Raw genomic sequence first — 115,343 nt, 5'->3', positions numbered from 1 at the left:
GGCTGCTCCGCATCGAGCGATCGGTGCTGCTCAACACGGCGCGCGGCGCGCGGCAGCGCCTCGAGGTGATCGAGGGCGGGCGCGGCGCCGAGTCGGTGCCGGAGCCGCAGGGAAATCTGGAGGCGGAGCTGCTCGAACGAGGCTTCGCCGACGAGGTCGAGCGCGCGCTCGCGCGCTTGCTCCCGGAGTGGCGTGAGGCGCTGCTCCTGCGCGAGGTCGAGGACCTTTCCTACGAGGAGATCGCCGATCTCCAGGGGTGCCCCGTGGGCACGGTGCGATCACGGCTCTCGCGGGCGCGGCTCGCGCTCGTCGAGGGCCTCTCCGAACGGCACGAGGAGACGTCATGGCAGGGTGCAACCGCGAGTGGTTCGAGAACATTTCGGCGTGGCACGACGACGAGGTGACGCCCGAGGACGCGGCGCGGATCGAGGCGCACGTCGCCGTCTGCGCGCCCTGCCGGCGCGCCGTGGAGCTCGTCGGCGGCGTGCGGCGCGCGCTCGTCGCGAGGGCGGACGGGGAGGTCCCGAGGCGGCTGCGCGACCGGGCGGAGGCCGCCGCGCGGAGCGCGCGCGCCGGGCGGGACGCGCGCGCGCGGCGCCGCGGCCCCTGGGCGATCACGGCCGCCCTCGCCGCGGCCGCGGCGGCCGCCGCGCTGCTCGTCGGCAGCCCGGGACGGGGCGTGGGCGCGGCGATGGCGGACGAGCTCGTCAGCCACCACGTGCGCGGCTTCGCGCGCGAGCGCCCGTGCGACTTCGAGTCCTCCGATCCGGACGCCGTCGCCGGCTGGCTCGAGGGGAAGCTCGGCTACGCCGTGACCGTCCCGGAGGTGTCCGGCGCCCGGCTGCTCGGGGCGCGGCTCTGCAAGATCGGCGACACGCGCACGGCGGCGCTCATGTACGCGAGCGGGGACAAGCCGCTCACGGTGTTCGTACCGCCGCCCGGCTCCGACGCGGCGACGGCGGCGCGCGCGCTCGCGGGGCGCGGCGTGGGGTGCACCGAGGGGCCGCTCGGCAACGCGATCTGCGCGAGGAGCGTGGAACAGCCGGTGCTCGCGGTCGCCGAGCTGGACGTCGCGGCGCTCGCGCCGGCGCTCGGCAGGCCCTGATCCAGCCCAGGGCGAGGACCCTTCACGAGGACCCATGACGACCGGTTCATTGCTGACGCTCTTCGGCGCGGGGCTGCTGACGTTCGCGTCGCCCTGCGTGCTCCCGATGCTCCCCGTCTACCTGTCGGCCCTCGGCGGCGCCGGGGCGCTCGGCGGCCCGGACGACGCCGCGGTGAGGCGCAGCGTGCGCCTCGCCGGCGTCGGCTTCGCGCTCGGCCTCGCGATCGTGCTCGTCGCGCTCGGCGCCGGCGCGTCGGCGATCGCCGCGGCGCTCGCGCCCCACCGGCGCGCGCTCACCGTCGCGTCCGGCGCGATCCTCGTGCTCTTCGGCGCGAAGCTCCTCGGCGTGCTGCGCCTGCCGTGGCTGGAGCGCGAGGCGCGCCCGCTCCTCTCCCGCCTGCCGCGCGCGGGCGGCTTCTGGGGGGGCCTGCTCTTCGGGGTCGCCTTCGCGGCGGGCTGGACGCCGTGCGTCGGCCCGGTGCTCGGCGCCGCGCTGACCTATGCGGCCAGCGCGGGCGCCGACCCGCTCACCGGCGCGATCCAGCTCGGCGCCTTCGCCGCGGGCCTCGCCGCGCCGCTCGTCGTCGCGGCCTTCGCCGGGCCCGCGGCCGTCGATCTCGCGCGCCGCCTGATGCCGGCCACGCCGGCCCTCCAGCGCGTGACGGGGGCGCTGCTCGTGGTCCTCGGGATCGCGTTCGCGACGGGCCGCCTGGACGCCCTCTCGACGGCGCCCGCGGCGGCCGTGGCGGAGAGCGCGCCCTGCGACGTCGGCCCTGCCGGCGCGTGCGCGGCCCCGGCGGGCGCGGTGGAGCAGGGCGACATCGCCCTGCCCGAGGGGAAGCCCCGGCTCGTCGAGTTCGAGAGCGCGCACTGCGCGGTGTGCGAGCGCATGGCGCCGCTCGTGAAGGAGCTCGAGGCGCGCTGCGCCAGGGAGGCCGATACGGTGGTGCGCATCCGGGTCGACGATCCTCGCGGGCAGGCCCTCGCGGCCCACTACGGCGTGCGCTTCGTGCCGACGTTCCTCACCGTCGACGCCGCCGGGCAGGAGGTGGAGCGCGCCGTCGGCGAGCTGCCTCCCCAGCGGCTCGCGGGCCTGCTCGGCGACGTCCGCGGCGAGGCTTGCCCCCCTGCGCTGTGAGGCCCCCACGGCGGGGGCTCGCTCTCCTCATCTCGCCAGATTCCCGCCAGATCCCCGTCTCGCCAGATCCCCGCCAGCCACCCGAGCTCCGCGGGGTGTCTTGTACCCGATCGGGCAGGAGATATCGTCCGGATGAGCAACAGAACATCGTTCACCGAAGCGAGATACAGCCAATGGGCGCCCCTGCTCATGCGCCTGGTCATGGGCCATGGATTCATCGTGCATGGCTGGGTGAAGCTCAGCAGAGGGCCCGCCAGGTTCGAGATGTTGCTCGCCCAGATCGGCGTCCCCTCCTCGAAGCTCGCGGCCTGGGTGGTGCCGCTCGTGGAGCTGCTGGGCGGCATCGCCGTCCTCGCGGGCGCGTTCATGGCGATCACGGCCGTTCCCCTCGTCGCCACGATGCTGGCGGCGATGTTCTCCGTTCACCTCGAGCATGGCTTCAGCTCCGTCAACACGATCGGATTGACGGCAGATGGCCCTGTATTTGGCCCTCCCGGGTACGAGATCAACCTTCTGTATATCGCGGGGCTGCTGTCCCTCGCGCTCGGCGGCGCAGGTGCGTTCTCCTTCGACGCGCTGATGGTCCGCCGACGAAGACAACGAGGACAAGCCTGACGTGCCGAGCCGCGCCCATTGACGCGGGCCGCGACGGTTCGCCGCTGCCGGCTCGCCCCCGGGCGACGAGGGACTAGCCTCCCGCGAGGCGCGCGCGCACCTTGGCGAGCACGGCGACGTCGGCGGGCGGAAAGAGCTCGTCCCGGAGCTCGTGCGCCTCGGCCCAGCGCACGGCGGCGACGTCGATCGCGGCCGGAGCGGGAGAGCCTTCGGAGAAGGAAGCTTCGTAGAAGAGCAGCAGCACCGGCTTCGTCGGATAGCGGTGATAGGTCACCTCGACGATGTCGCCGACGCGGGCCTCCACGCCGATCTCCTCGCGCAGCTCGCGGACGAGGGCGTCACGCGGATCCTCGCCGGGCTCGACCTTGCCGCCCGGAAACTCCCACGCGCCGGCGAGGTGGGCGCCCACCTTGCGCTGCGTGAGCAGCACGCGGCCCCGCTCGATGACGACGGCGGCGGCGACGAGGACGAGGGCAGGCGGCGACGAGGACGCGGCGGACATGGGCGCCTAGGATGTCGACTGCGGCGCGGAAAACAAGGCCGGAGAGCCGCTCACGACAGCACAGCAACGAAGGGACGCCACAGGCGAGAGACGGTCAGATCCAGTGAGAAGTTCGCGCTGGAGAATGGAAGGTGCCGCGAGTTGAGTGGGGCATGCGCGGTGCAGCGCGAGCTACCGGGCCGCGGCGCGAGCTACCGGGCCGCGGCGCGAGCTACCGGGCCGCGGCGCGGGCTACCGAGCCGCGGCGCGGGCTACCGAGCCGCGGCGCGGGTACCGAGCCGCGGCGCGGGTACCGAGCCGCGGCCCCGGGCGCGAGGAGCGGCCGCGCTCGGGGGGTGCCGTTCGGCGGCGCTGCGCCGTCCGGCGGCGGCGCCGCCGAGCGCGCCTCTGCCGGGATGGCGGCCGCGCTCGACGGCCGCGGCGAGCGGCGGGCGGTCTCGCCGGGAAGCAGGCGCGGCGGCTGCGCCGGGAAGCAGGCGCGGTGGCTGCGCCGGGAGGAGGCGGCGGCATCGCCGCGAAGGAGGGGCGGCGGCCTCGCCGGGAGCGAGCCCGCTTCCCTTTGCCGCCGAGGTATGGGATGGCGCCTGCCATGAGCGTCACGTACCGGGAAGCGGGGGTCGATATCGATGCAGGGGACGCGCTCGTCGAGCGCATCAAGCGGCTCGCCAAGCCGACGCGCACCCCCGAGGTGCTCGCCGACGTGGGCGGCTTCGCCGGCCTGTGCACCCTGCCGGCCGGCCTCAACGAGCCGGTGCTCGTCAGCGGCACCGACGGCGTCGGCACCAAGCTCAAGGTCGCCTTCGCCACGGGCGTCCACGACACCGTCGGCATCGATCTCGTCGCCATGTGCGTCAACGACGTGCTCACCGTCGGCGCGCGGCCGCTCTTCTTCCTGGATTACTTCGCCACCGGCAAGCTCGACGTCGACGTCGGCGAGGCGGTCGTCCGCGGCATCGCCGAGGGCTGCAAGCAGGCCGGCTGCGCGCTGCTCGGCGGCGAGACCGCCGAGCTGCCCGGCATGTACGCCCACGGCGAGTACGACCTCGCCGGCTTCGCCGTCGGCGTCGTCGAGCGCTCGCGCATCCTCGACGGCAAGCGGGTCGCGGCCGGCGACGCGGTGCTCGGCGTCGCGTCCAGCGGGCTGCACTCCAACGGCTACTCGCTCGCGCGGCGGGTGCTCGAGAAGGAGATGGGGCTGCGGATGACCGACCGCGTCGACGAGCTCGGCGGCACCGTGGGCGAGACGCTGCTCACCCCCACGCGGATCTACGCGCGCGCGATCTCGGCCCTGCTCGCGGCGTGCGGCGATGCGGTCCGGGGGCTGTCGCACATCACCGGCGGCGGCCTGCCGGGCAACCTGCCGCGCGTGCTGCCGGACGGGCTTGGCGCGCAGCTCGACCTCGGCTCGTACCAGAGGCCGGCCGTGTTCCAGGTGCTCCAGCGCGGCGGGCCGGTGGACGAGGCCGAGATGCGGCGCACGTTCAACCTCGGCGTCGGGCTCGTCGCCGTCGTCGACAAGCGCGCAGCCGACCGGGCCATCGAGGCGCTCGCCGGCTGCGGCGAGCGCGCCTGGGTGCTCGGAGAGGTGCTCTCGGTCGGCGACGTGCCCTTCGAGGAGCGCGTGCGGTTCGGCTGAGCCGGAGGAGGAGTCGGCGACCGCCCTCCCAGGCGCCCGGGGGGCCACGAGCGGCTCGTCCTGACGCGCAGGGCTCACCGCCTCCGCGGCCCCGAAGTCCAGCGCGCCTCCACGATGCGCTCAGGCAGACGCGCCGCTCCGCTGGATGTCACGGAGGATGCGCGTCGGAATCGTTGAAATCGGACCACCACTGTCGGTTTGACGAGATAGTCCGGATGCCTTCGCGGCCGAGCGTCTGCGAGAGCTGCGTCCGACTCTCGCTCCAGGCGCTGATGGCCACTGTCTCCAGCCGCATCACCTCTCGTACATTTTCGATCAGCCGGAGCGCCCGCTCGCTGGTGTCGCAGCGAACCACACAGAACGAGCCTCCAAGTGGAGCTATCAGCTCGCGGAGCCAGAGGTCCTGCCCCTCATAGCTGGACACGAGGCGGTCCGTGCACTCAGGGACCGGTCGGAGGCCGAGCCGCTCCGCGATGAGCCCCCGCTGCAGGTGCGCGTCCAGCGGGAAAGCCAGCTCGACGCGGAGCCGCTCGGCCTCCGCGAGACCGTCCTCCACCGCGAGGATCTCGAGCCATGTCCCAAGCTCTCCTGCCACAAAGTCCATCTGCTCAGGCATGTTTGCGTATACCCACAATCCGCCTTCGCCGGACCACAGGATGAGCTTCCAGTCGTGCCATGCTCCCACGGCGACGAGCTCCATGTCCTTCCACGACCAGAGCGGCCAGTGTACAAGGCGAAGCCCCGTCGGAAACGACTCTGCTCCGCCTTCGAAATCGAGGAGCGACTGAGCTCGCTCCGGGAGCATCTCGCGCGGAAGCAACCCCAGCCACAGTGCGCCATCCGGCATCTCGTGCTCGCGGCGCATCACCAGGCAGTCTTCTCCCACGACTCCACGAAGGGATTCGACCAGCGTCGGCGGCGCGGAGACCGAGGGCGCCGCGACGCAAACGGCCCCTTGGTCCTCCAGGTAGCGAACGAGCCGAGGCGAGCCAAGCGCCGGCGCGCGGCAACGGTGCTGAGTCGTTCCTGCGCGCACGATGTCGAGCCGCGCGACCGCTTGTTCCAGCACGAAATCGCCCTGAATCACGCGATCATCAGTCACCCACACACGGCGCGAAGTGAAGGGGGACTCGTCCGTGTAGAGAGGATCAGACGTGGGCACCGACAGCTCTGCAAGCTCGCGCACAGCGACTCCAGGGCCAACGTCGAACGCCGCCCGGGCACCTTCGCAGGCACAGAACCGAAGCACGTCCCCGAGCGCCGCCAGCGTGCGCGTGAAGATGCGCGGCTGCGCGACGACGATATCGTCCGCTCGAAGGATCGCTCCACCCTCTCCAGACGGTCGAAGTGAGAACTGCTCGCTCAGCCGTGTCCAGAACGCCTGCGCGGCCCGACGACGGCGCACGACGAGCGAGGGCCAGAAAGCGTCAAAACAGTTCACGGACGCCATCAGCGCAACGTACTCGCGCCACAGGCCGACGCCGAGGCCACCAAAGGAGTCGAGGTAGAGCGCGCCCTTCCAGCGATCCCACGCGAAGAGGCGGCGCTCACCGCGGCCCTTCGAGGGCACCGTGCTGGGCGCGAGCGCGCGAGCAGCGGGGTAGCCGAACGCTACCCCCCCGAGAAGCGGGAACCCACGGCGCCCCGTCAGATCGAGGAGCTCCTCGTCTTCCGCGAGCGTCGGCGAATCGGGTCGAAGACCGACGCCGGGCAAGACGGGAGCCTGACCGATCTGCTCGCGCGTGGCGGGAGACCATCGTTGCATCACAGCCTCGTCCATCGGTTCCCATCCCAATTCCAGGCCCCAGGATCCACGGCCTTGCCTCCTTTGTCCATATACGGACCTTCCCTCGTCGATGACTGTGCTCTGTTCGCGTCAGGGTTCCATGACGGGTCGTAGTCCGGCCCTGTTGTATTCTGAGACGGGTTGCTGCGGCTGGTGAACCCCCCAGGCACCTTGTCCGTCCCCGGGGGAGCTTTGCCCGCGAGCCCCCAGAGTCGCGGGACTGTCTGAGAGCAATTGGGGCAGGCCTGCTCGAGCTGATCCTTATTACTCCCCATGTACGATTTCATGCTGCCGATACTGTCGAGGGCCTCCCCTAGGTGATTCTGCCAGTTTTCCTGGCCTGGCCTGCACGATTTTCCTGTATCTTGCTCCCATTGCTTCAGATAATCGCTCAGCGCCTTGGGCTCGGAGCAAACACTCTGGGCTCCGCCGTTACCCTCCGGACGCGCATTGTTGGGTGCCAGCGCAGCCTCCACTGCGGGGTGCAGGTCAGTGGATCCCGCCATGCCGGAGTGCCCGTACTTTGTTACATTGGCTTGCTTTCCGTTCTTCTTTACGTAGGAACCGGTCACTTCCGTATGCATCTTTGCGAGACCGTCATGGTCCGAGAACTCGAGAGGCCACCCATCGACATACGCGTAGGCTCGAAGGCTCCCCTCCAGCCGGATGGGCTCCGGGCTAAGGTACTGTCCCGTCTCCGGATCGTAGTACCGATACCTGTTGTAGTAGAACCCCGTCTCCTCATCGGCGTACTGCCCTGGAAACCTCACCGGCGTCAGTCCGGCCTGCTCCCCCTCGGGCTTGCCGAACAGCGACGTCTCGATCGTGCCGACGAGCCTCCCGTCCCCGCCCACCAGCGCCGCCGGCATCCCGTTCGGCGCCTCGACGTAGTACCGCGCCTCGTCGCGCTCGCCGCGCCGCACCCGATCGGCGAGCGGCGTCCCCCGCTCTGGCAGCACCGCATACGCCCGTTCTTCCACGGCCGGCTCCCCGCCCGCTGCCGGGAACAGCTCGCGGAGCTCGTGCACCAGCGCATCCCTGCTCCAGGTATACCGCGTCACGCTCTCCACCACCCGGTCACGCCCCCGCTCCACCCGCTTCTCCAGCCGGCGCGCAAACGGATCGTACTCGAAGCGCACCACCCGCCCATCCGGCAGCCGTACCGCCTGGAGCAGGTCGTTGTCGCCCCACTCGAAGCGAACCACCTGGCCGTCCGGCGTTCTCTTGCTCATGACCCGGCCCCGATCGTCATACGCAAGCTCCGCACCGGCCCGTGCATGGAGCCGCCCGCCCGGAGCATATTCCCGATCCGCTCCGCTCTCGTAGAGCTCCCCGTTCGGCCCGTGGCGATAGCCCTCTATCAGCTCTCGTCGCGCCCCCTCCCTCCGCTGCCGCTCGATCACCCGCCCCTGCGCATCGCGTAGATACTCCACATACGCCCCTCCCGCCTCGCTGTCGCCCACCGCGCCGAGCAGCCCGGCCGCTGACCACCCGTAGCGCTGCGCCCACGTCATCTCGCGAGGCGACGGCCCCACCCAGGCCGGCTCGCCCGGGCGCACCGCGGGCAGCGCCCGCGGACCGGTCACCTGCGCCCACGCCGGCAGCCCGTCCGGCGTCACCGCCTCCGAAATGCGTCCTCCCGCCGGCAACACCCGCTCGACCAGATGGCCCGCTGGATCATACGCCATCTGGATCGCCCCTCGCGCGCCAGCGTCCCCAAACGTCACCTTCGCGGCCCGGCCCACCACGTCCCGCGCGATCTCCGTCCGCCCGAACGGCCCGCTCATGCGCACCGCCTTTCCGAGCGCATCGTACGCTGTCTCCACCACCGTCCGCCGCCCGCCCGCAGTCACCGTCTCACGCACGACCCTTCCGCGCGCGTCATACGCGAACTCGCACATGACCTCTTCGCTCGTCACCCGCTCCACCCGGCCGAGCAGGTCATAACCGATCTCCTCTTTCCACCCATCCGAGAAGCTCCGCTCCACCAGCCGACCGCACGGGTCATAAGCGAACGTTACGTGACCGACCCCGTCCCGGATCTCCGTGATCCGCCCCATCGGATCGTGCCGGTAATGAAACGTCCGCCCGTCGAACGTCCGCTCCTCGTCGATCCTCCCCTCGCCGCGGCGCACGTACCGGTGTTCCTCGCCCGCTTCGTTCACCACCCGCACCAGGTCCTGCTCGCGATCGTAGTAGTACCGCACGACGCTCCCGTCCGGCCTCACCACCGCCGTCACCACCCCGATCCCGCCCCATCGCAGCTCGGTCACACGACCGTCCGCGTCCGCGATCTCTGACAGATGGCCATCGACGTCGTAGCCGTACCGGTCCGTCGCACCGCTCGGCCGCCGGACGCTCAAGAGCCTTCCGCAAACGTCGTATTGATAGAATGTCTCCAGCCCGCGCTCGTCGACGAAGCTCGTCACCCGTCCGAGAAAATCATGACGGATCTCCCGCCTCGCCCCGTCCGGCTCCACGACCGCCACGCGGTTGCCGAGATCGTCGTACTCCATCCGCGTCACCCCGCCGTTCGGCAGGGTGGCCTCGACGAGCAGCCCGCGCTCGTCATGGCGGAACGCCACCACCGGACCGAGCTCATCGCCGACTGCGACGACATCCCCTTGCGCGTTGCGCTCGTAGCGCGCGAACCCGCCGAGCGCGTCGTGCACCTCCTTGACGAGGCCCCGCTCGTCGTAGCTGTACTCCGTCCTCGCGCCCACCGGATCGGTGTGAAACAGCAGCCGGCCCTGCGCGTCACGCTCGTAGCGCCACCAGTGCCCCAGCGCGTCCTGGTACGCGAGCACGTTGCCCGCGGCGTCGAACGCATAGGAATGCGCGCCTCCGTACCACGCGACCCTGTCCGTCTTGTCCAGGTGGTTCCCCTCGATCCGCCGCTTCGCGCGCGAGGTGATCACCTCGACGAAGTGATCGGAGTCGTCGATCTTGACGTGGCAGAACCCCTTCGCCTTCGTCTCTCGGTCGTCCAGCGTGTCGGGCACGTCGCGGTCGAGCGCGTCGTTGCCCGCGCGATGGCACCACGCCTCCACGCAGCGACCGTGGTCTCCGTAGCGGAACTCCGCCACGAGCCCCCCGGGCTCACGGCGCCGGATCAAGCGGTGATCGTCGTCGTAGTCGTACCGCTCTTCATGGCCCGCCGCGTCGCGCGCCGCCACCAGATCCCCTCGTTCGTCATAAAGGTACACCCGAAAGGCTCGCCATCCCGCTCCCGCCGAAGCGTCCTTCACCTCGAACGCGGCGATCCTCCCGTCCGCGTACCGCCGCGCGCGCACCATGCGCCCCACCGCGTCGAGCGCATGAGACAGTCGTCCTCGCTCGTACAAGAGCCGGATCTCGTTGTCGTACCGGTCCACGATGCGTGATAGCAGCCACGTGCTATCCCGTCGCTCGCTGAACACAAGCAGCACGCCGTCCGCCTCCAGCGTGTATCCCCCCTCATGACGCCGTAGCACGCCGCACGGGATCGGAATGGGGCGCCCCGGCTCGGGGATCTCCGCCTCGGTCGGCGCCGCGTGCGGTTCGACGACGCGCAGCGTCCTCCGCCGCTCCTCGATTGCCCATGCCAGCGAATGGCTCCACCCGAAACCGAGCCCCAGATCCAGATCGTTCGTCTCGGACGAGTAGCTCCGCTCGATCCGGAGCGGCAGGATCATCCCACCGAGCGCCAGATCCACGGTTTTCGCCGTATAGACCCGCCCCGTCACCGGATCGACCGGATCTCCCGCCGATGTGCCGCCGCCGCGCCCGTGCGTCGGATTCGGGCACCCGCCGCCGCTACCCGGCCCGCACGCGCCGGCGTTCTTGCCGCCGCCGCTGGGCCCCTTACCACCACCCTTCCCTCCCGCCCCCTGGTCACCGCCGCGTCCCCGCCCGCCACGACCGCGACCACCGCCTCCACCCCCTCCGCCACCCAGGATGAACGTGCCAGGGTTCATGCCAGGAATCGCTGGGATGTTAGGGACGGGGGCCGTGCGTGCCATGATGGAGGCCATCGTCGCGGAGCGCCGCGCGCGAAGTCAAACGGCTCGGCGTCATGGGCATGCGCTGCCGAACTCCCCGGTGTTCAGTTCGAGGCGGCTCGACAGAGAACACTTCGAGTGGCAGCTCCCGGCGGCCTCCACCGAGGCCTTGACCGGAGTTGGAATTCCTTCCGGCGGCCTCCCGAAGGAGCGGTCGCGTTCGGCTGCAACGCGACCATCGCGATCCTCGCGCCGCGCGCGCGCTCCCCGGGAGCGAGCCCGCTTCCCTTTGCCGCCGAGGTATGGGATGGCGCCTGCCATGAGCGTCACGTACCGGGAAGCGGGGGTCGATATCGATGCAGGGGACGCGCTCGTCGAGCGCATCAAGCGGCTCGCCAAGCCGACGCGCACCCCCGAGGTGCTCGCCGACGTGGGCGGCTTCGCCGGCCTGTGCACCCTGCCGGCCGGCCTCAACGAGCCGGTGCTCGTCAGCGGCACCGACGGCGTCGGCACCAAGCTCAAGGTCGCCTTCGCCACGGGCGTCCACGACACCGTCGGCATCGATCTCGTCGCCATGTGCGTCAACGACGTGCTCACCGTCGGCGCGCGGCCGCTCTTCTTCCTGGATTACTTCGCCACCGGCAAGCTCGACGTCGACGTCGGCGAGGCGGTCGTCCGCGGCATCGCCGAGGGCTGCAAGCAGGCCGGCTGCGCGCTGCTCGGCGGCGAGACCGCCGAGCTGCCCGGCATGTACGCCCACGGCGAGTACGACCTCGCCGGCTTCGCCGTCGGCGTCGTCGAGCGCTCGCGCATCCTCGACGGCAAGCGGGTCGCGGCCGGCGACGCGGTGCTCGGCGTCGCGTCCAGCGGGCTGCACTCCAACGGCTACTCGCTCGCGCGGCGGGTGCTCGAGAAGGAGATGGGGCTGCGGATGACCGACCGCGTCGATGAGCTCGGCGGCACCGTGGGCGAGACGCTGCTCACCCCCACGCGGATCTACGCGCGCGCGATCTCGGCCCTGCTCGCGGCGTGCGGCGATGCGGTCCGGGGGCTGTCGCACATCACCGGCGGCGGCCTGCCGGGCAACCTGCCGCGCGTGCTGCCGGACGGGCTTGGCGCGCAGCTCGATCTCGGCTCGTACCAGAGGCCGGCGGTGTTCCAGGTGCTCCAGCGCGGCGGGCCGGTGGACGAGGCCGAGATGCGGCGCACGTTCAACCTCGGCGTCGGGCTCGTCGCCGTCGTCGACAAGCGCGCAGCCGACCGGGCCATCGAGGCGCTCGCCGGCTGCGGCGAGCGCGCCTGGGTGCTCGGAGAGGTGCTCTCGGTCGGCGACGTGCCCTTCGAGGAGCGCGTGCGGTTCGGGTGAAGGCGGCGGCAGCGCTGCGCGCCGCCCGGCGCGGGTGGCGGGCGGCGGCGCGGCGCGGGCTCACCCGCCGTCGAGCCGCGCTCTCAGCTTCTTGATCGCCTCGTCGATGGTGCGGTTCTTCGTGTAACAGGGCCTCACCGCCGTCTCGAGCACGACCAGGGTGCGCTTGTCGCCCTCGGAGACGGCGCGGTCGAGGAACGGCAGCTTCTCGCCGCAGGTGGCGTCGCGCAGCTCGAAGGCGATCCGGACGGCGGGCGTCCCGCGGGCTGCGACCTCTGGATCGCGGAGCAGCTTCGCCGCGCGGGTGGCCGGGGTGGAGCGGCCGCGGGTCTCGACGATCTCGTAGAGCACGTCGAGGCCGTCGGCCCCGAAGCGGCTCGCGAGCGCGTCGAAGACCTTGTCGGCGAGCTCGCCGCCCGTCTTCGAGATGGCGATGGCGACGTTGCGTGCCGCGATCGCGATCGCGCGGTCGCGCAGCGCGGTGGGATCGCGCTCGGCGAGCGCGTTGAGCGCCTCGGCGGCCTTCACCCACCGTCGCGCCCTGGCGGCGTCGGCGAGCGCCTTCCGGCCCGCCTCGTCCGGCGGGGGCTCGGCCGCTGTGTCGGCCGCGGCGGGCGCGTCGGGCGCGGCCGGGGCGGCGGCACCGGGCGCCGGAGCGGTGGGCCCGGCCGACTCCGCGGCAGCGGCAGCGGCCGCGTCGGGCGGGGCGGGCTCGCTCGTCGCGGGCGCGCTCGCCGGCGGGCTCGCCTGGCCGAGCTGCGGGTCCGGCTCGGGCGGGGCCCGCCCGCCGCCGGCGAGCGCTGCGATCACGCCCGCCGCGATCACGGCGCCGGCGAGATAGGGGACGATCCGGCGCAGGCGGGCGCCGGCGTCGCCCTGGCTGCGCTGCGCGGCGCGCGCTTCCCTGGCGGCGAGCTTGCGCCGGGCCTTCTCCTCGCGCTCGCGGGCGGCGCGCTCTTCCTCCTCGGCGCGCTTCCGTCTGGCCTCTTCCTCGCGCTCCTTCGCGACGCGCTCTGCCTCGGCGGCCTCGAGCTCGCGCAGCAGCGTCGGAGCGAACGCGGGCCGCGAGCCGCTCAGCCGCTCGGAGGTCGGCTCGGAGGCGGGCGCCGCATCCTCGGCGGGCGACTCGTCCTGCGGCGGCGATGCCGGCGCAGCGGAAGGGGGTTCCTTCCGGGTGAGCATCGCGCCTTCGGACCGCGCGGGCGGCTGCGACGACGCGGGTGCTGCGGCCGACGGCGCGGGCGGCTCCGAGGATCCGGGCTCTGCGGCGGCGGGCGCGGGCGGCTTCGATGGCGCAGGCTCGGTTGCAGCGGGCGCCGGCGGCTTCGACGACGCAGGCTCTGCTGCAGCGGGCGCCGGCGGCTTCGACGGCGCAGGCTCTGCTGCAGCGGGCGCCGACGGCTTCGATGACGCAGGTTCCCCCGCAGCAGGCGCGCGCGGCTCGGACGACACGGGCCCCGCTGCGGAGGAAGAAGTCGGCCTCGCAGACGAGCGCCCCGCTGCCGAGGGCGATGACGGCCTCGCGGACGAGGGCTCCGTTGCCGAGGAAGGCCCCGCTGCCGAGGGCGATGACGGCCTCGCGGACGAGGGCTCCATTGCCGAGGAAGGCCCCGGTGCCGAGGGCGATGACGGCCTCGCGGACGAGGGCTCCGTTGCCGAGGAAGGCCCCGCTGCCGAGGGCGATGACGGCCTCGCAGGCGCCGGACCCGCTGCCGAGGAAGGCCCCGCTGCCGAGGACGACGACGGCCTCGCGGACGAGGGCTCCGTTGCCGAGGAAGGCCCCGCTGCCGAGGACGATGACGGCCTCGCAGGCGCCGGACCCGCTGCCGAGGGCGATGACGGCCTCGCAGGCGCCGGTACCGCGGCGGCCGGTGCCTGCGACGGCCGCTCCGTGCCCGGCTGCGACGGCTCCTTCGATGAGCGCTCCTCCGGACGTCGCGCCAGCGCTTCCGTCGACGGCGCTCGCTCCTCCAGCGGCAGCCGTGTGGAGGTCGGCTCCGCCGGATCCTCCGGCGCCGCCTCTTCCAGCGGACGCACCGGATGTGCCGGCGGCGGAGACGGCGCCTCCAGCGTCGGCCTCGCTGGCGCCGTCGATGCCCGCTCCTCCAGGGCAGGCTCGGTCGACGCCGACGCCGTCGACCCCGGCTGCTCCTGCGATAGCGCTGGCGCCTCCGGCGGCTCGCGCGGCGCCGACGGCGCATCGGCCGCCCCGGAAGCAGCAGCGCGGCTGGCGGCTTCCTCCCGCGCGAAGGCGACCTGCGCCATGAACGCCGCCCCGCCCACCGCCGTCGGCCGCGAGTCGCGCGTCAGCTCGGCGTCGTCGGCTCCGGAAGACCCGGCAGGACCATCGCCGCCCGCGGCTTCCCCCCGCGAGAAGGCGACCTGCGCCATGAACGCCGCCCCGCCCACCGCCGTCGGCCGCGAGTCGCGCGTCAGCTCGGCGACGAGGGTCGGCGTGTTGCGCACCGGCGTCGGCCGCGAGAAGCTCGCCGGGGCTTCCTCCGCCTCGTCCTGCGCCGGCTCCGCAGCCCCCGCCTGCGCCTCGCCGCCTCCGCGGTCCTCGCCGCCTTCGCGGTCCTCGCCGCCTCCGCGGTCCTCCCCCGGCTCGCCCGCGCGCTCCGGCTCCGGCGCGCTCGCGCCGCCTTCGGCCGGCCCGCCGGGCGCCCGCTGCGCAGCGGACTCCAGCGCGTCCGCGACCTCGTTCAGCGAGACGAGGCACGAGTCCCCGAGGACGACCGCCGACGCGCTGCCCGGGCTCGCCTCCGGCCCGAGCGCCGCTGCGCTGGGCAGGGGCGGCCGGTTGCTCGGAACGCGCGCCGCCTCCCCGATCGCGGGGACCGACGACATCTCCGCGCGCGACGACATCTCCGCGCGCGACGACATCTCCGCCCTCGGCTCGTGCGTCGCGATCCCCGACGCGGCGCACGCCTGGTCGAGCGCCGCGATCAGCTCCGCGGCCGTCTCGAAGCGGGCGCGCGGCTGCTTCTCGAGCAGGCGGCGCACGACCGCCTCGATGGCGGGCGGGACCGCCACGCCCGGAACATGCTCGGCGATCGCCGGCACGGGCGCGCTGCGGTGCTGGTTGAAGAGCTCGACCGGATCCCTCGACGGGAACGGGTGCTTGCCGGCCAGCATCTCGAAGAAGATGAGGCCCAGGGCGTAGAGGTCCGAGCGCTCGTCGACGAAGTCCATCCCGAGCGCCGACTCGGGGGCGAGGTAGGCGATGGTCCCGAAGATCACCCCGGCCGTCGTGAGCCGGGCCGGGAGCGACTCCGGCGCCCGCACGGACTCCGGCGACGCGGCGGATCGGCGGAGCTGGTCGACGCTCACCTTGGCGAGGCCGAAGTCGATGAGCTTCACCAGATCGCCCTGCGACTCGACCACCATCACGTTGCGCGGCTTCAGGTCGCGGTGGACGATGTTCATCGCGTGGGTCGCGTCGAGCGCGGCCGCGAGCTGCCTGGCGATCGCGGCCGCGCGCGGGGCGGGCATCGGCCCCCGCCGGATGATCTCGTGGAGCGTCGTCCCGCGGACGTACTCCAGGACGAGGAAGAACGACCCGTCCTCGGCCTCGCCGAAGTCGGTCGCGGAGGCGACGTTCCGGTGCTGGATGTGGGCGCCGGCGATCGCCTCGCGCTCGAAGCGCTCCACGAGCTCCGGGAGCCGCTCGGTCTCCGGGTGCAGGATCTTGATCGCGACGCGCTTGTGCATGTGCACGTGCTCGCCGCGGTAGACCGCGCCCATGCCGCCCATGGCGATGACCTCGTCGATGCGGTAGCGCTTCGAGATGACCCGCCCGAGGTAGGCCGCGGCCCGCTGCTTCGCGGCCTCGTCGGAGGTCAGGGGCGGCTCGGGCGGGCGTTCCGGCATCGTGGCGGCGCCACCCTACCCCGAGCGGCGCGGTATTGGTAGGTGGCCGCCCGAAGGGCCGGGCCCGAGCGGAGCGCTCGGTGCGCGCAGGTTGATCGATGTGCGTATCGAGCACCTGGCGGCGCATCGATGTCGTCGCCCACGGATCGAGCGCGATCAGCGGGGCGCGGCGTGGCCTGGAAAAGTACCAGGTGACCGAGGCCCCGCACGCCGCGCCGCCCCACGCCCGCGCGGCGTGCCGCCGGCCCCGGGCGCCCGCCGCGCCGCGGCACGCCGCGCCGCCCCGGATCTCTCCCGCGCCCGCCTCCGCCGTAGTATCTGCCCCCCATGCCCCCCCTCGATCTCGGCGTCCTCATCTCCGGCCGCGGCTCCAACCTCCAGGCGATCCTCGACGCCATCGCCGCCGGCCGCCTCGACGCCCGCGTGCGGCTCGTCCTGTCCAACCGGCCCGGCGTCGAGGGCCTCGCGCGCGCCGAGCGCGCCGGCGTCCCGACCTGCGTCCTGCCGCACAAGGACTTCACCGACCGCGACAGCTTCGACGCCGCCGCCGTCGCTGCCCTCCGCGAGGCGGGCGCCACCTGGGTCGTCCTCGCCGGCTTCATGCGCCTGCTCACGACGACCTTCCTCGACGCCTTCCCGCACCGCGTGGTCAACATCCACCCCTCGCTCCTGCCCTCCTTCCCGGGCGTCGACGCCCAGCAGCAGGCGCTCGACCACGGCGTGCGCGTCACCGGCTGCACCGTCCACCTCGTCGACGCCGGCACCGACACCGGCCCGATCCTCGCCCAGGCCGCCGTCCCCGTGCTCGAGGGCGACGACCACGACGCCCTCGCCGCGCGCATCCTCGTCCAGGAGCACGCCCTGCTCGTCCGCGCGCTCTCGTGGATCGCCGAGGGGCGCCTCCAGGTCTCGCCGCCCGCGGCGCCCGGCGGGCGCGCGCGCGCCACCATCGCCGGCGTCGACACAGCGCTCGGGCTCGCCCAGGGCGGCCGCGCGCCCGAACCGGCCGGGGAAGGGGCGTGATCCACAAGCACTACGACGTCATCGTCCTCGGCCGGTCCATCGGCGCGCTCACGGCCGCCGCGCTCCTCGCGCGGCGCGACTTCACCGTGATGGTCGTCGGCCACGGCGAGCGCCCGCCCACCTACCGCCTCGACCAGCACGTCCTCCGCCGCCGCGCGTTCACCATGCTCGCCGAGCCCTCGCCGGCGTGGCGCCGCTTCCTCGTCGAGCTCGCCCAGTCGCAGACGTGGAAGCGCCGCATCGTCCCCGCCCTGCCGATGCTGCAGATCGTCGCCCCGCGCCGGCGCGTCGACGTGCCGCCCGACATGGTCCTCTTCGGACGCGAGATCGACCGCGAGTTCCCCGAGCTCCGCCGCGTCGTCGACGAGCTCTACGCCGAGCTCGCCCACGTGAACGGCGCCGCCGACGACGCCTTCTCGAACGACGCCGTCTGGCCGCCGGGCACGTTCTGGGAGCGGCGCGAGACGGCGCGCTACGCCGCCATGCTCCCGTACGCGCGCGCCGAGCCCGACGCCGACCTGCTCGTCGAGTTCCCGCGCGGCCACCTGTTCCGCTCCATCGTCACGCAGTCCGTGCTCTTCGCGACGGATCTCTCGGCGCTCCCGCCGCCGTTCGCCGTGGCGCGCCTGCACGGGGCGTGGACGCGCGGGCTGATGATGCTCCCGCGCGGCGAGGAGGAGCTCGAGGAGTTCCTCGTCGAGCGCATCCTCGCGCACGGCGGCCGCTGCCTGCTCGACGAGCGCGCCGCCGCGGTCCACGTGCGCCGCGGCACCGCGGCGGGGGTCGTCCTCGACGGCGACGATCACCCGAGCGGCAGCAGCTTCGTGATCACCGACATGGACGGCGAGACGCTCGCGAGCCTCTCGGGCGGCGAGGGCATCCACAAGCGCGCGCTGCGCGAGTGGCCGCGCATCACCTCGTCGGTCGGCCGCTTCGTCGTGTCGCTCATCGTGCGCCGCGAGGGCCTGCCCGAGCCGCTCGGCCCGGAGGCGCTCCTGCTCCCCTTCCCGTCGTCCTCTGCGCTGGCCGGCCGCGCGATGGCGTCGTCGCCGCCGCCCGCGCCGCGCGCGGGCGACGCCGGGAGCCGGCCGAGCGCTCCGCGGTCCACGCGGCCCGCGGGGCCGGGCCGCCCCGTCGTGCACCTCCAGCGCTGCGATCTGCCGCCGCCCTCGACCGACACGCTGCTCGTGGCGGAGATCCTGCTGCCCGACCGCGGCCCGCTGTCGCTGCTCGAGGCGCGCCAGGCGGTGCTCGACGCGCTCACGGCCGAGCTCCCCTTCCTGGAGCGGCACCTCGTGCTCGTCGACTCGGTGCACGACGGGCTGCCCGTGTGGGTCTACGACGGCCAGCGCCGGCGGCTCGTCGAGCGGGCCATGCTGAAGGGCGCTGCGGCGGGGGCGGAGCCGATGGTGCGGCAGCTCGAGGTCGACCCGCCCGGCTACCTCGGGCTGGCGGGTGAGCCGATCCGGGGGCCGATCGAGCGGACGCTGCTCGTGGGGCGGAGCGTGCTGCCCGGGCTCGGGCAGGAGGGGCAGCTCCTCGCGGCGTGGGGCGCGGCGCGGCTCGTGACGCGGACGGACCGGCGCAAGGAGCGGATGCGGCGCGACATGTGGAGCAAGGTGGAGATCGGGTAGCGCGCCGGGGGGCTCGCGGGGCCTACCGTCTCACGTGATTGCCCATCACACCGAGAACACCCGCTCTGGGGGCCATCGCTTCGCATCGCTGGTGAGGCGCGAGCGCGAGACTCCGTGTCTCAGACCGTCCGGGGGAAGACCTGGAAGAAGCCGTCGCGCTCGACGATGGTGAGGGGGACGTCGAACAGGCGCGAGAGGTTGTCGTCGGTCAGCACCTCGCGCTTCGGGCCGTCGGCGAAGACGCGGCCTCTCCTCAGCAGCACGACGCGCTCGATCTCGGGCGGGATCTCCTGGACATGGTGCGTCACCAGGATCAGCGTCTTGCCGCGCTGGACGAGGCGCCGGAGCAGGTCGACCAGCTCGAACGCGGCCTTCAGGTCGAGGCTCGTCGTCGGCTCGTCGAGCACGAGCGCCTCCGGGTCGTGAACGAGGGCGCGGCCGAGCAGGCAGCGCCGCTGCTCGCCGGCCGACATCTCCGCGATCGGCTTGTCGCCGAGGTGCGCCACGCCCAGGTCGCGTAGCACCGCCTCGGCCCGCCCGCGCTGCGCGGCGGTCGGCAGCTCGTGCTCGTGCAGCCCGGCGCTCGCGAAGAAGCCGGAGAGCACCACGTCGACGCCCCGAACGTCCCGGGGATAGGTCATCTGCAGCTCGTACGAGACGAGCCCCAGCCTGCGCCGGAGCGCGAAGACCTCCCACCGCTCGCGCCCGAGGATCCGCACGGCCGAGCCCTCGCGGTGGACCGGGTAGATCTCCCGCGACAGCAGCCTCAGCAACGTCGACTTCCCCGCCCCGTTCGGCCCGAGGATGGCGGTGCTCTCCCCCTGCTCGATCCGCAGCGAGAGCCCCTCGAAGACGCGCGTATCGCCGCGGAACACCTCGGCGTCCTCGATCTCGATCAGAGCAGGCGTGCTCATCCCTTCACTCCACAGTTCGCGTTCATGCCGCGCAGACTACCGGAGCGCTGGACGAGATAAAAGGCATGCATTCTGCCCCACGGAGCGAGCAAGTTCAAGCGCTTTCCCTGGTATCGGCATGGTCCGTATCCATCCACGTCTTCGCCCACGTCTTCGCCCAGTTCCTCGTTCACATCATCGGCAAATGTCGGCACGTGTCAGATGACACCGATGTCCCTCGCAGGGGCCGCTGAGCCCGGAGAACCGGCAGCCGGGCGCGAACATTCTCGTCGAGCCGCAGTGAACTGGCCTCTTTCGAGGAAACTTCTGTTCCCGTTGCGCGCCGCCTCGAGCGTGGGATCGGTGGCGCCCAGGGGACCGGTGAGACAACGGACGATCGCAAGCGATATGGACGCCGGTCATCCGACTCCCGGTTCGCGCCATGCGCGCAATTCGATGTCGTGTCCGCTGTTTTCCCGAGTTTTCCCTGAAGAATCAGGGGGTTCGTGGTGGATCATCCGTGCACCGGATCGGCGATCCACTCCACCGGCCCACTCACCATCTCGAGCGGACAGGCACCGTCGAAAATCTGCCCATGAATCGGCGTTTGCCGATCTCACGAGATGATGGCCCGGGCGTTGCAGTTACCCCGGGCACCTCAACAAGTGCCCCGCGCCAAGCCGATGCTGGCGCCCGGGAGTGAAAAAATCCGACGCGGCGCGGAGCCGCGCGGCCACTTGGAGATCGACACAATGACGAAGATCACGGGTTCGCTTTTCGGTGCTGGGGCAGTGGCGTGTGCGCTCGCCGTTCTCGGCGGGTGCATCGTGGCCGCGGACGATGGCTCCGGCGTCTCCGAAGGGGACGAGATTTTCGCCGACGATGCAGCAGCCGCAGCGGCATCGCAGATGCGCTTCGGCGTCGCGCCGCAGTGGAGCCAGAGCTGGTCGCCGCCCCAGTCGGGGCCGGCCAACGTGGATGTGGTCGCCGTCGGCGACTGGCTGATGTCGGCCGGCTTCACCTCCACACACAAGAGCAAGCTCCAGACGATCATCGAGAAGGGTAAGACGCCCTACTTCTTTGGCTACATCGCCACGGACATGACGAAGAAGGGCCTCAACTCCGACCGCGACTGCGACGGGGACGCCGGCGCGCCGCTGTGCCAGAGGGGCGCTGCGTACGTGCGCTCCAACATCAACGCGATGGTGGACGTCTACAAGAGGGCGGCGCAGGGGATCAACTCGGGCCTCGGGGGCAGGGCGGTCGAGCCGCTGATCCACATCGAGCCGGACTGGTACCAGTTCTCGCAGACGGCGCAGCAGAACGCGCTCTCCGAGACGGAGTCCGACGACGCCATGAACAAGATCCTCGGCGCCATCAAGTCGGGCTGCCCCTCGTGCAAGGTGGTCATCGACTTCAGCCCGTGGTTCAGCCCGTCGGCCACCCGGTGGGCGTCGTCGGTCGGCGACTTCTACGACGGCTGGGATCGCAGCGTGGTCAAGTACGTCGGCCTCACGGGCAAGCAGTTCCCGTTCACCGAGGGCAAGATCGACAACTTCACCTACCGCGACATCACCAAGGCGCTCAGCCTGCCGCTCGTCATCGTCGACGCGTACACGTTCGGCGGCGGCCCCATCGACATCGACTCCACCTGGCTCAACGCGAACAACGTCGCCAAGGCCGTCGACATGGGCGTCGCGATCGTCATGCTCTCGCAGCAGGGCAACGTCTCCGGCTACGACCGCTTCATCGCCGAGGTGAAAGGGAGCGGCAGCTCCAGCAGCAGCAGCACGACGACCAGCAGCACGACGTCCAGCAGCACGACGTCCAGCAGCAGCAGCGGTGGCGGCGGCGCCGGCGGCTCCGGCGGCTCCGGCGGCTCCGGCGGCTCCGGCGGCTCCGGCGGCTCCGGCGGCTCCGGCGGCGGCAACAGCACGGGCGGCGCGCGGGGCGAGCCCAGCAACGTCACCATCACCGTCACCCCCAACGCGACGTGGAACGGCGGCTACTGCAACAACGTCAATGTGAAGACGACAGGCACCGACGTGGCGTGGACGGCCTACGTGCCCGCGGGCGCGTCCTCGCTCGGCAGCGCCTGGAACGCCAAGGGCACCCCGACGGGCAACGAGTTCAAGTTCGTCGGAGATGGCTGGAGCACCACGGTCAGCGCGAACAGGCCCGTCGACTTCGGGTACTGCGCGAACGGCGCGCGCCCCTGATCGGCGATCGCCGCGCCGACCGACGAGGCGAGCCGCGCCTCTCGGTGGCGCGGCGCACCTCCCTGCATGACGGCCGAGCGATAGGGAGAGACGGAATCTCCTCCGGAGCCCCGCCTCGGCGCCCCCTCCCGTTGTTCTCGTCCGCCTCCTGCGCCGTTTGATATCCTGGGCGCACCGTGCCCCCCGCCCCGCAGCGCTCCCACCCGGCCGGCGACGGCCCGCTCTGCTCCATCCACGCCCCCGCGCCGCGCGCGCGCCGCCCGGTCCGGGGCGCCGCATGCCGCTGAAGCTCCGGGTCACCTGGCGGAGCGCGGGCAGCCCGCTGCTGCCCGACGCGCTCTCCGACGTCCAGGCGACGGCGGACGACGCGCCGCTGCCGCTCGCGGGCGCGGGCCCGGGGCTTCGCGAGTTCGAGGTCCCGGCCGGCGCCGCGCGCGTCGCGCTCAGGGCGCGCTTCTCGGCGGCGTTCGGCGCCTTCGAGGGCGCCCCCGCCCTTCAGGAAGAGGTCCTCTCTGTCGAGCAGGCCTTTGACGTCGCAGGCGGCGGGACGGCGCCCCGCCCCGCCCCGGATCCGGCGCTCGGGCAGCCTCACCCGCTCGTCGACGTGACGTCGGCGCCGGGGGCAGCGATCGCGCAGATCGCGACCGATTTCGTGGACATCACGCCGTTCTGGATGGCTTACGCGAGGTCCACGGACGAATACCAGCGCGAGCACCGGCCCGGCACGGAGCTCGTGGCGCTCGGCGCCACCGCGGGAGAGCCGAAGATCTGGTTCGCGAGCATCCCGGAGGCCTGCAAGGCGCCGCCGGACGACGGGGGCTCGGCCCTCGTGTTCTACCGGCCGGAAGGGTACGCCTACACGCGGCTCGACCAGCATCATGAGATGTTCGGGCTGAATCGATACCTGCTCACGCCCGCCCCGGATCCGGACGCCTCGTTCTGGGCGCGCGACGTGTTCGCGCGCGATCCGCGCGACGCGTCCCGCTGGCTCTACCTCCGCTGCGGCTTCGAGGAGGCGCTCGCCGCGAGCGGCAAGGCCGTGGTCATGCTGCACCCGTGGCCGAGCGGGACGAGCTTCGGCGCCGCGACGACCGCGGGCCTTCACGGCCTCGTCGACGCCGCGCTCCGCTTCCTCGGAGGCGCGCGGAAGATCGGCGTCGGGCCGGGCGGGGCGCGGCTCGGGAAGCTCGGGCTGGCGGGCTTCAGCGCCGGCGGGCTGCCCCTGTGGCAGGCGCTCGCCGCCAACAAGGACCGGGTGAGCGAGGTGTTCGCGTTCGACGCCCGCGGCATCGCCGGGAGCGAGGCGCTGATCGCGCGCTGGCTCGCCGGCGACGCCTCGCGCAAGCTGCGGATGACCGGCGGACACCAGCTCGACGCGAACGCGGCGATCCAGCGGAAGCTCGCGAGGGTGGCAGGCGAGGCGCGCGTGTCCAGCCTGCCGCCCGACAGGAGCGGATATCTCCCGGGGGCCAACGCGCGCTGGGATCACGTGTGCTCCTCGCTCGAGGAGGGCGAGCGGGAGGCCTACCTGAACGCCGAACGCGCCTGGCACCAGTTCGCCGTGTTCGGCGGCTGCCCCGGGGCCGGGGAGCCGCGCGACGTCACCTTCCTCCAGCGCTTCCTCGAGGCGTCGGGCCTCTGAGCCGCGCAGCGCCCCTCACGCCCCCGCGACGAGCCGCGCGAGCGCGCGCATGTCGGCGTCGTCGCCGAGCCGCGCGAGCGCGGCGCGCGCCGCCGCCAGCGCGGGCTCGACGTAGCGCAGGTAGCCCGGATCCGCGCCGATGCGGTCGACGAAGACGAAGCGGCCGGCGTCCTTGAGCTTGCGCTGGACGGTGACGACGTCGAACTCCCGGCCGAGCGCGGCGCGCGCGGTCCGGTCGAGGCCGGCGGCAGCCGCGTAGTCGTCCAGGCGGGCCTCGACGAACGGCCGGTCGAGATCCTGGAAGCTGTCGTTGAGGAGCGTCGCGAGGTCGTAGACGCGCGGGCCGAGCAGGGCGTCCTGGAAGTCGAGCCAGGCGATCTCGAGGCCGCCGCCCGGCGCGTCCACGATCATGAGGTTGCGGCTCTGGTAGTCGCGATGGACGAACCCCCGCGGCCACGCGGCGATGCGCCGGGCGAGGCGCTCCGACACGGCGTCGAGCTCGGCCCGGGCGACGTCGTCCAGCCGGCGACCGCGGGCGTCGAGCGCCCAGGTGCGGAAGTGGTCGAGCTCCCAGCGCAGGAGCGTCGCGTCGAGCGCGCCGGAGCCCACGATCGAGCCGCGCGGGAGCGCCGCGAGCGCCCGCTGCGCCCGGGCGAGATCGCGCACGGCCAGCGCGTAGACGTCGGCGCGGCGGGCGGGCTCGCGCTCGACGAAGGCCGCGAGCGTGCTGTCCCCCAGGTCCTCCAGCAGGAGGAGGCCGCGCTCGCAGTCCTCCCCGAGCAGCGCCGGGACCCGCACGCCACGCTCGCGGAGCAGCGCGTGCACCTCGAGGAAGGGCCACCGCGGGGCTGCGCCGCCGCGCGGGGCTGCGCCGTCGCCAGGGGCAGCGCCGTCGCGGGCGGCAGCGCCGCCGCCCGCCTCGCCGGCCCACGCGGCGCTCGGCGCGAACATGGCGACCGCCGCGCCTGCGGGCGTGACGACGCGCAGGTAGCGCCGGCACGACACGCCGCCGCGCAGGGGGACCACCGACGTCGGGGGATGGCCCGTGGCCCGCTGGACGAGCCGGCTCAGGGCGTCGGGGTCGAGATCGATCACGCGTCTTCGTACGCGGCGGGCAAACCGAGCGCCAGCGCTCATCGCCCGAGCGCGGGCACCGCCGCGCCCGGGGTCGCCGGGATCGAGCGAGCGCGCCTCAGCAGGCGCCGGCGCAGCCGTCGGCGCTGTGGAACCAGAGGCCGCCGGAGTCCTCGCATTCGCCGCGATCGTACTTGCCCGAACAGCAACGATCCTTGCTCTCGCACACCTTCGCGACGTTCTCGCCGCTCCGGAAGCAGCATTTCCGGCTCTCGGGATCCTCGGGCGCGGCCGGATCCTCGGGCGCGGCCGGCTCCCCGGGCGCTGTCGCCTTCTCGATGGCCACCGGCACCGCGGGCGCGACGAGCGTCGCGACCGTGTCGCAGCCGAACGAGCCAATCATGACGAGGACGGCGAGCGCCGATCCCAGCGCACGAGCGCTTCCAGCCAGCTTCATGATCGCCGTGGGTGGCATGGGCGCAGGGCGGCGGCAAGTTTGTGCCTTCCGGCTCCCGCCCCCGCCCTGCATTGCGCTCGCCATCCGCCATCGCGGTGTGATGGGGCGCCGGTGTGATGGTGCGCCGGTGTGATGGCGCGCCGGTGTGATGGCGCGCCGGTGTGATGGCGCGCCGGTGTGATGGCGCGCCGGTGTGATGGCGCGCCGGTGTGGTGATGCGCCAGTGTCTTGGTGCGCCGCCGGGACGGGCGGATAGGTCAGCGACACAACGTCTGCTGTGCTATAGAGCGAGCCGATGGCGAACCGTGTGATCGCGCCCGAAAGGGTCACGCCGCTGAGCGGAGCCGCCGCCGCCTCGGTCGTCTGGCGCAGCCGGGGTCAGCTCCGCATCACCGTGATCGTCAAGGCCTCCTTCGCCTTCGCGGCGGACGCGGTGATGCCGCGGGTCGAGCCGCAGAAGATCGTCCACGGAGAGGTCCACCACGGCAACCACCCAGGGCGGAGCGTCAGGCTCACGAGCGACCTGGCCCCGCACCTGGACCGCGCCGACGTGCTCTTCACCGGCCACGCGCACGCGCCGCCGCCGGGCACGCCGGTGCACTCGCTGCCTGTGCGACTCGCGATCTCCGACGAGAGCGGGGTCCTGCTCGACAAGCAGCTCCTCGTCCAGGACAGGGCCGGGTTCCAGCGGATGCCCATCGTGTACGAGCGCGCGCTCCGCGGCGAGAACGACCAGGAGAACTTCCTCGGCGTGGCGGCGACGGGCGACCCGTCCGATCCCGAGGCGAACATCCTCGACCCTCTCCAGCCGGGGCGCGCGGCCGGCTTCGGCCCCATCGCGCGCGCCTGGCCCGCGCGCAGGCGGCTGCTCGGGGCGACCCCGCGCAAGGCGCTCGACGCCCCCGTCGCCGAGATCCCCGACGCCTTCGACTGGTCGTATTACCAGGCGGCGCCCCCCGACCAGCGGATGCGCCACCTGCGCGGCGGGGAGTGGATCGAGCTCCACGGGCTCCACCCCACCCTGCCCCGGCTGAGGATGCGGCTGCCCGAGGCGCGCGGCCGCGCGCGCATCTTCGGCCTCTCCGCCGCCGGCGTGAGCGAGGGCCAGCAGATCGAGCTGACCGCGGACACGCTGCGCATCGACGGCGACGAGCAGCGGTGCACCGTCGTGTTCCGGGGCAGCTTCGCTGTCCCCGACGAGGCCGCGCTCGCGGCGGCGTCCATCGTGGCGGGCGTCGAGCTCCCCGAGGAGCCGCTCGCGTGGCCCGACGGCCCCCCGGAGCGGGGCGCCGCGGCGCGAGACCCCGCCCGCGGCGGCGATGCGGCCGGCGGCGCCCGCGGCGGCGGGGGCGCCCGCGGCGGCGAGGACGACGGCGACGCCCTCGGCGCGACCCTGGCCGACGCGGCCGGCGCCGGGGCGCGCACGGTGAGCCTGCCGCAGGCCACCGCGACGGCAGCAGCCCTGGCCTTTGCGGCGGCGACGCCGTTTCGTCCCGGGTCGGCGGCCGACGACGTCGCCGGGCGCGCCGCGGGCGCGGAGGCGCCCGGGCCGCGGCTCGACACCGGGACGCTCGCGCTCTCCGCGGACGGCGCGTCCGGGGTGTCGCCGGCCGCGACGCTGGCCCTGCTGCCCGAGCAGGACGACAGCGCGGCGGAGCAGCCGGCCCTCCCGTTCCAGCCGGCGCCGCCGGGCGCCCCGCCGCCGATCAGCTCGCGGTCGCCGGTGCCCCCGGACGAGCGCATGAGCTCGGGCACGCTCGCGCTGCCGTCCGACGACGGCTGGGAGTCGAGCGCCGCCGCGCCGGCGAGCGCTGGCTCGGCGGCGCTCGCGGCCACGCCGGAGCGAGCGCCCGCGTTCGGGGGAGCAGCGGAGACCTCGAGCGCCTCGCCGCCGGAGCCCCCGCCCCCGCGCTCGGAGCCCCCGCCCCCGCGCTCGGAGCCCCCGCCCCCGCGCTCGGAGCCCCCGCCCCCGCGCTCGGAGCCCCCGCTCCGGCCGGAGGCCTCGCCCCCGCCGAGGGCCGTGATCAGCGCCTCACCGGCGCGCCCGCCGGAGCCCGACCCGCCGCAGGCGGCGCCGCCGCCCCGGCCTGCTCCGCCGCCGGAGCGCCCTGCGCTGCCGACCCCATCGCCCGCCTTGAGAAGGAGCCTTTACGAACGGTTCGACCGCAAACGATGACGCGCGCAAACGATAGCGCGCCGGGCCCGCCTCGGCGCGCGCGCGGGGCGCCCGGGACGCGGGCGCCCCGCGGCAGGAGACCCTCTCCCGCGGCACGGTGGATGGAGCTGCGACGATGACTACCCGATCCGATTCGCTGGACATTCGACTCGAGCTCGCCGGCTTCTCGTCCGACATCCTCCAGGTCAACAGGCTGTCGGGGCGCGAGGCGATCTCGCAGCTCTTCACGTTCGACGTCGAGGTGGTCTGCCCGAGCGAGGCCGCGGTCGACGGCCAGACGTTCACGGGCGAGAACGTCGCGATCGTCTTCGAGCAGGACGGGGTCGAGCTGCGGCGCATCCACGGCATGGTCGCGGAGGTCCACGACCTGCTCGCGAGCATGCTCGAGCACCGGGGGTACCGGCTGCGCATCGTCCCGCGCGCCTACCGGCTGACGCTGGTCGAGACGACGGAGACGTCGATGAACAAGGCGGTGCCGGAGCTCATCCAGCAGAAGCTCGAGCTCGTGGGCCTGAGCGGCAGCGACGTGGATCTGCGGCTGATGGCCAGCTACCCGCCGCGAGAGTTCGTCGTGCAGTACCAGGAGACCGACTTCGCCTTCATCTCCCGCCTGGCCGAGCACGTCGGGATCAGCTTCTTCTTCGAGCACCAGGACGGCCAGGACACGATGGTCTTCACCGACGACGCCGGCGGGTTCAAGCCCACGGCCGGCGCGGCGTCGGTCCACTTCCGGGAGCGCGGGGAGACGCGCGACGTCTTCGAGATCGAGGCGAGGTCGCGGCTCGTCCCGAGCGTGTATGTGGCCCGCGACTACAACTACCGGCAACCGATGCTCGATCTGACGTCGCAGCACGAGCTGCCCGCCGGGTATGCGGGCGGCGTCGTCGAGTTCGGCGGCCATTACAAGACGCCGGCCGAGGGCAAGGTGCTGGCGCAGATCCGGGCCGAGGAGCGGCAGGCGACGCAGCTCGTCTACACGGGCAGGAGCTCGGTGTGCGCGCTCTCCGCGGGCGCGCGGTCGGTGCTGGAGGGGCACCCGAGCCTCGAGCCGCTCGACCTGCTCGTCGTCGAGGTGGAGCACCGCGCGTCGCAGGCCGCCGGCGGCCGTGGCGCCGAGGAGCCGCAGCGCTACGTGAACACGTTCCGGGCGATCCCGGCCGCGAACACGTACCGTCCGCCGCGCGTCACGCCGACGCCGCGGATCAGCGGGGTCGTCACCGCCATCGTCGAAGCGGGGCCGGGCGGCGGGAGCAGCAACGCGCAGATCGACGATCAGGGCAGGTACATGGTCCGGTTCCTCTTCGACACGGCGTCCGCGGGGGGCACGCCGTCGAGGCCGGTGCGCATGCTCCAGAACCACGCCGGGGCGAACTACGGCACGCATTTTCCGTTGAAGCCGGGGACGGAGGTGCTGATCGCGTTCGTGAACGGCGATCCCGATCGGCCTGTCATCGTGGGCGCTGCGCCCAACCCGCTGACCCCCTCCCCCGTGAACAGCGCGAACCGGTCGACTCACCGGATCAAGACGCAGGGGGGCATCGTCTTCGACCTCGTGGACGAGTGAGCCGAGCGCCGCTCAGGGCGCCGGGGGTTTGATCGGCGCCGGGCTCGGGGCGAGGGAGGCGCCCTCGGCGCGGCTCATGGACCGGATGGCGTAGTTGAGCGCGGCGCGCAGGTTGCGCTGCGTGTTGAGCTGGGAGAGGTCGAGCCCGAGCGCGACCATCGTCTGGGCGACGGTCGGCTTGATGCCGGCGACGATGCCGCTGGCGCCGAGGAGGCGGATCGCGGTGATGAGCTGGATCAGGTGGCTCGCGACCCTGGTGTCGACGACCTCGACGCCGGTGAGGTCGAGGATGGCGAAGCGCGCCCGCTTCTCGACGATCTGCGCGAGCAGGCTGTCCATGACCTCGGCCGTGCGGATGCTGTCGACCGTGCCGACCATGGGGAGCGTGAGCACGCCGTCCCAGACCTCGATGATCGGCGTCGAGAGATCGCGGATCACCTTCTGCTGCGCCGCGATCTGGTCGAGCTGGATGCGCAGCTCCTTCTCGACGATCCTGGCGTCCGACACGTCGAGCGAGACCCCGAGCACGCCGTCGACGCGGCCGCCGGGCTCGCTGCGGAGCGGGATGAGCCAGTTGTCCCAGTCGGCGCCGTGCGCCTCGCCGCGACCGCGGCGCACCTGGCCGTCGTACCATTTCCGCATCTCGGCGGCGGCCTCCGGGGTGGCCCCATAGAGGTCGTACACGCTGCTGCCGACGTGCTGCCCCCGTGTGAACCCGGCCTTCGCGACCGCCTTGCCGTCGTGATAGAGGTAGATGCCGTCGCCGTCGAGCGCCCAGATCGTCAAGGGATCCACGTGCTCGGCGAGCCCGTCGAGCATGCGCGCCTTGAGCCGGAGCGTGCTCAGCTCCTGCTCGGTCATCGGGGCGACCGCTGGCGCGGCGCGGAGCGATCCGAGGACGGCGCTGCCGTCGGACGACCGGCTGGCGCTGCACGAGAGCCGCCGGTAGGCGCCGCCGCCGTCGCGCAGGCGGACGCTGAAGGAGACGGGCGCGTCGCCCTGGAGGAGCGTGGACCACGCGGCGTCGAGCGCCGCGCGATCGTCCGGGTGCGCGAGATCGGCGAGGCGCGCGCCGCCCTCGACGCCGGGGCCCAGCGCCTCGCGCAGCCCGCCGCTCGGGTGGCGCAGCGCCCCCTCGGCCGACGCGATGAAGAGCAGATCGGGAGAACGGGAGAAGAGGTCGCCGAGCAACGCGTCGGGGGCAGATTCCATCAGGCTCGCATCTCCTTGTGAGCGGAGAAGGCGAAATCTACCCTTGGCGACGCGTCCGGGGGAAGGGCCCTCGCGCGGCGGCGGCGCGATCGCGGCGGCGGCGCACGGCGGGCGCGGAGGCCTTGCGAGGCACGCTGGCGAGCGTGCTCATCATCGCGTGTTCCACGGCGAGGCGAATCGCGCACAGCTGTGCTTTCACTTACGATGATGACTCACGTGAACAGGCCGTGGGGTGGAGGTCGTGAGAGGTGCGGTGCCGGGGACGCGGCGATCACGTCACGAGAGGTTGGTGGCGACGCGACCCCTCAGACGGATCGATCACGGCGCCAACACGACGGCGAGCGCGCGTGATGCCGCAGGGAGCTCGTCATGGCGAGTTACTTCCAGTCGATGCCGATGCTCGCGCCCTCAGATCGGCCTCCACGGCCTCGAATTGCTCGAGAGCGGCCCGCAGATCCTCCACGATCTCCCCGGCGATCACGTCCGGCGCCGGCAGGTTCTCGGACGCTTCCAGGCTCTCGTCCTTCAACCAGAAGATATCGAGGCTGCACTTGTCCCGGGCGATCAGCTCCGCGTACTCGTAGGCGCGCCACGGCCCGGTCGGGTTCTTCTCGGACCAGGTCGATCGTCGCTTGTGCAGCTCGCCGGGCTTGTAGCAGGCGACGAAGTCGTCGAGATCAGCGCGCGTGAGCGGGTTGGTCTTCAGCGTGAAGTGCTGGTTCGTGCGAAGGTCGTAGATCCACAGCTTCCTCGTCCACGGCTTCTCGCTGGCGGGCTTCTTGTCGAAGAAGAGCACGTTCGCCTTCACGCCCTGCGCGTAGAAGATGCCTGTCGGCAGCCGGAGCAGCGTGTGCACATCGCCATCGTGGAGCAGGTTGCGGCGGATCGTCTCCCCTGCCCCGCCCTCGAAGAGCACGTTGTCGGGCACCACCACGGCGGCGCGCCCGTGGATCGCGAGGAGGGTCTTCACGTGCTGGACGAAGTTGAGCTGCTTGTTGCTCGTCGTGGCCCAGAAGTCTTCCCGCGTGACGGTGAGCCCCTCGCGCGCCTCGTCGCCTTCTTCGGTGAGGACCATGACGCTCGACTTCTTGCCGAACGGCGGGTTCGTCAGGACCATCGAGTAGCGGGAGCCGGGATCGGCGGCGAGGCTGTCGCGCGTCTCGACGGGCGGCTGCCCCTCGTCGGCGCTCGGCCCGATGCCGTGGAGGAGCAGGTTCATCGCGCACAGCCTGGCCACGCCGGGGACGAGCTCGACGCCGCGGAGCGCGCCGAGCTTCAGGTGCTTCTTCTGCTCGCGGGTGAGGCTCGGGTGCGTCTTGACGATGTGGTCGTGCGCCGCGAGCAGGAAGCCGCCCGTGCCGCAGGCCGGGTCGCAGATCGTGTCGTCGGGCCCCGGGCGCATGACCTCGACGATGGCCTGGATCAGCGGGCGCGGCGTGAAGTACTGCCCGGCGCCGCCCTTGGTGTCCTGCGCGTTCTTCTCGAGCAGCCCCTCGTAGGCGTCGCCCTTCACGTCGGCGTCGAGCGTCGTCCACTGCTCGCGGTCGATGAGATCCGCCACGAGGCGGCGCAGCTTCGCCGGGTCCTGGATCTTGTTCTGCGCCTTCCGGAAGATGAGCCCGAGCATGCCGGGCTGCCGGCCGAGGTGGTCGAGCGTCTTTCTGTAGTGGACCTCGAGCGCGTCGCCGTCCCTGGCGAGCAGCGCGGGCCAGTCGTAGCCAGCCGGGATGAACGGCTTGTGGCTCCACGGCGGCTGCGTGCGCTCGTGCGCCATCTTCAGGAACAGGAGGAACGTGAGCTGCTCGACGTAGTCGCCGTAGGAGAGGCCGTCGTCGCGCAGGACGTTGCAGTAGGACCAGAGCTTCTGGACGATCTGGGCGGAGGGGTTCGACACGTTCAGGAAGCCTTTGTCGATTCGAAGTAGATGCGCTGGATGAACTCGCCGTGCAGTGGATCGAAGTCCTTGTCTGTCGTGATCAATGTCGCAGACGCCGCCTGAGCACATGCGGCGATCCAGACATCGTTATCGGAGAGCTTCCGCCCCTTTCGAATCAGATAGGCATGCATGGCGGCGTAGGCATCGAACACGCTCTCGTCGTTGATGTCGATCGCAATGAACTGCTCCAGGTATGCTCGCAAGCGCTCTGTCTTGTCCTCACCCCAACCGCGGTGCTGCGCAAAGCCAAGCGCCTCACCGACCGTGATGATCGAGATGAGCGGACGCTCTGCCCCCCGCCCGCTGAGGCCCATCGCCGCGTCGATCCGCCGGCCGGTTTCGTTTCCTCGCACGAGATGGAGGACGACGACAGTATCGAGGAGCACGAGCCCGGTCATGAGAGCTCTCTGATGGCCTGGTCGAACTCCTCATCCGTCTCGTCACCGGGCCACTTGCCGAAGACGGCGTTGACGCCGGTGGTAGCCGTCTGCGGTTTGTGGAGAGCTCGCGGATCGATACGGCGGCCGAAGACGGGCTTGGGGACCCTGGACCAGAAGCCGGAGACCCCCTGTCCATCCTCGATCCTCTCCGCGTCGAGCCGGAGGATGCGCCCTGACGGACGGTACACCGCCCGGCCATGGACCAGGACGCGACGGTTCAGGAGCACGCCGGCGGAATCGACGCTCCCCCCGGTGAGCACACCTCGGATTTCCTCTCCGTCATCGAGCTTGATCGCGAACGACTGGGTGCTCACCCGGACCATATCGAGCAGTCCCGCGATCCGCACGGCCTGGGCTCTGGGCGTGGATGCGCTGAGCTTCCTCGCGGTCGCGACCGTAGCACGGTCGAGCACGGCTTCTCCGGGAACGCCCGACCGGTGCTCCTCGACCCGGACCGCGTCGAAGCCTGCTTCGAACAGCCGGCCGAAGTGAGCGAGATGCTGGAGCAGCGGCCGATCGAAGCGCTCGCTGTCCTGGTTGCCAGCGCCGACGTCCTGGAGAACCCCGGCGAGCACGTCGAACCCCGTCCATCCGGGAGGAGGCCGCGTCGGCCACATCTCCGTCTGGAGGTAGAGCTCCGCGGCGGCCTCGCCCAGCTCCGGGGCCTCGAAGTGCAAGGTCGTATCGTCGTTCCCCTCGAAGTCGACGAGCCGGATATCGCACGCAGCGACGAACCAGGCCCGTGGGCGCCCAGCCGTGACGCTCCGCCCCTCGAAGGCCATCAGCACGGAGCGTCGCACCGCATCATCGACCTGCTTCAAGGCGGCGCCCAGCGGGGCGGGGGGCACACGGCGGCCGAAGGCCCTGGGGCTGGAGAGACGGACGGCGTGGTGGACGATGGGCACGGCGGCACCTTCAGGGTTGTGGCACGGCCGGAACCGGCCGGGAGCTGGGAGAGGATAGCGCAACCTGGCGTCGCCGTGCACGCGGACGTCAGGTGTCCGGCTCCTGAGCGAAGTATTCTGCCACCTTCTCTAGAAAGTTCGGCTGGAGTGACGATGCGAGCTGGAGCTTACGGATACCCTCGACGGTTTCGCACAGTTTGTTGAACGGCAGGAAGCCACACACCTCGGGAAGCGCCTTCTCGCGCAACGCGAAGGTCGGACGCTGGATCTCCTGCTCGACCTTGTCGCGTCGCTCCTCGGGAGCGACGAGGTACAGCTTGATGTCGAGGTTCGGCTGGAGCGACAGGAGATCCGACATCCGGAGCAGGCCGGAGTAGATCGACGTTGTGCACTCGACCTCGAACGCCGCGACGATGGAGTTGCCCTTCAGCCAGAGCACGTCGATGAGCTCGATGGTCCGCGTTGTGGGCTCGTTGAACTGCGTGGGGAGCTTCTGGACCATGCGCGGCAGCTCGCCGAGCTTGTTGCCGTTCCACGTGCGCGAGCGATCGTTGCGCGCGACCCACACGTCGAGGCCCATCTCGGCGCCGAGCGTGAGGAGCGTCCACTGGATTTCCGTGTGCCGCGTGGTCGCTGTGGGCCCTTCATCCTCCGGCGCGGCCTGTACCGGGGCCGGCGGCTCCTCGGGCTCGGGCACGGTGACGTGCGCCTCGATCTTACGTCCTCCCTCACCTTGCTCGACGTAATACCGGAGCTTCCGTGCGAGCTTCCAGGCCGGGACAGGGCGAAACACGGGCTTCTTCTGCGCGCTCTCGATCAGCTTTACGATGAGCGCGCCGTCCCTGTCGTGCTGGAAGCGGTTCGGCGACTTGCGCAGGAAGCCCTTGAACGTGCCTTTCAACGACGCGTCCGCGTAGAAGTCCACCCGGCCCTCCAGGTCGTCGAGAGGCACGCCGTGCTCCGGCTTGAGCAGGATCCGAGGCTGGACGTCGAGCCGAAGGGGGAAGACGTCGTCCTTCCAGATCTTCGCCTTCGTCTTGCTCGGCCCGAGGACATCGAGCACCGCGACCCAGCGCGCAACTCCGGTGATGTAGCCGATGATGGTATCGCCGGGCTTGATCCGCTTGAACGCGGCCTCGTTCTGCGCGCCCGCGCGGAACCCCAGCACCTTGGCGTCAGCCTTCTGGAACTCTGCGTACGTGGTACCGTTGAAACTGCCCAGCCAGTAGGTCAAGGCTCTATCTCCGTGTTCGAGGAATGCCGGCGTGTAGACTTGCGCCGCGGCTTCTTGAGCTCGGTCGTGGTCTGGCCACCACGGATGCGTTCGAGCAGAACGCTCGCCGGCTCATCGTGGGGATCTTGCGGAACGAGCTTGCCTTCGAAGGCGTGCTTGAGGACGGACTGGCGGAGGCGCTGGGCGCGGGCGAGCTGGGCGCGGACAGCTTTCTCGGTCTCGGTGACCACGGATAACAAACGATCGACTTCGTCAACTATGCGCTGCTGCTCGGCCAGCGGCGGGAGCGGAATACAGTCCTGCCGCAGGTCCTCCAGGTGGATGTGTACGAGCCCAGAGCCCTTGGGAACCATCTGCGCCTGCACCTGCGGGGAAGCCAGGGCAAGTTCTAAGTAAGACGAAAGCTCTCTGACGGACGGCTTAACAAGCGCGACTGACACGAAGATACTAAATTCCAGTTCAGTGTCAACGCGCCTTACGACACCGAGCGTACCATCTTTCGAGATAAGCAAGTCACCTCGCTCAGGATTGGCCCGCTTCGAAAACTCGACGTGATCTGCCCGCGTTACATATTGCAGTCGAGCAAAGTCTATCCCTGGGCCAGCCGTCAGGTTACGAACAGTCACAAACGGAATGCCCTCAGCGACGTACATGGGCTTCTTATGGACCCCATCCACAACTTTCGTCGCAAGCTGCTCGACAGTCGACCAAACCCAGCCCTCGGGCAGCTCCGCCAACCTGCTCGCATCTGGTCCTTTCGGCTCCGCGTATTTCGTCTTCCACTCATCGTCACGAGGCACCAGGCCCTTGACCTTCATCTTCGCGAGCTGCTCCGCCTCCCACCGGGCACGACGCTGGTGGAGGATGCGCCGGAGCAGCACGTCGCCAGGCTCGTACTCGCGCCCTTCTTTCCGCGCGAGCTCGGCCTCGGTGGGCACCAGCCGGCCCTCGCATGCCGCCTTGAGGACGGCCGCGCGGTAGCGCTTCAGATTCGCGAGCACGCGCTCGAGTGAGCCCACCCCGGCATCAATACCCGACAGGTGCTTTTCTACCTCTTGCAGAATTCTAGACTGCTCACGAAGCGGCGGAATTGGGATTGGTAGCGCGCCAAGCTTCGTCATGTTGATCGAAGCAAGATTCGTAGTCTGCTTTCCGTGCTCAAGGAAGCACTGCTGACCGCACGTGTTAGCGTACCAGGACAATAGTCTTGGATGGATCACTCCAAAGCGAACCCTTGCACGAAAAACATGATTCTGATGTATACAGAGCGGAAGCTCACCGCTCCAAACCCATTCCCGGCCGAGCTTGTCTCGGTCGCCTCCTTCGTTGAAGAGCACATCTCCAGGCATGAGACGAAGCTCATCGATTTCTTCAACAGAAGCCTCGATCTCTTTGACTTCATCAAGATCGAGATATCCACGCTGTACGTTCGCGACACGAAGGTATGGAACTAGCCGCAGTTGCTGGCTCGGCGCACGGCGCTGTCCTTTCGTGATGCCCCCCTTCAGATCCGCAATCGTCGCCAGTGACGTCCATGACCATCCAGTCGGCAGCTCTACTTTCGTCACGCTGCCAGCACCTCGTTCAGCTCCTCCATCACCTTCCCCAGCTCCTGCCCGAACACCCTCGCCGCCTTCCCCACCCCGCCCATCCCCGCGAACGGCGCATACTCGAAGTCCTCCACCGAGATCTCCAGGTTCGCCGCCATGTGGTCCCGTATCGCCTCCAGCCACGCCCGCTGCTCCGCCGAGAACCTTCGTCCCTGGTTCGCCTGCTGCGCCATCCACTGCTCGAACCGCTCCTGCACCCGGTCGCGGAAGGGCACAAGCTCGTCCTCCTGGTGCAGCGCGAACCGCACGAGCGACACGACGTCCGTGAGCAGCCGCCCCGCCCCCGCCCCGCGGACCTTGTCCCGCTCCAGCGTCTCGTAGGCCCGCCACAGCACCTCCGGCGTCCACTGCCGCGGCGGCGCCTTGATCGCGTCGGCCAAGGCCTTCACGTCCTCGGGCCTGAGCCGCTGCCGGTGCGGGCGGCTGTAGAGGATCTGGAGCGCCGCGATCTGGTCCCGGTGCTTCTCACAGAACGCCTCGAACGTGCTCGTCAGCGCCTTCGCCCGCTCCTTCGCCTCGTCCGAGAAGGCCGCGACGATCACCTCGTCCTCTCGCAGACCCCGACGCAGTCGACGAGGACGAAGCGGTCCTTGGTCCGCGCGTCCGGCGTGACCAGCTGGAGATCCGTCGGGTGGATGACGCGCGCGCCGCGGCCCTTCATCTGCTCGAAGAAGTTCCGGCTCTTCACCGCCCGCATGAACATCACGATCTCGAGCGGCTTCACGTCCGTGCCCGTGGCGATCATGTCCACCGTGACGACGACCCGCGGGTTGTAGCGGGTGCGGAAGGACGAGAGCAAGTGCTCCGCGTTCACCCCGCTCGACTTGTACGTGACGACCTCGGTCTCCTCGCCGCCCGGCCCGGGCCGCCTCTCGACGATGCGCGCGGTGCCCGTCTTGTAGGTGATCTTCTCGCAGAACTCGTTCCCCTTGCCGAACTCCTCCCGCACCGCCTGCACGATGTCGTCCGCGTGGCTGTCGTCCTTGGCGAAGATGAGCGTCTTCGGCACCTCGTGCCGACCGGGGAAGATCTCGGTGAACAGCTTGTCCCGGAACGTGCGGATCACGGTGCGGATCTGGTCGACCGCGACCACCCGGCGATCGAGCGCGGCGGCGTCGTACGAGAGATCCTCGTCGAGCCGCTCCCAGCGGAGCTTGCGTGTCTCCCGGTCGCGCCGGCCGATGATCTCCTCCGGACCGGCCTCGACCGTGGCGCCCTTCTCCGTGATGCGCGTGCGGATCTTGTAGATATCGTAATCGACGTTCACGCCATCAGCCACGGCCCGCTCGTGGTCGTAGTCCATGACGAGGTTCTGGCGGAAGAAGCCGAACGTCTGCTTCGAGGGCGTCGCTGTGAGGCCGACGAGGAAGGCGTCGAAGTACTCGAGCACCTGCCGCCAGAGCGAGTAGATGCTGCGGTGGCACTCGTCGACGAAGATCACGTCGAACGCCTCGATCGGCAGCGCCGGGTTGTAGGCGACCGGCACCGGATCCCGGAGCATCTCGCTCAGGCTGGCCAGACCGAGCTCCTCCGCCTCGGGCGGGAGGTCCGCCTCGCCCTTCAGCATGGAGTACAGGCGCTGAATGGTCGTGATGACGACGCGCGCGACAGGATCCAGCTTGTTCGAGGTGAGCCGCTGCACGTTGTACAGCTCGGTGAACTTGCGGCCGTCGTCCGGGGTCACGTACTGCTGGAACTCCTTGAGCGCCTGGCGCCCGAGGTTGTCGCGGTCGACGAGGAACAGCACCCGGCTCGCGTCGCCGAGCTTGATCAGCCGGTAAATCGAGGTGATCGCCGCGACCGTCTTCCCCGCGCCGGTGGCCATCTGGATCAGCGCCCGGGGCCGGTTGTCGCGGAGCGACACCTCGAGGTTGCGCACCGCGCGCACCTGCGCCGCCCGCAGGCCTGCCTCGGGCACGTCCGGGAACGTGAGCAGCCGCGTGCGGAAGGACGCGGGGCGCTGGCTGAGCGGATCGGGGCGCCCGTCCACGCGCGGCAGGTACACCGGTTCCGCCTTGATCCAGCCGCCCAGGGTCTCCGGCTTGTGGAAGTGGAACACGCAGCGGCTCCGCGGGTCGGGATCGAGGCGATTGGTGAACGCCGTCTCGACGCCGGTGGACTGATAGAGGAACGGAAGCGGCCGCACCGGAGCCGGCAGGAGATCCGGGAGGCCGGCGGAGTACTTCTCCGTCTGGCCCTCCACACCGGTGAGCGTGGTGCCCACCTCCTTCGCCTCGATCACGCCGACCGCCTCCCCGTCGACGTAGAGCAGGTAGTCGGCGAAGCCGTGTCCCCGCTTCAGCGGGAACTCCCGGACGGCGACGCCGCGCGCGGCATCGAGGTTCATCGCGCGCCTGTCCTGCACGGCCCAGCCGGCGGTCGTCAGCGCGTCATCGATGGTCTTGCGTGCGGCATCCTCGGGGCGAGTCATGGCTGGATCCGGGAGCGTAACCAAGGCGGCAAGGAGACGTCGACACCGGTGCGGCGGGACGGGCGCTCCCGCGGGGAATGGCCGGGTAGGACAACGGCGCCGACCTTGACGGTGTGCTCGATCACACGCGATGCTACCCGGTCATGGGGAAGGTCACGGCGCTCGGGCTGGACACGGTCCACGAGGGCTCCGGTCACCAGATGACGGGCATGGCGGTGAGCGTGTGCACGACGCCAGCGGCGCCGAGCCCACTGCCGATCCCTTATCCCACGATGGGCGCGGTGGCCGAGGGGGTCATCGATCCGCCGCTGCGGACGAAGATCGAAGGAAGGAAGGTCCTGACGGTCGGCGGGTGCATGAAGGCGTGTCATGGCAACGAGCCGGGCACGCTGAAGGAGACCTTGAGCCTCAACACGGGCGGTCCGTGTTTCCCGTGGATCGGCGCGCCCAACGTGCTCATCGAGCTGGGAATGGCCGGGATCACCGGCAGCATGGGGCAGATGAACAAGTCGGTCACCGCCGGCGCCGGGGCGAGCGCGAGCGCGGCGGGGGGCGCCGCCGGCGCGGGCGGGGGCAGTGGCGGCGGCGCCGCGGGCGCGCCGGGCGGGCGCGGACCGACAGCGCCGCGCGGCGGAGGCGGCGGCGGCGGCGCCGGGCGCAGCCACAAGGGGGCGAAGGCCGGGAAGTCGTCATCGCCGCCGGTGGAGCAGTGCACGACCGAGGGGCACCCGGTCGACGTCACCGACGGCGCGGTGGTCGACACGGCGACGGACATCGCCGTGCCGGGGATGATCCCGCTCGTGTGGGCGCGACACTACCGCTCGTCGCGTCACGAGGAGGCCGACGCGGCGCTGGGGCCCGGGTGGGCGTTCTCCTACGATCAGTGGATCGAGGAGGGCGAGCAGGTCCTCGCGCTGCGTGACGGCGAGGGGCGGTGGATCTGGTTCGACAAGGTGGAGCACGGGGAGACGGCGTTCCACCGGCGCGAGCGGCTGGAGCTCCACCGCGACGGCGCGGGCGCGTACCGGGTGGTGGATCTCGGCTCGCGGCAGGTGCGGCTCTTCGCGGCGGAAGGTGGCTCGTCGAGGGCGCTCCTGCGCGCGATCCGCGATGTGCACGGCAATGCGCTGCGGCTGGAGCACGAGGGCGAGCGGCTCGTCCGGATCGTCGACACGGCCGAGCGCGAGCTCAGGGTGCGATGGGACACGGGGCGGATCACGCGCCTCGAGCTGTGGGCGGGGCGGCGGCTGGAGCAATGGGTGGAGTACCGCCATGACCGCGCGGGACGTCTGGTCGCCGCGGTCGACGCGCTGGGCGGCGTGGAAAGCTATGAGTACGACGTCCGCCACCGGATGACGGCGACGACGCTGAAGAATGGCGAGCGGTTCTGGTACGCGTACGAGGACCACGTCGGTCACCGGTGCAGGAAGACCGGCGGAAAAGGCGGGCTGCACGAGGTGGAGCTCCGCCGCGATGCGCGGGCGCAGACGACCGAGGTCCGCGGCGAGGAGCCGCGGGTGTACACATGGAACGCCGATGGCCTCGTGACGCGCGCGGCGCTGCCCGACGGGACGGTGCTGTGGGAGCGTGCGTACGACGAGGACGCGCGCCTGGTCGCGGAGGCGAACGGCGCGGGCGAGGGCGTGCAGACCTGGTACGACGCGCGCGGCAATGCGATCCGCGAGGTCGATGCGCTCGGCAACGAGACGCGGTGGGAGCACGAGGGCGACCTGGTGGTGCGGCAGATCAGCCCCGAGGGGCTGGTGACGCAGGTGATGCGCGACGGGCTCGGCGAGGTGAGCGCCGTCCTGTTCCCGACAGGCGACGCGTACTCGTTCGCGCGCGACGCGCGCGGGCGCGTCACGGGCGTGTACGGGCATGGCGGCGGGCAGGACGGCCAGCTGTTCGGCTACGCGCACGACGCGCAGCACAACCTGATCGCCGAGACCGACGCGCGCGGCGCGCGGACGGCGTACTCGCACGACGGCATGGGACGGCCCGTGTCGCGGACCGACGCGCTGGGGCGGACGACGCGCGTGGCGTACGACCGGATGGGGCGGCCGATCCGCGTGGAGCGGCCCGACGGGACGAGGACCGTCGCGACCTACGACCTCATGGGCAATCCGGTGCGGCTGGTCGATGCGCTGGGGCAGACGACGCAGCTCGCTTACCAGGGCACGGGGGTGCTGGCTCAGGTGATCGAGCCAGGCGGGGGCGTGTGGCAGCTCGAGTACACGGGCAAGGAGCGGCTGCGCGTCGTCATCAACCCCAAGGGCGAGAAATACGTCTTTCACCATGACGATGCGGGCCGGGTCGCGCGGGAGGACACCTTCGATGGCCGCACCCTGCGCTACGGCTACCGCAGCTCGGGCCGGCTCGGCCGCATCGAGCTCGCGGCGGACAGGACATGGCGCAACCTGTTCTACGACCGCGCGGGCAACCTCACCGGCGACGAGACGCCCGATGGGGTGATCGGCTACGCCCGCGACCGCATGGGGCGGCTGATCGGCGCGGTGCTGGAGGAGTCGAGCGGGGAGCGCGTCGAGACGTGGTTCGAGCGCGACCGGTTCGGACGCGTCGTGTGCGAGCGGCAGGGTGACAAGGCGGTGCGGTACGCGTACGACGCCCGCGGCCGGCGCGTCGAGCGCGTGATGCCGGACGGGGCGGGGACGCGGTACGCGTACGACGCGCTCGATGCGCTGAGCGCCGTCGAGCACGACGGGCACCGCGTGGCGTTCGAGCGCGACGCGCTCGGGCGCGAGGTCCAGCGGACGAGCGGCGCGGCGGGAGGGGCGGGCGAGGCGGCGATCGCGGTGCGGAGCGCCTACGACGCGATGGACCGGCTGCTCGAGCAGCGCGCGACCGCGCCGGCGCCGGGCGTGCCCCGGGTGCTGGTCGCGCGGCAGTGGCATTATGACGCGCGCGGGCGCGTCGAGCGCATCGACGACGCCCGCTGGGGGGCGACGACGTACCGGTACGACCGCGTCGATCGGCTGCTGTCCGCGCAGCGCGGGGCGCAGCGCGAGGTGTTCACCTACGACCCGGCCGGCTCGATCACGCGCATGCTCGAGGAGCTCTCCGAGCGCAGCGGCGCCGGGCTGCTCGCCGAGGCGTCGCCGCAGGACTGGATGCACCCGTCGTGGCGGCTCGAGCCCGGCGGCGTGCTGCGCAGGACCGAGACGGCGGCGTACGAGGTCGATGTGCGCGGGCGGCGCACGGCCAAGGTGGAGCTGGCGCGCTACCGAGAGAACCACCCGAACGGCGGGGGCGTGACCGAGCAGGAGCTGACCCGCTACGTCTGGGACTGCCGCGACCGGTTGCGCGAGGTGCGGCGGCCGGATGGCACCCGCGTCCTGATGACGTATGACGCCTTCGGGCGGCGGGTGCGCAAGGAGGTGATCGGCACGGCCGTGGTGGGCCGGCCGCGCGTCGTCGAGTTCGTGTGGGACGGGGACGTGCTCGCGGCCGACATCGACAGCGAGCGCGGGGTGCGCACCTTCGTGCACGCGCCGGGGACGTTCGTGCCGCTGCTCCAGCAGCAGGACGGGCGCGCGCTCACCTACGTCAACGACCACCTCGGAACGCCCAACGAGCTGCTCGACCCGGGCGGGCTCGTCGCCTGGTCGGCGGCGCACTCGGCCTGGGGCAAGGTCGCCGACGTGTGGCGCGATCCCATCAGCGTGCTCAACCACAGGACCGTCGTGGAGTCGCCGTTCAGACTGCTCGGGCAGTACGCGGACGAGGAGACGGGGCTCTGCTACACGCGGTTCAGGTTTTTCGATCCCGAGACCGGGGGTTGGTGCAGCCCCGATCCGCTAGGAATTCGTGGTGGGCTCAACCTGTTCGGCTTCGATGGCAGCCCTACGGTCGTCGCGGATCCGCTCGGAACCACCGTCATCGGCACAGTCAAGAGACCGCGACCTGAGCCAGTAGACCCCAAGGCCATCGGCGGCGCAGGTCCGTGGCCAGGCGCGCGCCCCGCGCATCCCTTCGGCCACGGTGTGTCACGGGAGGACATCGCAGAGGTCCTGAACGACCCAGAAAAGGTTTTTACCGGCACAAACAAAGACGGCAGGCCAGTCGACTACTATTATCGCGATGGAACAGCAGTCGTGACGGCCCAGGGAGAGAGAACGAAGGTCATCACCGCATTCGGGAAGAACGCAACAAAGGCAGATGGGGGCAAGAAGATCTGCCGAGGCTCAGGCAAGCCAGCGAAACCCGAACCACAGGCAGGAGGAACGTTTCAGGAGGTCGAGTACCAATGACAGCAACAGCAAGGAGCAACAAGCTCGACATAGGATCCCTGTGGACCAAACTCTTTGGTCCAGAGACAGATGCGTGCCTTAACTTAACCACCTCGGAGGCGGAGGCACTCGCGGTTGCGCTCGGGCACAAGCTAGCGGCTGCCTTGGACGTAGAGATGTCCGTGGACCTGTCCACCATGTCTCTGGAAGGAGGCGACATATCCATCACTGCTCGCACACGACGGCAATTTGGCGGACCATTGATGCTCGACGTACTCGCGCACATCTTCGTATCGCGCCTGACAGACGAGGGATTTTCGGTCAGCGCCGTCGCCTTCACGTTCAGCGGCGGCAAGCGCCTCGTGATGCCGGATGGGGGCGCTCTGCTCTCGCTGCAGCTAGATCCCAGCGAGGGAACAGACGCGGAGTGGCGATCACTGGGCTGGTACCCCGATGAGTATGGCGAGTGGAGTGGACTGACGCAGCTCGATGGATCGGAGTAGCGTTGATTGATCTTGCCCAAGCACGACCGAGCTGTAGCGTCAGCTTACCCGGAGGCGCAGCTACCCCTCTCGCAAGAGCGCGCCGACGCGCCGCCACAAGCGGACGCCCAGGTGCGACACCTCTTGCGGACGGCTGCATAGAGAGACAGAGAGGCGATCCCTCAGAGCGCTAGAGACCGGCAGAGCGAGGTGGGGCGGGAGAGCGCGGCAGAGGGCGGCGGGGGACGATCAGGTCGACCGAGGGCCGGCCGCGAGCGGCCGTCGACGAGCGCGGACGCTCAGGCGATCTCGGGCGGCTCCGGCGCCGCGGGCGCCGCGGGCACGGCCCTCTTCGCCTTCTTCACCCTGGCAGCGGCGGCGCGGGGGACGTGGAGCTCGTCCAGATAGCCGAACACCTGGATGTCGAGGTCGGGCGGCAGCTTCGGGTTGTGCTCGACCTCGTCGGCGATGCCCGCCCGCAGGCGGGAGAGGAGGCCTATCGTCGCGGCGCGGAGCGCGCCGGCGCCCTTGCGCGAGGTCTCCTTCACGTCGGCGCGATCGCTGAGCATCGCGTGGAGTCGCTCGCCGGCGTCGAGGAAGCCGCTGATCCAGTCATGAAGCGTCTCCCCATCGGCGACAGGGAAGCGCTCGAGATCGGCCTTGTGCTGCTTGACGATCTTCTTGCGCTCCATGGCCGCCCTGGCCTCGTCCGCGTAGCTCGCCTTGAGCTCGGATAGCGCGGGGATGAACGCGCGGCGGATCCGCGTAGCGGCAGCGGCGGTCTCCGGCGAGGTCTGCGGGTGCCGGAGGTAAGCCTCGGTCATGTACCAGACCGCCTTGCCGAAACTGTCGTGCTCCACGTCGGTCTCCTCGAGCTCCGCCGCCAGGGCCTTCCCTCCGATCACGACGGGCGGAAGCGCGGAGATCTCCTCCAGCTTCTTCGCCAGGATCGGCTCGTAGGTCTTGCCGGTGCTGGAGCGCAGGAGCGCCGGTTTACGCTTGTCGAGCAGGTCGGTGAGTCCGAGCTTCAGATCGGACAGCGTGAGTGATTGCATCCGGCCGAGGATAGCCACGCAAGGGGTGGCGTCGAGCTGCGCCGGGCGTCGGAACAGTGCCGCTCGGGTGAGCCCGGACGCGAGATGACATGGGCCGATGCCGGCGCGAGGACTCCAGAGATCCCGCTGGCGAGCGGGAGCGCCACCGGCAAGACGAGTACGTGGTGACGACGATCCCTTGGGCCCCGGCGGCGAAGCGAACGGGTCGCGGCGAGCACCCCGGCACCCCGGCCGCGAGACGAGCAGGCCTGGAGGAGCATGCCGACCCCCCGGTGGCGGGCGCGCGCGTTGCGGCGAGCATCCCTCGGGCCCCGGCGGCAGGGCACGCGCGTTGTGGCGAGCATCCCTCGGGCCCCGGCGGCAGGGCACGCGCGTTGCGACGAGCATCCCTCGGGGTCCGCCAAGGGGGCACGCGCGTTGCGTCGAGCATCCCCCGGGCCGGCCAGCGGGGCACGCGCGTCGCGGCGAGCATCCCCGAGCCCCGCCAGCAGGGCCCGCGCCCCCCTGTGATAGCCTCGCAGGGCGCCATGGCCCCCTACCGCTCCTTCCGAGAGGACCGTGCCGCGGCCCCGGCCCCGCCTCCAGGCCCGGTGGCCGACATGGTGCAGCAGTTCGCCGACCCGTACGCCTTCCTCCGCGAGCTCGTGCAGAACGGCATGGACGCCGGCGCGCGCAAGATCGCCGTGCGCATCGAGACGCTGCCCGGCGCGTGCGCCACCTCGGTCACCGACGACGGCAGCGGCATGAGCCGCGAGGACATCGAGGGACCGCTGCTCACCCTCTTCAGCTCGTCCAAGGAAGGCGACGCCAGCAAGATCGGCAAGTACGGCGTGGGCTTCGTCTCCGTGTTCGCCATCCAGCCGGAGCAGGTCGACGTGGAGACGTGGCGCGACGGCCAGGCCTGGCGCCTCCGCCTGCGCGGCGACACGAGCTACGAGCTCGAGGACGCCGGCCACCACGAGGGCAGCGGCACGCGGGTCACCCTGCTCCAGCGGCTCAGCCGGGAGGCGTTCGTGGAGCACGCGCGGCGCGCCCAGGCCGCGCTCCGGCGCTGGTGCCGGCACGCCCAGTGCGAGATCTCCCTCAGCATCGCCGACCACGAAGGCAACGCCAGGACGAGCGCCGTGCGCATCGACACCCCGCTCTCCGTCGCGGCGCCCGTCTCCGTCACCGCCGCCGAGGACGAGACCACCTTCGTCGTCGGCCCGTCCGCCGGCGCGCAGCACCTCGAAAAGCCCGCGGCCCCGAACGGCGACGCCGCCGAGCACGGGCAGAGCTTCGCCGGCTTCTACAACCGCGGCCTCACCCTGTTCGAGACCGCGGACGAGCTGTTCACCGGCCTCTCGGGCGTGCGGTTCAAGGTGATGAGCCCGCGCCTCCAGCACACGCTGAGCCGCGACAACGTGCGCCGCGACGACGCCTTCTGGGAGGCGCTCGCCCGCGTGCGCGAGCTCGTCCGAGGGCCGCTCCGGCGCGAGCTCGCCGCGCGCCTGCCGCAGGCCGCGGCGGCGGCCGCCGCCGGCGAGGGCGCCGCGGCGTACGCGGCGATGCTCGAGGCGGCGCTGACGCCGCCGACCGCGCTCGATCCGGACGACATCCCGTTCCCGCTCGCGAGCCCCGTCGACGGCGAAAGGACGCGCGCCGGCCTGCGGGCGCTGGCGCCGGGGCGCGAGCCGCTGCTCGTCGCCGCGCGGAGCGACGCGCTCACCGAGGCGATGGGGCGGAGCGGCCTGCCCGTCGTGCTGTGCAACCACCCGGCCACCGGCACGCTGCTCCAGCGGTGCTTCCCGGCCGCGCGCATCGAGGAGGCGCGCGCGGCCTACCTGCTCGTGCGCGAGGAGCCGGAGAGCGCCCGCGAGGGCGACGCGGCGCTGCTCCGCGTCGTCGCCGAGGCGCTCGCCCGCGCCCGGCACGGGGTCGCCCGGGTGAGCCTCTGCCGGATCGAGGGCGCGCTCCGCCAGCGCGGCGCGATCCTCCTGCGTGACGGCAGCGAGCGCGGCGAGCGCAGCGCGCCCCACCGGAGCTGCCACGCCGCGCGCGACGTCGTGCGGCGCGCGGCGCGCTTCCGGCCCGGCAACGCCCTCTACCTGAACGTCGCCAGCGACACCGTGGCGCTCGCGCGAAGGCGCGCCGCCGTCGACCCCGTGACCGCCGGCAACCTGCTCGCCCGCGCGCTGCTCGTCGAGGCCAAGGGGCCGCTCGATCCCGACGACAGCGACCGGCTCCTCGACCTCGCCGCGAGCCCCCCGCCGATCCCCGGCGGCGGCGGCGCGCTCCGGGGGACGCGCCGGTGAGCCGCGTCGTCTCCCGCGGCGCGATCCGCGTCGACGCGCGCCGCGCCGTCCGGAAGCTCCGGGAGCACCTGCTCGTCGACCTCGACCTCTACCTGCTCGAGCTCGTCCGGGCCGCAGCGGCCGGCGGCGCGACCCGGATCGACATCCGCCACGACGCGGACGACGTCGCGCTGACCTTCGACGGGGAGCCGCTCGACGCGGCCGTCCTGACGCGCCTGCTCGACCACGTGCTCAACGCCGCGCCCGACGCCGCGTCGCGGCGGCTCCGCCTGCTCGCGCTCGGCGTGAACGCGGCGCTCGGCCTGCGCCCGGCGCGCGTCGACCTGATCACGACGGGCCGCGGACCGTCGGGCGAGCCCTCCGAGGCGACCTGCACGCGCGTGCGCTTCACGCCCGCCCTCCTCGAGGCGCCCGCCGAGGCGTTCGCGCCGGCCGCCGCCCCGGCCTGCGACGAGGTGCCGAGGCCACAGGGGATGCCCGCGGCCGGCATGCGCATCGAGGTGCGCCGGCGGCTCGGCTGGTCGGTGCTGCGCCGCGCGATCACGGGCGACACGCCGCCCGAGATCGCCCACCTCGCCGCGGCCACGGGCGACTTCCCGATCCCGATCGCGCTCGAGGGCGAGCCGCTCCGCCGCGCGCTCCCGGGCGGGCCCCCCGTGGTGCTCGTGCGCGTGCCGTTCCACGTGCGCGGCGCGCGGCGCGCCGCGCTGGAGGTCCTCGCGCCGCCCGAGGCCGCGCACGACGCCGCGCCCCTGTCGGCCCCCCGCTCCGCGCCCCTCTCCGCCCCGCGCTCCGCGCCCCTGTCCTCCCCCCGCGCCGCGCCCCTCTCCGCCCCCGGCGCCACGCCGGCCTCCGCCCCGCTCTCCACGCCCCTCGCTACACCCCTCTCCGCCCCCCTCACCACACCCCTCTCCGGCCTCCCCGCCGTCGACTACCTCGAGCACGGCGTGCGGCTCGTCCGCGAGCGGTGGAGCTTCGCCCCTCGGTTCCCCTCGGCGCCCTTCCAGGGCGTCGAGCTCCCGGTCCGCCTCGTCGTCGACGCGGACGAGCTGCCCACCAACGCGTCGCGCTCGGCGCTGCGCGAGGACGCCCCCCTCTGCGCGGCGCTCCGCGGCGCCGCGGCCGCCGCGCTGCTCGACGCCCTCGCCGCGCTCACCGCGCGCGTCTGCGGCAAGGGCGCGGTCCCCGAGGGCGCGCTCGTCCTCAGCGACGACCGCGGCCTGCTCGAGGACGCGCTCGCCGCCTTCGCGTGCGTCGCGACCGGCGCCGTCCGCGCGGCCGACGCGGCCGACGCGGCCGACGCGGACCGCGCGGTGCCCCCACAGGCGCGCGCGGTGCGCGAGCTCCCGCTGCTCCGCGACGGCCATGGGCGGCCGCTCTCGCTCGCGTCGCTCGACGCCCGCGACGGGTCGCCCCTCTTCGTCTGGCGGGGCGACGCGGCGCTCCCGGAGGAGCTCGCCCCCTGGACCGACGACGTGATCTGGTGCCGCGGGGCCCTCGTCGAGCGCGCGCTCGCGGGGCTCCCGCTCGCCGACGCCGCGGCCATGGTCGAGCAGGCGAAGCTCGGCGCCGAGCGGCGCAGGGCGTTCCTGCGGCACGCGGCCGCCGAGCCCGTCGTGCCGCCCGCCCCCGAGCACGCGCTCCGCGCCGCCTTCCACGTGAACGAGGGGCCGCTCGCCGGGCTGCGCGGCGAGCTCGCCGTCTTCGCGGACGACCCCGGGGCGCGGCGCAGGGCCGAGGTCCGGGTGTTCGTGGAGGGGCGGCACCTCGAGACCGTGGAGCTCGACCCGGCGGCCGTCCCCCTGCCCGTCGAGATCGCGCTCGCGTGGGAGCGGCGCGTGCGGCCGCGCATCTCGTACGACGGCGTCGAGCGCGACGAGCGCTTCTGGCGCGCGGTCCGCCACGCCCTGCACGTCGCCCTCGCCGCGGCCGACGCCGAGGCGCGGCGGCTCTTCGGGCCGAGGGCCGCGCCGCCCGGCGGCGGCGGCCCCCTGCCGCCGCCGCCGTCCGAGAGCGAGCTCGCCCGCGTGAGGCCCCCGCTGCGCGCCGCGATCGGCGCGCTGTACTGCGCCCCGCAGCGCCTCGGCGCGGACCACGCCGGGCACGGCGACCGAGGCGGCGGGGCGCCGCGCCCCGGCGACGATCTCGCGCCGTCGGCGTTCAAGGGGCTCCTGGAGGCGCGGCTCTGGCCCATGCTCGGGACGGACCGGTTCATGAGCCTCAAGGGGCTCGCCGTGTTCGCCCGGGCGGCGCGCGGGCTCTGCGTCGCGGCGCCGGACGCGCGGGGGCGCGCGCCCGACCGGCGGCCGGTGCTCGCCGCCACGCAGCGCGAGCTCGACTGGCTCGCCGCCGCGCTCCCGGACTGCCCGCTCGTCTCCTACGCCCCGGGGCTCTTCAGCGAGGAAGAGCTCGCGGCGCGGGGGCCGGCGCGGCGGCGCGCGCTGGCGGCGTCCCTGGAGAAGATCGCGGCGCCCCGCGCCGCCGGCGCGCCCGTCCTCGAGGTCGCCGGCGACGGCTTCCTCGCGCTCGCCACGCCGGGCGACGCGCCGGTCGAGGCGTGGCACCACGCGTCGCAGCCGCTCGCCACGCTGGAGGCCGCGCCGCTGCTCGGCCCCGTCGCCGTCGCGATCGACGACGACGCCGCCGTGCCGGGCAGGGCCTGGAGCGGCCTCCTGTCGCCGCGCAACGCCGCCGCCGTCCAGAAGGTCGAGCGCGCGCTCTGCGAGGCGCTCGTCGCCGCGCTGGAGGGCGACGCCGCGGCGCGCGCCCGGCTCGGCCTCCAGGGCGACCCGCTCGCCGAGCGCGATCCGCGGGCGCGCGCCCGCGTGATCGCCTACCTCCTCGACTGCGCGCGCGCGCTCGCCGAGCGCGCCCGGAGCGCGCCGCTCGACGCGGCCCTCGGCGATCTCGCGGCGCGCATCCGGCGCCTGCCGCTGCTCGTCATGCTCGACGCGCGCGGCGAGGAGGCAGCCTGCTCGCTCGAGACCCTCGACAGGAACCACCCGGCGCCGGCGCCCATCCCGGTGCTCGAGGCGGCGCCCGGCTTCGAGACGCTCTCCTGGCACCCCCTCCTCCTCCGCGAGGCGTCGGAGCGCGCCGCCCTGTCGCGGTGGGCCGGCGGCCGCCTCCTCCCGGCGGGCGGCGGGGTGCACGCCCGCCGGCTCCGCGCCGCCGCCGCGCGGTCGGCGCGCCGCGCCGCCGCCGAGCAGGCGCGCCGCGACGCCGCGGCCGAGCAGGCGCGCCGCGACGGTGGCGAGGGGCCGCCCGAGGAGCGGCCCGCGCCCGGAGGCGCCGCGGGCGGCTCGCGCGCCGCGCTCGCGCTGCCGGGCGCCCCGTCGCACCCGCTGCTCCGCGTCAGCATCGCGGCGCTGGGCGTGAAGGAGCTCGAGGGCGAGCTCGAGATCATCGAGGGGCCGGAGTCCGACGTCCGCCTCGTCGGCCCGGGCGGCGCCGAGCGGCGCGCCGAGGTGGAGCTGCCGATCCCGCTGCGCATCCTCGCGCGCCCCGCCGCCGCGGACCCGCCGCGGGACGAGGTGCGCGCGCTGCTGACGCGCCTCGCCAGGGCCGCGGGCCGCCGCCTGCTCTCGCTCGCGCCGCGCTTCGACGAGCTGCCGCCGTTCGCGCGGAGCCACACGCGCCGCGCCGTCCTGAAGACGCTCGCCCAGGGCAAGCGCGTCGTCGCGGAGGCGGCGAGCGCGCTGCTCTTCCCCGACATCGACGGGAACCTGTTCTCGCTCGACGACCTCCGGCGCGACCCGCTGGCCGAGTGGCTGTGCACCGCCGCGCCGCCGCCCTACCCGAAGCAGCGCTACGGCCGTCCCGTCCTCGCGCTGAGCAGGCCCGAGCGGCTGCAGCTCGCGACGGCGGTGCTCGTCAAGGACATCACCGACGCCGTCGCGCGCGATCGGGCGGCCGAGGCGCGCCTCTCCGCGCCGCCGCTCGACGCCATCGGCCTCGACGCCGCCGCGCGCGCGGCGTGCCTCGCGGTGTTCCCCTTCGCGCGGGAGGCCGGCGCGCAGGAGGGCGCGCCGGCCGCGCACGGCGAGATCGGCCTGCTCGCCCCGGAGCACGTCGACGCCGCGGGGATCGCGGTGCACGTCGGCCGCCGCCCGCTCTGCGCGATCGACGCCGGCGAGGGGTGGCCGCTCTGCGCGGCGATCAACGACGACGCGCTCGAGCCGAACCGCACCTTCGACGGGCTCAAGGCCGGCGCGGACGCCGCGCGGCTCCGCCAGGCGGTGCGCGACGCCGCCGCGCGGTGGCTGCGCGCGCGGCTCGCGCCGCCCGAGGGCGCGCTCGCGACGCGGTGGATCGACGTCGCCACCACCTGGCACCGCCCGTTGCTCGTGACCGGCGCGCTCTGGTTGCCCGCGCGGTGGCCGCGCGCGCCGCGGGTGCTCGTCGCCGCGCCCTCCGCGGCGATCCTCGGCGAGGGCGCCGCCGAGGGCGGCTTCGCGCCGCGCGCGCTGCGCGGCGCGGGCGGCGCGCGCGGCGCGGGCGGCCTGGTCGAGCTCGCGCCGGTCGAGGGCCTGCTCCTCGTCTGGCCGCTGCACGAGGCGCGCTGGGAGGCCGTCGCGGAGATCGCCCTGGAGGCCGCGGCCTCGATGGCGGCCGAGCTCTCGGACGAGAGCGCCGCCGCGCCGTACCTGTGGGACCTGCACCTGCTCGGCCGCCTCTCCGGCGGCAAGCTCGCCGCGCGGACCGCCGCCGGCGAGCGCGTCGGCCCGGAGGCGATCCGCGCCGAGCTCTCCGCGAAGGGCTGCGTGTGGATCACCGACCGCCGCGGCAGCGCGGACGGCGATTTCCCCGACGAGGCGCCGGCGTTCGTGCTGCTCGACGACGGCTCGCCGCTGATCGAGGTGCTCCGCCACCGCGCCGCCCCCGGCGCGCTGCGCGAGCTCGGCGCGCCGGCCGCGCCGCGGGCCGAGGCGATCGCGGCGGAGGTCGAGCCCGCCTCCGGGGGGGCCGCGCCGACCGGGAACGCGGCCGCGGCGGCGGCCGCCGGGGCGCCCGTGGCGGCTGCGGCGTACGCGCCGCCCGACGCGAGCGGCGCGCGCGCCTGGGTGGGCGCGCTGTGGCGCAGCGTCCGCGGCCTGATCGGCGGCGGCGCCCCGCCCGCGCCGCCGGACGCTGCGGCCGCCAGCCCGCTCGCGGCGGCGCTCCACGCAGCGCTCCTCGAGATGGGCCTGGAGGGCTCCCCGGTCCGCGCCGTCGTCGAGGGCCGCACCGGGAGGCCGGTCCGCTACGACGCCGGCCGCAGCCAGATCATCGTCAACACCGAGCACGCGGCGCTCGCGTGGCTCCGCGCCCGCGGCGCGCCCGATCCGGCGGCCGTCGCGCTGCTCGCGGCCGCCGCCGTCGGCGAGGTGAACCGCGCGCTCCGATCGGTCACCGACGCCGAGGAGCGCCGCGCGCTCGATCATCTCCTGCGCTCGATGGGCTAGGACAACGATCACGTCGATCGAGCGAGAAATGAACCGCCAGGACGCCGAGGACGCCAAGAAGAAGACACCGTCGTGGCGTCCTTGGCGTCTTGGCGGTTCGAAGCTCTGCTCGTTTCAGGCGGGTTCAGCCCGTTGGTCGCTCTGGCGCCGCCCGCCCCCGCCCCCGTTGCCCGCGGCTCGCCCGAGCGCAAAGCTCTCTCTCGTGGACACCGTCTTCACCATCGGCCACGGCACCCGCAGCCTGGAGGAGCTCGTCGAGCTGCTCGGCGAGGGCCCCGCCGACACGCTCGTCGACGTCCGGCGGTTCCCTGGCTCGTCCCGGTCGCCGCACCTCGCCCGCGCCGCGCTCGCCGAGGCGCTGCCGCCGCTCGGCGTGACCTACGTCTTCCGCGGCGACACCCTGGGCGGCCGCCGGACCGGCCGCGACGACTCGCCCCACGTCGCCTGGGAGAACCCGAGCTTCCGGGCCTACGCCGATCACATGGAGACGGAAGCCTTCCAGCGCGCGCTCTCCGAGCTCGAGGCGGAGGCCCGGGCCGGCCGGCGCATGGCCGTCATGTGCGCCGAGACGCTCTGGTGGCGCTGCCACCGCCGCCTCATCGCCGACGCCCTCGTCGCGCGCGGGCTCGCGGTGGTCCACCTGCTCGGCCCCGGCGCGCGGGCCGCCCACACGCTGAACCCCGCCGCGCGCCCCGACGGCGCCGGCCGCCTCGTCTACGACGTCGGCGCCCAGCGCTCGCTGCCGCTCGGCGGCCAGGCAGCGGGCTCAGGCGCCGCGCCCGCGCGGACCCGGGCCGTCCGCGCTCGCCCGCGCCGCGCGCGGTGATCGCCGGCTCCACCCCGCTCCGCCCCTCTCCCCCGCGGTTCCAGTCCGCTCCCCCGCGGTTCCAGTCCGCTCCCCCGCGGTTCCAGTCCGCTCCCCCGCGGTTCCAGTCCGCCCGTTCGCCCGCCGAGGCCGGGTACATGCGCGCCGGGTCCTGTGCTCCACTGCCGGCATGATCCAGGCCGACGCGGCACGCATGACGGAGAAGATCGCCACGGTGCTCGCCGGCCGCGAGCCGAGCCTCCCCGCCCGCGCCGGCGAGGCGCTCGCGCGCTGGCTCGAGCTCGTCGCCGGCTGGAACGCCAAGGTCGACCTGACCGCAGCCCGGAGTGCCGACGAGCTCGCCGACCTCATGCTCGCTGACGCGCGGCTCCTCTCGGAGCACGTCCCCGAAGGCCGGCGCGTCATCGATGTCGGCACGGGGGCCGGCGCGCCGGGCCTGCCGCTCGCGCTGCTGAGGCCGGACCTCGACGTGACGCTCGTCGAGCCGCTCCAGAAGCGCGTCGCCTTCCTCCGGACCGCGCTGGGCACGCTGGTCCAGCAAGGGCTGCTCCCGAAGGCGCCCCGGGTCGAGCGCGCGCGCGGCGAGGACCTCGTGCGCGCCGGGAGATCGTTCGATGCGGCGATCTCCCGCGCGACGCTGGCCCCCGACGCGTGGCTGCCCCTCGGCGCCGCGCTCACCGAGCGGTCCCCCGCGGACCGCCGCGAGGTCTGGGTCCTGCTCGCGCGCGACGAGCCGCCGGCCCACCCCGGATGGGCGCCCGCGATCGACCTCCGGTATCGATGGCCGCTCACCGGCGCGGAGCGGAGGGCAGTGAGGTATCTGCCAGACCCCCATGATCGCCTGACCGCCGCTTAGGGTAATGCCTGAATAAATTACCACTCGTGCAATTACCGTCTTCCTGATGACGGTCTCGACACGGAGTGCCATCCGCTTTCGCGGAGGCCCGGCATTGCGCGCTCCGCTGCTCGTCCGGTATGGCGGAGCAGGGCCGATTCCGTTACTGTCCGGAAATCACATGAAGGCGCGCCCTACGTGGGCAGGGCCTCCTGGCTCGGGAGACAGTGATGAAAGTGCAACGCATTTCGGCGATCTTGCTCACCTCGGTCGCGTTCTCTGCTGGCTTCATTGGTTGCGGCGACGATGAACCGCCTGCCGGCGGTGGCGGAGCGGGCGGCTCGGGCTCGACAACGAGCTCGTCGAGCTCGGGCAACATGGTCGTGAGCTCCGGCAGCGGCAGCTCCGAGGCGGAGTACCTCGGCACCGCGTGCACGGAGGACGCCGATTGCGGCCCGGAGGGGCTCTGCATCCCGGAGTCGGCCGAGGAGGGCGGTCCCTCGGGCGGGTACTGCACCACCGCGTGCGCCGAAGACGACGACTGCGAGGGCGATGGCAGCGCCTGCCTCGATGGCCTCTGCTACCTGGGCTGCGTCCTCGGCGAGCCCGCGATCACGAGCCTCGACGAGGAGCTCGACCCGTTCAAGTGCCACGGCCGCGATGAGCTGCGCTGTGAAGAGGTGGAGGACAGCGTGACGGTCTGCACCGCGAACTGCGGCTCCGACAGCCAGTGCCCCGGCCGCGTCTGCGATCCCAGGATGAACCTCTGCGTCGACGAGCCGAACACCGGCCTGCCGATGGGCGCCGCGTGCGACCGCGACGCCGAGGAGAACCAGTGCGCCGGCTGGTGCGTGGGCTTCGGCGAGGGGGCCACCGCGTGCACCGAGTTCTGCGGATTCGGCGGCGATCTGCTGGAGTCCGACTGCGGCGGGCTCCAGAACGGCCTCTGCCTCTACGGGTTCGGCGACACGATCGGCGCCGGCGACCTCGGCGCGTGCACCAGGGCGTGCACGGCGCACAGCGATTGCTTGCTGCCGCAGGCCCGCTGCGTGGATTTCGGCCTCCCGACGAACGGCTTCTGCGTCTTCGAGACGTTCGAGTGCGAGGACAACGACGATTGCGAGGAGGAGGGCGACGAGTGCACCGAGACGCCTGATGGCTTCTTCTGCCTGAGCACGGAGTATCCGCTGAGCGGCGACGGCACGGGCGGCGCTGGCGGCGCGGGCGGCGCGGGCGGCGCGGGCGGTGCGGGCGGCGGCGACGGCGGCGCGGGCGGCGGCACCGGCGGCGCGGGCGGCGGCACCGGCGGCGCGGGCGCCACGACCAGCGCCTCCGCCACGACCAGCTCCTCCGCCACGGGCGGCACCGGCGGCGCTGGCGGCGAAGGCGGCGCGGGCGCCACGACCAGCTCCGCCACCACCGGCGGTACGGGCGGCGCGGGCGGCGGCACCGGCGGCGCTGGCGGCGCTGGCGGCGCAGGCGGCGCCTGATCGCTGCGTCCAACGACACGGCCTCTTCTCCCCTGATCTGCACGGGCTGAGAGGAGGCCGCGCTCTCTCCAGCCTCCCTCGCCGGGCCCGGCACGCCCGGCCACCTCTCGACGGCTCCCCTGGCCGTGCCCCCTGCCATCGTTCTACGCCTGTTGCGCCCGTTGCGCCCGTTGCGCACTTTGGCGTCCCTTGCGCTTCTGGCGTCCCTTGCGCCTGTTGCGCCTTCGGCGCCTGTTGCGCCTTTTGCGCGTCGCCGCGCGATGGAAGAGATCGCCATCGCGCCGAGAGCGCCGGAGCGGTAATCCGGGCTTTCGCTCCTCGTGCGTCCGGGCGGCCAGCGACGCCGCCCGAGCTGCCGGGCCGGAGATCCGTGCCGAGGAGAGCGCTCGCGCGCCGCGCGGACCGCGTCAAAGCACGAGGCGCGCCGTCCCAGGCGGGGCAGTTCGCCACACGGATCGCCGCACGATTTCCCGGCGCGGCGCGCTCGTCACGCCGCCCCAGGCATCGAATCCGGGAGCGTTGCGCCGGCACCCTGCTTGCTCAGGCGCCGGGGCTGGAGGACCGCATGAACAAGCTCGCTCTCTTCACCTCGGCCGCCGTCATGGCGGTCTCGACGCTGGCTTTCACCGGGACGGCGCACGCCCAGGAGAGGACGCGCGACACGGTCACCATCACCGACTCCGTGCCGAACCGCGGGCTCATCTGGAGCGGCGTCGCCGTGCTCGGGACCACCTACGGTATCTCGACCGTCGTGGCGACGTTCAGCAAGGAGCCCGCGGATCGGGCGCTCTGGGTGCCGGTCGCGGGGCCGTGGATCGACCTCGGCGCCCGCGGCAAGTGCAGCGGCGACTCGGAGTGCAACGCCGAGGCGACGAACAAGGTGCTGCTCATCGCCGACGGGCTCGGCCAGGCCATCGGCGCGATCCAGATCCTGAGCGGCTTCATCTTCCCGGCGAAGCGCACGGTGACCGAGGTGGGGAGCATCCAGATCATCCCCATGGGCAGCAAGGGCATCGCCGCCAGGACCGTGTTCTGAGGGGAGATGCGACGTCGTGCTCCGGCCCCGCCGCGGACGCGCGGCCTATCCGGCAGGCGGCGCCTTCTCGCGCGGCGACAGGCCGCGCACGAGGGTCGCGAGCGTGCGCAGCACCGGGGTGTCGACCCCGGCCCGGCGCCCGCGCTCGACGACGGCGCCTTGAAGGATATCGACCTCCGTCGCCCGGCCGGCGCGCACGTCCTGGAGCATCGACGGCTCTGTGAGCGGGTACTCCGCGCGCGTGAGCGAGATCATCGCGTCCGCGGTCTCGACCGGGATCTCCGCCCCTTCCGCGCGCGCCACCGCGATCACCTCGAGCATCGCCGCCCGGGTGAGGTCCTCCATCTGCTCCGCGGCCACCCCGGCGCGCTGGCCCGTCAGCGCGCAGATCGCGTTGAACGGGGCGTTCCAGACCATCTTCTCCCACAGCATGGCGCGGTGGCTCGCCGACCGGCGGGCCGGGATGCCCGCCCGCTCGAGCAGCGCCGCGACAGCCTCCACCCGCGGCTCCTGCCCGGGGCGGTACGGCGCCAGGCCGGCGCGCGTCGCCGCCAGCGTCTCGATCGCACCGGGACCGCTGAGCCCCGCCGACATGTACGCGATGGAGGCGATGACGCGCGACGCGCCCACGTGCCGCGCGACAGCGTCCTCCGACTCGAGCCCGTTCAGCAGGGGCAGCACGAGGCCGTCGTCGGCGAGCAGCCCCGGGAGCTTCGCGCTCACGTCGGCGAGCGACGGCCATTTCACGGCCACGAAGATGAGGTCGAACGGCCCGCGCGCCCCGTCGAGCGCCACGACGCGGAGCGGCGGCGTGCGCACCTCGCCGGCCGGCGTGCTGAGGACGAGCCCGCGCGATCGCATCGCCTCGGCGTGCGCCCCGCGCGCGACGAACGTGACGTCCTCCCCCGCCAGGACGAGCCTCGCCCCGAAATAACCGCCCACCGCCCCCGCGCCGACAATGAGGATCCGCATCGGCGGCGACCATAGCATGCTCGACCCCGAATCAGACGATGCCAGACGATGCCGGACGACGCCGCACGGTGCCGGACGACGCCGCACGACGCCAGGCGACGACCGAGGACCGACTGGTGGCCATCAGCGCGGAATGCGGATATGCATGAGCCGAGATGGATAGGCCGGACGCCCCCACCGTGGCTCACGCCGGCGCCGGCATGAACTCCGACGCCCATCCGAGCGCGACGCTCGAGGCCGAGCAGCTCCAGCTCCTCATCGACGCGTTGCCGGTGCTCATCTCGTATGTCGATAACGACGAGCGCTACGGCATCGTCAACCGGGCCTACGAGCGCTGGTTCGGGGAAGATCGCAGCTCGCTCGTCGGCCGGCACGTGCGCGAGGTGATCGGCGACGCCGCCTACGCCGGCGTGAAGCACCACGTCGCCGCCGTGCTCGCCGGGCAGCCGCAAGACTTCGAGTCGCGGCTCGTCTACCGCAAGGGCGGCAAGCGCCACGTCCGCATCCAGTACATTCCCCACCTCGGCGCGAGCGGCGAGGTGCGGGGCTTCTTCACGCTCGTCTCGGACATCGGCGACCTGAAGCGCAGCGAGGAGACGCGGCGGTTCCTCGCCGACGCGACGACCCTGCTCGACCCGGTGCTCGACCAGGACGCCATCTACCGGAGCATGGCCGATCTCGCGGTCACCTCGGTGGCCGACTGGTGCGCCGTCCACACGCTCGAGCCGGACGGCTCCGCCCGCGCGCGCGTCGTCGCGCACGCCGATCCGGCGAAGGCCGATCTCGCCGCCAGGCTGGCCCAGCGCGGCCGCATCCCGCCGGAGCCCGAGACGCCGCTGCACGAGGTGCTCCAGGGCGGCCCCGGCCGGATCCTCCCCGACCTCGCGGAGAGCCTGGCCGCCGGCGGCGCGCCCGACGCCGAGCCCCTCGACCTCGTGCGCGCGCTCGGCCGCGGCTCCGCGGTGATCGTGCCCGTCCGCGGCGAGGAGCGCGTGTTCGCGGCGCTCACGCTCGCGTCCGCCGGCCCGGGCCGCGACTACGACACCGTCGACCTGGCCTTCGCCGAGGAGCTCGCGCGGCGCATCGGCCTCGCCGTGCAGCGCCTGCGCCTCTACGACATGGCCCGCGACGCCGAGGCCGAGGCGCGCCGGCGCTTTCTGGCCGAGCAGGAGGCGCGCCGGGCCGCCGAGCGCGCCGCGCAGCGCATGGCCGGCCTCCAGCGCATCACGGCGGCGCTGGCCGACGCGCTCACGAGCGAGGCGGTGGCCGAGGTCGTCGTCGACCAGGGCGTCGCCGCCGCGGGCGCGTACGGCGGCGTCATCGTCGTGACGACCGGCGACGATCTCGAGTGCCTCAAGGCGGTCGGCTACCGCGGCGACCTCCTCGAGCGCTTCCAGCGGATGTCCCTCAGCAGCGAGCTGCCGCTCGCCGACGCCCTGCGGACCGCCGCCCCCGTCTGGCTGCGCTCGCGCAAGGAGTTCGCCGCGCGCTACCCGGACCTCGTTGGCCCCCTGCTGGCGCCCGCCACCGCGTCGCTCTGCTGTCTCCCGCTCGTCGTGCAGGATCGGCCGATCGGCGTGCTCGGGCTGAGCTTCGCCGACCCGCACCCGTTCGATCAGGAGGAGCAGGAGTTCCTCGTCGCGATGTCGGGCCAGTGCGCGCAGGCGCTGGAGCGCGCCCGGCTGCACGAGGAGCGCGCCGCCATCGTCGAGCGCGAGCGGCGCGTGGCGCTCGAGAACGCGCGCCTCTACCGCGAGGCGCACGAGGCGGACCGGCGCAAGGACGAGTTCATCGCGATGCTCTCGCACGAGCTCCGCAACCCGCTCGCGCCGATCACGACCGGCCTCGAGCTCTTGCACATGAACACGAGCGAGCGCGGCGATCGCGACGACGCCCAGATCCTCGCGACCATCGAGCGGCAGGTGAAGACCATCGTGCGGCTCGTCGACGACCTCCTCGACGTCTCGCGGATCACCCGCGGCAAGATCGAGCTGAAGCGGGAGCGGCTCGACGCCGGCGCCGTCGTCGAGGCGGCGATCGAGAGCGTCCGCCCGCTGCTCCTCCAGCGGCGGCACGAGCTCAGCGCGTCGGTCGAGCCGGGGGTCCTCGTGGACGGCGACCGCGTGCGGATCGAGCAGATCGTCGTCAACCTGCTGACCAACGCGATCAAGTACACGAACCCGGGCGGCCGCGTCTCCGTCGCCTGCAAGGCGAGCGGCGGCGACGCGTGGATCCGGGTGACCGACACCGGCGTTGGCATCCCCGCCGAGCTGCTCCCGCGCGTCTTCGAGCCGTTCATGCAGGCGAGGCGCACGCTCGATCGCTCGCAGGGCGGCCTCGGCGTCGGGCTGACGCTGGTCAAGCGGCTGGCCGAGCTGCACGGCGGGCGCGTCGAGGCCGTGAGCTCCGGCCCCGGCGAGGGCACGGCCATCAGCGTCTGGCTCCCGCTCGCGGGCGCGCCGGCGGAGAGCGCCGCGCCGCCCGTGGCCCAGGCCCCGCGCTCCGCGGCGGGCGCCCTCCGGGTGCTCCTCGTCGACGACAACGTCGACGCCGCCGAGGGCCTCCGGCGCATCCTCCAGCTCCACGGCCACACGGTCTCGATGGCGCACGACGGCCCGGCCGCGCTCGAGGCGGCGCGCGCCGGGGCGCTCGACCTCGTCCTCCTCGACATCGGCCTGCCCGGCATGGACGGCTACGAGGTCGTCCGCCGCCTGCGCGCCGATCCCCAGCACCGCGGCTCCTACATCGCCGCCGTGTCCGGCTACGGCCAGGACCAGGACCGCCGCCGCTCGCGCGAGGCGGGCTTCGACGCCCACCTCACCAAGCCGGTCGCGGCGGATCAGCTCCTCGCGCTCGTGGACAGGGCGACCGCCCGCGGCTGACCGGCGCCGCCGCCGTCGCCCGGCTCGGCCCGCGCTCCCCCGCCCCGGCGTGCGCCCGCGCCCACCGGAGCCCGCCGGACGTCCGCCCGGGATCCGGTGGGAGCGCCCCTTTCCATCGTGGGTCCGCCCGCGCCGCCGGCTTTTCCACAGGTGCAATGCGCTGGCCCCGCTCCCCGAAACACGACTGAAATAAACGTCCCTCGAAGCGACGAACGCGCCTGTTTCCCTTCATTGGCGGGTTCGAATTGGCCCTCGCCGAGGGCCGCGTTCGCTCGCAGATGGCCGCGAAACACGCGTGAAACAGGGGCAATGTCCCGGCGCGAGAGCGGCATTGGGCGCACATTTTATTCCAGCGAAACAGTTGTGAAACAGAGCCCACAGTACACCCTTTTCCAGTCGGCGACTGCGGCCGGCCCTGGCCCGGCAGCAGTGTGGCAGTGACGGTGAGAAGGACTCACCGGGTCCCAAAGGTGGGTTTCATGAGCAAGAAGAAGGACCTCCTCGTCATCGGCAACGGCATGGTCGGGCACAAGTTCATCGAGAACATGGTTCTCGGCGGCTTTCTGCGCGACTGGAACATCATCACCTTCTGCGAGGAGCCGCGGCTTGCCTACGACCGGGTGAACCTGTCCGCCTTCTTCAACGGCAAATCGGCCGATGACCTGTCGATGGTGAAGCCCGGCCTCTACGAGGAGGCCGGCATCCAGGTGCACCTCGGCGACAAGGCCGTATCCATCGATCGGCGCAAGAAGGCGGTGACCTCGGCCAAGGGGAAGACGGTCTATTACGACAAGCTCATCCTCGCCACCGGCTCGTACCCCTTCGTCCCGCCGATCAAGGGCAAGGACACGAAGGGCTGCTTCGTCTACCGCACCATCGAGGATCTCGAGGCCATGGCGGCCCACGCGAAGTCCGCGAAGGTCGGCACCGTCATCGGCGGCGGCCTGCTCGGCCTCGAGGCGGCCAACGCGCTCAAGAACATGGGCCTCGAGGTCCACGTCGTCGAGTTCGCGCCGCGGCTCATGGCGCTCCAGGTGGACGAGGCCGGCGGCGCGATCCTCCGCCGCAAGATCGAGGAGCTCGGCGTCCAGGTGCACACGAGCACGTCGACGACGGAGATCGTCGCGGAGCACGGCCGGGTGGCCAGGATGCTCTTCGCCGACCAGACCGACCTCGCGACCGACATGATCGTCTTCTCCGCCGGCATCCGCCCGCGCGACGAGCTCGCGCGCGCGTGCGACCTCGCGCTCGGCAACCGCGGCGGCGTCGCCATCAACGAGCGCTGTCAGACGTCCGATCCGGACATCTACGCGATCGGCGAGTGCGCGAGCTTCAATAGCCAGCTCTACGGGCTCGTGGCGCCCGGCTACGCCATGGCCAAGGTCGCGGCCGACGCCCTCACCGGCGGCAAGGAGACCTTCGGCGGCTTCGACATGAGCACGAAGCTCAAGCTGATGGGCGTCGACGTCGCGAGCTTCGGCGACGCCTTCGGCGCGCAGCCCGGCGCGCGCGTCGTCAGCTTCATGAGCTCGACGACGAACGTGTACAAGAAGCTCGTCGTCAGCTCGGACGGCAAGCACCTGCTCGGCGGCATCCTCGTCGGCGACGCCTCGAACTACGGGCAGCTCCTCCAGCTCGTGCAGAACAAGATCGTCCTCCCGCCGAACCCGGAGGACCTCATCGTCGCGCAGCGCGACGGCGCGAAGCCGGCGGGCTTCGGCGTCGAGTCGCTCCCCGACACCGCGCAGATCTGCTCCTGCCTCAACGTCACCAAGGGGGCCATCTGCTCGGCCATCTGCGACGACAAGCTCACCACGCTCGCCGCCATCAAGGGGCAGACGAAGGCGGGCACCGGCTGCGGCTCGTGCACAACGCTGATCACCGACATCCTGAAGAAGGAGCTCAAGAAGGCCGGCGTCGCGGTGACCAACTACCTCTGCGAGCACTTCAACTACTCGCGGCAGGAGCTCTATCACCTCGTCCGGGTCCACGCGATCAAGACGTTCGACGACCTCATCGAGCGCCACGGCAAGGGCAAGGGCTGTGAGATCTGCAAGCCGGCGGTGGCGTCGATCCTCGCGTCGACGTGGAACGAGCACATCCTGAACAAGAAGCACCTCCCGCTCCAGGACACGAACGATCGGTTCATGGCGAACGTGCAGCGGGACGGCACCTACTCGGTGGTGCCGCGCGTGCCCGCCGGCGAGATCACGCCGGATCAGCTCATCGCCATCGGGCAGGTCGCGAAGAAGTACAGCCTGTACTCGAAGATCACGGGCGGGCAGCGCGTCGACCTGTTCGGCGCGCGGCTCGAGCAGCTCCCCGACATCTGGCGCGAGCTCATCGCGGCCGGCTTCGAGTCGGGCCACGCCTACGGCAAGGCGCTCCGCACCGTGAAGTCGTGCGTCGGCAGCACCTGGTGCCGCTACGGCGTGCAGGACTCGGTGGGCTTCGCGGTCGCGGTCGAGAACCGCTACAAGGGCCTGCGCAGCCCGCACAAGCTGAAGTCCGCGGTGTCCGGCTGCGCGCGCGAGTGCGCCGAGGCGCAGAGCAAGGACTTCGGCATCATCGCGACGGAGAAGGGCTATAACCTGTACCTCTGCGGCAACGGCGGCATGAAGCCGCAGCACGCCCAGCTCTTCGCCGCGGATCTCGACGAGGCGACGCTCATCAAGTACCTCGACCGGTTCCTGATGTTCTACATCCGCACGGCGGACCGGCTGCAGCGCACGGCCACCTGGTTCAACAACCTCGAGGGCGGCATGGATTACCTCCGCCAGGTCATCATCGAGGACTCGCTCGGCATCTGCGAGGAGCTGGAGAAGGAGATGGCCCACCTCATCGCGACGTACGAGTGCGAGTGGAAGGCCGCGGTCTCCGACCCCGACAAGCTCAAGCAGTTCCGGCCGTTCGTGAACGCCGGCGATCCCGACCGGAGCATCCTCTTCGTCCCCGAGCGGGCGCAGCACCGCCCGGCGGCCTGGCGGGAGAAGTCGAACCTCGTCGAGGAGATGATCTGACCGCTCGGGACACGACTTTTCTTGAGGGAACCGACATGAACGAGCTGCAACATTCTTGGAACGCGCGCCGGAGCGAGGGCATGACACAGGGCTGGGTCGAGGTCTGCGGGGTCGACGACATCATCCCGAACACCGGGGTCTGCGCGCTCGTGAACGCGCGCCAGATCGCGGTGGTCCGGGTCGGCGAGGGCGAGGAGATCTACGCCATCAGCAACTTCGACCCGTTCAGCAAGGCGTTCGTCATCTCGCGCGGCATCGTCGGGGACAAGGGGGGCGTCCCGAAGATCGCCTCGCCGATCTACAAGCAGAACTTCGATCTGCGCACGGGGCAGTGCCTGGACGACCCGAGCGTGCGCATCCCGGTGTACCCCGTCCGGGTCCGGGGCGGGCGCGTCGAGGTCCAGGCCACGGCGCTGCCGCTCCCGGCCGCGAGCTGATCATGAGCCGGCGAGGCGGCGCCACCTTCCTCCTCGCCGCGGACGCGCCGCCCTTCGCGGCGCGTCTTCTGGCGTTCTCCGGGCTGGGTTTCCGCGCCGGGTAAACAGGGATCTTCAATGAGCGTTGCCAAGGTATCGGACACTCACTTTCACTTACCCATCGTCAACTCACCGCCGAAGATCCAGGACGGCAACAAGAGCCTCCTGCAAGCGCTCCTGGCCGATCAGCAGAAGCTCACGGCGGTCGAGAAGTTCTCCAGGATGCACGAGGAGCACGCGCTCCCGGCCCAGTCCAAGTACTACCGCGACCTCATCCCCTTCGAGAAGCCGAAGCCGGGCCAGCAGTACGGCTTCGAGGTCGACCTCGACGCCTGCACGGCGTGCAAGGCGTGCGTCACCGCGTGCCACAGCCTGAACGGCCTCGACGAGGACGAGGTGTGGCGCTCGGTCGGCCTGCTCCACGGCGGCACCCCGCAGACGCCCGCGCAGCAGAGCGTGACGACGGCCTGCCACCATTGCCTGGACCCGGCGTGCATGTCGGGCTGTCCGGTGAAGGCCTACGAGAAGGACCCGGTCACCGGCATCGTCAAGCACCTCGATGACCAGTGCATCGGCTGCCAGTACTGCATCCTGATGTGCCCCTACGACGCGCCGAAGTTCAACGCGGAGCGGGGGATCGTGCGCAAGTGCGACATGTGCAGCGATCGGCTGGCCAACGACGAGGCCCCGGCGTGCGTGCAGTCGTGCCCGAACGGCGCCATCCGCATCACGGTGGTCGAGCAGGCGCAGGCGGTGCAGGAGAGCCAGACGAACGTCTTTTTGCCGGGGGCGGCGGCGCCGGAGTACACGATCCCGACGACCACCTACAAGACGAAGAAGTCGCTCCCGCGCAACATGCTCCCTGCGGACTTCTACCAGGTGAGCCGGGAGCACTCCCACCCTCCGCTCGTCGCCATGCTCGTGCTGACGCAGCTCTCGGTGGGCGCCTTCTGCGTGAGCCTGGCCCTGAACGAGCTGCTCGGCGAGCAGGCGACCCAGGATTTCGGCGGCCACAACGCGACCTTCGCGCTCGTGTTCGGGCTCGCCGCGCTCGGCGCGAGCCTCCTGCACCTCGGCCGCCCGCAGTTCGCGTTCCGGGCCTTCCTCGGGCTCAAGACGTCGTGGCTGAGCCGCGAGATCCTCGGATTCTCGCTCTTCGCGGGGGCCGGGACGCTCTACGCCGCCTCGTTCTGGGTGCCGTCCATCCCGGCGCTCTCGGCGCTGCCGATCCCGCTCCGCGAGCTCCAGGCGCCGCTGTCCTATGCGGTCGCGCTGAGCGGCATCCTCGGCGTCTTCTGCTCGGTGATGGTGTACGCGGCGACGCAGCGGGAGCACTGGCGCGGGGCGCTGACGGGCTTCAAGTTCGCGGGCACGGCGGCCGTGCTCGGGAGCTCGACGGTGCTGATGGTCGCGCTGCTCTCGAGCCGCGAGCACGCGGCGCTGCTCCTCACCGGCGGCTTCCGCGCGCTGAGCGCGTTCCTGTGCGCGTCGATGGCGCTCAAGCTGATCGTGGAGCTCTCGATGTTCCGGCACCTCCGGAAGCGCAGCCACTCGACCCTGAAGCGGAGCGCGATCCTGATGGCGGGCGAGCTGAAGGGCGCCACGGGCTGGCGCTTCGCGTGCGGGGCGCTCGGCGGCATCGTCCTGCCGGCGCTCAGCCTGTTCTCGGCGCCGAACAGCGACGTGAGCTCCGAAGTTTTGATGGCGATGGCGGTCGTGGCGTTCCTGTTCTGCCTCGCGGGCGAGTTCCTCGAGCGGTACCTGTTCTTCGCCGCCGCGCCCGCCTCGAAGATGCCCGGAGGGCTCTCCTGATGTCCCAGAGCGAAGCGAAGAAGACGTCCCCGGAGCACAAGGCGCCCGACAACCTGCTCTTGCAGCGGAGCGGCCCGCTGACGCGCGAGCTGCTCCTCACGCCCGGCGAGTTCGGCCTCGGGCGGGTGCCCGCGCGGCTGAAGCCCGACCAGACGACGACGGTCGTGTGCGGCTTCTGCTCGACGGGGTGCGGGCTGAACGTGCACCTCAAGGACGGCGAGGCGATCAACCTCTCGCCGAACACCGACTATCCCGTCAACCTGGGGATGGCGTGCCCGAAGGGCTGGGAGGCGCTCACGCCGCTCAAGGCGAGCGACCGCGCGACGACGCCGCTCCTGCGGAACGCCCGCGGGAAGCTCGAGCGCGTGGACTGGGACGTCGCGCTCCGCACGTTCGTCGACCGCTTCAAGGCGATCCAGGAGGCGCACGGCAAGGAGTCGGTCGCGTTCATCAGCACCGGGCAGATCGTCACCGAGGAGATGGCGTTCCTGGGGGCGCTCGCGAAGTTCGGGATGGGCATGCTGCACGGGGACGGCAACACCCGGCAGTGCATGGCGACGGCGGTCGTCGCCTACAAGGAGTCGTTCGGCTTCGACGCGCCGCCGTACACGTACCGCGACTTCGAGGAGTCCGACGTGGTGGTGCTCGTCGGCTCGAACCTGTGCATCGCCCACCCGATCATGTGGGAGCGGCTGTGCAAGAACAAGAATCGTCCCGCGATCCTCGTCGTGGATCCGCGCAAGACCGAGACGGCGATGGCGGCGACGGCGCACTACGCGCTCAAGCCGAAGTCGGATCTGACGCTGTTCTACGGCATCGCGCACATCCTCATCCAGCGGGGGTGGATCGACGCCGACTACATCCGCGATCACACCGTCGATTTCGAGGCGTTCAAGGCGCACGTCGAGGACTTCACGCCGGCGCGGGTCGCCGCGGCGACGGGGCTCAGCGAGGAGCAGCTCACGACGTTCGCGGAGACGATCCACAACGGAAAGCGGGTGTCGTTCTGGTGGACCATGGGCGTCAACCAGAGCCACGAGGGCGTGCGGGTCGCGCAGTCGCTCATCAACCTGGCGCTGATGACGGGCAACATCGGCCGCCCCGGCACGGGGGCGAACTCCATCACGGGCCAGTGCAACGCGATGGGCTCGCGGATGTTCAGCAACACGACGGGGCTGTTCGCCGGGCACGACTTCACGAAGGAGGAGCACCGGAAGAAGATCGCCGGGATCCTCGGCGTCCCGGAGGAGGTCATCCCGACGCGGAACAGCCTGGCGTACGATCAGATCATCGAAGGCATCTTGAAGGGGAAGATCAAGGGCCTCTGGATCATCGCGACGAACCCGGCGCACTCGTGGATCAACCAGGAGGACCTGCACGAGCTGCTCGGCCGCCTGGACTTCCTCGTCGTGCAGGACATGTACGCGACCACGGAGACGGCGGAGCGCGCGCACCTCGTGCTGCCGGCCGCGTCGTGGGCCGAGAAGGAGGGGACGTTCATCAACTCGGAGCGGCGCATCGGCCTCGTGAAGAAGGTGGCGCGGGCGCCGGGGCAGGCGCTGGCGGACTTTCACATCTTCCAGCTCGTGGCGCAGTACTGGGGGTGCGCGGAGCTGTTCACGGAGTGGAAGAGCCCCGAGGACGTCTTCCAGATCCTGAAGCGGCTCTCGAAGGGGCAGCCGTGCGACATCACGGGCATCAAGGATTACGCGATGATCGACGAGCGGGGCGGCGTCCAGTGGCCGTTCCCCGAGGGGGCGTCGTTCGCGTCGAACGAGCGGCGGCTGTTCGAGGACGGGCAGTACTACCGGCCTGACCAGAGGGCGAAGTTCGCGTTCCAGGCGCCGCGGCAGCTCCCGGAGCCGACGGACGAGCAGTACCCGTTCACGCTGCTCACGGGGCGCGGGAGCTCCAGCCAGTGGCACACGCAGACGCGGACCAAGAAGAGCGCTGTGCTGCAGCGGCTGTACCCGAAGGAGATCTACGTCGAGATCAGCCCGGTCGACGCGAAGAAGATCGGGATCCAGATGCACGAGTGGGTCGTCATCGCGTCGCGGCGCGCGGACATCAAGGCGCGGGCGTTCGTCACGAACTCGGTGCAGCCGGGGGAGCTCTTCATCCCGATGCACTACGAGGTCACGAACAAGCTGACGTTCCCGGCGTTCGATCAGTACTCGAGGCAGCCATCGTACAAGGCGTGCGCGGTCAAGGTGAGGCGGGAAGAGGACCGGGGCTGAACGGGGGCTGAGGCCCCGAGGGCCCTCTTCGATCGACGCAAGGCCGTAGCGGTGTCGCGGCCGGCGGGAGCCGCCGTGCGGCACCGGACCGTCCGCCTTGGCGGCGCGGTCCGGTCGTGGTCGGCGCGCTATGGCTTGGGTGGAAGTTGATCGGGGAGGCGCTGGTTGCAGGCGCACATGTACACTTCTACCGAGTTCCTCGGGTCCGCCACGTGCTGCGGGCGACGTCCGGTGTCCGGGGTGGGCAGTGCCAGTCCGTCGACGCTGAATTTGTCGCTCCACGTTCCATCGGCGTCCTGGCGATAGACGTGGTAACTGCCCCAATTGGCGGTCAGGAAGATCTTGGTCCGGTTGTCGGGGCACGGCTCCTCCAGCGAGGAGGGAATGAGTCCGTCGCCCGCGGCATATTCCTCGATCATATTATCCTGGCCTCCGACCGGCGAAACTCCCATCGTATAGCCCGGAGCTATACCGGCCCCGCTCACCGGGTATTTGTTCTGCGCATAGTAGTAGCAGTTGGACCTGACTGCGCTCCCGTCGGGGTACGTCCACTTCTCCGGCTCATAGACGGTGGGCTCGCAGGTGTGCTCGGCGCAGGAGCGGCCGCACACGGACTCCACGAGCTCGACGCACGTGTCGTCCCAGGCGGTCGTACAGCACGCGCTTCGTGCTTCACACACGGCGCTCACGCAGCTGTCCACCGAGCTTTCGAGCGCGGTGCCCGGGTTGCAGAGTCCATGGGTGCCAGGCTTCTTGCGCGCGACGACCGCAACCGCGGTCGTCGTGCCCGCGCTCGCGACGAACTGGTCGCGCGAGGTGACGGACACGCTGCGGCCGTCTTCGCCTGGCTGGATGGAGACGAGCGTGCGGCTTCGCTGCTCGTCCGCGTAGTCGATCGACGCGCCCATCCCGATGAGCGCCCATCCCGGCTCGATCTCCAGCGAGCTCGTGCCGTAGCCATGGGCCGCGTGCTCGGAGCTCCCCTGGAGGATCTTGACCTCGAGGCCGCCGAAGCCTTCGATGACCTGGTCCTTGATCTGGAGGAGCCAGGCGGACGTCGTGCCCGCGGCGGGGATGGCGTAGTCGGTCGAAGCGGCCTCCCACCCTTGGAGGCCCGCGGGGTAGCTGGCGGTCAGGAAGCGCGCGGCATCGCCGGTGACCGACGCATCCGGCGCGGTCTCGGCGCCGCCGCCGATCGTCATCCAGCCGTCGTCGACCTGAGCCGCGGCGACGTCCGTGGGAAGCTGAACGGACCTCCGCTGGATCGCGTCCTGGAGATCCCTGGTCCTGACGCCGTCCAGGCGCATTCCGATGGCGTACACCGTCAAGTAGTGCGGATTCAGCATGCCGCGCGCGCTCGACGAGGCGCGCCATGTCCGGGCGTCGAGGGGGCGGCTCTCACGCAAGAACGCGGCGCTGCCGCTGCTGCTGTCCGTCGTGGCGCCGCCGCCGACCAGCGCGTACTCCGGGTCGACCCTGCAATCGACGCCCACGTGGACGTTGGACGAGGCGACGGTCGTACACTCCTTGATCTGGACGTGCACCGGAGCTGCGGAGTCGTCCCTGTGCGAGACCACGGTGATCGCTTCGCCCGAGACCGCCGGCTGGGCTTGCACGGTCACGTCTCCGGCGAGCGGCGCGGTGTTTGCGTCGTCCGAGGCGCACCCGGCCAGGCCGGCCAGGATGATGCAGGAAGGCACTCCGAGCGCGAGACACACCGAGGGACGTCTACTCATCATTTCACCATGCCTTTGTCGAGAGACCTGGCTGCCGCACCCGGCGTCTCGAGGGATGCCGTCCTCGCAGCAGCGTCTGAACCCGTTCACGCGATGACGCCGATCCTTCATGACCGACGTATCGCGGATCCAAGCACTCGCCGTGCCACGGCCCGACGTTGATGGGGCTCGACGATGTCAGCCGCAGGTCACCTGGCGCGCCCGGGGCGCTGGTGTGTGGCGCCGCGGCAAGGCTTGCCGTGCCCCGCCTTTCAGCGCTGGCAACTCTTGCCAGAGCGGCAAGTCTTGCCAGCCGCACGCGGGCCCCGCGGGCGTGGGCAACGGCCTCGCGCGAGGCGTCAGGCGCTGATCCGCGTCGCGGCCCGGTGCTTCATCGCGCCGCTGGACGACGCCCGCGGATACGGCTAGCTCCAGCCCATGAACCTCACCGACGTCATGCGGGAGCTCGCCGCGCTGGGCAACGAGAGGATGCGCGAGGTCAACGCCCGCGCCGGAGACGCCCACGGGGTGAACCTCACCCACCTCCGCGCGCTCGCGAAGCGGCTGAAGGCTGACCACGCCCTGGCCGGCGAGCTGTGGCGCACCGGCGACCCCGACGCCCGCCTCCTGGCCACGCTCGTGTTCAAGCCGAAGGCGTTCTCGGCGGACGAGCTGGACTCGATGGTCCGGGAGATCGGCTATCCCAAGCTGCTCGACTGGTTCATCGTCAACGTGGTGAAGGCGTCGCGCCACGTCGAGGAGCTGCGCGTCCGCTGGAAGGACTCCGCGAGCGAGCTGGTCGGGCGCGCCGGCTGGAGCCTGACGACGGACCGCGTCGTGAAGAGCCCTGCCGGCCTCGATCTCCCCGCGCTGCTCGACCAGATCGAGGCGGAGATGAAGACGGCGCCGGGCCCGAAGCAGTGGTCGATGAACCACTGCCTCGCCGAGATCGGCATCCGCAACCCCGGGTTGCGCGCCCGCGCGATCGCCATCGGCGAGCGGCTCGAGGTGCTCAAGGACTACCCGGCATCGCCTGGCTGCACGCCGCCGTTCGCGCCGGTCTGGATCGCGGAGATGGTGCGGCGGCAGGAGGCCGAGCAGGTGCGGGGCCGGTGAGGGCGTCTACGCATCCTCCGGCATCCAACGCACCAGTTGCTTCTCCTTGAACTCAAACTCGGGCGCCATGAGGTCCACTGGCCGTATCAGGGAATGGACCTCTGGCGGGGCCGCTTGATCGCGATCCCAGCAGGAGAACAGCTCCACGCGCGCTCCCGCTTCCTGTGCACGCTGAACGTACTCCGCCACGACGCGCGACGGATCGTCCCCTTTGCTTTTCATCCTGCCTCGATTCCTTGGCCACCGCCACGAGCAGCCGTGCTTCTTGCCGCCCTCGCTCGCAATCAGCATCGAGTGACGAGGCGATCAATGCTGATGTTGCGGCAAACCGTCCGCGATGTCGTAGTAGTCGCCCTTGTCGGCCACGTGGATGTGAACCCTCAGCCTGGTCTCGGTGGGCGCGTCGAACGCGCCCATGGCGACGCCGATCCAGTCATGTTTGCTCTGGTCGATCGGGTCCCAGAAGAGCGAAGAGCCGCACGCGGAACAGAAGCCCCGTCGCGCCTTCTCGGAAGAGCGGAACCAGCTGAGCTTGTCGGCGCCGCGGATCGTCAGGGCGGCGCGAGGAACGTCCGTGGACGCGAAGAAATGCCCCGAATGCTTGCGGCACTGCGAGCAATGGCAGGCGTCGGGCGGGGGTAGGGCGCCGGTGACCTCGAAGCTCACGGCCCCGCAAAGACATGATCCCTTGTGCATGGACGACTCCTTCTTCGAATTCGAGACCGGGTGACGAATCATCGCGTGGACAGCCAATCGGCGACCTCTCGCAGCACCGCCGTGTCGGGCCCCGGCGGCAGCGATTCGTATTCCGAGATCGAGCCGGTCCCCGCCTGCTGGAAGAGGTGGTTGTGGTCGGGAAACAGCCGCACGGTAGCGTGCCGATGGCCAGCTGCTATCCGGCGATACGCATCCGCGTTGGCCACCCCCGGCACCTGGACGTCCTTGCCGCCGTAGACGGCGAGCAACCGTCGATCCAGCCGGCCGAGGATCTCGGCCGGCTCCTGTCGCAACAGCGAACGGTACGCCGGCGCGCCGACGACGGCGGCCATCACGCGCGCGTTCTCGTTGACAGCCGCCTCGTCGGCGGCCGGCAGGTCCGGCCACGACCGCAGGTACTCCCGGATCACGCGCTCGATCTCTGGCCGGACGGCCGCCGACCCCCGGCTCGACCGGGCCAGCGCGAACACCTGCTCGTTCATGCGACGCTCGTGCTCGATCTGAGCCGACGTCGCGCCGGCCTCCGCCGAGAGCGTACGCGCCTGCTCATGCAGGAGGCGCTCGATCGGAACCGCCGGCCCGGCGAGCATGACGACCGCCGATGCCTCTGTCTGCGGCGCGGCGGCGGCGGCGATCAGCCCGCCCTCACTGTGCCCGAGGAGTGCGATCCGCTCCGCATCGACGGCCGGGTGACTCGCGAGCCACCGGCAGGTGGCGACGACATCCGCGACAGAGCCATCGAAGTCCTGCTCACCCGCGTCACCCGTCGAGCCACCGACCCCGCGGTCGTCACAGCGGAGGACAACAACCCCGCGGGCGGCAAAGTACTCCGCGATGACCCGAAAGGGGGTGTGACCGCACACCGTCTCGTCCCGGTCGTTGGCCCCGGAACCGGAGACCAGGAGCAGACACGGGCGCGGGCCCGCCCCCGCAGGGGCGAGGAGGGTCCCCGCGAGGACTGCCTGCGCTACCGGAACTCGGACCTCTTCGGAGCATACCTCCATGTCGTCACCTTGAATGAGCCGCGCTGGACGGCCACCCGGCCCTGGCGAGCGAACCGCCGGAGTTCGTCAGCGTTGCGCATCCTGGCCAGGTTACCACGACGACAGCGCCGCGGAGACGATCGGAGGGGCGGCAGCGCGGCGGCGCAGCGGTGAGGGGAGGGCGCTGCGTGGGCGGCGGCGTATCCTCCCTGCCTCGGCAGCGCAGCATTCCGACGAGCTGCCGAGCAAGTCCCCTGAAGGACAACCCCGGCGTCCAGTGATCCGCGTGCTATCATCAGGCGCGCAGTTGCTGCGTACGTCGGGAGACTTCGCAGCTCCGTCAGCGCAACGAGCTTCCATAGAACCACGACACAGCGCACCCTTCGCACCGACGCAGAAGGTCCGGCCAGCGGTCGTCCGGCGCGCCCGCCGCCGCTTTCGTCCTGTAGCGGCGCCAGGCGCGCGGCCGGCAGCGGCGGAGCTCCGGGTGATGCAGCGTCGGTGCTGTCCCTCTACAACGCGTACAACATCAGGGCGCAGGGCTCACCCGCTCAGGGCCCCCTCAGGAGAAATCGCCATGCATCATCGCCGCTTCTTCGCTTTGGCTCTCGCCTCCATGGGTGGCCTGGCCGCCGTCGCAACGTCCAGCCCCAGCGATGCATGTAGCCCGGTAATTCCGGAGCCGGGCTACCACATCACGGAGATCCCAGGGACCGTGCCGCTCGACGGGGTCGTCGTTGCCCGGCTCCGCTGCGAGGTGGACTGCCCGGTGGATACGCCCGTGCTCGTGGTGAACGACAAGGAGACGGGCGAGGTCGTCGCCGGCACCCAGGAGCTGGCCGCCGACCTGCCGGCCGCCGGGCTGGAGCTCGTGCTCGTCTTCCGCCCCGCCGCCCCGCTCGCCGAGGGTCACACGTACAGCGTCACCGTCGAGGGGGAGGATCCCTCTCGCCGTGCGGAGCTGGAGACCAGAGCGAGCGCCGATCTCGACCTGGAGGTGGGCGCCCACCCGATGGCCGCGAGCGTCCGTGTGGAGGAGAGCTGGTATGACACGCCGAGCTGTTGCAATGCCCCCCTGGGCACCTGCGGTCCGGAGCCAGTCTGTGTTGCAAAGGAAGTGGAGCGGTATGTCGTCTTCGACCTCCACACGAGCGAGGCGGCGCGTGACGGGGCCGGGCAGTACGTGCAGACCGTGACCTTCCTGAGCCCGGACGGGGCGGAGCTCGGCAAGCGGACGGCGTGGAGCTGGGGAGGCTCCGTGGAACACATGTACCAGGACGCGGCCCCCGAGTACTGTTACCAGGTCGCGTACAGGAGCCTCATCGACGGCGCGACGATCGAGAAGGAGCGCGTCTGCGTTCCACACGGCGACGCGGGGGCGACAGGCGTGTTCCCGACCGACATGGCGATCGTCGGTCCCGCGATCGGCAAGTGCGATCTTCCGCCCGAGGGCTTCGAGGATGTCTGGTGCGCCGCGCGGGAGGACTGCGAGGCGGGGGGCGACTCCGACGAGCGCGAGGGCTGCTCGGTGAGCGCGGGCCGCGGGGCGTCGCCGGGCTGGGCGCTCTCCGCGATCGGGCTCGCGCTCGCGCTCGCGGGCCGCGTGGGGCGGCGTCGCGATCGCCGGTGAGCGGGGCACGTCGAGAACCGATTCGGCCGGCGGCGCCTCCTTGGCGAGCTCGGCGACGCGCGGGTGCTGCCGGCGCTCGAGCGGCTGCTCGACGACGAGACAAAGCCGTTCGAGCGCACCGAGACCGGCATCCGCACCAACGTGTACCGCGTGTGCGACACGGCCCGGATGGCCATCGAGGAGATCGAGCGCCGCGCCGGGGTGTAGTCGGCTCTCCATTCACACCCGGCGCCGGTTCCTGCGCAGCGCGGAGGCGTCAAGACAGCACGCGGGTCACCGAACCGGCGTACGACGGCTGACAGGCCTGAAGTCCTGCTACAAGGAGGTCTCCCGTCGCCGGACATGCTGTTCGAGCCAGGCGAGGAGCTGATCCCGTGAAAGCGCGCCGGAGGCAAGCGCCAGCATGATGCGCTCTTGTTCGTCGACATGCGCATCAAGGGAGTAGCCGTTCAGCAGCAGGAAGACCTCCATCGTGGCATGGCCGACACGCTTGTTGCCGTCGACGAACGGGTGGCCTTGGACGAGCGAGAAGCAAAGCGTCGCTGCCTTGGCGACGACGGTGGGATAGATGTCTTCACCTCCGAAAGCTGCCTTCGGCTGGGCCACGGCAGCCTCGATGGCGCGGAGGTCGCGAACGCCTGCGGCGCCACCGCTCGCCGCAAGGACCCGCTCGTGGAGGAAGAAGACCTCCGCCAAGGTCAAGTAACGCATTCTCAGGCGAGCCGCCTGTACAGCTCTGCGTTCTTCTGGAGGACGATCTCGGCTGCAGCACGAAACTCGTCATCCGGCGTCGTCAGCAGATCCGCCACGGCGGCCCGCGCCAGCTCTTCCGGCTGCAAACCGAGGCTCTTTGCGCGTTCCTGGAGGCGGTCGGCTTGCGCGGGCGACAGGTCGATGGCGAGCTTCATCGGCCGGAGTGTACCTTGGGCGACCCTGGCCGTCACCCGGCACAGGGGTGCCGTGGTTGCTCGTCGTGCCGATCGACGCCGAGCTCGCGCGGTGGTGCGCGCGGCCGATCGAGGCGGGCCACCCCGGCTCGACGCCGACCCCGCTGGTGCTGGGGCCCGAGGGCGTCCCGGTCGTCACCGACGCCGCGCAGGCGCGGCGGCGCCCGAGGTGCTGGAGCGCGCCGCCTTGTGAGACGTGTTGTGACGACGGCCTGGCGGCTTTGCCCATCGATGTTCTCGATGGATCCATCCGCGGCGTTGATGCATGCGCTCGCAGCTACGATGGCAAGGTCGATGGCTGCCTCACGCGATCATGCTGGTTTTCCGCGCCTGAAACGCCTGGGATTACCGCGACGTAGCACCGAGCGGGAGGCATCCTACCGTATCGCTGTACCCTGCTGGCTCTACCTACCCGGCCCCCGTTTTCTGCACACCCCTTGAGAACGCCCGCGCTGCCCGGGTTTCACCGAGCATCGTCCCCGGCGGCACGCCGGGGATCCATGCTTGACGTCCGCCGCTCTCCTCCCAATGGACGCGCTGCCCAGCGCTCCCTCAAGGAGGTCCTGTTGAGCTCTCTATTCGCGGAGGACGCGTACCCTTCACCTGATGAGCGCGCTCGGTTGCGCGAGAGCCTCACACGATCGCTGCCCGAGATCCCGCCCGTCTACTTCTACGACGATCTCGGGAGCGAGCTGTTCGAGCAGATCACCCACCTCGGGGTCTACTACCCGACGCGCACGGAGATCGGCATCCTCGAGCAGCGCGCCGGAGACATCCTGCGCGCCGTCCGGCCGCGGCGCCTCGTCGAGCTGGGCAGCGGCGCGGGCCGCAAGATCCGCATCCTGCTCGACGCCTGGCGGGGGGTGGGCGGCGGCGAGATGTGCACGATGCTGGACGTGAACGGGCTCTTCCTGGAGACGTCGATCAGCCGCCTCCGCACCGATTACCCGGAGTACACGTTCCGCGGCGTGATCGGTGATTTCACCACCGACCTGCCGCGGCTCGGCCGGGGCGGGGGGCGCCTCGTGGTCTTCCTCGCGGGCACCATCGGCAACCTCTACCCCGACGAGCGGCGCGCCTTCTTCCGCGAGATCGCGCGCGTCATGGAGCCGTCGGACGCGCTCCTCGTCGGCGTCGATCTGGTCAAGGACACGGCCCTGCTGGAGGCCGCGTACGACGATCCGGAGGGCGTGACGGCGGCCTTCAACCGCAACGCGCTCCGCGTGATCAACCGGCGCTTCGGGGCGAATTTCGCGCCCGACGCGTTCGCGCACCGCGCCTTCTACGACGCGGCGCGGGCGTGGATCGAGATGCGCCTCGTGGCCTCGCGGCGGATGCGCGTGCAGATCCCGGCGCTCGATCTGCGGCTCGATCTCGAGCGCGGCGCCGAGATCCGCACCGAGGTGAGCTGCAAGTTCACGCGCGACTCGCTAGAAGCCTCGGCGCGGGCCGGAGGGCTCGTGATGTCTTCGTGGCACACCGATCCCGACCAGCTCTTCGCGCTGGCCCTGCTCCGGCGGAGCGACGCGTGACAGAGGCCTCGTTCGAGGCGCTCCTCGCCGCCGCGTGGCGCCGCAGCGACGATCTGTTCGCGCTCGTCCCGGAGGCGTCGATGGGGCGTCGGCCCATCGCGCTGCGACACCCCTTCTTGTTCTACCTGGGGCACCTCCCGGCCTTCGCGTGGAACCAGATCGGCCGAGGCGTCCTCGGGCTCGGGCCCATGCGGAGCGATTTCGACGTGCTGTTCGAGCGCGGGATCGATCCGGCCGAAGAGGACGGCGCCCGCGCCGCGTCGAGGGACGCGTGGCCGGCGATCGCCGAGGTGATCGCGTACCGCGACGAGGTCCGCCGCGCCGTGCGGGCGCGCATCCCCGACGTGCTGGCGCGCGCCGAGGACGTGCTCGGCGCGCGGGGGCGGATCCTCCAGCTCGTGATCGAGCACGAGCGGATGCACCACGAGACCCTGATGTACATGCTCCAGGAGCACGGCGCCGCGCGGCGCCCCGACGGCGCGCCCGCGTTCGTGGGCGGCAGGGGACGCGCGGCCGAGCCCCGGCACGTCCCGGCGGGCCGCGTGGTGATCGGCGTGGACTTCGAGGCGATCCCGTTCGGTTGGGACAACGAGTTCGGGCGCGCGGAGATCGATGTCCCGGGCTTCACCATCGATTCGTTGCCGGTGCGGAACAGCGATTACCTGACCTTCCTCGAGGCGATGGACGACGGCGCGCGGGCCGCGCTCACGCCCCGTACGTTCGTGCGCCGCGGGGGTGAGCTGGCGGTGAAGACGATCTTCGGGCCGGTCTCCTTCGAGGTCGCGTCGGGCTGGCCGGCGCAGGTCTCGGGCGAGCAGGCGCGCGCCTATGCAGTCTGGCGCGGTGGGCGCCTGGCGACCGAGGCCGAGCTGCGCCGCGCAGCGTTCGGCGAGCCGGGCGGCGGTGTGCGCGCGCGTCCGTGGGGGAACGCGCCGGGCGAGCCGCGTCATGGCCAGTTCGGCTTTCGCGGGTGGTCGCCGGTGCCGACGGGCAGCCACCCGGACGGCGCCAGCGCGTTCGGCGTCGAGGAGCTGGTGGGCAATGGCTGGGAGTGGACGTCCACGCCCTTCGCGCCCTTGCCCGGCTTCGTCGCGTACGCCCGCACGTACCCCGGGTACTCGGCGGATTTCTTCGACGGGGAGCACGACGTCGTCTTCGGCGCCTCGTGGGCGACCGACGAGGGGTTCCTCCGGCCGAGCTTCCGCAACTGGTATCGCCGGGACTATCCCTATGTCTTTTCGAGCTTCCGGGTCGTACGCGGGGAGCCACGCTCTCGGCGGCGATGATCGAGCTCGATCAGGTGACCAAGCGCTACGATGCGATCACCGCTGTCGACGGCGTCTCCTTGCGCGTCGAGCCGGGCGAGCTGGTGGTCCTGCTGGGCGGGTCGGGATCGGGGAAGACCACGACGCTGAAGATGACGAACCGGCTCATCGAGCCGAGCTCGGGTCGCATCCGCGTCGAGGGCGAGGACGTGGCCACCGTGCCGCCGCACGCGCTCCGGCGCCGCATCGGCTACGTGTTCCAGCGGCTCGGGCTCTTCCCGCACCTGACGGTCGCCGAGAACGTGGGCATCACGCCGGCGCTCCTCGGCTGGGACGCGAGGCGCATCCGTGCTCGGGTGGACACGCTGCTGGAGCTGGTCGAGCTGGATCCAGCCGAGATCCGCGATCGGCGACCCGACGCGCTCTCCGGCGGCCAGGCGCAGCGCGTGGCCGTGGCGCGGGCGCTGGCGGCCGAGCCGGGCGTGCTGCTGCTCGACGAGCCGTTCGGCGCGCTCGATCCGATCACGCGCGAGCGCCTCCAGCGATCGTTCGCGCGGGTGCGCCGGAGCCTGGGGTTCTCGGCGATCTTCGTCACGCACGACGTCGTCGAGGCGCTGCTCCTCGGCGATCGCGTGGGCGTCATGCGCGGCGGGCGCCTCCTGCAGCTCGCGCCCGGCCGCGAGCTGGTGCGCGCTCCGGCCGACGACTACGTGGCCGATCTGGTGCGCGGCCCGCTCGAGCAGGCGCGCGCGGTCGAGTCGCTGATCGCGGGCGCGCCCGCGCGAACGATCGCTGGAGGCGACGCTTCGTGAAGGAGCAGCTCGCCCTGCTCCCGCGCTACCTCGCCGCCCACCTGGGGCTCACGCTGGTCGCCCTGGCGCTGGGCGTGGCCGTGAGCGTCCCGCTGGGCGTGCTGGTCACGCGATCGCGCCGCCTGGAGGGGCCGGTGCTGGGCGTGGCGAGCGTCGTCCAGACCATCCCGAGCCTGGCGCTCCTGGCCTTCATGGTGCCCGTGCTCGCGGCCCTGGGCGCGCGCAGCATCGGTTACCTGCCGGCGCTGATCGGCCTCTTCCTCTACAGCCTCTTGCCGGTCCTCAGGAACACGGTGGCCGGCCTCTCGGGCATCGATCCGGCGGTGATCGAGGCCGCGCGCGGCGTGGGGATGACGCCCCGCGAGCAGCTCCGCCGCGTCGAGCTGCCGCTGGCGCTCCCGGTGATCGTGGCCGGCGTGCGCACGGCGGCGGTGCTGACGGTGGGCACCGCCACGCTCTCCACGCCGGTCGGGGCGCCGAGCCTTGGTGACTACATCTTCAGCGGGCTGCAGACGCGCAACACCACGGCCGTGCTGGTCGGCTGTGTGGCCTCGGCCGGGCTCGCGCTGGTGCTGGACGGCCTGGTGCGTGGCCTGCTCGCCGGCGTCACGCGCCGTAGCCGGCGCCTCGTGCTGCTGTGTCTCGGCGGCTTCGCCGGGCTCGCGGTCTTCGCGGCCACCCCCGTCGTGCGCGCCCTCCTCGCGCGCGATCAGGCGTCCATCACCGTCGGCGCCAAGACCTTCACCGAGCAGTACATCCTCGCCGGCATCGTCGCCGGGAGGATCGAGCGCGTCGCCGGCGTGCCGGCGCGGACGCTGGGATCGCTCGGTTCGACGGTGGCGTTCGACGCGCTGAGGAACGGCGAGATCGACGTCTACGTCGACTACTCGGGCACCCTGTGGGCGAACGTCCTGAGACGGAGCACGGAGAGCGCGGACCGCGCGTCGGTGCTGGCCACGGTGGAGAGGGAGCTGCTCGATCGGTACGACGTCCACGTGGCCGCCGCGCTCGGGTTCGAGAACACCTACGCGCTCGCCATGCGGCGGGCCGAGGCCGAGCGGCTAGGGATCCGGCGCATCAGCGATCTCGGGGGGCGCGCGCGATCGCTGCGGGTGGGGGGCGACTACGAGATCTTCCAGCGACCGGAGTGGCGCGCCATCGAGCGCGTGTACGGCCTCGCGTTCGGCGAGGCGCGGAGCATGGATCCGTCGCTGCTCTACGAGGCGCTGCGGGCGGAGCAGGTGGACGTGATCACCGCCTTCTCGACCGACGGGCGGATCATCGCCGACGATCTGGTGCTGCTGGAGGACGATCGCCGGGCCATCCCGCCGTACGACGCGCTCGTGCTGGTGAGCGCTCGGCTCGCGCGCACCCGCCCGGAGGTGCTGGAGGCGCTGCGCGGGCTGTCGGGGACGATCGACGCGAAGAAGATGCGCCAGATGAACGCGGCCGTGGACGAGAAGAAGGGCTCGCCGGCCGCGGTGGCCGCCCGTTTCCTCGATGAATTGCGGCGCTGAATTCCTCCGCGCTGGGCCCCCCGCGGGCCGGCCGTCGGGGCTCGCACGTTGGGCGCGGCGCGATCGGCCTTGACGACGAATCGCGCGATCCCCTGGAGGAGCCCGCGCCGGGAAGCCCGAAGCCGTCCCCGCGCCCCCGTTCAAGGCGGGCGGGACGCCGTGAGCCCATCCGGGCGAAGTGGCTCGTCCATGCCGGAGATGGGTGGCACCCATCTCCCGGTGGACGTGCCTCCACCCAAAGATGGGTGGCACCCATCTCCGCGATGGACGTGCCGCCATCAAAAGATGGGTCGCACCCATCTCCCGATGGACGTGCCGCCATCAAAAGATGGGTGGCACCCATCTCCGCGATGGACGTGCCTCCCGCACGGCGACGACGACGCCGATCCCCGTCCGGCCTCGTTCAACCCGACGTCTGCGGGACTGCGCCGGGACCTCGCCGCCGCTGCTGCTCAGGCGCAGTCCCGCAAACGCCTATTCGTTGGCGGGAAATTCTTGAAAGGTCGGAATGGCTTGCGCGGGGCAGCCGGGCAGCGTCGCGCCGCCGGCGCGGCGGGGGCGGGCTACTCACGAGGAGCCGGTGCAGGAGCGAGCGCGAGCGCAGCGATGAACCACGTCGATTCGCGTGTAGGGTTCACGATGGGGCCCCAGAGGTCGATCCTTTCGGTCGGGCCGTAGATCTTGCCCACGACCAGCAACGCGCCGGACGCGGTGACGGCCATGCCGTCGATCGAGCCGCTCTCGCTGCTCTCAAAGCGCAACGTCCGGCTCGAGACCGGGCGTCCATCACCATCGAGCAATCCGATGACGTCGTCTGAAGTCATCTCATTGTCGGTGGAATAGGCGAGGTTACCGGCGTGATCGGCGGCCATGGCCTGCACGGGGTTGATGCCGAGCACACTCGTCCAGAGTACGTTGCCGTAGGGATCATACTTGGCCAGGCTGAACGCGTCCTCGGCGCGGTTGTGCAGCTGCGCGGCGAAGATGTTCCCGGCGTCGTCCACGGTCAGCTTGCGCGCATCCTCGCTGGCGTACTCGAAGCCATAGCGGAAGCTCCAGCGGTGGCGCCCGTCGGGATCGTAGCGGACCAGGAACGTGTCGCCCTCGCCCGCCTCCACGACCGGACCACCGCCGAAGTCAAAAGAGCGCGACAGGCGCCCGCCGGCGATCACCTCGCCGTCGCGGGTCACCGCGATGTCCTTCACGGTCACCGTGGGACCGTAGGTCTTGCTCCAGACGTGGCGGCCGTGCGGGTCGAGCTTCGCCACGATCTGGCTGGAGGCCGAGGCGATCGGACCGGTTCCCAGATCGATCGGGCCGTCGGTCGTGATCAGCGCCATGACGGCACCCTGGCCGTCGACGCGCACGCGGGGCACGCTGTACGCCCCCGCGATGACCTTGCTCCAGACGTGGTTGCCGGATCCGTCGAGCTTGGCGAGGAAGACCCCTGCGGCCAGCGCGCCGCCGCCGAAGTCGACGCCGCTGTCCGACCTGCCGGCCAGGACGAGACGGTCGCCGCCAGCCTCGATCGAGGAGAGCTTTCCTTTGGCTCTGAACTGCTTCGTCCACAGGTGGTGGCCGCGCGCATCCATCCTGGAGACCCAGATGTCCGACGCGCCCCGGGCGGTGAGGCGCTCGCCGCCGATCACGAGGGAGTCGGTGAACGTGCCGGCCACGAGCACATCCCCCTCGCCGATCGTCGTGATCGCGAGCGTGCTAGCTTTCAAGGACAGGAGCTCGCTCCAGGACAGGGTGGGAACGACGCTGGCGCGCGGTGCCGCCGTCTCGCGGGATAGAGCGAGGAAGCTCCAGCATAGGGCCAGAGTCACGAGAGAAAGAAGAGCCAGTCGCTTCGGGTTCACGAGGACCTCCGTGCGGGCTCGGGTGTGCTCCGCAGGGAGATCATGCGGCCCCGACGCCGGGCCGGGAGCGGCGCGGGTACAGGCGACGCGGAGAGGCCGTAGGTGACCGAATCGGGACAGGATCGAGCGCGAGCGCGGCGAGGAACCCCATCGTTTCAGGGGTAGGGTTCACGATCGTGCCCCAGAGGTCGATCGTGCTGCTGACCCTGCCCGTGACCAGCAGCACGCCGGACCCGGAGAAAGCCAGGCCGGCAAACGAGCCGCTGTCATGGCCCAACGTCCGGCTCCAGACCGGACGCCCCTCGCCGTCGAGCAGCTCGATGGAATCGTCTTCTCCGGTGGTGAGGTTGGCGGTGGCATAGGCGACGTTACCGGCGTGATCGGTCGCCATGGCAACCACGGTGTTGGCGCCGAGCCATTTGCTCCAGAGCGGCTCGCCGCGGGGATCGTACTTGTACAGGCCGAGCGTGGGACCGCTCTCCTCCGCCTGCTCGACGAAGAGGTTCCCGGCGTCGTCCACGGCCAGGTCGCGTGCGTCCTGCTTGTCGTCGGGGTCGCCAGAGCGCCGGCTCCAGCGATGGCGCCCGTCGGGATCGTAGCGGACGAGGAACGCGTCGCCTCCGCCCGCGTCCGCGATCGGGCCGCCGCCGAAGTCAAAAGCGCCCCGTAGCTTCCCGCCGACGATCACATCTCCGTCGCGGGTCACGGCGATGTCCAGCATGGTCGCCCCGGAACCGTATGTCTTGCTCCACACGTGGCGGCCGCGCGCGTCGAGCTTCGTCACGAGCTTGCCGGAGGCGGACGCGATCGGGCCGGCTCCTGGATCGATCGGGCCATGGGTCGCGAACAGCGCGATGACGGCCCCCTCGCCGTCGACGCGCACGCGGTGCACGTCGTGTGCGCCCGCGATGACCTTGCTCCAGACGTGGTTGCCGGAACCATCGAGCTTGGCGAGGAAGACGCCCGCGGCCAGCGCGCCGCCGCCAAAGTCGATGCCGCTGTCCGACTCACCGGCCAGGACGAGATGGTCGGCACCAGCCGCCATCGAGGAGAGGTGGCCTCCGGCGCTGAACTGCTTCGTCCAGAGGGGGTGCCCGCGCGCATCCGTCCTGGAGACCCAGATGTCCGAGGCGCTCCGGGCGGTGAAGCGATCGCCGCCGATCACGAGGGAGTCGGCGAACGTGCCGGCCACGAGCGCATCCTCGCCGCCGATCGCCGCGACGGCGAGCGGGCGAGAGGACAGGAGCTCGCTCCAGGACAGGGTGGGGACGGCGCCGGCGCGCCGTGCCGCCGTCTCGCGGGGAAGGGCAAGCGAGCTCCAGCATAAGGCCAAGATCACGAGAGACAGGAGTGCTAGCCTCTTCGGGTTCACCAGGACCTCCATGCGGACTCGGGCGTGTCGCGCTGTCCGCCGTGGGGGCCATGGGGCCCGCGGTGCCGAACGGCGAGCGGCGCGCTCCGGCGCCTCGCATGGCGGCTAGCTCAACCTGGGTCGGGTCGCGAAGCGCGGCGGCTTCCTTCGCCCGCGTAGACCGGGGGAGGCTGCCCTGGCTGGCCGCGCGTGCCGCGCACCAGGATGCTGCGCTCGAGCGGCTGGCGCGGCCCCGAGCCGCGGATCGGCTCCAGGCGATCTACCGCAAGGAGGCCGCGCTCTCGCTGCGCGGGAGGGCGGCTCCCCCCCGGCCGCTCGGAATCGCGCTCGGGGCGGCGTGCGTCGCCGCGTTCGCGCTCGTCATCGCGTTCGCGCTGCCCGGGCCGGGCGACCCGTTGAAGAACCTTGAGGCGCTCCACCGCCTGGAGAGCGGAGCGCCGCATGAGCGCCGAGAATCAGTGACGGCTCAACCTGTTCTGCGCTCTAGCGGCAGAGTCCCCCGAGTCCTTCGCGGTCGCCCGCGCGCACCGTGACGCCGGCGCGCCCGTCGAACTTGACACAGTGTAAACTACGCCTCATGCTTGACACCGTGTCAAGCAAGGACGGGGAAACCCGCGCTGTGATTCTCGAGGCCGCGCGCCGGCTCGTGACCGAGCCGGGGCGTCGCGGCGTCTCGATGGCGGAGATCGCGTCGGCGGCCGGGGTGTCGCGCCAAGCGGTCTATCTGCACTTCGAGACCAGGACCCAGCTCTTGATCGCGCTGGTGCGTCACGTCGACGAGGTGCATGGGTTCGCCGACCTGGTCCGAAAGTGCGAGCGCGTCCCCGACGCGCGCGCGATCCTCTCCGAGTTCATCGGCGCGTGGGCGGGCTACGTCGCGCACATCACCGACGTGGCGCGGGCCATGCGGGCGGCACGGGCCACGGACGAGGACGCGGAGCTCGCGTGGCGCGACCGCATGCGCGGCTTCACGGGCGTCTGCGCGGGCTTCGTGGCGCGGCTTCAGGCCGAAGGCGCGCTGGCCGACGAATGGTCGGCGTCGGATGCAGCGGACTTCTTGGCCACCATCCTGTCGATCGGGAACTGGCAGGAGCTCATCGAGGAGCGGAGCTGGTCCCGGCCGCGCTACGTCCGCGCGATGCGTCGGAGCGTGGAGCAGACCCTGCTCAGGCCGATGGAGAACAAGACGGCACCGAGGAGGCGCTCGTGAGCGGCGCGCAGCCGGAGCTTTTGGCGCAGGGCTCGGTGGAGATCGGCCGGCCCCCGCACGAAACGTTCGCGTACGTGTCCAACATGGAGAACTTTCCGGCTTGGTTCCCGGGCGTCGCAGCCATGCGCGAGCTCGACACGCTGGAGCACGGGCAGGTCGGCAAGCGCTACCGTGAGACCGTGCGCATGCCCTTCGGGCGCACCGGCACGATCGACATCGAGGTGAAGGAGGCGCGCGTCGGGGAGCGTCTGCTGACCGAAGGTGGGGGCTTCCTCTTGCCCCGCATGAGCGTGGACTTCACGGCGCTCTCCGACGACGAGACGCGCGTCGAGTGGCGCATGGTCAGCCGCAATCAGCGGTGGTGGTTTCGCTGGCTTGTGGTCCCACTCCTGCGCCGCGTGATGCGCGGCCGAGCGCGCGACGGGCTGCGTAAGCTGCGCGAGAACCTGGAGCGCGAGCCGTCGTGAAGGGTGCCGACGTTCGAGCGCACCTCGGCGCAGCGGCCTCGCCGTGAGCCTCTCCTCTCTGTCGTGATGCACGAGTGTCTTCGAGAGCTGTCCCTGCCACTCTCCTTGCGGATCGGGTTCAGGTCGAGCAGTCGCCGCGCCATCCCTTCGTTCGTGGGGCCGGTCGACGAGGCCCACGCCAGCACCGCGTCGGCGCCCAGGAAGTGCCTTCAGCAAAGGGGCTCACCGGAGGTCGGAAGTCATACCGCCCACAGCGGTCTCCTTCGGCGCCCGGCGCGCTGGTCTCGATGGCAGATCGCGTGAAGCGAGAGGCCCTGGGCATGCAGCGCGTGCACCTGCGTATAGATCTGCTGCCGCTTCGTCGGTGTCACCGAACGGGTGCGATCCGTCGTCATGACCCCCCGAAACCACGGTAGATCGGACGGCTCGCACCGGTTCGCCACCGCAAATTCGTCCTTGGGCCCCTTCCCTGGCTGTGGCGAGCGAGCCGCAGGACGTAGCCCTACCTCGGCCCTACGGCAGATTGGCGGAGGAGATCCTCCAGCTGCTGTCGGTGCAGAAGCGGCACCCCGCGCCGACGAGCATGCCCTTGCCGGTCGCCGATTCGTCGCCCTTGAGCCACCAGTTGAGCCACGCCAGGTTGACCTGCGTGAACTCGCCGCCGTTCCGGGCCCACAGGTCGCCGCCGTGGTCGGCGCCGACCTTGGCGAACATCATGACCGGGATGTCACCCAGGGCGGCGATGTTCTCGTAGTCTCTCGCGCCATTGTCATCCGCGCCCACGCTGTCCTCGGTGCCGGTGACGATCAGCACGGGGGTGTGAATCGACTCGTAGAAAGCCCGATTCACCGAGAAAGAGCCGCTGCTCGTGTGTCCCCATGTCGTCATCCGGGGATCTGCGGCGGTCCCCGCCGCCATCAAGCCGCCGCAGGAGAAGCCGTTCGCGGCGACCTTCGTGGTCTCGATATGCTGGTAGTAGGCGCTGCACGGCTTCTCGTTCTCGGCGATCACCCAGTCGATGTAGGCGAGCAGCACCTCGCCTCCGCCGCCGAGCTCGCGGTTGGGCTCGCTGTTGTCCGGTGTCCCGTCCGCCACCACGAAGTAGCCGTGCGAGGCGATCTCGGCCATGGCCGCCTCATTCGCGAACCCGTCCCGCGAACATCCGCCCTGCCCCCAGACGAAGATCGGGTACTTGGCGTCCCCATCGAGCTCCGACGGGCGAAAGATGGTGCCCTGGTTGATGCCCGGATCTGCGTTCGTCTCGACGACCACCTTGTGAGGGCCGCTCCCCGACACGTTTCGCTGGACCGATCGTGACGCGGTGCACGTGCCGGTGAAGACCCCGCCGCCGCCCGAGCCCCCGGTCCCCGCCGCCATATCGCCGCCGCCGCTGCCGGCAGGCGCTCCTCCTCCGCTCGCGCCGACCGAGCCGGAGGCATCAGCGCCTCCTCCGGTCGTGGTCTGTCCGCTGCCCGAGCCCGTCGTCGAAGGCCCTCCGGTGGAGCCGGCCTGCTCGCCGCCGCCCGAGCCGCTCACGCTCGTCCCTGCGCCCGCCGAGGCGCCGCCGCTCCCACCAAGGTTGCCGTCGTTATCCGAGCCGCCGCAAGCGCCGACGAACATGCCCAGCGCGGCCCAGGTGAAAGCCCAACCCGATCTGCCTTTCATAGCGACTCCATATCTCCTTGAGCTATCCAAGAAAGCAGCCTCATCGGCTATCTGCGCGTTTCGAATCGCTGGTCGAGCCAGGCCTGCCCCGAGGCGTCGCCATCGATTCGACCCGCCGACGAACCTTCATGGGTGACCGGACGCGGCAGCCCACGACCGGGCCCCGACCGGGCGATGTTGCGACGCGCGATCACGACGCGGCGCCAGGGCAGGGTTGCCCAACCCCACGGCAGAAGACCCAGCTCGACGTCGAAAGGGCGGAGGAAGCCAGACGTCCCGGAGACGTCAAGCCCCGGCGGCGGGACCTTCCCTGGGTTGACAGAACACTCTTCGTCGAGAGCTCACCCGCCACGAAGGATATCGTTGAGCCAACTTCATCGCGCTCCCTGGGGTCACGCGCAGCACGAAGCCCGGTCCAGCCGAGCCCGACGTGGAGCGACGCGAGGATCGCCGAAGCAAATCACCGAAGCAAAAGGATGCCCCTTCAGGAGACTGTGAACGTTCACACGGTGGGTGTCAACTCCAATCGGCCGGCCTGCGGCTGTCCTCGATCCCGGGTAAGGACGAGGCGGACAGGTCTCCTCCGGAGCGCCGCGTCGAGCGAGGGCTCGCCCGGAGCGCCGCGTTCAGGCGGCGGGCGCAGGATCGCGATCTTCGCCGGCCGGCCCGCGCGCGCGTCAGTCGTCCTGGAGCGACGCCAGCCGCCCCCGGAGGTACTCCTTCACCGCCTCGTCGGTGGTGAGGCCGATGGCGATGCTCAGCGCCTCGGCGGCCAGCGCCGTGTCGCCGGCGCGGGCGAGGAGGTGGCCCTTCGCGGCCCAGTAGGGCTGGTAGGAGAGCATGCGTTTGTCGGCCTCGAGCGGCGTCAGATCGGCGAGCGCCGCGCGCGGGCCGTCGACCTCGGCGCGCGCGACGGCTCGGTTGAGGAGGACGACCGGCGAGCCCGTGCGCGCGAGCAGCTGGTCGTAGAGCGCGACGATCGCCGGCCAGCTGGAGACGCCGGTCAGGCGGCGGGCGACGTGCGCGGACTGGATCGCCGCCTCGATCTGGTAACGACCGCTCGGGCCCGCCGCGTTCGCGTGACGCAGGAGGCTCTCGGCGGGCGCGATCAGGGAGCCATCCCAGAGGCTCGTGTCCTGTCGCTCGAGCGGCACGTAGGCGCGGGCCGCGTCGCGCCGGGCCGCGCGGCGGGCGGTCGTGTAGAGCATCAGCGCCAGCATGCCCTTGGCTTCGGGCTCGTCGGGGAGCAGCGAGACGACGAGCCGGCCCAGCCAGATCGCCTCGTCGGCGAGCTCGGGGATGGCGTCATCGCCCATCTCGCTCCAGCCCTTCGTGTAGGCGGCATAGATGGCGTCGAGCACGGCGGCGAGGCGCTCGGGCAGCTCCTCCGGGTCGGGCACGCGAAAGGGAATGCCCGCGTCGCGGATGCGGGTCTTGGCCCGGACCAGCCGCTGTCCCATCGTCCCGGCCGGGACCAGGAAGGCGGCGGCGATGTCCTCGGCGGTCAGGCCGAGGAGGGTCTGGAGGATCAGCGGCGTGCGCATGCCGTGCTCGATCGCCGGGTGCGCGCAGGCGAACATCAGGGCGAGCCGGCGGTCGGGGACCGCGTCCCGCGCGCCTGCCATCGCTTCGAGCTCGTCGCCGATCCGCTGCAGATGCTCGTCCCCGGCCCTGCGGGTCTGCCATCGGCGGGCGGCGTCGGTCTGCCGCCGGCGCGCCGCGGTCAGCAGCCAGGCATCCGGATTGTCCGGCACGCCGTCCACCGGCCACATGCGCAGGGCCGCCGCGAAGGCCTCGCCGAGGGCGTCCTCGGCGCCCGCCACATCGCGCGTGCGGGCGGCGAGGAAGGCGAGGAGGCGGCCGTAACTCTCGCGCGCAGCGCGCTCGGCGGCCCGGCCGGCCTCGCCCGCGACCATCAGCCCTTCCAGCCCGCCTGGGCGTCGATGATCGGTCGGATCTCGATCGAGCCGTACTTGCTCGAGGGGCAGCGCTTGGCCCAGACGATCGCCTCGTCGAGGCTCGGAGCTTCCACGATGAAGTAGCCGGCGAACTGCTCCTTCGTGTCGGCATAAGGGCCGTCGAGCACCTCGGTCTTGTCGTCGTGCCGGCGCACGGTGGTCGCCGCGGAGCTCGGCTGCAGCCGCTCGCCTGCGGCGCACCCTTCGGCCTTGGCGAGCGCCTCCTTGAAGGCGCCGTACTCGGCCCAGAGCTCCTTCTGCGGGGCAGCGGCAAGGGCGGCTTCGTCGTGGTGGATCAGCATCATGAATCGCATGGCCTTCGCTCCTCGACGGGACTTCATGTCCCGATGCCCCCATGACGGGCGAGCCTCGACGATTTCTACCGGCCCCCGAAAAAAAGATCGCCCGCCGCACCTGGGCCGCGCGGGACGCCAGCGCCGGGCGAGATCGAGCGCCGACGGAAGTCCGATGCCGCTGTTGGCTGCCCGCCTGCGGGCCCTACGGACGACCGGGCGCCTTGCCGCCGGCCGGCGCGTCCCACCACTTCGAGAGCCGGTTCGACGGGAGGCCCGGGATCTCGGCCGCCGTCGTCGCGTAGTGCGATGTGTCGTTGAACAAGGTGAGGCGCGGCCGCGTGGGGTCCTTGAAATCGAGGATGTTCAGCGCCGCGGGGCTCTGGTCGAGGCGGTCGCGGTACGTGCGCGGATCGAAGCCGAGCAGGGCGCTGATGAGCAGCCGGATCGTGGCCTTGTGCGAGACGACGAGCACGTGGGCGCCCGCGTGCGCCGCGACGATCTCGAGCAGCGCCGGCAGGGCGCGCGCCGTCACGCAGAGGCCGGTCTCTCCCCCCGCGGGCGCGAACGTGTACGGGTCGTGCTCCCACTTGCCGTACTCGTCGGGATACTGCGCCTCGACCTCGGCGCGCGTGAGCTGCTCCCACCTGCCGTGCGAGATCTCCCGGAACGCGTCGCGGCGGTGCACCTCGCGCCCGTGAGGCTCCGCGACGATCCGCGCGGTCTCGACGGTGCGGCTCATAGGGCTCGCGTACACGGCCGCGATGGGCTGGGTCGCGAGCCGCGCGGCGAGCTTGCCGGCCTGCTCGCGCCCCTCGTCGGACAGGGCCACGTCGGTCTCGCCGGCGAACCGATCCTCCGCCGTGAGCACCGTGGCCCCGTGGCGCACAAGGAACACGCGCGTCGTCATCGCACCTTCCCCGGGAGCCGCCGCCCGGAGGCGCTGCCCCTGCCCGATACGGTCGGCCTGCTCATCGACGGCATCGTTGCCGCCGGGGGAGCATCTCGTCAAGCCGCGGAATGCCGCGCTCTACAATACGGCCGCCGCGGCCGGGCCGGCGCCCGGCGCGCGGGTGGGACGATCCGCCGGAGGGAGATGAGCCCTCGCTCAGGAGAGGTCTGCCGCTCTTCGGGAGGTACAGCACGTCGGCAGCACCTCCGTGCCGGGGATGGCGGTCAATCCGATCATCGATGTTCTCCTTGCACCGGTACGATGGCTGCTGGACGCGGATGACGGGAGAGGCGGTCCGACGTGAATCCGACGTGAGCTGCACAGACTCGGACCGACCGAGGGCGCCTGACAGCCAAACCTGCGTCCGAGCTCGAGGGTTGATCGACCCCGGGGCCCGCCAACCTCGGGAGGCCATCCGGCAGGCCGAGCTCGCCTCACACCCCGCGCGGGAAATCGCCCTGCGGCGGGATGCGCGGGTCCTGCGTGGGATCCGGCGACGGCGGCTCCGGCTGCTCCGGGCCCGGATCCCCCGGGTTCGGCGGCAGCGGGACCTCCTCCTCACCACCCCCCGGGACGTCCGTCTTCGCGAGCTCATGCGTGCGGCTGTTCATGGCGACCTCTCTCCGTTCTTTCTGCTGGTCTCTGTCGGTTTCTTTCTTCGCTCGCAGCTGCAATTTTCAAGCCACACCGCACTCCCACCCCCCGCTTGACGCCCCGCCCCGGCATCCGTGATCTCCGACCGGCGCCCGTGCTCTCGATCCGCCGCGACCCGTTCCCGCTGGAGGCCGCCCGCGACCTGCTCGGCATCGTGCGCGCGCTGTACGCCGCGGCGCGCGCGCGGGGGGCCAGCGTGGCAGATCTCCACGCCATCGCGGCGGTGGGCGACGATCTGCGGCAGGCGATCGCCCTCGCGGAGGCCCACCCGCCCGGCACGCTCGGGTTCTCGTCGGCGTGGGCCCGGGCCGAGCGCGCGGCGGGGCGCGTCGGGGAGCTCGCGGACGCGCTCGCGCCCGCCGCGCCGATCGTCCGCGCCGCCCTGGCCCGGGTCGGCGGCGGCAACGTCAGGTCCGGCTGAGCGCCCCTGCGCCCGGCGCGAGCTCCCCGACACCCGGCGCGAGCTCCCCGACACCCGGCGCGAGCGCCCCGGCGCCCAGCGCGAGCGCCCCGGCGATCGGGTGGTCCTTCGGGATCGGCCAGGAGAGCGCGCGCGAGGCGACCTCGCAGTAGGCCGCGAGGCGCTCGCGCGGCACCGCGGCCCGGGAGCCGAGGCGGCCGAGGTTGTCGACGAGCAGCTCCAGGCAGCTGTTGCCCACCCGCTCGCCGACGCCGAGCGCCGTGGCGTGGACCCGCTCGACGCCGCTGGCGACCGCCCAGAGCGCGGCCGAGAGGCCGAGGCCGCGGTCGTTGTGGCCGTGCCAGTCGAGCTCCAGCCGCGGCGCGCCGAGCGCGGCGAGCTCGCGCCGGGCGAACGCGATGAGCGACGCGACGCCCGGCGGGGTGACGTGGCCCGTCGTGTCGCAGAGGCAGATGCGCGCGGCGCCGGCGTCCACGGCGGCGCGGAAGAGCGTGCGGAGCATGTCGGGCGGCGCGCGGGTCGCGTCCTCGGCGACGAGGCAGAACGGGAGGCCCGCTGCGGCCGCGGCGCGCGCGGCCTCGTCGACGCTGCGGACAAGGAAATCAGGGCCCCACCCCTCGACGAAATGACGGATCGGCGAGCTGCCGATGAAGGTGTAAACGACGACCGGCGCGCCCGCGCGCTCGGCCACGCGCGCGACCTCCTCGACGTCGGCGGCGATCGTGCGCGCGGCGGCGGTCAGGGCGAGCGGGAGCCGCGAGGCGGCGATCTCCCGGGCGAGGAGGCACGCGTCCTCGAACTGGCGCGGGCCGGACGCCGGCAGGCCGAGGTTCACGGCGTCGACGCCGACGGCCGCCATCGCGTGGACGAGCTCGATCTTCTGCGCGAACGGCGGGTTCACCGTGGAGACGCCCTGGATGCCGTCGCGGAGCGTCTCGTCGAGCACCTCGACAGGCCGCGCCGCCCGGCGGAACGGCAGCCACGCCTCGTCCTCGGCGCGAACGGCAGCCCAGCCCTCGGCGAGCAGGCGGCCGACGAGCGGCGGGCGCCCCGCGGGCGCGGGCGCCGGCGCGGCGGCGGCGCGGTTCCAGTCGAAGGGGGCCGCGGTGCTTCGATCCCGGCCGTCGCTCATGCGCTGCATGTCTCGGAGGTGCTCTCGGCGCGGCGCACGGCCGGCGCGCCGCGTCGAACCGGCGCAGCGCAGAGGGTACTGCATGTCGGCGCCCGGAGCAGGTCCCGATCGACCCGGACCGGCGCCGCGAAGGCCTGCGCACCCGACGCGGCGCCGGCCGATGGGTCCGGCGCCGCACAGACCTCCACGCAGGACCGACCCGGCATCGAACGACACGTCCGGCGCCGCACAGGCCTGCGGGCCTGGCGCCGCGCCGCCGCCCCGCTCCAGCGGTTCGAGCGCGACCTCGCCCCGACGACACGGGCCTGAACCGGCGGTAGAGTGGCCGCCATTGACCCGTCGAGCGGCCCCCCTATCCACCCTCCAGCCGTCGAGTGACCGCCCTCTCCACGCCGGGATGAGACCATGAAGACAATGCCGCTCCGCCCCTCGTTCGCGCTGGCGCTCGGCGCCCTGCTCCTGGCCGTCCTCGGGTGCGAGGAGAAGAAGCCGACCGCCGCGCCCGGGGCGAGCCCGCAAGGTCAGGTCGCGAAGCTGTCGGTCGCCTCGTACGACCCCACCCGCGAGCTCTACCAGGAGCTGAACCCGGCGTTCGAGCGGTGGTACAAGCAGACGACCGGCAAGGACGTCGACGTGGAGACCGACCACGGGCCGTCGGGCAAGCAGGCGCGCGACATCGCGGCCGGCAAGGAGACCGACGTCGCCGCCCTCTCCGTCGACTTCGACGTCGACACGATCGCCAAGGCGGGCCTGCTGCCGGCGAGCTGGCGCGAGCGCCTGCCGAACGGCTCGGTGCCGTACACGTCGGCCGTCATCTTCCTCGTCCGCAAGGGCAACCCGAAGCAGGTGAAGGGCTGGGAGGACCTCGCGCGGCCCGACGTCGTGTCGCTGTGCCCGGATCCGAAGACAGGCGGCGGGGCGCGCTGGATCTACCTCTCGACGTGGGCGCACGCGGCGCGAAAGGCGAAGGCCGAGGGGCGGACGGACGCGGAGGCCGAGGCCGCGGCGCGCGAGTTCACCGCGAAGGTGTATGACGACGCCCTCCTCGACCCGGCCATGCGCGGCTCGTCGACCCGCTTCATCGTGCAGCGCACGGGAGACGTGCTCTTCGGCTGGGAGAACGAGATCCTCCAGATCGCGGCCGACCCGGCGACCGCCGACCAGTTCGAGGTCGTCGTGCCGTCGGACTCGATCACCATCGAGGTCCCCCTCGCGGTCGTCGACAAGGTCGCCGAGCGGCACGGGGTCAAGGAGATCGCCGAGGCGTACGTGAAATTCCATTTCTCCGACGCGGGCCAGGAGCTCATCGCGAAGCGCTTCAACCGGCCGTACAACGAGGCGATCGCGAAGAAGCACGCCGACAGGCTCAGGCCGCTGACGCTGTTCCGGTTCAAGGACCATTTCACCGACTGGCCGACGGTGATGAGCGCGCACTTCGGCCAGGGGGCCGAGCTCGACAAGATGCGGAAGAAGTGATGTCGCGCCGCGCGCGCGTGCTCCCCGGGTTCTCGCTCTCGCTGGGCGTCGCGGTGCTCTACCTGAGCCTCGTCGTGCTGTTGCCGCTCTCCGCGCTGTTCCTGAGGACGGCGGAGCTCGGCTGGGGCCGCTTCACCCAGGTGATCACGAGCGGCTGGGTCGCCGGGGCCGTCCGGTTCACCCTTGGCGCCTCGCTCGCCGCCGCGCTCCTCAACGTGGTCGTCGGCCTGCTCATCGCGTGGGTGCTCGGCCGGTACACCTTCCCCTTCTCCCGCGTCATCGACGCGGTGATCGACCTGCCCTTCGCGCTGCCAACGGCCGTGGCGGGCATCGCGCTCTCCACGCTGTACGCCGAGACAGGGCTGCTCGGCGGGGCGCTGTCCAGCGTGGGCTTCCGGTACCCGTGGCCCGCGTGGCGCGGGTTCGCGGAGGGCGGGTGGCGCGGGTGGCCCATTGAATGGACGGTGTACGACAGGATCTCGCTGGCGCCGCTCGGCGTCGTGATCGCGATGGCCTTCGTCGGGCTGCCGTTCGTCGTGCGCACGGTGCAGCCGGTGATCGAGGACATGAACCGCGACGTCGAGGAGGCGGCGGCGACGCTGGGGGCCAGCCGATTCCAGATCTTCCGCGCCGTCGTGCTGCCCGAGCTGGCGCCGGCGCTGCTCACGGGGTTCGCGCTGGCGCTCGCGCGCGGCCTCGGCGAGTACGGGTCGGTGATCTTCATCTCGGGCAATCGCCCGGACACCGAGATCGCGTCCCAGGTGATCATCAAGATGATCGAGGTGAACGAGACGGGCACCTACGCCGACGCCACCGCGGTCGCGGTCCTGCTCCTCGGGGCGTCGTTCGTGATCCTGCTGGCGATCAACCTGCTCCAGCGCGCGGCCGCGCGCGCCCACGCGGGCAGGGCGGCCGGGTGATCGGCCGATGATCGCCCGCGGACCGAGGACCTGAGGCGCGAGATGCTCGACGCGCGCCCCACCGCAGACAGGGCGGACACGGCCGGGGGACGGGGCGTCCGGCGGCTGCTGATCGGCCTGTGCGCGCTGCTCGTCGGCGTGTTCCTCGTGCTCCCGCTCGGGGTGGTGTTCTGGCACGCCTTCAGCGAGGGGCTGCGCGCCTACGGACAGGCGGTCTTCGACCGCGCGACCTTCCGCGCCGTCGAGCTGACGCTGCTCACGACGGCCGTCGCGGTGCCGCTCAACACGCTGTTCGGCGTGGCGGCGGCGTGGGCGATCACGAAGTTCGAATTCCGGGGCAAGAGCGTCCTTGTCACGCTGATCGATCTGCCGTTCTCGATCTCGCCCGTCGTCGCCGGCCTGTGCTTCGTGCTGCTCTTCGGGGCGAACGGGTTCCTCGGCGCGTTCGTGAACAGGACGTATGAAGTGAGCCTGGGGTTCACGAGCTTCGAGGTGTCCACGAAGGTCATCTTCGCCCTGCCGGGCATCGTGCTCGCCACGGTGTTCATCACCTTTCCGTTCGTCGCGCGCGAGCTCATCCCGCTGATGCAGGCCCAGGGGACCGAGGACGAGCAGGTCGCGCGCGTCCTCGGCGCGAGCGGGTGGCAGATCTTCTGGCGCGTGACGCTGCCCAACATCCGCTGGGGGCTGCTCTACGGGGTGATCCTGTGCACCGCCCGGGCGATGGGGGAGTTCGGCGCTGTGTACGTGGTGTCGGCGGGCTCGTCCGATCAGGTGACGCTGCCGCTCCACGTGGAGCGCGTCTATTACGCCAACATGGTGCGGGTCGTGCCCGCGTTCGCCGTCGCGAGCCTGCTCGCCGGCGTGTCGGTGATCACGCTCGCCGTGAAGGCGGCCGTGGAGTGGCGGTTCAAGGGAGAGCTGAAGAGGAAGGACGGGGGGTAGAGGCCACCTGCCGGGCGCCGGCCCCGCGCGGTCCGCCATGCATTGCGCAGCACTGCCGACCGCCAGGGCCGTCGGCTTCGAGGGCACCGAGGCGCTGTGCCGCCCGTTCGAGTTCGACGTCCTGTTCACCGTGCCGGCGGGCGCGACGTCGCCGAAGACGTGGATCGTCTTGTCGAGGAGCGGCGCGTCGCGGAAGACCGCGAGCCGCGCCGCGAGCGCCGTCACCGGGGCGGCGCCCGGCGCGCAGGCGTGCCCGGTGAGCACGACGCCGGCGCCGGGGAGGTACGGCGCGGTGTCGCACGCGGAGCGCAGGCTGCGCGAAGGGTCGTCGTCGTGGTGGCGGCGCTCGCGCTCGATGGGCTCGGGGGCGCGCAGCGCCGCGTCGCCGTCGGCGCCGAACGCGAACGTCGCCTGCACGAGGACGGTCACGCGCAGCACACCGCCCGCGCGCCACAGCACCGTGCCGCACCACACGGGATTCAGGGCGACCACGTCGAGCGGCCAGCGCGAGAGCATCCGCCGATCCTACTGGCGCGCGTCCGCGAGAGGGGAGAGGGCAGGAAGACGTCGCGGAAGCGGCGCCCTCGCCCGCCGCGCCCTCACCTGCCGCGCCCGCGCCCGCCATGCCTCGCCCGCCGTGCCCACGTGGCCCCACAGGCCTCGTCGGGGCGGGCGTGAAGGGCTGGAGGCGCCGCCGGACATGGTCTATCGTCCTGAGTCCGCCGCTCGGCCGCCGTGAGGCCGGAGGCCGCTCCCCCCGTCCCGATGGCCGCCCACGAGGAGGTCTCTCCCATGCGGATCGCGTTGATCTCGGACATCCACGGCAACGAAGTGGCGCTCAGGGCCGTGATGGCCAGCATCCAGGCGGCCGGCGTCGATCAGGTGATCTGCCTCGGGGACGTCGCGACGCTGGGCCCGCGGCCCGTGGCCATCCTGGACATGCTGCGGGAGCTCGGGTGTCCGTGCATCCTCGGGAACCACGATGAGTTCATGCTGGATCCCGGGCTGATCCGCACCTACACCGAGGCGAAGATCGTTGTCGACGCGGTGGAATGGTGCCGCGACCAGCTGTCGGAGGACGACCTCGGCTTCCTGCGCACATTCCAGGCGCGCCTGGAGATCCCGCTCGACGCCCGCGCGACGCTCCTCCTGTTCCACGGCTCGCCGCGCTCTCACATGGAAGATCTCCTCGCGGAGACGCCGCCCGAGGAGCTCGACCGCCGCCTCGCGGGCCACGCAGCGACGGTGATGGCAGGAGGTCACACCCACGTTCAGATGCTGCGCCAGCACCGCGGCACGCTCCTCGTGAACCCGGGCAGCGTCGGGCTGCCCTTCAAGGAGTACGCGAACGGCGGGCCGCCGACGCTGATGCACCACGCCGAGTACGCGATCGTGGAGGCGCGCGGCGGCGCGGTCAACGTCAGCCTGCACCGGGTGCCGGTCGACAGGGACGCGCTCCGCGCGGCCGTGACGGGATGGGACAACCCGATGCGCGGCGCGCTCCTGCAGCAGTACGCCTGAGGGGCGCGGCCGGAGAACGCGCGCGGCCAGAGGCGCCGAGGGGGACGGCCGGCGCCCGGTCGAGGAGCGTCACGATACACAGCTTGTCGGCGACGCGTCGTTTGGCCGGCTCCGCTGGCCGAAGCGCCCCGGGATGAAGGGCTATCTCCATCTGCGGCTCGGCTCGAAAGACCGCCTCCTCGGCGGATGATGCCTCGAGCGCTCCTCGTCCTCGATGGCCTCGAGGCGCTCGCGCAGCACCCGCACAGGCTCGTGGAGATGACCTGGATCCGCGAGGCGCCCGCGCCTCCCGTGCCCCGTGGGCCGTTCACGACCTCGGGGCATCCGGCGCAGGCCGATCGGCCGAGCTCTGCGGCGATCGGCGCGGGCGCGCCCCGGACACTCGCGCCGCCCACGCGGCAAGGAACGCAGAAGGTGGCCTTCCGGACGGTCGAGCCGCAGGCGGCGACGGCGGCGCGACCCCACGCGCGCCGCCCGCGCCGCAGCGCGCGCGCCGCCCCGTACACCCGGCGCGGCCGGCGACGCCGGCGTGCGACGGGGCGCGGGCGATCTGGTAGCCTCGCCGGCGCGAGCCGCCCGGTGCGCGCCGAGGAGCGATGGAGTCCCGATGACGAAATACGAACAGATCAAGCTGTCCTACGAGGCGTCCAAGGCGGCGATCGGCCAGGTCGCCGAGGAGCTCCTGTACTGGATATACGAGCTCCGCGACCACATGGGCTGGCCGCGGGACAGGTGGGCGCTCAACCGGGTGAACGGCGACCCCCACGCCAACGGGCTATTGCAACGGTTCGTCGTCGAGAATCAACCCGGCGTCGGTGACGTCCTGAAATGCCAGCTATCGCTCACCATCGAGGACGAGCTGCCGTTCACCGTCGACTTCTTCGCGGTCGGCAGGACCGACAGGGGCCTGCTCGTCGTGCTCGTCGGCGAGGAGCAGATCACCGTCAGCAAGGCCTCGTCCGACCTCTTCTTCGAGAAGGCCATCGAGCACATCCGCCAGCAGGCGCGGCGCGTCGGCAAGGCGCGCCGCACGGGCGCCGCCCCGGGCCCGGCGTATCGCCCCGCGTGACGGCCAGCAGCACGGCCGACGAGGCGATCAGGCGAGCGCTGCGGTAGCGTGCGCCCGACAGGCCATCGCGACAGGCGCCCGCCAGGCCTCCGCCACAGGCGCCCGACCAGCCACAGCGATACGCGCGACCAGCCACAGCGACAGGCACTCGGCCAGGCTGGAGCGCCGCCAGCTTGCACGAACGAAATCCGCTCACGTCTCGAATGAAAGCCCGGCGCCCCGCGCCGCATGCGCAACTCCACGGATCTTCATCAGGAAGGGCCTGGCCCGGCTCCTGCTACTACCGACGGCAGAGCGCCTGAGGGACGGTTCCCCCCCCACCGTCGGACGGGCGCTCTTTTTTCTTTTTGTCCGCGCGCATCGCAGCGCGGGCGCCGCGAGGACGCGCCCCGCGACGGTCACGGCGAGACGCAGGGCACGCGCGGCACGGCGTCCGGCGAGAGCAGCGACGGCAGCCACCGCCGCAGCACCAGGGGGACCATGGCGTCGTGCGGCATGGGCTCGGTCGGCTGGAGGTGCTCGAGCTCGCGGAGGACGCCGGGCACGGCGGGGCGCGCGTCGACCCCGCGCTGGAACGCGCGGCGGAAGTCGGCGAACGGCCGCCGGGGCCACGAGAGCGTCTGCCACGAAACGACAACGTGCGTTGTCGGCGGCGACTGCGCGAGGGGAGCCGCGATGTCGGCGTCCATGCACGTGTCGATCACGAGCGCCGCGTGCACCGGGGTCGACGCGCGCAGGGCGGTGGCGATACCGCCCGCCGGGTTGCAGCCGCCGCCGGAGTGGCCGGCGACGATCACGCGCGCGCGGTCGAGGGTCGCGACGCCGCGCAGCCGCGCGGCGGTGGCGTCGAGGAACGCGTCCAGGTCGAAGGCCGGCCAGCTCGTCCGCGCGACGGCGACCGCCGCCGGGAGCACGGCGCTCGGCGCCGCGACAAGGATCGGCGGGATCTGCCCCGCCTCCATGAGCTGCGCCGCGATCCGGCGGACGTCGCCCTCCTGGCCGCCGCCCATCCAGCGGTACTTGATCTTCGCGGCGTTCGTCCCGTGCAGGAACACGAGGATCGGCAGCGGCCGGCCGGGCTCCTCGGCCGCGAGGCGGTGCACGAACGCGCGCCCCAGCCAGCGCTGCTCCGGCGGCACCGCGGGCGCGGCGGTGTCGCCCGGCGCGGCGCCTTGCTCCACGCCGCGCGCCGGCGCAGGCGGGCGCTCGTAGTCGTACGTCGCGCCGTCGAGCGGCCCCGCGGGCAGCCTCGGCGCGGCCGGCGCGGCGGACGCCGGCGCGGGTTTCAGTGTGGCCGGCGCCGCGGATACCGGCGCGGGAGCCGGCGCCGCGGACGCCGGCGCGGGAGCCGGCGCCGCGGACGCCGGCGCGGGAGCCGGCGCCGCGGACGCCGGCGCGGGCCTCGGCTGCGCGCCGGCGGGTCCCGGGAAGGACGCGGCCGCGAGCCCCGCCGCGAGCGCGACGGCGCTCGCCGGCGCCCACGAGACGCGCGCCCCGGCGCGGAGGCCCGCCCACGAGGCGCGCGCACGCGCCGCACGCGCGCGGAGGCCGCCCGCCATCACGGCCGCTCCTGCGCCTGCCCCGGATCGCCCGCGCCGGGCGCCGCGCCCGCGTCGCGCTGGATCGTGCGCTTCCGCTCGAAATCCCGGGTCGGATCGACGACCTTCACGTCGCCGAAGCGGCTCAGCATCGGGCCGACCACCTGGGCGTCGCCCGCCACGACGATCACGGCGCGCGACGGCCGCACGTGGTCCGCCGCGACCTTGCCCGCGAGGGCCGGCGTCATGTCGCGCAGCTCCTTGCGGAGGCCGTCGTGGTGGTCGTCCGGCAGATCGAGCACCTGCATGCCGGCGATCTCGTCCGCGAGCCCCGCGGCCGTGCCGGCGCCGAGGCCGACGCCCGCCGAGATCCGGCGCGCCGCGGCCTCGGTCTCCTCCTGCGACGGCGTCAGGGTCGCGAGCTGCTCCATTTGCTCGAGCATCGCCTGCGCGGCGGCGCCCGTGCGCGCCGCCGGCACGACGGCGTGGACGACGAGCGGGACCGGGCCGTGCGCGACGTCCAGGGTCGCCGCGGACGCCTCGCGCGCCGCCCCGCGCGGCGCGAGCAGCTGCTGCGGCAGGCGCCCGGAAGGGCCGCCCAGCACCTGGCCCGCCACCGCGAGCGCCGGCCACTCGGCGGCGCTGCGCTCCGGGCCGAGCACGCCGAGGAAGACCTCGCTCTCCGCGCTCTTCGGGCGGTCGACGATCGTGAGCTTCAGCGCCCCGCGCACATCCGGATCCGTGAACGAGAGCGACGGCGGCTCGGCGGCGCGGCGATCCGGGAACGCCTTCTCCACCGCGGCGCGCGCGGCCTCGGGCGTCGTGTCGCCCGCGACGACGACGACGGTGTTCTTCGGGACGTACCACGCCCCGTGGAACGCGCGGCAGTCGGCGGCGGTGATCTTCGGCAGCTCCGCCGCCGTCGCCCCGAACGAGCCGTACGGGTGCAGCTCGGTCGGGAGCACGTAGAGGTCGCGGAAGAGGACCATCAGCGCCCCCCAGCGGGCGTCGTTCCGGGCGCGCTCCCGCGCCGCCTCGACGGCGCGCGCCTTCACCTTGGCGAGCTCCGCGGCGTCGAGGCGCGGCCGCTGCACGACGAGCCCGAGCAGCTCGATCGCCTCGGCGAGGCGCTCCGGGGTCGTGCGCAGGCCGATCACCGTCGCGTCGAGGCCGGTGTCCACCCACAGCGAGGCGCCGAGCGACTCGACGCGCGCGAGCACCTCGCGGCCGGGGAGGCCGCCGGCGCCGCCGTGCACGAGGAGCTGGCCCGTGAGCGCGGCGAGGCCCGTGCGATCGCCGTCGGCCGAGGAGCCGCCGCGGATCACCACCCGGACCTCCACGAGCGGCAGCGCGCGGTTCACCGCCGTGGCGACCCTGAGGCCGGTCGGGAGCTCGGCCCACGCGATCTCGGGCATGCGCGCGGGGCGCGCGGGGCCGGACGGCGGGGGCTGCTCCCGGGACGGCGCCTCGGGCGCGGGCGCCTCGGGCGCGCCCTTCGCCGGCGCGGCCGCCTGCGCGGGCGTCCGCGCCGGCGGCGCGGCGGGAGCGCAGCCGCACACGGCCGCGGCGAGCGCCGCCGCGGTGAGGGAGAGCCAGGGGCGCGCCGTCCGTCGGGCGCGCCGTTCGCGTCGCTTGCTTCGCTCGGTCATCGGGTCGTCTCTCGTGTCGCTTTCCTCGCCGCGCTCGTCGCCGCGTTCCTCGTCGCGTCCCACGTCACGCCTTCACTTCTTCCTGGGCTTCGCCGGCTTCGTCGGCTGCTTCTTCGGCGCAGGCCGCGCCGCCGCGCCGCGCGACTTCGCCCCGCCCTTGCCCGGCGCCGCCTTCGCCGCGCCCTTGCCCGGCGCCGCCTTCGCCGCGCCCTTGCCCGGCGCCGCCTGCACGCCGGCCCGCGGCGCGCCGGCCCGCGCGGCCGCGCGCGGCGGCGGGGACGCGCCCGGGGTCGCGGGCGGGTAGGTCTCCACGATCGTCCGGCGCATCGGCCCGAGGTGCTCGCGCGCGACGCGCTGCACGTCCTCCCGGGTCACGGCGAAGCGGCGGGCGAGCTCCCCGTTCAGGTGGGCGGCGTCGCCGAAGAGCAGCTCGTGCTCGCCGAGCGCGCGCGCCCGCGCCGCCGGGTCCGCGAGGCCCGCCACGAACGCCGACTGGAGCAGCCGGCGCGCCCTCGTCAGCTCGGCCGGAGACGGCCCCGCGGTCGCGAGCGACCGGATCTCGCCCTCGATCAGCTTCTCGACGTCGCCGACGCGGGCGCCCTCGGCGAGCCGCACGTCGATGGAGAACAGATCCGGCCCGCGGTGCTCGCCGGTCGCGACCCGCACCGACCGCGCGACCGCCTTGTCCGCGACGAGGAGCGCCCCGAGGCGCGAGCTCTCGCCGCGGCCGAGCAGCGCGGCGACGACCGACAGCGCGTCGTGATCCGGGTGCGAGCGCGGCGGGACGGCCCAGCCGTAGAGGATGGCCGGGGCGTGGGCCGCGCTGTCCCGCACGACGCCGGTGCGCTGGCTCGTCTGCTCGGGGAACGGCACGTCCTTGAAGGGCGCGGCGGCGACGGCGGGGATGCCGTCGAAGTACCTGCGCACGAGCTCCATCGCCTCGCCGGGGTCGAAGCCGCCGGCGATGGAGAGCACCGCCCGGTTCGGGCCGTAGTGGGCCGCGTGGAAGTCGCGGGCCCAGGAGAGCTCCGCGCCGGCGAGGTCGTCCGCGTCGCCGACCGCCGGGTGCTCGTGGGGCCAGTACCCCTGGAAGACGAGCGCCTGGAGCCGGATCGGCCCCTGGCCGTAGGCGGCGCCGAGCAGCGCGCCGCGGCGCTCCTGCGCCTCCCGGCGCTGCGCCTCGAACGCCTGCGCGCTCAGCTCGAGCGACTTCATGCGGTCGGCCTCGAGCCACAGCGCGAGCGCGAGCTCGTTCGCGGGCAGCGCGTCCACGTACGTGGTGCGGTCGATCCCCGCCTCGGCCGAGGCCTCGCCGCCGCGCTCGGCGACGACGCGCTGGTGCTCGCCCGCGGGCACGTTGCGGCTGCCGCGGGCCATCATGCCCATCACGAGGCGCGCGACGCCGCTCCGGCCGCTCGGATCGTCGCGCGAGCCCGCGTCGTACGTCACGGCCACCGCGACGGTGGGCGAGCTCCTGTCGGGGCTCATCACGACGCGCAGCCCGTTCTCGAGCGTGGCCCGCTCGATGGGCAGCGCGAGCGCGATCGGCGCCTCCGCCGGCGCCGCCGCGCGCCGCGCCGCGGCCGCGGTGCCCGGCGCGGCGCGCCTCGCCGCGGCGGCGGCCGGCGCGGAGGTGGCCCGCTGGGCGCGCGGGGGGGCCGGCCGCGGGCGCGCCGCGGTCGTCGTGCGCGGCGCCGCGGCGGCGGGGCACGGCGCGCCTGCGCTGAGCAGGCCGAGCGACGCGATCCCGGCCGCGACGGCGCGGCGGAGCAAGGTTCGGCTCACGGTCGTCGACACCGGGAGGCGATAGCACGCCCGCCGGCCGGGCGCGCCCACGGGGACGGAGCGACGCGGCCCGCGGCATCACGACGCGTCACGCGGCTTCACGCTGCCGGCCGACTCGCGTAGGCTCACGCCCCCAGCCACGAGAGGCCGCGAGCGCGCGCGGAGCGTGGCCCCGAGCGCAGAGAGAACCGCCGATGCCCGACGTCCAGAACCTGATGAAAGCCGTTGTCGGAACGCTCGTCTTCGTGGCCCTCGGGCTCATCGTCTTCCTGCTGGCGTTCGTGCTCATCACCAAGCTCACCCCCTTCTCCATCCGCAAGGAGATCGAGGAGGACCAGAACACCGCGCTGGCGATCGTGATCGGCGCGGTGATCCTCGGCCTCGCCTGGATCATCTCCGCGGCCATCCACGGCTGACGCGCGGGTCTCGGCGTGGCCACGGCCGGGCCCGACCTCCTCGGCGCGCTGCCGGCCGGGCAGAGCGGCGCGGCCCGCGGCGCCTTCCTGTGGGGCCGCGGCGTCGATCTCGCGGTCTTCGGCGGCTCCGCGGCGGTCGCGCTCGCCCTCGCGGCGCTCTCGGCGGGCGGCGCGCTCCCGGCGTGGGGCTTCCTGCTCTTCGTCGTCGGCGTCGACGTGGCCCACGTGCACACGACGCTCTTCCGCACGTACCTCGATCCCGAGGAGCTCCGGCGCCACCCCGCGCTCTACGCCGCCGTGCCGCTCGCCTGCTACGCCGCCGGCGTCGCGCTGCACCTCGCCTCCGAGCTGACGTTCTGGCGCGCGCTCGCCTACGTCGCCGTCATCCACTTCGTCCGCCAGCAGGTCGGGTGGGTCGCGATCTACCGCGCGCTCGCGGGCGAGCGCTCGCGCGTCGATCGCGTCCTCGACGACGCGCTCCTCTACGCGGCGACGGGCTGGCCGCTCCTCCACTGGCACGCGCACCCGCCGCGCGCGTTCGAGTGGTTCGTCGACGGCGACTTCGTGAGCGCCCCCTGGCTCGCGGCCGCGGTGGGCCCGCTCGGCGCCGTGTACGCCGCGCTCGCCGCCGCCTACGTCGCGCGGGCGGTCCACCGGGCGCGCGTCGCCCGCGCGCCGCTCAACCTCGGCAAGCACGTGGTCGTGGGGACGACCGCGGCCACCTGGTACGTCGGCATCGTCGCGACCGACAGCGACTTCCAGTTCACGGTCACCAACGTGATCGTCCACGGGGTGCCGTACATGGCGCTCGTGTTCGCGTACGCGCGGGAGCGGGCGGTCGAGGCGCCGCGGTCGCTGCTGGCGCGGGTCGTCGCCGGCGGGCTCCTCGCCTTCCTCGGGGTCGCGCTCGCGCTCGCCTTCGTCGAGGAGATGCTCTGGGACCGCCTCGTCTGGCACGACCGGCCGGAGCTCTTCGGCGGCGCCGTGGACGAGCCGCTGCTCGGGCCCCGCGCGCGGGCGCTGCTCGTGCCGCTCCTCGCGCTGCCGCAGGCGACACACTACATGCTCGACGCGGTGGTGTGGCGCCGCCGCCATACCCGCCCCGCCCAGGCGCGCGCGCTCGGGTTCCGGTCCGGGGACGGCGGGCCCGGCGGGGGCCACGGCAGCAGCGCCGGCGGCGGGAGCGACGCCGGCGGCGTGGGCGTCTCCGGCAGCGGGAGCGACGCCGGTGGGCGCGACGCCGCTCGGAGCGACGCCGGCGGCGTGGGCGTCTCCGGCAGCGGGAGCGGCGCCGGCGGCGTGGGCGCGGCGCGCGCCGCGCCGGGCCCGGCGAGCCGAGACGCTTGACCCGCGGCGCAACTCCCGTAACGCTCGGCGCTTCGCATGGCTTCGCTCGCGGCGCCCGTGCTCCCGCCACGCCCCTCGCCCCACTGTTCGGCGCGGAGCGGCGGCGCCCCCCCGCGCAGCCCGGACCATGGATCCGGACAAGTTCCGGAGAGGCTCGAGGCGTGCAATGCGTACAGGGCGTTCGCCTGCTATCGCTTCTGCATGCTTGCGCTGTCTGGAAGAGGTGACAGTTATGAGTGAACCACGGCCAACCGACGGGCCCAACGCGCCACGCCTGACGCCGATCCCCCCGAATCCGCGCGCCCCCGTCCTCCTGGTCGACGACGACGCCGAGCTCCGCGAGATGCTCCGCGAGATGCTCGAAGCAGCGGGCTACGATGTCTACTGCGCCAGCAACGGCAAGGAGGCCCTCGATCTGCTTCACCAGGCGGACCCGCCGCCTGGGCTCATCCTGCTCGATCTGATGATGCCGATCATGACCGGCGAGGAGATGCTCGCCGCGCTCAAGCAGGTGCACGCGCTCGCCGCGATCCCGGTGACCATCGTCTCCGGGCACGACGCCCCGCCCGAGGGCGCTGCCTACCTGAAGAAGCCCGTCGATTTCGGGGCGCTGCTCGGCGTGGTCCAGAAGACCTGCGGCTAGCTCCGCCGCCCTGATCGAAGGTTCGATCAGGGCTGCTCTCCCGCGACATCCACGTCGACCTCGACAGCGCCACGGTCAGGCGTGTCCCCGACCGGTGGGGGGGTTCGTGACCGCGCTCGCCCGGGCTCGTCCGTCGCCGGCCCGGACGGCTCAGGCCGCCCGCGACACCCCGTCGCGCGCCGCGGGATCGGCGCTGGCCCCGTCGCCGCGAAGCTGGGCCGGCGACGGCGAGCCGGGCGTCATCGCCGCGAACGCCAGGAGCCCGACGACCGTCAGCAGGAGCGCGAGCGCGAACGCGGCGGCGAGGAACAGGATGCCGAGCGAGGCGCGGTCCGCCCCACCTCCGCCCGCGCCCTGCTCCGGGTCTTCGTCGCGTCGCTCCGGCTCTTCCACGCCTCGCCCTCCGCTCGGTGTCTGTGCTTACCGCCTCGCGCCAGATCGCGCAACGGACGCGGCGATGACCTCCGGTGAGCGGCTGCGTTCGCTGCGTTTCATCGAGCGGGGCGGCGTCCCGAGCGGACTCGCCTGTCCGGACATTGTCTGTCCGGTGGGGCCATCGCCGTCCGCCTCCGGCGGCGATAGGTTCGCTTCCTCGGAGGGCGCGCGCATGGCAGAGAGCCACACCAGCGACGATGTGGAGAAGAGCGGACAGGCGAGCTCCGACCGTCTGTGGGTTCTTGTCAACGCGAATCCCCCCGAGTCGACCAGAGGACGCGTGAGCGGCCGGCGCCCGCGGGAGACCGTCGTGGTGCGCGACGGCGACAACCTCCTCGTCAGCGTGGATGTGGGCAGAAGCTCGGCGCTGTCCGTGCCCTTCAAGATGGTAGAGCCCGGCTGCTCGGAGGCGACGCTCATCGTGCGGCTCGCCGCCGCCTCGGCGCCGTGCGCCGGCTGCGTCGACGAGAGCCTCGCCAGGGCGGCGCGGGAGCTCGGCGGCCTCGACGCGGAGAGCGTGTTCCGCGCGGTCCGCGCCGCGATCGCCGGCTGCGCGGCGCGCGCGCACGGCGAGCGGCCGTGCGGCGCGGCCGACGCGGGCGGGCCCCTCGAGGGCGCCGGGCCGCCGTCGTCCGGCGCATTCCGCCTGGCGCCCGCCAACGCGCCCCACGTGCCCGCCGGGAGCGCGCTGCCGGCAGATACGGATATCGATGTGATCCTGATCCTCTGAGTCGGGTACATCGCTCGTCCCCTGTCGCGCAGGTCCCCGCCCCCGCGATGCTCCTGGCTCGGCGCGGCGCCGCCGCGCCGCCACCTGAGCCGCAGGACGGGCGCGATGATCGCTCAGCGCGCCGCTCCTCGTCCGTTGCCGAGCCAGCCGGCCATCTCCGTCTGCGGCTCCGCTTCGCTCGCGAGCAGCTCCCTCAGCCTCGACGCGAAGGACACGGGTGGCCGCCCGAGGACCGCCCCCAGGAGCGGATCCGCGGCGGCCGCCTCGCCCGCCGCCAGCGCCGGATACGTGGACGCCCAGAACCTCGCGACATCTCCGTGCGCGCCGTTCCGCCGCACGAACTCGTCCTGGCTCACCACCGAGAAGCGGATCTCGCGGCCGAGGATCGACGAGATGAGCGCCGTCGTCTGCTCCAGCGTGTACGCCTCTGGCCCGGCGAGGGTTATCGTCTCGTCGTCGAAGCCGCCGCCCGCGAGGATCCTCGCCGTCGCCTCCCCGAGGTCGTCCCTCGCGGCCCACGCGACCCCCCCGTCCCCCGCCACGACCACCTCGTCGGATCCGGGGCGGAAGAACCCGAGAAAGACGGGGAAGCTCTCCATGTACACGCCTTCTCGGATGATCGTGTAGGTAACCCCACGCGATCTCAGGTAGGCCTCCGTGTCGAGGTGCGCTCTCATCACGGCTGCCTTGCTCTGCTGTCCAAAGGAGAGAGAGGTATAGTAGATGTGTCTCACCCCGGCCTTCACCGCGGCGTCGATCGCGTTCTTGTGGGACGTGACCCGCAGGTCGTCGGAGAAGGACGGATGAGAGACGATCAGCAGCTTGTCTCCACCTCGAAACGCGTCCTCCAGGGATCCGGGATCTGTATAGTCCCCGGCCCTCACCTGCACGCGCGCCTTCTCGAGCTCCTCGCGAGCCCGGCGGTTGTGCAAGGAGACGATGATCTCGGAGGGTGAAACCAGCTTGAGGATGTGCTTGAGCACCGACGAGCCGAGGTGCCCCGTTGCGCCTGTGAGGATGATCATGGCGGAGAGCTTGTGGCGCGCCCGGGGGCGCGGCGAGGGCGAGGGCTGCGCTTCTCTTGCCGGATCCTGCGATCCGGCCCGCTACGGCCTCCGGAAGCGCTCCGCGTAGTCGCCCGGCGCGGCGCCGAAGTGGCGCTTGAAGTCGCGGGTGAAGTGCGAGGCGCTCTCGTAGCCGGCGCGCTGCGCAACCTCGCTCGCGCGCAGGCCAGAGAGCAGGAGGGTCCGCGCGTGCTGAAGGCGCAGCCGCTTCAGGTAGCGCATCGGAGAGACGCGCGCGACGGCGCGGAATCGGTGCGCGAAATGCGAGGGGCTCATCGCGACGTGCCGCGCCACCTCCTCGACGGACAGCGGCCGCTCGACGTTCGCGCGGAGGAAGCGCATCGCCGCCTGGATCCTGTCCGCGTCGCGGTCGCGCCGCACGGCGCTTCGAACCGCCGCGGCGGCCTCCGAGCGGAGCAGACGAAAGACGAGCTCTTCGAGCGCCAGGGGCGCGACGACCCGGCGCTCCACCGGGTCGCGGGTCGCGCGGAGCAGCCGGACGACGGCGTCCTCGATCGGCGGTTCGAGGTCCGAGACGAGGGCCGCAGCGGGCTCGGCCGCGGGCTCGGCGCGCGCGTCGGCCAGCGCGAGCAGCACCCTGGCGATCGCGTCTGGCGGGATCTGGAGGCTCATGGCGAGGTAAGGAGAGGCGCTGTCGGCCTCCGTCACCGCTTCTTCGAACGCCGTGTCGCTCGCCACGACGGCATAGCGCGAAGCGTCGTACTCGAGCGCGTACGCGTCGAACCGCGCGGTCGTCCGGCCCTGGCCGACCACCATGAGCGTCGGCGCGAGGGCATGGAGCACCGGACAGATCGTGGGGCGCGACGCGCGGACGAATTTCAGTCCGGGAAACGCCGCGTCCGTGCACCCTTCGGCCTCCGCCTGGCTGGCGATGAGCGCCGCGCGCTCGCCGGCTTGCACAGCACGAGGGAGCCCCGCGGCCTGCGGGCCCCTCGACCCGTGCCGGACCCGGTCCGTGGATGGTTGCAGCATGCTGCCAGCGTACATCGCGCTGCGCAGCTCACCAGGGTCCGCGTTCTGGCGCGCCAGCTCCCTCGCCTCCCCTGCCCGGCCGGGCGCGGCCTCGCACGCCGGCTTTCGCGCGCGCGCCGGACCGCGCCGCCCTCGGCGCGACTGGCACGGCTCTTTCTTGAGTACGGTCCTGCCTCGAACCGCGCGTCCTCCCCGGGATCCTCCCTCGCGCGGCCCTGGCATACTCTGGCACAGGAGCGAATCCAATGACAGCCCCCCGCCTATCCCGGTTTCATCACGGCCCCGCGCTCTCGCTCGCGATCGCCCTCTCTGGCGCGCTCGCGGGCTGCGGACCCGTCATCTTCGGGGAGACGACCTGCGAGTACCAGGGCGTCGAGTACAGCCCCGGCGACACGTTCCCTGACGCGAACGGGTGCAACACCTGCAGCTGCGGGGAGGACGGGGCCGTCACCTGCACCGACATGGCCTGCCCCTCCGAGTGCACCTGGGATGGGGTTACCCACGCGCCCGGCGCGTCGTTCCCCGCCGGCGACGGGTGCAACACGTGCGAGTGCCTGGACGACGGAGACGTCGTCTGCACCCTGATCCTGTGCGTCAGCGGTTGCACCTACGACGGGTCCATCTACGGGCCGGGCGAGTCGTTCCCCGCGTCGGACGGGTGCAACACATGCACCTGCGATCCCTCGGGCTCCGGCAATGTCGGCTGCACGAAGATCGCGTGTCAGGGCTGCGAGCCAGGCGGCAACGGCCGCCCCGCGGGGGCCTCGTTCCCTGCGGGCGATGGCTGCAATACCTGCACGTGCGACGCGGATGGCAGCGTCGTGTGCACGGACGCCGCTTGCCCGGGGGGCTGCACCTACGATGGCGTCAAGTACCAGCCGGGCGACAGGTTCCCGGCGCTCGATGGCTGCAACACCTGCACGTGCGGCGACGATGGCAGCGTCGCGTGCACGGAGATTGCCTGCGCGGAGGGCTGCACCTACGATGGCGTGAAGTACCAGCCGGGCGACAGGTTCCCGGCGCTCGATGGCTGCAATACCTGCACGTGCGGCGACGATGGCAGCGTCGCGTGCACGGAGATGGCTTGCGCGGAGGGCTGCACCTACGCCGGCGTGGAGTACCAGCCGGGCGACAGGTTCGACGCCATCGACGGCTGCAATACCTGCGTCTGCGACGCTGGAGGAGTCGTGAGCTGCAGCGAGCGTTATTGCGGCTGCGACCCGTCGCGCGAGTGGTGGCGCCAGTACGTGAGCACCAGCCAGGAGGAGTGCGCGGCCATCGACTTCGCTTGCACCGGGGGCCTGACCCATGTGTCCAACGAGTGCGGCTGCGGCTGCGAGCAGGACCTGAGCTGCCCGCCCTCCTTCGACTGCACGCCGCCGAAGGCGTGCGACCTGGACGAGATCCAGCAGCGCTGCCCGTACTCCACGATCCAGCGCTGAGCGGGCGGCGCCGCAGATCCCGCGCGGCGCCGCCGCCCACGCCGCCTGCCCCGGGCGGCGCGGGAGCTCGGCGGCCTCGACGCGGAGAGCGTCTTTCGCGCGGTCCGCGCCGCGATCGCCGGCCGCGCGGCGCGCGTACGCCGATCGGCCGTGAGGCGAGCCCCGACGCGGCGCTTCACGGATCTTTGCAACCAGCGCGAACCGCCGCCTTCTCGGCGCGAAACCCGATAGGCTGCGAGGCGTGGACTCCACGACACACGACGGCGCGGAGCGGCCTGCGTCGATCCCGCCTTCGGCCAGGTACAACCCCGAGCACGGGACGTTCGAGCTCGAGGAGACCGGCGCCGACGGCCGCCCCTCCGGCGAGCGCCTCGTGTACCGCGCGAGCGACGGCTCGTTGCTCTCGCGCTGCAGCTACGCGGACGGCGTGAAGGACGGGCCGTTCACCGTGTTCCACCCGAACGGTCAGCCCGCGCAGCGCGGGCGCTACCGGGGCGGCCAGCTCGACGGCGAGGTGGTGGCGTACGGCAGCGACGCCGCGACCGAGCTCAGGCTGCGGCCGTGCTGTGTGCCGCCCGGCGCCTGGGCGCTGCGAACGCGGTACCGGCAGGGGCGCATCGTCGGCCAGGTGTTTCACGATCGCGCCGGATACCCGATCTCCGCCGACGGCTCCCGCTGGCCCGACAGACCGGCCGGCGTCGCCGAAGGCGCGGAGTACGAAAACAGCGCGCAGTGCTGGCGGGTCGATGAGGAGGACGACGCCTCGGCCGCGTCCATCCACCGCTACTTCACGCTCGAGGGCAAGCCCGCCCAGGAGATCGAGGTCCGCGGTGGGGCGCGCTGCCGCGAGCTCCGGTACGACGCGCTGGGCCGCCCGGCCGAGGAGCGACACCTCGACCCCCAGGGGCGCCTCCACGGCCCCTTCGCCCGCTGGTTCCCCGGTCCGGACGCGAGCCCTTACCTCGACCCGCGCGTGCGCGAGGAGCGCGGCCAGTACGCGCACGGCCACCCCGTCGGGGCGTTCTCGGGGCTCGACGCGGACGGGGCGCCAGTCGTCCGGCGCGAGCTCGGCGAGGCGCTCGACGCGGCCGGCCTCGTCGCGTCGCCCGCCCTCGCCGAGGACCTCGAGGCGTGGGACGCCGAGCGCGTCTGGGCCCTCGCGCGCGAGCTCCTGCAGGGCGGCCGCGCGCGCGAGGCCTGCTGCGCCGCGGCCCGCGCGGCCGTCCGCGGGGGCGAGCGCGAGCGGCTCGCCGGGTTCCTGGACGCCGCGACGCTGCGGCAGAAGCCCGAGGTCGCCGGGCAGCGCGGGCGAGCCCTGCTCGAGGCGTCCGGCGTGACAGCGCTCGGCGCCCTGGACGCGCTGCTGCTCGGCGCGGATCCGAGCGCGGCCTACCGCACGCTCGCCGCCGTCTTCCCGGGGTCGCGCCGCGTCGCGCTCGCGCTCGTCGAGGCGGCGCTGCTGCTCGATCCCGAGCGCCGCTCGACCTGCATCACGCGCGCGCTCCTGCGCCTCGATCTCGGCGACAGGCGCGGGGTGCTCGAGGATGCCGACCGCATCGAGCCCGAGGCCCCTGCCATGGCCGAGCACCTGAGGACCTTCGTGGGGCTGCTGTTCCCGCGGTTCGCCTTCTGGCCGGCGCAGCAGGCCCTCGATCCGATGCCCGGCGACGCGGTCACGGTCGAGGTCGGCCAGCCGATCGAGCAGGTCCGGCAGAAGATCCAGCTCTACGCCACCCGGCTCCTCCGCCTGCGCGAGGCCGTGCAGCGCAGCCTGCCGGGCGCGGAGCCCTGTCCGTGGCTCCCGCCCGACCTGTCGCGCCTCTTGCCGGACGGGCCGGTGGAGCTCGCGCGGACGGCGGCGACGTTGACCGAGGAGACCGAGGACGGCATGGAGACCGTCGAGCTCACCGTGGACGAGACGCTCGACACGGGAGCCCTGCCGGTGTCGCTGCTGATGCGGAGGGCCCGGGCCGAGTGGGCCGCGCTCTGCTGGCTCTGCTGGTCGGTCGGCCTCGACAGCGTCGCGCTGCCGGAGCGCATCGCGCCCCGGCCCGACTTCACGGCGGCGGTCAACATGGCGCTCACCCGTTGCTTCCGCGCGCGCGACCAGATCCAGAGCGGGGGGCTCATCAGCCGGGCGCGCGGCGTGCCGGGCTTCGTCTGGGAAGGGCACGCCATCGACGGGCTCGACCCCGCGCTCGCGGTCCTCGTGGCCGACGAGACCTACGAGATGCGCTGCGTCTTCGTGTGGCTCATGTTTCCGGAGAACATCTCCCCGTTCCAGAGCGACATCCGCGCGACGTGAGGGCCTGTCAGTCCCCGAGGTCGACGACCTCGATCCCGTACAGCCCGAGCGAGCAGAGCGCGCGGTCCCCGGAGACCGTCACAGGGTCCCTGTAGGCGTACGAGGAGAGCTCGCCCTTCCGCTCGAACGTCAGCGCGTCGAGATCCGTCGCGTCGAGCACCGAGATGGCCGGGGGCTCGGCGCCGGCGACGACGAGGCGCGTCCCGTCCGCGAGGAGCGGCACGACGTGGCCCATCTCCTCGGCCTCGTACGCCGCGACGTCGAGCCGGCCCTCGGCGAGCCCGCTGACCACGAGCCCCAGGTACCTGTAGTCGTGGCCGCCGTCGTCGCTCGCCGTCCTGTCGCCGTAGGTGAGCATGAACACGCGGTCTTCGCCGGCGAACGCCTGCGTGATCGCCATGCTGTCGTCGATCGCGCGCTCGTCGCGGGGGCGCGCTGCGTCGTCGCCCACGTCGACGAGCTTGAACGCGCGGCGCGTCCCCCGGCAGGTGCCCGGCCCGTCGCGGCGATTCCGATCCTTCGGGACGAACCTCTCGTGGTGCGCCACGGCGCCGTAGCACGCCTCGCGCGCCGTCACCTCGAACTCGAGCGCCTCGTAATCGACCGTGAGCAGCCGGCGCGCGTCGCTGTCGAAGGCGAGGAGCGATCCGGGCACGTTGACCGGCGGCGACACGACCGGCGAGGACGGGTCTTCCACGTCGACGCGATCGAGGTAGAAGCGCGCCCTTGTGGGGTCGTCGGGCAGCGGCACCCAGTGCGAGGTGACGACCGTCGTGCCGTCGATCAGGAGGCCTGGGTACCCCTGGCCCTCGGGCAGCGCCACGGAGCGGTGCGCCGGGCTCGTCGGGCTGGAGAGATCGAGGATCTCGAGCCACCCGCGCTGCGGCTGCGGGGCCGTGGAGCCCTGCGGGTCACGGTGCTCCTGCGTCGTGCGGATCACGAGGGTGCTCCCGGCCTGGACCACCGTGTCGCCCGCGCCGACGAGGGGGCCGTAGTATCGGTACGGGTAGAGCGCGCCGCCGCTGAACGGCAGCTCGAGGCGGCTCGCGATGCGCGGCGCGGACGGTACGCTGAGGTCGATGACGGCGAGGCCCGTCGTCCAGCGGTTGTACGAGGGCCAGAGCAGGTAGGCAGCCTGCCCGTGCGCGAAGAGGCGCGCCTCGGACAGACCTGCTTCGTGGCAGCCGTCCTGCGACGCGGAGGAGAGCTCGGCGAGATCGAGCGCGCCGAGCGGATCGGCGCGGCCCGGGTCCGCGGCGGGCGCGACCTCGAGCGTCGCGCGGCTGCTCCGCCGGTCCGCGCTCAGGCGGACCACGAGATCGCCCGTGACGACCGCGTTGGCGACGGCCGTCTCGAGGGTGAGGTGGGCGGCCTCGACGGGGATATCGCGGTCATCGATGTTGAACGTGCCGACCTCGAGGTCGGAGACGGCGAGGAGCCGGTCGTCGTGGACGAAGGCGCGGCGCGCCCGGCCGCGCACGGGCGCGGCGCCGCGCTTCGTGAGCGTGTCGCGCGTGAAGTCGACGAGCTGGACGCCGCTCTCGTAGGGGCCGCAGCCGCCGTGCTCCCGGCCGCTGTAGGGGACGAGGATCGTGCCGAGATCGTCCAGCAGGGTGAAGGCCTTGTGGATCCGGTCCTGATCCTCGGCGAAGTCGAAGTCGCCCCAGCTCCGGCCGAAGTGGACGCGCCCGAGCATCGTGGGGCGCGCGAGATCCGAGACGTCGAGGAGCGAGACGTGGAGCGGGCCCTCGCCCGCGTCGGCGTCGAACCCGACGGCGAACAGGCGATCGCCGCGCGGCTCCATGTGAACGACCCAGCCGGGCATCTCGAGCTCGCCGAGCTGGGCGGGGTTCGCCGGGTCGCTGAGGTCGATGGTGAACAGCGGGTCGATCTGCTCGGCCGTGATCGCATAGGCGCGGTCGCCGTCGAAGCGAACCGAGCGCAGCCTCTCGGGCCGCGGCAGCCTGAGCTCGGTGTAGCCGAGCGGCGCGATCTCGTCCGAGGACACGACGGAGAACGTCTGGACGGCCGGCATCGCCTCGGCCCCCCAGATGCCAGGCTGGCTGATGACGCGGAGGACGCCCTCGTGCTCGTCCATCTGCCAGCGGCTCTGGATCTGGCCGGCGACCTCGACGCTCGCGCCCGCGGCGAGGTGGCCTGCGGGGTCGGAGATATCGACGACCTTGAGGGTGGAGTGTCCCTCGCTGGTGCCGTCCCACGTGACGCCCGCGACGACCATGCGATCTTCGGAGGCGATGACGCTGCGACGCCACCCGTGCGTCGCGAAGTCGTCGTCGGGAAAGCGGAGCTGCTCGACGACGCCGATGTGGGCGGGGTCGCCGACGGAGAGGGAGGTGATCGTGGTGTTCGGCGCGCCGGCGCACCTGAAGCAAGCGCCGTTCTCGAAGCTGACGGCGTAGAGCACGTCGCCGACGACGCGCGCATCGGAGAGGGTGCCCGGCAGGTTGAATGATCCCAGCGGCCGGATCTCCGCCGGATCGGAGACGTCCAGCGCCTCGATGCGGCTCACCTGCCCGAAGCCGTAGGAACCGGAGGCGTCATCGGCGAGGCGCTCTCCCCACGACGAGAACATGGCGTAGGCGACGCCGTCGCGCAGGACCATCTCGAAGGGGATCCCGCGCGCGTGATATCGCCCGAGGAGGGTGAGCCTGTCGCGCCGCGAGATGTCGACGACGCTGAGCCCCGCGTACTGCGAGAGCGCGTAGAGCTTGCCGTCCTGGACCTGGATGATGTCGGCCTCGGCGATCGCGCGCGCGGCGTCGCCGTCGCCCGCCGCATCGTCCGGTGCGCTGCCGGGGCCGCCGCCCGCCCCGGAGCTGCCATGTTCGCTCGCGCCGGGCATCGAGCGGTCCGCGTTGTCCCCCGGATTTGCAGAGATAAAGTCGGCCCCCCGGGGAGGGGTGGTCTCCGGCCCCGTCCCCGTCAGCTCCACCTGACAGCCGGTGACTCCGGCCCATGCCGCTGTCGCCGCCAGGACGAGCCAGCTGACGTGGATTCTGGACAGAAGGATGGTCATGGTCACCTCGTTCGAACCAAGGCAGAGGGCGCCACCCGTGCTCCCGTGCGCGTCGGACTTCTGCGTTCCCGTGCCTCGCACAGCCAGCAAGCAGCAGGCCATGCGGGGCATCTCGAAGTTCTTGCGGGATCTCGGCGATGTGCGCGCCAAGTGTGCCAGAGTGTGCAGCTGGCGGGTGTCTCAGGCTGGCCCTTGCCGCGCCACGAGCGGCGGCGTCACCTCACGCGTCCTTGTCCGGGCGAGCGAGCCCCT

Annotated in this window: 85 protein-coding genes and 2 pseudogenes (1 of these 87 running past the window's edge); 48 read left to right on the top strand and 39 right to left on the bottom strand. The window is 72.2% G+C overall.

The genetic code is table 11. From position 1 onward, the window contains the following. From WMF24_RS45450 to WMF24_RS45435, 4 genes are all read left to right on the top strand, one after another. On the top strand, positions 1-404 hold the 3' portion of the coding sequence (locus WMF24_RS45450) for an RNA polymerase sigma factor (RefSeq protein ID WP_437733729.1). It extends 181 nt beyond the left edge of the window; the window shows 404 of its 585 coding nt (coding positions 182-585); the start codon falls outside the window, past its left edge; it ends in the stop codon at positions 402-404. Then, positions 344-1,105 carry a zf-HC2 domain-containing protein gene (locus WMF24_RS45445; RefSeq protein ID WP_437733728.1) on the top strand — a complete coding sequence of 254 codons (762 nt, stop codon included), beginning with the start codon at positions 344-346 and terminating at the stop codon, positions 1,103-1,105. The genes WMF24_RS45450 and WMF24_RS45445 overlap by 61 nt, the downstream gene beginning before the upstream one ends. 34 nt (positions 1,106-1,139) lie before the next feature. Next, entirely contained in the window at positions 1,140-2,243 is a 1,104-nt protein-coding gene (locus WMF24_RS45440; RefSeq protein WP_437733727.1) for a cytochrome c biogenesis protein/redoxin, read from the top strand. Between the two features lie 132 nt (positions 2,244-2,375). Then, complete coding sequence (locus WMF24_RS45435; protein WP_437733726.1) at positions 2,376-2,858, top strand: DoxX family protein; 483 nt, start codon at positions 2,376-2,378, stop codon at positions 2,856-2,858. A 73-nt stretch (positions 2,859-2,931) separates the two neighbouring features. On the opposite strand, the gene mutT is transcribed toward WMF24_RS45435, so the two are convergent. Next, positions 2,932-3,360, bottom strand: a complete 429-nt coding sequence (gene mutT, locus WMF24_RS45430; RefSeq protein WP_437733725.1) for an 8-oxo-dGTP diphosphatase MutT — start codon at positions 3,358-3,360, stop codon at positions 2,932-2,934. 589 nt (positions 3,361-3,949) lie between these two features. Here mutT and purM (WMF24_RS45425) point away from each other — a divergent pair. Then, on the top strand, positions 3,950-4,996 hold the full coding sequence (gene purM, locus WMF24_RS45425; RefSeq protein ID WP_437733722.1) for a phosphoribosylformylglycinamidine cyclo-ligase: 1,047 nt from the start codon (positions 3,950-3,952) through the stop codon (positions 4,994-4,996). A gap of 148 nt (positions 4,997-5,144) precedes the next feature. On the opposite strand, the gene WMF24_RS45420 is transcribed toward purM (WMF24_RS45425), so the two are convergent. Both WMF24_RS45420 and WMF24_RS45415 read right to left on the bottom strand, forming a co-directional pair. Beyond that, on the bottom strand, positions 5,145-6,761 hold the full coding sequence (locus WMF24_RS45420) for a hypothetical protein (RefSeq protein WP_437733724.1): 1,617 nt from the start codon (positions 6,759-6,761) through the stop codon (positions 5,145-5,147). After that, positions 6,761-10,738 (bottom strand): RHS repeat-associated core domain-containing protein, encoded by a 3,978-nt coding sequence (locus tag WMF24_RS45415; protein ID WP_437733723.1) that lies wholly within the window; start codon positions 10,736-10,738, stop codon positions 6,761-6,763. The genes WMF24_RS45420 and WMF24_RS45415 overlap by 1 nt, the downstream gene beginning before the upstream one ends. A gap of 343 nt (positions 10,739-11,081) precedes the next feature. Between WMF24_RS45415 and purM (WMF24_RS45410) the strand changes: the two genes are divergently transcribed. Next, entirely contained in the window at positions 11,082-12,128 is a 1,047-nt protein-coding gene (purM, locus tag WMF24_RS45410; protein WP_437733722.1) for a phosphoribosylformylglycinamidine cyclo-ligase, read from the top strand. Between the two features lie 60 nt (positions 12,129-12,188). On the opposite strand, the gene WMF24_RS45405 is transcribed toward purM (WMF24_RS45410), so the two are convergent. After that, positions 12,189-15,998 (bottom strand): protein kinase domain-containing protein, encoded by a 3,810-nt coding sequence (locus WMF24_RS45405; protein ID WP_437733721.1) that lies wholly within the window; start codon positions 15,996-15,998, stop codon positions 12,189-12,191. A gap of 327 nt (positions 15,999-16,325) precedes the next feature. On the opposite strand from WMF24_RS45405, the gene purN reads away from it, so the two are divergent. Both purN and WMF24_RS45395 read left to right on the top strand, forming a co-directional pair. Further along, positions 16,326-17,021, top strand: coding sequence for a phosphoribosylglycinamide formyltransferase (purN, locus tag WMF24_RS45400; protein WP_437733720.1), 696 nt, complete (start codon positions 16,326-16,328; stop codon positions 17,019-17,021). Beyond that, positions 17,018-18,655 (top strand): NAD(P)-binding protein, encoded by a 1,638-nt coding sequence (locus WMF24_RS45395; RefSeq protein ID WP_437733719.1) that lies wholly within the window; start codon positions 17,018-17,020, stop codon positions 18,653-18,655. Before purN ends, WMF24_RS45395 begins: the two co-directional genes overlap by 4 nt. A 119-nt stretch (positions 18,656-18,774) precedes the next feature. On the opposite strand, the gene WMF24_RS45390 is transcribed toward WMF24_RS45395, so the two are convergent. Then, positions 18,775-19,569, bottom strand: coding sequence for an ABC transporter ATP-binding protein (locus tag WMF24_RS45390; protein WP_437733718.1), 795 nt, complete (start codon positions 19,567-19,569; stop codon positions 18,775-18,777). A gap of 806 nt (positions 19,570-20,375) precedes the next feature. Between WMF24_RS45390 and WMF24_RS45385 the strand changes: the two genes are divergently transcribed. Together WMF24_RS45385 and WMF24_RS45380 are read left to right on the top strand one after the other, a co-directional pair. Continuing rightward, positions 20,376-21,767 (top strand): hypothetical protein, encoded by a 1,392-nt coding sequence (locus WMF24_RS45385; protein WP_437733717.1) that lies wholly within the window; start codon positions 20,376-20,378, stop codon positions 21,765-21,767. Positions 21,768-22,044: 277 nt separating this feature from the next. Next, positions 22,045-23,409: a hypothetical protein gene (locus WMF24_RS45380; RefSeq protein ID WP_437733716.1), complete on the top strand. Its 1,365-nt coding sequence runs from the start codon at positions 22,045-22,047 to the stop codon at positions 23,407-23,409. 15 nt (positions 23,410-23,424) lie between these two features. Here the strand turns inward: WMF24_RS45380 and WMF24_RS45375 are convergent, their stop codons facing one another. Beyond that, positions 23,425-24,504 carry a phosphotransferase gene (locus tag WMF24_RS45375; RefSeq protein WP_437733715.1) on the bottom strand — a complete coding sequence of 360 codons (1,080 nt, stop codon included), beginning with the start codon at positions 24,502-24,504 and terminating at the stop codon, positions 23,425-23,427. A 97-nt stretch (positions 24,505-24,601) separates the two neighbouring features. After that, on the bottom strand, positions 24,602-24,940 hold the full coding sequence (locus WMF24_RS45370; RefSeq protein ID WP_437733714.1) for a hypothetical protein: 339 nt from the start codon (positions 24,938-24,940) through the stop codon (positions 24,602-24,604). Positions 24,941-25,235: 295 nt separating this feature from the next. On the opposite strand from WMF24_RS45370, the gene WMF24_RS45365 reads away from it, so the two are divergent. Next, entirely contained in the window at positions 25,236-27,116 is a 1,881-nt protein-coding gene (locus tag WMF24_RS45365) for a DUF2169 family type VI secretion system accessory protein (protein ID WP_437733713.1), read from the top strand. A gap of 115 nt (positions 27,117-27,231) precedes the next feature. Further along, positions 27,232-28,680, top strand: a complete 1,449-nt coding sequence (locus WMF24_RS45360) for a type VI secretion system Vgr family protein (protein ID WP_437733712.1) — start codon at positions 27,232-27,234, stop codon at positions 28,678-28,680. A 12-nt stretch (positions 28,681-28,692) separates the two neighbouring features. On the opposite strand, the gene WMF24_RS45355 is transcribed toward WMF24_RS45360, so the two are convergent. The 8 genes from WMF24_RS45355 to WMF24_RS45320 form a co-directional block, all read right to left on the bottom strand. Beyond that, positions 28,693-29,892: an STAS domain-containing protein gene (locus WMF24_RS45355; RefSeq protein WP_437733711.1), complete on the bottom strand. Its 1,200-nt coding sequence runs from the start codon at positions 29,890-29,892 to the stop codon at positions 28,693-28,695. A 367-nt stretch (positions 29,893-30,259) separates the two neighbouring features. Continuing rightward, positions 30,260-31,786 carry an N-6 DNA methylase gene (locus WMF24_RS45350; RefSeq protein WP_437733710.1) on the bottom strand — a complete coding sequence of 509 codons (1,527 nt, stop codon included), beginning with the start codon at positions 31,784-31,786 and terminating at the stop codon, positions 30,260-30,262. 2 nt (positions 31,787-31,788) lie between these two features. Continuing rightward, complete coding sequence (locus WMF24_RS45345) at positions 31,789-32,226, bottom strand: PIN domain-containing protein (protein ID WP_437733709.1); 438 nt, start codon at positions 32,224-32,226, stop codon at positions 31,789-31,791. Further along, positions 32,223-33,173: a hypothetical protein gene (locus tag WMF24_RS45340; RefSeq protein ID WP_437733708.1), complete on the bottom strand. Its 951-nt coding sequence runs from the start codon at positions 33,171-33,173 to the stop codon at positions 32,223-32,225. The genes WMF24_RS45345 and WMF24_RS45340 overlap by 4 nt, the downstream gene beginning before the upstream one ends. A gap of 88 nt (positions 33,174-33,261) precedes the next feature. Then, positions 33,262-34,407: a hypothetical protein gene (locus tag WMF24_RS45335; RefSeq protein ID WP_437733707.1), complete on the bottom strand. Its 1,146-nt coding sequence runs from the start codon at positions 34,405-34,407 to the stop codon at positions 33,262-33,264. Then, positions 34,404-35,975 (bottom strand): restriction endonuclease subunit S, encoded by a 1,572-nt coding sequence (locus WMF24_RS45330; RefSeq protein ID WP_437733706.1) that lies wholly within the window; start codon positions 35,973-35,975, stop codon positions 34,404-34,406. Before WMF24_RS45330 ends, WMF24_RS45335 begins: the two co-directional genes overlap by 4 nt. Next, a complete protein-coding gene (locus WMF24_RS45325; RefSeq protein WP_437733705.1) occupies positions 35,972-36,559 on the bottom strand; it encodes a type I restriction-modification enzyme R subunit C-terminal domain-containing protein in 588 nt (195 codons plus the stop codon). Before WMF24_RS45325 ends, WMF24_RS45330 begins: the two co-directional genes overlap by 4 nt. Next, entirely contained in the window at positions 36,556-38,448 is a 1,893-nt protein-coding gene (locus WMF24_RS45320; protein WP_437733704.1) for a type I restriction endonuclease subunit R, read from the bottom strand. The genes WMF24_RS45325 and WMF24_RS45320 overlap by 4 nt, the downstream gene beginning before the upstream one ends. Before the next feature lie 143 nt (positions 38,449-38,591). Between WMF24_RS45320 and WMF24_RS45315 the strand changes: the two genes are divergently transcribed. Together WMF24_RS45315 and WMF24_RS45310 are read left to right on the top strand one after the other, a co-directional pair. Then, the gene (locus WMF24_RS45315; RefSeq protein ID WP_437733703.1) at positions 38,592-42,716 is read left to right on the top strand and encodes a DUF6531 domain-containing protein; all 4,125 of its coding nucleotides are present in this window, start codon (positions 38,592-38,594) and stop codon (positions 42,714-42,716) included. Between the two features lie 161 nt (positions 42,717-42,877). After that, positions 42,878-43,198: a hypothetical protein gene (locus WMF24_RS45310; protein ID WP_437733702.1), complete on the top strand. Its 321-nt coding sequence runs from the start codon at positions 42,878-42,880 to the stop codon at positions 43,196-43,198. A gap of 278 nt (positions 43,199-43,476) precedes the next feature. On the opposite strand, the gene WMF24_RS45305 is transcribed toward WMF24_RS45310, so the two are convergent. Next, positions 43,477-44,232 (bottom strand): hypothetical protein, encoded by a 756-nt coding sequence (locus WMF24_RS45305; protein ID WP_437733701.1) that lies wholly within the window; start codon positions 44,230-44,232, stop codon positions 43,477-43,479. A 599-nt stretch (positions 44,233-44,831) separates the two neighbouring features. Between WMF24_RS45305 and WMF24_RS45300 the strand changes: the two genes are divergently transcribed. The 6 genes from WMF24_RS45300 to WMF24_RS45275 all read left to right on the top strand — a co-directional run bounded on the left by WMF24_RS45300 (position 44,832) and on the right by WMF24_RS45275 (position 56,157). Continuing rightward, a complete protein-coding gene (locus WMF24_RS45300) occupies positions 44,832-46,526 on the top strand; it encodes an ATP-binding protein (protein WP_437738935.1) in 1,695 nt (564 codons plus the stop codon). Further along, on the top strand, positions 46,523-51,970 hold the full coding sequence (locus WMF24_RS45295) for a hypothetical protein (RefSeq protein ID WP_437733700.1): 5,448 nt from the start codon (positions 46,523-46,525) through the stop codon (positions 51,968-51,970). The genes WMF24_RS45300 and WMF24_RS45295 overlap by 4 nt, the downstream gene beginning before the upstream one ends. Positions 51,971-52,172: 202 nt before the next feature. Next, positions 52,173-52,796 (top strand): DUF488 domain-containing protein, encoded by a 624-nt coding sequence (locus tag WMF24_RS45290; protein WP_437733699.1) that lies wholly within the window; start codon positions 52,173-52,175, stop codon positions 52,794-52,796. Between the two features lie 193 nt (positions 52,797-52,989). Beyond that, entirely contained in the window at positions 52,990-53,652 is a 663-nt protein-coding gene (locus WMF24_RS45285) for a 16S rRNA (guanine(527)-N(7))-methyltransferase RsmG (RefSeq protein ID WP_437733698.1), read from the top strand. 215 nt (positions 53,653-53,867) lie between these two features. Continuing rightward, a complete protein-coding gene (locus WMF24_RS45280; protein ID WP_437733697.1) occupies positions 53,868-55,121 on the top strand; it encodes a hypothetical protein in 1,254 nt (417 codons plus the stop codon). A 565-nt stretch (positions 55,122-55,686) separates the two neighbouring features. Continuing rightward, on the top strand, positions 55,687-56,157 hold the full coding sequence (locus tag WMF24_RS45275; protein WP_437733696.1) for a hypothetical protein: 471 nt from the start codon (positions 55,687-55,689) through the stop codon (positions 56,155-56,157). A 45-nt stretch (positions 56,158-56,202) separates the two neighbouring features. Here the strand turns inward: WMF24_RS45275 and WMF24_RS45270 are convergent, their stop codons facing one another. Continuing rightward, positions 56,203-57,129: a ketopantoate reductase family protein gene (locus WMF24_RS45270; protein WP_437733695.1), complete on the bottom strand. Its 927-nt coding sequence runs from the start codon at positions 57,127-57,129 to the stop codon at positions 56,203-56,205. Positions 57,130-57,284: 155 nt separating this feature from the next. Between WMF24_RS45270 and WMF24_RS45265 the strand changes: the two genes are divergently transcribed. The 5 genes from WMF24_RS45265 (at position 57,285) to WMF24_RS45245 (ending at position 67,556) form a co-directional block, all read left to right on the top strand. Then, complete coding sequence (locus tag WMF24_RS45265; protein ID WP_437733694.1) at positions 57,285-60,011, top strand: ATP-binding protein; 2,727 nt, start codon at positions 57,285-57,287, stop codon at positions 60,009-60,011. Positions 60,012-60,490: 479 nt separating this feature from the next. Continuing rightward, complete coding sequence (gene nirB, locus WMF24_RS45260; RefSeq protein WP_437733693.1) at positions 60,491-63,031, top strand: nitrite reductase large subunit NirB; 2,541 nt, start codon at positions 60,491-60,493, stop codon at positions 63,029-63,031. 35 nt (positions 63,032-63,066) lie between these two features. Beyond that, on the top strand, positions 63,067-63,468 hold the full coding sequence (gene nirD / locus WMF24_RS45255; protein ID WP_437733692.1) for a nitrite reductase small subunit NirD: 402 nt from the start codon (positions 63,067-63,069) through the stop codon (positions 63,466-63,468). A gap of 117 nt (positions 63,469-63,585) precedes the next feature. After that, the gene (locus WMF24_RS45250; protein ID WP_437733691.1) at positions 63,586-65,319 is read left to right on the top strand and encodes a DmsC/YnfH family molybdoenzyme membrane anchor subunit; all 1,734 of its coding nucleotides are present in this window, start codon (positions 63,586-63,588) and stop codon (positions 65,317-65,319) included. Continuing rightward, positions 65,319-67,556, top strand: a complete 2,238-nt coding sequence (locus tag WMF24_RS45245) for a molybdopterin oxidoreductase family protein (protein ID WP_437733690.1) — start codon at positions 65,319-65,321, stop codon at positions 67,554-67,556. Before WMF24_RS45250 ends, WMF24_RS45245 begins: the two co-directional genes overlap by 1 nt. A gap of 128 nt (positions 67,557-67,684) precedes the next feature. On the opposite strand, the gene WMF24_RS45240 is transcribed toward WMF24_RS45245, so the two are convergent. Next, on the bottom strand, positions 67,685-69,274 hold the full coding sequence (locus tag WMF24_RS45240; protein ID WP_437733689.1) for a hypothetical protein: 1,590 nt from the start codon (positions 69,272-69,274) through the stop codon (positions 67,685-67,687). A 435-nt stretch (positions 69,275-69,709) separates the two neighbouring features. Here WMF24_RS45240 and WMF24_RS45235 point away from each other — a divergent pair, with 435 nt between their 5' ends. Beyond that, a complete protein-coding gene (locus tag WMF24_RS45235) occupies positions 69,710-70,387 on the top strand; it encodes a DNA alkylation repair protein (protein WP_437733688.1) in 678 nt (225 codons plus the stop codon). Positions 70,388-70,393: 6 nt separating this feature from the next. Here the strand turns inward: WMF24_RS45235 and WMF24_RS45230 are convergent, their stop codons facing one another. The 3 genes from WMF24_RS45230 to WMF24_RS45220 form a co-directional block, all read right to left on the bottom strand. After that, entirely contained in the window at positions 70,394-70,609 is a 216-nt protein-coding gene (locus WMF24_RS45230) for a hypothetical protein (protein WP_437733687.1), read from the bottom strand. An 84-nt stretch (positions 70,610-70,693) separates the two neighbouring features. Next, on the bottom strand, positions 70,694-71,083 hold the full coding sequence (locus tag WMF24_RS45225) for a GFA family protein (RefSeq protein WP_437733686.1): 390 nt from the start codon (positions 71,081-71,083) through the stop codon (positions 70,694-70,696). 38 nt (positions 71,084-71,121) lie between these two features. Then, positions 71,122-72,108, bottom strand: coding sequence for an alpha/beta hydrolase family protein (locus WMF24_RS45220; protein ID WP_437733685.1), 987 nt, complete (start codon positions 72,106-72,108; stop codon positions 71,122-71,124). A 694-nt stretch (positions 72,109-72,802) separates the two neighbouring features. Here WMF24_RS45220 and WMF24_RS45215 point away from each other — a divergent pair. Together WMF24_RS45215 and WMF24_RS45210 are read left to right on the top strand one after the other, a co-directional pair. Further along, positions 72,803-73,717, top strand: coding sequence for a hypothetical protein (locus WMF24_RS45215; protein ID WP_437733684.1), 915 nt, complete (start codon positions 72,803-72,805; stop codon positions 73,715-73,717). A 63-nt stretch (positions 73,718-73,780) separates the two neighbouring features. Continuing rightward, complete coding sequence (locus WMF24_RS45210) at positions 73,781-73,924, top strand: hypothetical protein (protein ID WP_437733683.1); 144 nt, start codon at positions 73,781-73,783, stop codon at positions 73,922-73,924. Positions 73,925-74,032: 108 nt separating this feature from the next. Here the strand turns inward: WMF24_RS45210 and WMF24_RS45205 are convergent, their stop codons facing one another. Next, positions 74,033-74,428, bottom strand: coding sequence for a type II toxin-antitoxin system death-on-curing family toxin (locus tag WMF24_RS45205; RefSeq protein WP_437733682.1), 396 nt, complete (start codon positions 74,426-74,428; stop codon positions 74,033-74,035). A 2-nt stretch (positions 74,429-74,430) separates the two neighbouring features. Continuing rightward, the gene (locus tag WMF24_RS45200; protein ID WP_437733681.1) at positions 74,431-74,625 is read right to left on the bottom strand and encodes a DNA-binding protein; all 195 of its coding nucleotides are present in this window, start codon (positions 74,623-74,625) and stop codon (positions 74,431-74,433) included. Between the two features lie 65 nt (positions 74,626-74,690). Here WMF24_RS45200 and WMF24_RS45195 point away from each other — a divergent pair, with 65 nt between their 5' ends. The 5 genes from WMF24_RS45195 to WMF24_RS45175 all read left to right on the top strand — a co-directional run bounded on the left by WMF24_RS45195 (position 74,691) and on the right by WMF24_RS45175 (position 79,790). Next, positions 74,691-75,023, top strand: a complete 333-nt coding sequence (locus tag WMF24_RS45195; protein ID WP_437733680.1) for a hypothetical protein — start codon at positions 74,691-74,693, stop codon at positions 75,021-75,023. 261 nt (positions 75,024-75,284) lie between these two features. Next, entirely contained in the window at positions 75,285-76,196 is a 912-nt protein-coding gene (gene egtD / locus WMF24_RS45190) for an L-histidine N(alpha)-methyltransferase (protein WP_437733679.1), read from the top strand. After that, a complete protein-coding gene (locus WMF24_RS45185; RefSeq protein ID WP_437733678.1) occupies positions 76,193-77,482 on the top strand; it encodes an SUMF1/EgtB/PvdO family nonheme iron enzyme in 1,290 nt (429 codons plus the stop codon). Before egtD ends, WMF24_RS45185 begins: the two co-directional genes overlap by 4 nt. After that, positions 77,479-78,273, top strand: a complete 795-nt coding sequence (locus tag WMF24_RS45180; RefSeq protein ID WP_437733677.1) for an ATP-binding cassette domain-containing protein — start codon at positions 77,479-77,481, stop codon at positions 78,271-78,273. The genes WMF24_RS45185 and WMF24_RS45180 overlap by 4 nt, the downstream gene beginning before the upstream one ends. After that, positions 78,270-79,790, top strand: coding sequence for a glycine betaine ABC transporter substrate-binding protein (locus WMF24_RS45175; protein ID WP_437733676.1), 1,521 nt, complete (start codon positions 78,270-78,272; stop codon positions 79,788-79,790). The genes WMF24_RS45180 and WMF24_RS45175 overlap by 4 nt, the downstream gene beginning before the upstream one ends. A gap of 563 nt (positions 79,791-80,353) precedes the next feature. On the opposite strand, the gene WMF24_RS45170 is transcribed toward WMF24_RS45175, so the two are convergent. Together WMF24_RS45170 and WMF24_RS45165 are read right to left on the bottom strand one after the other, a co-directional pair. Beyond that, positions 80,354-81,652, bottom strand: coding sequence for a hypothetical protein (locus tag WMF24_RS45170; RefSeq protein WP_437733675.1), 1,299 nt, complete (start codon positions 81,650-81,652; stop codon positions 80,354-80,356). A 40-nt stretch (positions 81,653-81,692) separates the two neighbouring features. Next, a complete protein-coding gene (locus WMF24_RS45165; protein WP_437733674.1) occupies positions 81,693-83,024 on the bottom strand; it encodes a hypothetical protein in 1,332 nt (443 codons plus the stop codon). A gap of 529 nt (positions 83,025-83,553) precedes the next feature. On the opposite strand from WMF24_RS45165, the gene WMF24_RS45160 reads away from it, so the two are divergent. Next, positions 83,554-84,234, top strand: coding sequence for a TetR/AcrR family transcriptional regulator (locus WMF24_RS45160; protein WP_437733673.1), 681 nt, complete (start codon positions 83,554-83,556; stop codon positions 84,232-84,234). After that, positions 84,231-84,701, top strand: a complete 471-nt coding sequence (locus tag WMF24_RS45155) for an SRPBCC family protein (RefSeq protein WP_437733672.1) — start codon at positions 84,231-84,233, stop codon at positions 84,699-84,701. The genes WMF24_RS45160 and WMF24_RS45155 overlap by 4 nt, the downstream gene beginning before the upstream one ends. A 513-nt stretch (positions 84,702-85,214) precedes the next feature. On the opposite strand, the gene WMF24_RS45150 is transcribed toward WMF24_RS45155, so the two are convergent. The 4 genes from WMF24_RS45150 to WMF24_RS45135 form a co-directional block, all read right to left on the bottom strand. Beyond that, positions 85,215-86,366, bottom strand: a complete 1,152-nt coding sequence (locus tag WMF24_RS45150) for an alpha/beta hydrolase family protein (protein ID WP_437733671.1) — start codon at positions 86,364-86,366, stop codon at positions 85,215-85,217. A gap of 677 nt (positions 86,367-87,043) precedes the next feature. Beyond that, positions 87,044-88,282 carry an RNA polymerase sigma factor gene (locus WMF24_RS45145; protein ID WP_437733670.1) on the bottom strand — a complete coding sequence of 413 codons (1,239 nt, stop codon included), beginning with the start codon at positions 88,280-88,282 and terminating at the stop codon, positions 87,044-87,046. Beyond that, a complete protein-coding gene (locus WMF24_RS45140) occupies positions 88,282-88,638 on the bottom strand; it encodes a YciI family protein (RefSeq protein ID WP_437733669.1) in 357 nt (118 codons plus the stop codon). Before WMF24_RS45140 ends, WMF24_RS45145 begins: the two co-directional genes overlap by 1 nt. A 184-nt stretch (positions 88,639-88,822) precedes the next feature. Then, on the bottom strand, positions 88,823-89,527 hold the full coding sequence (locus WMF24_RS45135) for a histidine phosphatase family protein (RefSeq protein ID WP_437733668.1): 705 nt from the start codon (positions 89,525-89,527) through the stop codon (positions 88,823-88,825). Between the two features lie 223 nt (positions 89,528-89,750). On the opposite strand from WMF24_RS45135, the pseudogene WMF24_RS45130 reads away from it, so the two are divergent. After that, positions 89,751-89,873: pseudogene (locus WMF24_RS45130) on the top strand (GrpB family protein); the annotation flags it as partial. 130 nt (positions 89,874-90,003) lie between these two features. Here the strand turns inward: WMF24_RS45130 and WMF24_RS45125 are convergent. Beyond that, entirely contained in the window at positions 90,004-90,180 is a 177-nt protein-coding gene (locus WMF24_RS45125; RefSeq protein WP_437733667.1) for a hypothetical protein, read from the bottom strand. A gap of 95 nt (positions 90,181-90,275) precedes the next feature. Between WMF24_RS45125 and WMF24_RS45120 the strand changes: the two genes are divergently transcribed. Beyond that, a complete protein-coding gene (locus WMF24_RS45120; protein WP_437733666.1) occupies positions 90,276-90,644 on the top strand; it encodes a hypothetical protein in 369 nt (122 codons plus the stop codon). Here the strand turns inward: WMF24_RS45120 and WMF24_RS45115 are convergent. Next, positions 90,631-91,785, bottom strand: a complete 1,155-nt coding sequence (locus tag WMF24_RS45115; protein ID WP_437733665.1) for a 2-isopropylmalate synthase — start codon at positions 91,783-91,785, stop codon at positions 90,631-90,633. The two genes, WMF24_RS45120 and WMF24_RS45115, sit on opposite strands and share 14 nt — an antisense overlap. Before the next feature lie 396 nt (positions 91,786-92,181). On the opposite strand from WMF24_RS45115, the gene WMF24_RS45110 reads away from it, so the two are divergent. The 3 genes from WMF24_RS45110 to cysW are packed head-to-tail and all read left to right on the top strand — an operon-like array spanning position 92,182 to position 95,117. Beyond that, positions 92,182-93,252 carry a sulfate ABC transporter substrate-binding protein gene (locus WMF24_RS45110; RefSeq protein ID WP_437733664.1) on the top strand — a complete coding sequence of 357 codons (1,071 nt, stop codon included), beginning with the start codon at positions 92,182-92,184 and terminating at the stop codon, positions 93,250-93,252. Beyond that, complete coding sequence (locus tag WMF24_RS45105) at positions 93,252-94,172, top strand: ABC transporter permease (RefSeq protein WP_437733663.1); 921 nt, start codon at positions 93,252-93,254, stop codon at positions 94,170-94,172. The genes WMF24_RS45110 and WMF24_RS45105 overlap by 1 nt, the downstream gene beginning before the upstream one ends. Before the next feature lie 42 nt (positions 94,173-94,214). Further along, a complete protein-coding gene (gene cysW / locus WMF24_RS45100) occupies positions 94,215-95,117 on the top strand; it encodes a sulfate ABC transporter permease subunit CysW (RefSeq protein WP_437733662.1) in 903 nt (300 codons plus the stop codon). A 207-nt stretch (positions 95,118-95,324) separates the two neighbouring features. Here the strand turns inward: cysW and WMF24_RS45095 are convergent. After that, positions 95,325-95,633: pseudogene (locus WMF24_RS45095) on the bottom strand (DUF2169 domain-containing protein); the annotation flags it as partial. 276 nt (positions 95,634-95,909) lie between these two features. On the opposite strand from WMF24_RS45095, the gene WMF24_RS45090 reads away from it, so the two are divergent. Continuing rightward, positions 95,910-96,638 carry a metallophosphoesterase family protein gene (locus WMF24_RS45090; RefSeq protein WP_437733661.1) on the top strand — a complete coding sequence of 243 codons (729 nt, stop codon included), beginning with the start codon at positions 95,910-95,912 and terminating at the stop codon, positions 96,636-96,638. A 607-nt stretch (positions 96,639-97,245) separates the two neighbouring features. Further along, a complete protein-coding gene (locus WMF24_RS45085) occupies positions 97,246-97,707 on the top strand; it encodes a hypothetical protein (RefSeq protein ID WP_437733660.1) in 462 nt (153 codons plus the stop codon). Between the two features lie 398 nt (positions 97,708-98,105). Here the strand turns inward: WMF24_RS45085 and WMF24_RS45080 are convergent, their stop codons facing one another. The 3 genes from WMF24_RS45080 to WMF24_RS45070 all read right to left on the bottom strand — a co-directional run bounded on the left by WMF24_RS45080 (position 98,106) and on the right by WMF24_RS45070 (position 102,679). After that, positions 98,106-99,266 (bottom strand): hypothetical protein, encoded by a 1,161-nt coding sequence (locus WMF24_RS45080; protein WP_437733659.1) that lies wholly within the window; start codon positions 99,264-99,266, stop codon positions 98,106-98,108. Next, on the bottom strand, positions 99,266-100,894 hold the full coding sequence (locus WMF24_RS45075) for a M16 family metallopeptidase (protein WP_437733658.1): 1,629 nt from the start codon (positions 100,892-100,894) through the stop codon (positions 99,266-99,268). Before WMF24_RS45075 ends, WMF24_RS45080 begins: the two co-directional genes overlap by 1 nt. A 72-nt stretch (positions 100,895-100,966) precedes the next feature. Continuing rightward, on the bottom strand, positions 100,967-102,679 hold the full coding sequence (locus tag WMF24_RS45070) for a M16 family metallopeptidase (RefSeq protein ID WP_437733657.1): 1,713 nt from the start codon (positions 102,677-102,679) through the stop codon (positions 100,967-100,969). 215 nt (positions 102,680-102,894) lie between these two features. On the opposite strand from WMF24_RS45070, the gene WMF24_RS45065 reads away from it, so the two are divergent. The 3 genes from WMF24_RS45065 (at position 102,895) to WMF24_RS45055 (ending at position 105,085) form a co-directional block, all read left to right on the top strand. Beyond that, positions 102,895-103,095 (top strand): DUF350 domain-containing protein, encoded by a 201-nt coding sequence (locus WMF24_RS45065; protein ID WP_437733656.1) that lies wholly within the window; start codon positions 102,895-102,897, stop codon positions 103,093-103,095. A gap of 15 nt (positions 103,096-103,110) precedes the next feature. Further along, positions 103,111-104,442: a hypothetical protein gene (locus WMF24_RS45060; RefSeq protein ID WP_437733655.1), complete on the top strand. Its 1,332-nt coding sequence runs from the start codon at positions 103,111-103,113 to the stop codon at positions 104,440-104,442. Positions 104,443-104,674: 232 nt separating this feature from the next. Then, positions 104,675-105,085, top strand: coding sequence for a response regulator (locus WMF24_RS45055; protein ID WP_437733654.1), 411 nt, complete (start codon positions 104,675-104,677; stop codon positions 105,083-105,085). A gap of 150 nt (positions 105,086-105,235) precedes the next feature. Here the strand turns inward: WMF24_RS45055 and WMF24_RS45050 are convergent, their stop codons facing one another. Further along, positions 105,236-105,478 (bottom strand): hypothetical protein, encoded by a 243-nt coding sequence (locus tag WMF24_RS45050; RefSeq protein ID WP_437733653.1) that lies wholly within the window; start codon positions 105,476-105,478, stop codon positions 105,236-105,238. Positions 105,479-105,542: 64 nt separating this feature from the next. Here WMF24_RS45050 and WMF24_RS45045 point away from each other — a divergent pair, with 64 nt between their 5' ends. After that, complete coding sequence (locus tag WMF24_RS45045; RefSeq protein WP_437733652.1) at positions 105,543-106,250, top strand: hypothetical protein; 708 nt, start codon at positions 105,543-105,545, stop codon at positions 106,248-106,250. Positions 106,251-106,363: 113 nt separating this feature from the next. Here WMF24_RS45045 and WMF24_RS45040 read toward each other — a convergent pair whose 3' ends face one another. After that, positions 106,364-107,275, bottom strand: coding sequence for an SDR family oxidoreductase (locus WMF24_RS45040; RefSeq protein ID WP_437733651.1), 912 nt, complete (start codon positions 107,273-107,275; stop codon positions 106,364-106,366). A gap of 81 nt (positions 107,276-107,356) precedes the next feature. Continuing rightward, positions 107,357-108,307, bottom strand: coding sequence for an AraC family transcriptional regulator N-terminal domain-containing protein (locus WMF24_RS45035; RefSeq protein WP_437733650.1), 951 nt, complete (start codon positions 108,305-108,307; stop codon positions 107,357-107,359). Positions 108,308-108,552: 245 nt separating this feature from the next. Here WMF24_RS45035 and WMF24_RS45030 point away from each other — a divergent pair, with 245 nt between their 5' ends. Together WMF24_RS45030 and WMF24_RS45025 are read left to right on the top strand one after the other, a co-directional pair. Next, the gene (locus WMF24_RS45030; protein WP_437733649.1) at positions 108,553-109,749 is read left to right on the top strand and encodes a hypothetical protein; all 1,197 of its coding nucleotides are present in this window, start codon (positions 108,553-108,555) and stop codon (positions 109,747-109,749) included. Between the two features lie 241 nt (positions 109,750-109,990). After that, on the top strand, positions 109,991-112,054 hold the full coding sequence (locus WMF24_RS45025; protein ID WP_437733648.1) for a toxin-antitoxin system YwqK family antitoxin: 2,064 nt from the start codon (positions 109,991-109,993) through the stop codon (positions 112,052-112,054). A gap of 7 nt (positions 112,055-112,061) precedes the next feature. On the opposite strand, the gene WMF24_RS45020 is transcribed toward WMF24_RS45025, so the two are convergent. Next, positions 112,062-115,091, bottom strand: a complete 3,030-nt coding sequence (locus WMF24_RS45020; RefSeq protein WP_437733647.1) for a beta-propeller domain-containing protein — start codon at positions 115,089-115,091, stop codon at positions 112,062-112,064. Between the last annotated feature and the right edge of the window lie 252 nt (positions 115,092-115,343).

It is taken from the genome of Sorangium sp. So ce1335, from assembly GCF_051521615.1.
Classification (GTDB): domain Bacteria; phylum Myxococcota_A; class Polyangia; order Polyangiales; family Polyangiaceae; genus Sorangium.
This window is presented reverse-complemented; position numbering and strand designations above follow the sequence as displayed.

Excerpts from the sequence above, each read along its gene's own strand:
- purM (WP_437733722.1), top strand. The coding sequence starts at position 11,082 with ATGAGCGTCACGTACCGGGAAGCGGGGGTCGATATCGATGCAGGGGAC.
- WMF24_RS45125 (WP_437733667.1), bottom strand. The coding sequence starts at position 90,180 with ATGAACAGCCGCACGCATGAGCTCGCGAAGACGGACGTCCCGGGGGGT.
- WMF24_RS45320 (WP_437733704.1), bottom strand. The coding sequence starts at position 38,448 with ATGACTCGCCCCGAGGATGCCGCACGCAAGACCATCGATGACGCGCTG.
- WMF24_RS45045 (WP_437733652.1), top strand. The coding sequence starts at position 105,543 with ATGACCTCCGGTGAGCGGCTGCGTTCGCTGCGTTTCATCGAGCGGGGC.
- purN (WP_437733720.1), top strand. The coding sequence starts at position 16,326 with ATGCCCCCCCTCGATCTCGGCGTCCTCATCTCCGGCCGCGGCTCCAAC.
- WMF24_RS45220 (WP_437733685.1), bottom strand. The coding sequence starts at position 72,108 with ATGGAGGTATGCTCCGAAGAGGTCCGAGTTCCGGTAGCGCAGGCAGTC.
- WMF24_RS45345 (WP_437733709.1), bottom strand. The coding sequence starts at position 32,226 with ATGACCGGGCTCGTGCTCCTCGATACTGTCGTCGTCCTCCATCTCGTG.
- WMF24_RS45055 (WP_437733654.1), top strand. The coding sequence starts at position 104,675 with ATGAGTGAACCACGGCCAACCGACGGGCCCAACGCGCCACGCCTGACG.
- WMF24_RS45105 (WP_437733663.1), top strand. The coding sequence starts at position 93,252 with ATGTCGCGCCGCGCGCGCGTGCTCCCCGGGTTCTCGCTCTCGCTGGGC.
- WMF24_RS45245 (WP_437733690.1), top strand. The coding sequence starts at position 65,319 with ATGTCCCAGAGCGAAGCGAAGAAGACGTCCCCGGAGCACAAGGCGCCC.
- WMF24_RS45355 (WP_437733711.1), bottom strand. The coding sequence starts at position 29,892 with ATGGAATCTGCCCCCGACGCGTTGCTCGGCGACCTCTTCTCCCGTTCT.
- WMF24_RS45445 (WP_437733728.1), top strand. The coding sequence starts at position 344 with ATGGCAGGGTGCAACCGCGAGTGGTTCGAGAACATTTCGGCGTGGCAC.
- WMF24_RS45080 (WP_437733659.1), bottom strand. The coding sequence starts at position 99,266 with ATGGCGGGCGGCCTCCGCGCGCGTGCGGCGCGTGCGCGCGCCTCGTGG.
- WMF24_RS45205 (WP_437733682.1), bottom strand. The coding sequence starts at position 74,428 with ATGCGTTACTTGACCTTGGCGGAGGTCTTCTTCCTCCACGAGCGGGTC.
- WMF24_RS45265 (WP_437733694.1), top strand. The coding sequence starts at position 57,285 with ATGGATAGGCCGGACGCCCCCACCGTGGCTCACGCCGGCGCCGGCATG.
- WMF24_RS45140 (WP_437733669.1), bottom strand. The coding sequence starts at position 88,638 with ATGCGATTCATGATGCTGATCCACCACGACGAAGCCGCCCTTGCCGCT.
- WMF24_RS45305 (WP_437733701.1), bottom strand. The coding sequence starts at position 44,232 with ATGCAATCACTCACGCTGTCCGATCTGAAGCTCGGACTCACCGACCTG.
- WMF24_RS45390 (WP_437733718.1), bottom strand. The coding sequence starts at position 19,569 with ATGAGCACGCCTGCTCTGATCGAGATCGAGGACGCCGAGGTGTTCCGC.
- WMF24_RS45150 (WP_437733671.1), bottom strand. The coding sequence starts at position 86,366 with ATGAAAGGCAGATCGGGTTGGGCTTTCACCTGGGCCGCGCTGGGCATG.
- WMF24_RS45435 (WP_437733726.1), top strand. The coding sequence starts at position 2,376 with ATGAGCAACAGAACATCGTTCACCGAAGCGAGATACAGCCAATGGGCG.
- cysW (WP_437733662.1), top strand. The coding sequence starts at position 94,215 with ATGCTCGACGCGCGCCCCACCGCAGACAGGGCGGACACGGCCGGGGGA.
- WMF24_RS45270 (WP_437733695.1), bottom strand. The coding sequence starts at position 57,129 with ATGCGGATCCTCATTGTCGGCGCGGGGGCGGTGGGCGGTTATTTCGGG.
- WMF24_RS45180 (WP_437733677.1), top strand. The coding sequence starts at position 77,479 with ATGATCGAGCTCGATCAGGTGACCAAGCGCTACGATGCGATCACCGCT.
- WMF24_RS45110 (WP_437733664.1), top strand. The coding sequence starts at position 92,182 with ATGAAGACAATGCCGCTCCGCCCCTCGTTCGCGCTGGCGCTCGGCGCC.
- WMF24_RS45085 (WP_437733660.1), top strand. The coding sequence starts at position 97,246 with ATGACGAAATACGAACAGATCAAGCTGTCCTACGAGGCGTCCAAGGCG.
- WMF24_RS45285 (WP_437733698.1), top strand. The coding sequence starts at position 52,990 with ATGACGGAGAAGATCGCCACGGTGCTCGCCGGCCGCGAGCCGAGCCTC.
- WMF24_RS45300 (WP_437738935.1), top strand. The coding sequence starts at position 44,832 with ATGGTGCAGCAGTTCGCCGACCCGTACGCCTTCCTCCGCGAGCTCGTG.
- WMF24_RS45365 (WP_437733713.1), top strand. The coding sequence starts at position 25,236 with ATGGCGAACCGTGTGATCGCGCCCGAAAGGGTCACGCCGCTGAGCGGA.
- WMF24_RS45090 (WP_437733661.1), top strand. The coding sequence starts at position 95,910 with ATGCGGATCGCGTTGATCTCGGACATCCACGGCAACGAAGTGGCGCTC.
- WMF24_RS45075 (WP_437733658.1), bottom strand. The coding sequence starts at position 100,894 with ATGACCGAGCGAAGCAAGCGACGCGAACGGCGCGCCCGACGGACGGCG.
- mutT (WP_437733725.1), bottom strand. The coding sequence starts at position 3,360 with ATGTCCGCCGCGTCCTCGTCGCCGCCTGCCCTCGTCCTCGTCGCCGCC.
- WMF24_RS45030 (WP_437733649.1), top strand. The coding sequence starts at position 108,553 with ATGACAGCCCCCCGCCTATCCCGGTTTCATCACGGCCCCGCGCTCTCG.
- WMF24_RS45275 (WP_437733696.1), top strand. The coding sequence starts at position 55,687 with ATGAACAAGCTCGCTCTCTTCACCTCGGCCGCCGTCATGGCGGTCTCG.
- WMF24_RS45230 (WP_437733687.1), bottom strand. The coding sequence starts at position 70,609 with ATGAAAAGCAAAGGGGACGATCCGTCGCGCGTCGTGGCGGAGTACGTT.
- WMF24_RS45370 (WP_437733714.1), bottom strand. The coding sequence starts at position 24,940 with ATGAAGCTGGCTGGAAGCGCTCGTGCGCTGGGATCGGCGCTCGCCGTC.
- WMF24_RS45035 (WP_437733650.1), bottom strand. The coding sequence starts at position 108,307 with ATGCTGCAACCATCCACGGACCGGGTCCGGCACGGGTCGAGGGGCCCG.
- WMF24_RS45145 (WP_437733670.1), bottom strand. The coding sequence starts at position 88,282 with ATGGTCGCGGGCGAGGCCGGCCGGGCCGCCGAGCGCGCTGCGCGCGAG.
- WMF24_RS45250 (WP_437733691.1), top strand. The coding sequence starts at position 63,586 with ATGAGCGTTGCCAAGGTATCGGACACTCACTTTCACTTACCCATCGTC.
- WMF24_RS45020 (WP_437733647.1), bottom strand. The coding sequence starts at position 115,091 with ATGACCATCCTTCTGTCCAGAATCCACGTCAGCTGGCTCGTCCTGGCG.
- nirD (WP_437733692.1), top strand. The coding sequence starts at position 63,067 with ATGAACGAGCTGCAACATTCTTGGAACGCGCGCCGGAGCGAGGGCATG.
- nirB (WP_437733693.1), top strand. The coding sequence starts at position 60,491 with ATGAGCAAGAAGAAGGACCTCCTCGTCATCGGCAACGGCATGGTCGGG.
- WMF24_RS45135 (WP_437733668.1), bottom strand. The coding sequence starts at position 89,527 with ATGACGACGCGCGTGTTCCTTGTGCGCCACGGGGCCACGGTGCTCACG.
- WMF24_RS45065 (WP_437733656.1), top strand. The coding sequence starts at position 102,895 with ATGAAAGCCGTTGTCGGAACGCTCGTCTTCGTGGCCCTCGGGCTCATC.
- WMF24_RS45115 (WP_437733665.1), bottom strand. The coding sequence starts at position 91,785 with ATGCAGCGCATGAGCGACGGCCGGGATCGAAGCACCGCGGCCCCCTTC.
- WMF24_RS45315 (WP_437733703.1), top strand. The coding sequence starts at position 38,592 with ATGGGGAAGGTCACGGCGCTCGGGCTGGACACGGTCCACGAGGGCTCC.
- WMF24_RS45415 (WP_437733723.1), bottom strand. The coding sequence starts at position 10,738 with ATGAACCCTGGCACGTTCATCCTGGGTGGCGGAGGGGGTGGAGGCGGT.
- WMF24_RS45235 (WP_437733688.1), top strand. The coding sequence starts at position 69,710 with ATGAACCTCACCGACGTCATGCGGGAGCTCGCCGCGCTGGGCAACGAG.
- WMF24_RS45360 (WP_437733712.1), top strand. The coding sequence starts at position 27,232 with ATGACTACCCGATCCGATTCGCTGGACATTCGACTCGAGCTCGCCGGC.
- WMF24_RS45440 (WP_437733727.1), top strand. The coding sequence starts at position 1,140 with ATGACGACCGGTTCATTGCTGACGCTCTTCGGCGCGGGGCTGCTGACG.
- WMF24_RS45200 (WP_437733681.1), bottom strand. The coding sequence starts at position 74,625 with ATGAAGCTCGCCATCGACCTGTCGCCCGCGCAAGCCGACCGCCTCCAG.
- WMF24_RS45225 (WP_437733686.1), bottom strand. The coding sequence starts at position 71,083 with ATGCACAAGGGATCATGTCTTTGCGGGGCCGTGAGCTTCGAGGTCACC.
- WMF24_RS45040 (WP_437733651.1), bottom strand. The coding sequence starts at position 107,275 with ATGATCATCCTCACAGGCGCAACGGGGCACCTCGGCTCGTCGGTGCTC.
- WMF24_RS45380 (WP_437733716.1), top strand. The coding sequence starts at position 22,045 with ATGCCGCTGAAGCTCCGGGTCACCTGGCGGAGCGCGGGCAGCCCGCTG.
- purM (WP_437733722.1), top strand. The coding sequence starts at position 3,950 with ATGAGCGTCACGTACCGGGAAGCGGGGGTCGATATCGATGCAGGGGAC.
- WMF24_RS45405 (WP_437733721.1), bottom strand. The coding sequence starts at position 15,998 with ATGCCGGAACGCCCGCCCGAGCCGCCCCTGACCTCCGACGAGGCCGCG.
- WMF24_RS45420 (WP_437733724.1), bottom strand. The coding sequence starts at position 6,761 with ATGCAACGATGGTCTCCCGCCACGCGCGAGCAGATCGGTCAGGCTCCC.